Raw genomic sequence first — 113,254 nt, 5'->3', positions numbered from 1 at the left:
TGGCCTCGCCCCGGGCCGCGATGAAGCCGGCAAGCGGCATCACGAGTTCCGAGGGGATGGGCGGAAAGACATTCTCGAGCAGCATCAGGAAGGCGACGCCGGCTGCGCCCACGGCGCGGATGAGGCTGGTGATCCAGTCGAACATGAAGGCTCCTGCAGGAAGGCGCGGGTCAACCGTCGGAAGCGCCGCCTGTTCCGTCGCAGGGGGGCTTCCGGCGGCCGGTTCAAATGCGTAAGCAGAAGGGATCGAGCCGGAGACGACGGATGCAGGACCGAACCAAGGGGATCGCCGCGATGGTGGCGACCTGCGTCATCTGGGGCCTGTCCTCGCTCTACTACCGCCTGATCGACGAGGTGCCGCCGCTCGAGGTGCTGTCGCATCGCACGCTGTGGTCGGCGCTGTTCTTCGGCGCGATCCTGCTGGCGCAGGGCCAGCTGGGCCATGCCTTCGCGCTGCTGGCACGACGGCCGCGTGCCGTGGCGCTGGCGGCGCTGATGATCTCGGCCAACTGGTTCCTGTTCATCTTCTCGGTGCAGTCGGGCCATACGCTCGAGGCGAGCCTTGGCTATTACATCTTTCCGCTCGTCGCGGTGGCACTTGGCGTCCTCGTCTTCCGCGAGCGGCTGAGTCGCGGGCAGGGGGTGGCGGTGGCGATGGCGGCGGGGGCAGTGGCGGTGCTGACGCTGGGACTGGGCGTGGCGCCCTGGATCGCGCTCGCGCTGGCGGGGACCTTCGGGATCTATGGCCTCGTGAAGAAGCGGCTGGTGGCGGGCTCGATGGTCTCGGTCACGGCCGAGGTGCTGCTGCTTGCGCCGCTGGCCATCGGCTGGCTCTGGGCGGTGCATGGCGGGCATGCCGCCGAGATGGACCGCCCGGGCGGCTGGTTCGGGCAGTCCTGGCAGGTCTCGGCGCTACTGGCCTTTTCCGGCGTGCTGACCGCGGTGCCGCTGATGCTGTTCTCCTATGCCTCGCAGCGGATCGGGATGGCGACGCTGGGCCTCGTGCAGTATCTGAACCCCACGCTGCAGTTCCTCTGCGCGGTCACCGTCTTCGCCCAGCCCTTCACGCCGTGGCACGGCGCGGCCTTCGGCCTGATCTGGACGGCGCTTGCCCTCTATTCCTTCGAGGCAATCCGTCAGGACAGGGCGGCGCGCAGCCGCCCCGCCAGCGCCTGAACATCCGGCACGGCGACGTAGTAGTCCCGCATCGCCAGTTCGGCAAAGCCCTCGGCCACCACGTTCTCCATGAGCGCGAGCAGCGGCTGCCAGTAGCCATCTGTGTCCAGCAGGAAGATCGGCTTCTCGTGCAGGCCGATCTGGCGCCATGTCAGCACCTCGAAGAACTCGTCGAGCGAGCCTGCGCCACCGGGCAGCACCACGATGGCGTCCGAGTTCATGAACATCACCTTCTTGCGCTCGTGCATGTCCTCGGTGATGACCAGCTGCGCGAGATCCCGCCGGCCCTGTTCGCGGATCAGGAGGTGGGTGGGGATCACGCCCATGGTCTTGCCGCCCTCGGCAAGGGCCGCGCGGGCCACTTCCCCCATCAGGCCCACGTCGCCCGCGCCATAGACCAGCCGCCAGCCCTCGGCCGCGATCACCCGGCCCAGTTCGCGCGCGTCGCGGGCATAGGCGGGGCGGAGGCCGGCGCGGGAGCCGCAGAAGACGCAGACGGAGCGGAGCTGGGACATGCGGGGAACACCTGTGGATAAGGGCTTGCGTCCGGCAGTGATATCCGCGTTCCTGTAACGGTGACAAGTCAGGTGCCCCGCGGGCACCGGGAGCTGAAGACGATGCCTCTGATCGGCAAGATGGGACCGGGCGCATGGGCCGCCCTTGCGGCCGGCGGGGCGGCGGCCGCAGCGACCGCGGGCTGGATCGGCTGGACCACGCGGCAGGTGCCGGTGGACACGGCCGCGAACCCGTCCCCGCCGGCTGCCGTTCCCGCGCCCTCGGAGGCGCCCCCACAGACGGCCGCCGCGCCCGGGGCCGCGGCTGCCCCCGAACCTGCGCCGTCGCCCGCCCCGCCCGAGGTAGCGGTCGTCCTGCCGGCCTTCGACGTGGTGCGGATCGAAAGCGACGGCTCGGCCCTCGTTGCGGGACGCGCCCAGCAGGGCGCCGAGGTCGAGGTGCTGATCGACGGAGAGGAAGCCGCCGAGACCACGGCGGATGCCGCCAACCGCTTCGCCGTGATGTTCTCGATCCCCGCCGACAACCGGCCGCGCCGCCTTTCGCTGCGCATGGTGCTTCCGGACGGGGCCGAGCATCTGGCCAGAAGCAGCGTGCTCGTCGCGCCGATCCTCGCGCCCGCGCCGTCCGCGGCGGCGGTGGCCGATGCCGGCACGGCCCCGGCCGTGCCCGCGCAGAAGGCCCCGGCCGCGCTGCTGGTGGGGGACGGCGAGGTCAAGGTGCTGCAATCCGCCGGGGAGAGCCTGGACGAGGTGGCCGGGGTTTCGGTCGACACCATCTCCTATGCGTCCGACGGCGCGGTGCTGCTTTCCGGTCGTGGCGGGCCGGGGGACTTCGTTCGGCTCTACCTCGACAATGCCGAGCTTGCCACCGTCACGGTGGCCCCCGACGGGACCTGGGCCACGAGCCTGAGCGGCATCGAGCCGGGGCTCTACCAGCTGCGTGCGGACCGCATCGATCCCGCAGGCGAGGTGGTGGCCCGGTTCGAGACCCCCTTCGAGCGCGAGAGCCACGAGACCGTGGCTGCCGCGCTTCAGGCGCTGGCGTCGGCGCCCGAGGCGGCAAGTGCCCCGCCCGCCGGTCCCGAGGCGGCCAGAGGGCAGGAGGGGATGCCTGCCATGCCCGGTGCCGATCCGGGCCGCCCGGCAGCGGCCTTGCCGGGGGCGCCGCCGGCCGCGCCCGCTGGCACCGAGGCCGCGCCGGCCGTTCCGCTCTCTGTGACCGTGCAGCCCGGCTTCTCGCTCTGGCGCATCGCCGAGCAAAGCCTTGGCGAGGGCATCCTTTACGTGAAGGTCTACGAGGCCAACCGGCAGGCGATCCGCGACCCGGACCTGATCTACCCGGGGCAGGTATTCACGCTGCCTGCACCCACCGACTGACCCGATGCGATGCGGCTTCCTCTGGCGTTTCGGACCCCGGCGGCTTAGGTAAGGCGCTCCGAGGAGATCCCCCGATGCGCGAGATGAGACAGAGGCCCGGCCCCACGCCGGTCGATCCGCCGGAAATGAGCGGCTGGGCGACACTGAAACGCATGGCACCCTATCTCTGGCCGAAGGGCCAGACATGGGTGAAGCGCCGCGTCGTGCTGGCGCTGATGGCGCTGGTGGTGGCCAAGATCATCTCGGTCGCCACGCCGTTCTTCTACAAGGCGGCGGTCGATGCGCTGGCAGGCGGTGCGCCCACGCCCGCGATGATGATGGGCCTCGGCGCGGTCGGGCTGACGGTCGCCTATGGCCTCGCGCGGCTGGGGGCGGTGGCCTTCGGCGAGCTGCGCGACGCGATCTTCGTGCGCGTGGGCCAACGCGCACTGCGCCAGCTCGCGCTCGAGACCTTCACCCACATCCACCGCCTGTCGCTGCGCTATCACATCACGCGCAAGACCGGGGGCCTCAGCCGCATCATCGAGCGCGGCGTGAAGGGCGTCGATTTCCTGCTGCGCTTCATGCTGTTCTCGATCGGGCCGCTGTTTCTGGAACTCAGCATGGTCGCGATCATCTTCGCGGTCGTCTTCGGCTGGGAATACATGGCCGTGGTGGTCACGACCATCGCGCTTTACGTCACCTTCACCTTCAGGGTCACCGAATGGCGGGTGAAGATCCGCCGCGAGATGAACGAGCAGGACACCGACGCCAACCAGAAGGCCATCGACTCGCTGCTGAACTTCGAGACGGTCAAGTACTTCGGCGCCGAGACGCGCGAGGCGCAGCGCTACGACATGGCCATGCAGGGCTATGAGCGCGCGGCGGTCAAGACCGGCCAGTCGCTTGCGTTCCTGAACGCGGGGCAGAGCCTGCTGATCACCGCGGGCCTCGTCGCCGTCATGGTGATGGCCGCCTTCGGGGTCCAGTCCGGCGCGCTGACCGTGGGCGACTTCGTGATGGTCAACGCCTACATGATCCAGATCACCCTGCCGCTCGGTTTCCTCGGGACGGTCTATCGCGAGATCCGGCAGGCGCTCGTGGACATGGGCCAGATGTTCGGCCTGCTGGCGCAGCCAGCCGAGGTGGTGGACGCGCCCGACGCGCGCGACCTCGAGGTTCGCGGCGGCGCGGTCGAACTCGATGACGTGCGCTTCGGCTATGACCCGGAGCGGGTGATCCTGAAGGGGATCTCGCTCAAGGTGGGCGCGGGCGAGACGGTTGCGCTGGTCGGGCCCTCGGGCTCGGGCAAGTCAACCATCGGGCGGCTGCTGTTCCGGTTCTACGACGTGACCTCGGGCGCGATCCGCATCGACGGGCAGGACCTGCGCTCCGTCCGGCAGGATTCGCTGCATTCCAAGATCGGGGTCGTGCCGCAGGACACCGTGCTTTTCAACGACACGATCTATTACAACATCGCCTACGGCCGTCCCGAAGCCACCCCCGAGGAGGTCGAGGCGGCGGCCCGCGCCGCGAAGATCCATGACTTCATCACCCGCCTGCCGGATGGCTACCGCACCACGGTCGGCGAGCGCGGGCTGAAGCTCTCGGGCGGCGAGAAGCAGCGCGTGGGCATTGCCCGCACGCTTCTGAAAAACCCGCCGATCCTGCTGCTGGACGAGGCGACCTCGGCCCTCGACACCCAGACCGAGCGCGACATCCAGGACTCCTTGCGCGAGATGGGCGAGGGGCGGACGGTGATCACCATCGCGCACCGCCTCTCGACCATCGCGGATGCCGACCGCATCGTCGTGCTGGAAGAGGGCCGCATCGTCGAGGAGGGCCGGCACGAGCAGCTTCTGGCCCGCGGCGGGCGCTATGCCGCGATGTGGGCGCGCCAGTCCGCCGAGGAAGAGGACGAGGCCGCCGCCTGAGCCGGGGCCGGGGCTTGGCAAGCCCTTGGCCTTGCGTGTAAGACGATGGCACCAGCAAGGGAGAGGGCCTTGAGCAACCCGGAGAGTTTCATCGACGAGGTGACCGAGGAGGTCCGCCGCGACCGGCTGTTCCGGCTGATGCGGCGCTACGGCTGGATCGCGGTCGTCCTGGTGCTGCTGATCGTGGGGGGCGCCGCCTGGAACGAGTGGCGGAAGTCCGAGACGACGGCCGCCTCCCGGGCCTTCGGTGATGCGCTGATGGCCGCGCTCGAGGCGCCCGACTCCGCCGCCCGCCGCGCCGCGGTGGCCGCGGTGCCGGCCGAGGGCAGCCGCGCCGCGCTGCGCGACCTGATGCTGGCCTCGGATCCCGCGGGCGACCGTGCCACGGCGCTTGCGGCGCTGGAGCGGGTCGCGGCCGATGCGACGCTTGCCCCGAGCTATCGCGACCTTGCGGTGCTGCGCCGGGTGATCCTTGCCGGAACGGAACTTCCGCTGGCCGAGCGCCGCGCTGCGCTGGACGGCATCGCGGCACCGGGCCGGCCCTACCGGACGCTGGCGCTGGAGCAGGTCGCCTATCTCGACATCGAGGCGGGCGAGCCGGCGAAGGCCATCGAGACGCTGCGCAGCCTTGCGCAGGACCAGGAGGCGACGGAGGGTCTGCGCCGGCGCGCCGAGCAGATGATCACCGCGCTTGGCGGCGGAACCCAGGCCGGCTGAGGCCGGCCGACAGTCGGACGGGCAGGCACTTGAGAAGGGGTTTCACGGTGAAGCGGAACGTTGCAGTCTCGGGACTTGCGCTGCTTGGTCTGCTCTGCGGTTGCGAGCGCGAACTGGTCCTTCAGGGCGAGCGTTTCGACGTGCGCGCCCCTCTGGAGGCCAGCCTGCCCTCGGAGCAGGATCCGACGCCGGTGGATCGCAGCACCGTGCAGGTGAACGCGAGCCGCCCCGTGGCGCTGCCCGCGGCCTCGGCCAATGCCTCCTGGCCGCAGCGCGGCGGCAACGCGGCCCATCTGGCACCCCATGCGGCGCTGAGCGCGGCGCCGCAACTGGTCTGGAGCGCCGACATCGGGGCCGGCAACAGCCGGCGCAACCGCATCTCGGCCGCGCCTGTGGTGGCGGACGGGCGCATCTTCACGATGGACGCGCAGAGCGACGTGCAGGCCACCTCGACCGGGGGCGGGCAGCTGTGGCGCGTGGACCTGACCCCGCCTTCGGACAGCGCGACCGACGTGTCGGGCGGCGGCCTCGCCCATGGTGCGGGGCGGCTGTTCGTGACGACCGGGTTCGGCGAACTGGTGGCGCTCGATCCGGCCTCGGGCAGCGTGCTCTGGCGGCAGGATCTTGGCGCGCCCTCCACCGGCGCGCCGACGGTCGACGGTGATCTGGTCTATGTCACCGGGCGCGACAGCTCGGCCTGGGCGATCGAGGCCTCGAACGGCCGCGTGCGCTGGCAGATCCCCGGGGCGCCGTCCTCGACCGGCATGATCGGCGGCTCGGCTCCGGCGGTCACCGGCACGACGGTGCTCTTCCCCTTCGCCAGCGGCCAGGTGGTGGCCGCGCTGCGCGAGGGCGGCTCGCAGATCTGGTCGGCGCAGGTCGCGGGCGAGCGGCTCGGCCGCGCCTATACCAGTTTCCGCGACATCACCGGCGATCCGGTCGTGGCCGATGGCGTGGCCTATATCGGCAGCGCCGCGGGTCGGATGGTGGCGCTGTCCACCGCCTCGGGCGAGCAGGTCTGGTCGGCCGAGGAGGGGGCGCTGGCCCCCGTCGCGGTCGCGGGCGGGTCGCTGTTCCTCGTCTCGGACGAGGCGCGGCTGGTGCGCCTCGACGCGGCGACGGGCGAGGTGATCTGGTCGGTCGAGATGCCCTACTGGACCAAGGAGAAGCCCAAGCGGCGCAAGGCGATCACCGCCCATTACGGCCCGGTGCTGGCCGGGGGGCGGCTGATGGTGGCCTCGTCGGATGGGGCGATCCGCTTCTTCAGCCCGGTGAATGGCGCGCTGACCGGCTCGGTCGAGTTGCCGGGTGGCGCGGCGTCGCAGCCGGCGCTTGCCGGAGGCACGGCCTATGTCGTCTCGACGGATGGAAAACTTCTCGCTTTCCGCTGACCGTCCTCTCTGCTAGGGACCGGGGCTTGACCTGAATGAGCCGCCTCCGGAGGCAACGATGAGCTTTACCCTCGCCATTGTCGGCCGGCCGAATGTCGGCAAGTCGACGCTGTTCAACCGGCTGGTCGGCAAGCGGCTGGCGCTGGTGGACGACCAGCCCGGCGTGACCCGCGACCTGCGCGAGGGGGATGCCAAGCTCTTCGACCTGCGCTTCACGGTCATCGACACGGCCGGTCTGGAAGAAGTGACCGACGACAGCCTTCAGGGCCGGATGCGCCGGCTGACCGAGCGCGCGGTGGAGATGGCGGACATCTGCCTTTTCCTGATCGATGGGCGGGTGGGCGTGACGCCTTCGGACGAGGTCTTCGCCGACATCCTGCGCAAGAAGAACGCCCATGTGATCCTTGGCGTGAACAAGGCCGAGGGCCGCGCGGGCGATGCCGGCGCGATCGAGGCCTGGTCCCTGGGCCTGGGAGAGCCGGTGCGGCTTTCGGCCGAGCATGGCGAGGGGCTGGATGATCTCTACCACATCCTGCGCCCGCTGGCCGAGGGCTATGCCGAGCGCGCCGCCGCGGATGCGCCGGTGGTGGATGTGGACGTGTCGGAGGACGAGGCCGCCGAGGAGGCGGATCCCGACGCGCACAAGCCGACCGCCAAGCGTCCGCTTCAGATCGCGGTGATCGGCCGGCCGAACGCGGGCAAGTCGACCCTGATCAACAAGATCATCAACGAGGATCGCCTGTTGACAGGCCCCGAGGCCGGGATCACCCGCGACGCGATCTCGGTCCGGTCGGACTGGCTCGGCACGCCGATCCGGATCTTCGACACGGCGGGGATGCGGAAGAAGGCGCGGATCTCGGACAAGCTGGAAAAGCTGTCGGTGGCCGACGGCCTGCGTGCCGTGCGCTTCGCCGAGGTGGTGGTGGTGCTTCTCGACGTCGAGATCCCGTTCGAACAGCAGGACCTCCGCATCGCCGACTTTGCCGAGACCGAGGGCCGGGCGGTCGTGATCGCGGTGAACAAGTGGGATCTGGAAGACGAGAAGCAGGGCAAGCTGGCCGAACTCAAGGAGATGTTCGACCGGCTCCTGCCGCAGTTGCGCGGCGCGCCGCTGGTGACGGTCTCGGCCAAGACCGGGCGCGGGCTCGACCGGCTGCATGCCGCGATCCTGAAGGCCCATGACGTGTGGAACCGGCGCATCACCACGGCCCGGCTGAACACATGGCTGGGCGCGATGGTCGAGGCCCATCCGCCGCCGGCCCCCGGCGGGCGTCGGATCAAGCTGCGCTACATGACCCAGGTGAAGACCCGCCCCCCGGGCTTCGTGGTGATGTGCTCGCATCCCGACGACATGCCGGACAGCTATCGGCGCTATCTGATCAACGGGTTGCGCGACCACTTCGACATGCCGGGCACACCGATCCGCCTGACGCTGCGCGGACAGGGCGACAAGAACCCGTTCAAGGATCGCAAGTTCCACACGCCGTCCCGGCTGAGAAAGCACCTCGGAAAGTAGTGTGAGCCCCGCGCCGGGGCCTCGGCTCGCAGCGCGGAGGGATGGCGGGGGCGAGGCAGTGGCCACCCGGCGGCTCTACGGCTCTACGGCTCCATGGGTGGCCTCGGGCGCTGCCGCATTGCGCCGGGCAAGGCGGTCCGGCGGAAGGTGGCAGCGGATGCGATGGCCCCGCGCGACCTCGGCCAGGGGCGGCGGCAGCGTTGCGCAAAGCTCGCCCGGCACCTCCGTCCGGCGATGGCAGCGGCTCTGGAACGGGCAGCCCGGCGGCGGTTCGAGCGCCGAGGGCGGATCGCCCGCCAGAACGATCCGGTCGCGCCGGGCAACCGGATCGGGCACCGGCACGGCTGAGACCAGCGCCTCGGTGTAGGGGTGCACCATGCCGCCGAACACCCGGGCCGCCGGGCCGATCTCCATCACCTGCCCGAGATACATCACCATCACCCGGTCCGCGATCTGGCGCACCAGCGCGAGGTCGTGGCTGATGAAGAGCAGCGTGCCGTGCCGATCGCGCTGGATGTCGAGCAGCAGGCCCACCACTGCCGCCTGAACGCTGGCATCCAGCGCCGAGACCGGCTCGTCCGCCACCAGAAGCCGCGCATCGCCGGCCAGCGCCCGGGCAATCGCCACACGCTGTCGCTGCCCGCCCGAAAGCCGTCCGGGTCGGAAGGCGGCCAGTGCCGGCGGCAGCCGCACACGCTCGAGAAGGTCCAGAAGCCGCGCCTGCCGCCCGGCCCTCGTCGGTGCGACACGGAACAGCGTCAGCGCCCGCAGGATCTGCCGCCCGACCGTCATCGAGGGATTGAGCGTGTCGGACGGGTTCTGGAACACCATCTGCATCGCGGCCACCAGATCCGCCGGCCGACGCCCCGCGGGCAGGTCCTGCACCTCGCGGCCCTGCAGGAGGATCCGGCCCGCGCTCGCCTGCTCAAGCCCCATCAGAAGCCGCGCGAGCGTGCTTTTCCCGCAGCCGGATTCGCCGACGATGGCGAGCGTTTCGCCCTCCAGCGCCTCGAAGCTGACGTTCGTCACCGCGCGCAGCCGGCGCCGGCCAAGGCGGAAATGTTTCGTCAGCCCCTCGACCGTCAGGAGGGGCTGGCCCGGACCGGGCGCCGCGGGCAGGGTGGGCCTTGCATCGTCGGGGGCGCCGGGGATCTCGTCCAGACGCAGGCAGCGCGCGGCATCCTGCGGCCCGCCAAGGACGGTCAGCGGGACCGGAAGCTGGTCGCAGCGGCCCGGCACCGCATGGGGGCAGCGCGGGGCGAAGGCGCAGCCCGCCGGACGCTCGTGCGGCAGCGGCTGCTCGCCGGGCAGGGAGAGGGGTGCCTGCCGGTCGGCGGTATCGAGCCGGGGGACCGCTCGCAGCAGCGCCCGGGTATAGGGATGCCGCGGCGCGCCGAAGATCCGGCCGACGGTCCCGGTCTCGACCACCTGCCCAGCATAGAGCACGGCCACCCGGTCGCAGATCCCGGCCACCAGTCGGAGATTGTGGCTGACGAACAGCATCGAGGTGCCGCGCCGCCGGGCTATGGCCTGCAGCAGTTCGACGATGCCCGCCTCGACCGTGACATCGAGCGCGGTGGTCGGCTCGTCGAGGATCAGGAGCGCCGGCCGCGCCATCAGGGCCATCGCGATGGCGACGCGCTGAAGCTGGCCGCCGGACAGCTGGTGCGGATAGCTGCGCAGGATGCGGGCGGGATCGGGCAGGCCGACCTCCTCGACCGCGCGTCGGGCCTGATCCATCGCCCGGGCCGCCGAGGCGCGGCGATGGATCCGAGGCACCTCGGCCAGTTGCGCGCCGATCCGCATCGCGGGGTTCAGCGCGGCCATCGGCTCCTGCCCGACCATGGCGACCTGCGATCCCCGGATGCGGCGCAGGTCGCGCTCGGGCAGGGTGGTGATGTCGCGCTCCATGACGCGGATCGCGCCGCCCATGATGCGACCCGCGGGGCCAAGGTCGCGCATCACCGCAAGTGCCACGGTGGACTTGCCGCTGCCCGATTCGCCCACCAGCCCGAGCGTCTCGCCGGGCATGATCCGGCACGAGAAGGCCTCGACCGCCGGGAAGCTGCCGCGCCGGCCGGTGAAGGTCACGGTCAGCTCCTCGATCTCGAGGACGGGAGGCGGCGCTTCAGTCACGCAGGGCCTCCTCGCGCAGGGCATCGGCGAGCAGGTTGAGGCCGAGGACAAGGCTCATCAGCGCCAGCGCCGGGACGACCGCGGCATGGGGATAGATCGCGAGGAACCGCCGCCCGTCGTTGATGGTCGAGCCCCAGTCCGGGCTTTCGGGCGAGACGCCGAGGCCGAAGAAGCCGAGCGTGCCCAGCAGGATCGTGGTGTAGCCCACGCGCAGGCAGGCATCGACGATCAGCGGGCCGCGCGCGTTGGGCAGGATCTCCCAGAGCATGATGAACCACGGCCCTTCGCCGCGGGTGCGCGCGGCGGCCACGTAGTCGCGGCTGCGCAACTCGCGCGCGAGGCTGCGGACGATGCGGAACACGGTGGGGGCGTTCACGAACACCACCGCGACGAAGACGTTGAGAAGGCCGGGATCCATGCGCCAGAGGCCCAGAGGGTCGGCACCAAGCGCCAGCCCCGCCCAGATCCAGAGGCCGAGCGCAAGGATCAGCGCGAGGCCCGCAGCGCGCATGCCCGGCTGCATGCGAAAGCGGCTGTGCCAGAGCAGCGCCGCCAGCAGCACAGGGATCAGGAACAGGGCGGCCGCCAGCATCCTCGGAAGGGCGGTGCCGCGCACCTCGGGCGTGACCAGCAGGTAGAAGAGCAGGATGACGGGAAAGGCCAGGACGAGGTTGGCGATGAACGACAGCAGCGCATCGAGCCGGCCGCCCAGATAGCCCGCCGGCAGGCCCAGCACGACGCCCACCGCCAGCGCGACGAGCGTGGCCGCGGGCGCGATGGTCAGCACGCGCCGCGCCCCCATCACCATCCGGCTGAAGACATCCCGGGCGAGGCTGTCCCCGCCGAGCAGGTAGTAGGGATAGCCTTGCGCTCCGGTCGGGCTGCCGGGCGGCGCGTTCTTCAGGCCGGAAAGCTGGGCGAGGGGATCGTGCGTGACGATCAGGTCGGCTAGGATGGCCGTGACCAGCCAGAACAGCACCAGCCCGAGGCCAAGACAGCCGATCCAGCTGCCGCAGAGCCGGCCGGGAAGGCCCAGACGCCCGCGCAACACGATGCCCGGCCCCAGCGTCAGGGCCAGCGTCAGCCAGACCGGCCAGAACCGCAGGCCGGCCTCGAGCAGGATCCCTCCCCAGCCGAGCGCCTCCATCAGCCGCCCCGCAGTCTCGGATTGAGCAGGTGGTGGCCCACGTCCGACAGGACCTGCGTCGCAAGGACCGCGGTGACCGCCACCACCGAGCAGCCGAGCAGCAGGTCGATGTCGTTGTTGCCCGCCGCCTGCACCAGCGTCCAGCCGAACCCCTTGTAGGCAAAAAGCGTCTCGACGATCACGACGCCGTTCAGCAGCCACGGCACCTGCAGCATGATGATCGTGAAGGGCGCGACCAGCGCATTGCGCAGCGCGTGACGCAGGACGATCCGGATGGGTCCCGCGCCCTTCAGCCGGGCGGTGCGGATGTAGGGCTGGGCCATCACCTCGGCCATCGAGGCGCGGGTCATGCGCGCGATGTAGCCCGCGCCGTAAAGCGCGATGGTGGCGACCGGCAGGCCGAAGTTCCAGAGCGTGATCCCGGTCATCGCGCCCGAGGCGGTGCCCTGGAACAGGGTCCGGCCCTCGATCAGCCCGGCATCGGCCAGAAGCGGCGAGACCCCCGCCGTGGCCGAGGCGAGAAGCCCCGTCAGCACGACGCCCGAGACATATTCCGGCGTGGCCGCCGAGACGATGGTGGCGGCCGAGATCGCCCTGTCCATCCGCGAGCCTTCGCGCATGCCGGCCAGCACGCCAAGCACCAGCGCCAAAGGCACCATCACCACCAGCACCCAGACCATCAGCCAGCCTGTCGCCGAAAGGCTGCGCCCCAGCACTGCTGCCACCGGCTGGCGGAACACGGTGGACTGGCCCCAGTTGCCCTGCAGCACCCCGCAGACCCGCGCGCCCTCGGCGCATCCCGGGCGCGGCAGCACCCCCAGCCATTCGCCATAGCCGATCACCAGCGGCCGGTCATAACCGTTCCGCGCCAGCCAGCTTGCGGTCTCGGCATCCGACATGCGGGCCGATACCTGTGACTTTGCCAGCTTCTCGAGGTTCGGCGCCAGATGCGTCAGCCAGAACACCAGAAAGCTCAGGCACAGCGCCGTTGCCAGCATCACGCCCAGCCGGCGCAGGAGGAAACCGGCCACCTCCACGGCTCAGGCGTCGATCCACCACTTGTAGTGGTGATGCTCGAAGGTCGGATGCGCCTCGCAGCCCTTCACCTTCGGATCGGCATGGCGGAAGATCGAGCGCCAGTAGGGCTGGATCAGCACCCCCTCCTGCTGCAGGATGCGCTGGAGATCGGCCATCAGCACGCGCCGCCTGTCGGGATCGACGATGGCCATGGCCTCGTCCAGCTTCGCGTCGAACTCGGGATTGGCGAAGGCCGTCTCGTTCCACGGCACGCCCGACCTGTAGGCGAGGGCCAGAACCTGAACGCCCAGTGGGCGCATGTTCCATTCGGTGGCCGAGAACGGGAACTTCAGCCAGTCGTTCCAGTAGGTGGCGCCCGGCAGCACGGTCCGGCGGATCTTCACGCCCGCGTCGCGCAGCTGCGCCGCTACCGCATCGCACGAGGCCGCCTGCCACGCATCGTCGAGCGACACGAGTTCGAATTCGTGATCGGCCATGCCCGCCTCGGCCAGCATCTGCCGCGCCTTCTCGCGGTTCACCTCGAGCGGGGGCAGTTCGGCATACTCCGGGTGGATCGGGCAGACGTGGTGGTTCTCGGCCACGCGGCCGTGGCCGGCATAGCCCAGTTCCAGCACCACCGCATTGTCCACCGCAAGCTGAAGCGCCCGGCGCACCCGGACGTCACGATACTCCTCGGACTGCTGGTTGAAGCGGATCGCCAGCGTGGTCGCGGTGCGCGCCTCGGATTTCGTCCAGCCGAGCGCGTCGAGCACCTCGATGAACTCGCCCACCGTCTGGTAGGTGGCATCGATCTCGCCCGATCCCGCCGCCGCGGCCGCGGCCGAGGGATCGGTGCCGAAGTCGATGTATTCGATCCGGTCGAGCCACGGCCCGCCATGGATGCCGGAGCCCCACCACTCGCGGCTCTGGTCGCGCACCAGCACCATGCGGATGCCGACCTCGACCGTCTCGGGCATGTAGGGGCCGGTGCCGATCGGGTTGGCCGCCGGATCGCCATTGTCATAGGATTTGTGAACCACCGCTGCGGGATAGTCGGCGAGGTTCGCAATCAGCGCGATGTCTGGCTGCGACAGTCGCAGCCGCAGCGTCAGCGCGTCGAGGATCTCGATCGCCGCGGGGTCGAGCCTGCCTTCGACCTGAAGCGCGGTCAGTTGCGCGGCCATGGCATTGCCCTCGACAGAGCCGTCGCACCAGCGCTCGAAGTTGTGGCGGACGTCCTCGGAGGTGAAGGGATCGCCATTGCTCCAGGTCACGCCGGGCCGCAGCTTCAGCAGGTATTCCGTGGCATCGTCGTTCGCCTGCCAGCTTTCCAGCAGCATGCCGCGGAAGGTGCCGTCCGGCTGGTATTCCACCAGATACTCCAGCCAGCCGCGGGTGAAATTGGCGATCTGCGACCAGTCTGCGGTGCGCGGATCCTTCAGCGCCCGGGTCTCCATCTCCATCCGCAGGGTGCCGCCGGGTCTTGGCGCGTCCTGCGCGCGGGCTGGCGCGGGTAGACCGATCAGCCCGTAGGCCGCCGTGGCCGTCAGCCCGAGCGCGGTCGCGCGGCTCAGGAACTCGCGCCGGTCCATCCTTCCGCGGCGGACCTCGGCGGCATCCAGCTTCGTCGTCGGGTGAACTGTCTCGCTCGTCATGTCGGTCTCCCTTGTGGTCCGCCGCAGTGCCGGCGCCGACGTCCCTGCGCCGCGCGGGGTCCCGGTTCCGGTCCAACGTCATGCCGTCGGGCGGCGTTCCGCCCGATCACGAGGCGCGCCGGAAGGCCGAGGGCGACTGCCCGGTCAGATGACCGAAGGCGCGGGTGAAATAGGCGGGCGAGGTGAAGCCCAGGCTTTCGGCGATCCGGTTCACCGGCAGGTCGGTCTCGGACAGCAGCCGCCTTGCCTCGAAGATCACCCGGTCGTGCAGCAGCGCCGAGGCCGGCCGCCCGCAGGTCTGCCGGCAGCACCGGCTGAGGTGGGTGGGCGTCACGCCGAGCATTCCGGCGAAATGCGCAACCCCCATGCCGCTGCGGAAGTCGCGCTCCAGCAGCGCGGTGAAGCGCGCGACCAGCCGGCGTGTCGCATCCACCGGTTCGACCGGTCCAAGGCGCGCAGCCTGCCGCTCCAGCCAGACGCTGAGCAGCCCGAGATGGTGCCAGACCGCCCGGTCGCTCGCCGGTGCCCGGCCTTCCAGTTCGCGCGCGATCGTGTCCAGCATCACGTTCAGTTCCTGCTGCACCAGCGCCTCGCGGATGCGCAGATGCTGCGGCTGCGCCGGCAGGGGAAGGTCGCAGCCCTTCGCGAAAAACACGGCCGTTCCAAAGGTTTGCGGGCCGACCTCGAAGCCGTGCATGACACCGGATGGAATGAAGATCGCGTTGTGGGCGGTGTAGCCGCGCGTGATCCCGGCCACGGTGATCCGACCCTGGCCGCGCGTGAACCACAGCAGCAGCGGCTCCGAAACGGAGCGCATCGCCTCGACGCGCCAGCGCCCGCCAGCCGCCAGCCTGGGAATGGCCACGAGCCGCACGGTCGCGGGCGAGGAACTCTCGGACATGGCGCCATCCCGACTGTTGCCCGGACAGATAACCAGCGCCGTGGCCGAGTCCCAAGCCAAAAAAGCGCGGCGGGACGTCAGGGCAGCGGAACCTCGCGCCAGTCCCGCATCCGGTTGCGGAACCAGGTGCGCTGTCGCTTGGCATACTGGCGGCTGGCAAGCTTCGCCGCCGCGATGGCGGTGTCGAGATCCGACTCGCCGCGCAGATGGGCGATCAGCTCGGGCGCCCCGATGGCGCGCGAGGACGGCAGCGCCGGGTCCCAGTCCGCGAGCGCCTGGTGGGCTTCCTCCAGCGCGCCGGCCGCCATCATGGCGTCGAAGCGGCGGTCGATGCGCTCGGCCAGCCAGTCCCGGTCGGGCCGGATCACCAGCGGCACCACCCGGTCGAGCGGCAGGAGCGGCGCCCCCGTTTCGGCCTGCCAGTCGGCCAGTCCGCGACCGGTGGCGCGCAGGACCTCCCAGGCGCGCTGCACCCGGGCCGGGTTCCGCAGGTCGATCCTCGCCGAGGTCGCGGGGTCGAGGTCCTGCACCATGGCGGCAAGACCGGCCTCGGTCAGCCGGGCATCGGCAAGCGCGCGGACTTCCGGCGGCGTATGGGGAATCGTTGCCAGGCCTTCGGTCAGGGCCGAAAAATACAGCCCTGTCCCGCCCACGATCACCGGGCGCAGCCCCTCGGCCAGCACCGCCCTCACATCGGCGAGCCAGTGGCCGACGGAATGGACCTCCTGCCGCCCGACATGGCCATAGAGACGATGGGGAAGCTCCGCCTCCTCGGCCTCGGTCGGACGCGCCGTCAGGACGCGCCAGCAGGAATAGACCTGAAGCGCATCCGCATTGACGATGACGCCGCCCTGCCGCGCCACGATGGCGGCGGCGAGAGCGGATTTCCCCGAGGCGGTCGGACCCGCGATCAGGACGGGGCGGTCGGCAGGAATGTCCGCGATATCTTGCAAGGATTTGCCACTTCTTCTTCATGCGGTCCGCGAGGGTCGCCCGCCGCCTGCGCCGCCCGGTGTCCGCCGGTCACCCCGATCCCGGTTGAACCCTGCGGCGTTTTCCGACATTTTGCGCCGCAGTCAAATCCAATCAACAAGACGGACGGGAAGATCCCATGACCAGCCATGCCGCGCCGGCGAGCACTGCCGTGACCTACAAACGCGTGATGCTCAAGATTTCCGGCGAGGCACTGATGGGGGATCAGGGCTACGGCCTGCACCCGCCGACGGTGCAGCGCATCGCGCAGGAGGTGCAGGCGGTGCACCGCCTCGGCGTCGAGATCTGCATGGTGATCGGCGGCGGCAACATCTTCCGCGGCCTGCAGGGCTCGGCCCAGGGGATGGAGCGCACGACCGCCGACTACATGGGGATGCTGGCGACGGTGATGAACGCGCTCGCCATGCAGGCGGCGCTGGAATCGCTCGGCATCTTCACCCGCGTGATCAGCGCGATCCCGATGGATCAGGTCTGCGAGCCCTACATCCGCCGCCGCGCGGTGCGCCACCTCGAGAAGAAGCGGGTGTGTATATTCGCCGCAGGCACCGGCAACCCCTATTTCACCACCGATACCGCGGCCACGCTGCGCGCCAACGAGATGGCCTGCCAGGCGATCTTCAAGGGCACCAAGGTCGATGGCGTCTATGACAAGGATCCACGCAGGTTTGACGACGCGAAGCGTTATGAAACCGTGACCTACGACGAGGTCCTGCAGAAGCATCTGGGGGTCATGGATGCCTCGGCCATCGCGCTCGCGCGGGACAACGACCTGCCCATCATCGTCTTCTCGCTTGACGAGCCGGGCGGCTTCTGCGGCATCCTGCGCGGCGAAGGCACATATACCCGCGTGCACGGCTGAACCCATCCCCCGAGCCTATACCCATGGCGCGGCTCTGCTGCTATAGAGCGGCAGAACCGCCCGCGCGGAACGTGAAGGAACAGAACCATGTCGCAACAAGATCTCGAGATCGACCTCGACGCGCTCGAGCGTCGCATGGATGGCGCGATGCATGCGCTGCGCACCGAATTCGGTTCGCTGCGCACGGGACGCGCCTCGGCCTCCATCCTCGAGCCGATCCATGTGGACGCCTATGGCCAGCAGACGCCGCTGAACCAGCTGGGCACGATCAACGTGCCCGAGCCGCGCATGGTGGTGATCAACGTCTGGGACAAGGGCATGATCTCGAAGGTGGAGCGTGCGATCCGCGACAGCGGCATCGGCATCAACCCGGTCGTGGACGGGCCGATCATCCGCCTGCCGATCCCCGAACTGAACGAGGAACGCCGCAGGGAGCTGACCAAGGTCGCCGCCCATTACGCCGAGGCCGCGCGTGTCGCGATCCGCAACATCCGCCGCGACGGGATGGACCAGATCAAGAAGGCCAAGGCCGCCGGCATGGCCGAGGACGACCAGAAGATGTGGTCGGACGAGGTTCAGGAACTCACCGACAAGGCCATTGCGGCCGTCGACCGGGCTCTGGAAGAAAAGCAGAAGGAAATCATGCAGGTGTGATCCTGTCCTGATGTTCCGTCCCACCCGTTTCAGCCAGTCCGACCACCCTAGCCAGAAGGGAAAAGCCTTGGCCCTGACCGAGCCGCGAGAGGCGGATCCTTCCCAGCGACGTGCCGATCATGTCGCCATCATCATGGACGGCAACGGACGCTGGGCCATGAACCGGGGCTGGCCGCGACTGGTCGGGCACCGCCGCGGTGCCGAACGGGTGCGAGAGATCGTGCAGGCCTCGCCGGACCTCGGCATCCGCTGGCTGACGGTCTATGCCTTCTCGACCGAGAACTGGAAGCGCTCGACCGAGGAAGTGCTGGGCCTGATGTCGATCTTCGCGCGCTATATCGAGCGCGAGGCCGACCGGCTGGCCAAGGAAGGCGTGCGGATGCGCTTCATCGGCGACCGGTCGCGGCTGGACGCCAAGCTTCAGCGGCTGATGGCGGGGATCGAGGCGCGGACGCAGTTCAACCAGCGCCTCAACCTGACGGTCGCGATCAACTATGGCGGCCGCGACGAGCTGGTGCGCGCCGCGAACCGGATGTGCCGGGACGTGGCCGAGGGCCGGCTGAAGCCCGAGGATGCCGACGAGGCCGCGCTGACCGCCCGGCTCGACACCGCAGGCATGCCCGACCCGGATCTGGTGATCCGCACGAGCGGCGAGACGCGGACCTCGAACTTCCTGTCGTGGCAGTCGGCCTATTCGGAATACGAGTTCACGCCGACGCTCTGGCCCGATTTCACCGCGCGCGAACTGGAGACCATCATCGAGCGCTTCGCCTCGCGCGAGCGTCGCTTCGGCGGGGTGCTGCGCGCATGAGCCGGCCCGAGAAGCCGAAGGGGCGGTGGGGCGACCTGCGCCGCCGGATGATCTCGGCGGCGATCATGCTGGCGGTCGGCGGGGTCGAGGTCTGGCTGGGCGGCGTGCCCTTCGCGCTCATGGTGATCGCGCTCACCGGGCTGATGATGTGGGAACTGGCGCGGATGACGGCGCCGGCGCGGCCCCTGGCCAACATCCTGCTCGGCCTTCTGGCCTCGGGCGTGCTGATGGGGGTGCTGGGCCTCGTCTTTCAGGGCGACATGCCGCTGGCGCTGATCGGCTTGGTGGTGCCGCCTGCCGTGGGGCTGATCGGGGCGCGGCGCGACCGGCGGATCTTCTTCACCTATGCCACCGCGCTGATGGCGGCCGGTGCGGCGCTGGTCACGCTGCGCGAGGAGGGCGGGTCGGCGGCGATCGTCTGGCTGATCCTCGTCGTCGTGGCGTCGGACGTGCTGGGCTACTTCGCCGGCCGCAGCCTTGGCGGGCCGAAGTTCTGGCCGGCGGTCAGCCCGAACAAGACCTGGTCCGGCACCGTCGCCGGCTGGCTGGGTGCGGCAATTGTGGGTCTTGGATTCTCCATTATGGCGGGTGCAGGCTGGGGCCTCATCATCCTGTCGCCGGTGATCGCGCTGGCAGGACAACTCGGGGACATCGTCGAGAGCTGGATCAAGCGGCGCTCCGGGGTCAAGGACAGCTCCTCGCTGATCCCCGGCCACGGCGGCGTGCTCGACCGGTTCGACGCGCTGACCGGGGCGGTGCTTGCCGTGCTGGTTCTCGGACTGCTCGGCCCGCTTCCGCTGCCGGAAATGGGGAACTGAACGGCATCATGCGCAGCCTGTCGATCTTCGGGGCCACCGGCTCCATCGGCGAATCCACCTTTGATCTCGTCCTGCAGAAGGGTGGGCCGGACACGTTCCGGACCGTCGCCCTCACCGGGGGCAGGAACGTCAAGCGGCTGGCCGAGATGGCGCGCGCGCTGAAGGCCGAACTGGCCGTGACGGCGCATGAGGAGTGCCTGCCCGACCTGCGCGAGGCGCTGGCGGGCTCGGGGACAGAGGTGGCAGGCGGGACGCAGGCCATTGCCGAGGCTGCCGACCGGCCGGCCGACTGGACCATGTCCGCCATCGTGGGCGCCGCGGGCCTCGTGCCCGGGATGCGGGCGCTGAAGCACGGCCGGACGCTCGCGCTGGCCAACAAGGAAAGCCTCGTGACCGCGGGCCAGCTGCTGATGCGGACGGCCGAGGAGAACGGCGCCACGATCCTGCCGGTCGACAGCGAGCATTCGGCGGTGTTTCAGGCGCTCGCGGGCGAGGACACGACCTGCGTCGAGCGGGTGATCATCACCGCCTCGGGCGGGCCGTTCCGCGACTGGACGCTCGAGCAGATCCGGGGCTGCACCGTGGCGCAGGCCATGGCGCATCCGAACTGGTCGATGGGCCAGCGGATCTCGATCGACTCGGCTTCGATGTTCAACAAGGCGCTGGAGCTGATCGAGACGCGCGAGTTCTTCGGCTTCGACCCCGACCGGATCGAGGCGGTCGTGCATCCGCAATCCATCGTCCATGCGCTGGTGGGCTTCTGCGACGGCGGGATCATGGCGCACCTCGGCCCCGCCGACATGCGCCACGCGATCGGCTTCGCGCTGAACTGGCCGGGCCGTGGCGAGGTGCCGGTGGCGCGTCTCGACCTCGCGCAGATTGCAAGCCTCACCTTCCAGAAGCCTGACGAGGAACGCTTTCCCGCCCTGCGCCTCGCACGAGAGGTCATGGCGGCGCGCGGGCTGTCGGGTGCGGCCTTCAACGCGGCCAAGGAAATCGCGCTTGATCATTTCATCGCGGGCCAGATCGGGTTCCTCGACATGGCGGCCGTTGTGGAAGAGGCGCTGGCACGGGTTTCGACCGACGCCTCGTTCGGAAAAGTGCCCGGCGCCCTTGAGGAAGTGCTGGCGATGGACCATCTCGCTCGGAAAGCGGCGAATGATGCCGCGGGTCTCCGCCAGCAGAAAAGGTAGCAGCTCTTGGACATTGTCGGTCTCGTTCCCCAGTTCGGCGGGGCAGTCTGGACGATTCTCGCCTTCATCGTCGCGCTTTCCATCGTGGTCGCCGTCCATGAATACGGCCATTACATCGTCGGCCGCTGGTCGGGCATCCATGCCGAGGTGTTCTCGCTCGGCATGGGGCCGGTGATCGCCTCGCGCGTCGACAGGCGCGGCACGCGCTGGCAGATCGCGGTGCTGCCCTTCGGCGGCTACGTGCGGTTCCTCGGCGATGCCGACGCGGCCTCGAGCCGGGCTGCCGTGACGGTCCACCAGCTGAACGAGCAGGAGCGCGCCCGCACCATGCATGGCGCGCCGCTCTGGGCACGCTCGGCCACGGTGGCCGCGGGGCCGCTGTTCAACTTCGCGCTGTCGATCCTCGTGTTCTGTGGCTTCTTCATGGTCAGCGGCGTGGCGACGGATCTGCCGCTCGTCGGGCAGGTGAAGCAGCTGCCCTTCGAGGGGCAGACGCTGGAGCCGGGCGACCGTATCCTCTCGGTCAACGGGCAGGAGACGCCGACGCTGGAGAGCTTCGTGACGGTGGCGAGCGCGCTTGAACCCGCGGCCTCGGCCGCCTACCGCGTCGAGCGCGACGGCAGGCAGATCGACCTGACCGGCCCGTTCCCGTTCCCGCCGGTGGCCGATTCCGTGCAGGCGCCGTCCGGCGCGCATGAGGCCGGGATGCGCGAGGGCGACGTGGTGCTGTCGGTCGACGGCAGGGCCATCGCCTCGTTCGGCGAGCTGCGCGAGGCGGTCGGCGCCTCGAACGGCGCCCCGGTCAAGCTGTCGGTCTGGCGCGACGGCGAGACGTTCGAGGCCACGCTGTCGCCGCGCCGGATGGACCTGCCGCGGGCCGACGGCGGCTTCGAGACGCGCTGGCTGATCGGCCTGTCGGGTGGCCTGCTGTTCGAGCCCGAGACCCGCACGCCCGGACCGATCGAGGCCATCGGCCTCGGGATCGAGCAGACCGGCGCCATCATCGGCACCAGCCTTTCGGGGCTCTGGCACATGATCACCGGGGCGATCTCGTCCTGCAACCTGCAGGGCCCCATCGGCATCGCCGAGATCTCCGGAGCGGCGGCGTCCCAGGGAGCGGGCAACTTCATCTGGTTCATCGCCATGCTCTCGACAGCGGTGGGGCTGATGAACCTGTTTCCGGTGCCGATCCTCGACGGCGGCCATCTGCTGTTCCACGCCTACGAGGCGGTGGCGGGCAGGCCGCCCAGCGACCGGGCGCTGCGCATCCTGATGACCGGCGGCCTTGCGCTGCTGCTTGCGCTGATGGTCTTCGCGGTCTCGAACGACATCCTGTGCTGACATGGCCGGGGTGCCGCAATGGCGCCACATTCCTCTGCCAAGCGGGGCCGAAAACCGGCTCGGCGGAGGATACCCGATGAACAGCGTCAGAAACGGCACCCGCGGTCTCGTCTATCTGGTCAATCTGAACCGCGACCTGCTGCTGTCGCTCGGCTCGGTCGCGCTGGCGCTTTCCGCGGCCGCAGTGCTTGTGCATGTCCTGCACCCGCACTGAGGTCATGCGGCATCACCTGCAGGGCAGGATGCTTGCAAGGGGCTTGCGGTTTTGACAAAACCGCATGTGTCCGGTAGGCAGGACACAAAGAAAATGACCGAGGGCAGGCGAATGGCGAGGAACCGGGCGAAGATCGGGCGCGACCGTGGAGTGATCAGGCCGGCCGCGGTGTCGGTCTTCCTGGGGGTTGCCGGGGTGGCGATGGCTCCGCCGGCGCTGGCGCAGAACTACTCGTTCTCCGATGTCCGCATCGAGGGCAACACGCGGGTCGATGCCGCCACCGTGCTGGGCTATGCCCGCATCAGCCGTGGGCAGCCGATGTCGGCGGGCGAACTGAACGAGGCCTATCAGCGGCTGGCCGACTCCGGTCTCTTCGAGACCGTCGAGGTGGTGCCGCAGGGCGGAACCCTCGTGATCCGGGTGCAGGAATTCCCGACGATCAACGTCATCAACTTCGAGGGCAATGCCCGCATCAAGGACGACAAGCTCGCCGAGCTGATCCAGTCCCAGTCGCGCCGCGCCTACAACCCCTCGCTGGCCGAGTCGGATGCCGCTGCCATCACCGAGGCCTATCGGGTGCAGGGCCGCATCGCCGCCACCGTCACGCCGAAGATCATCCGCCGTTCGGGCAACCGGGTCGACCTGGTGTTCGATATCGCCGAGGGCAAGGTGGTCGAGATCGAGCGGCTGTCCTTCGTCGGCAACCGCGCCTATTCCGACCGCCGCCTGCGCCAGGTGCTGGAAACCAAGCAGGCGGGCCTTCTGCGCAGCGTCATCGCCTCGGACACCTTCATCGCCGAGCGGGTGGAGCTGGACAAGCAGCTGCTGCGCGACTTCTACCTCTCGCGCGGCTTCGTCGATTTCCAGGTCCTCGACGCCACGGCCGAGGTGACGCGCGAGCGTGACGCCTTCTTCCTGACCTTCACCGTGCAGGAGGGCCAGAGCTACAGCTTCGGCCAGATCACGGCCGCCAGCGAGATCGAGGGCGTGGACGCCGCCGACTTCCAGAGCGCGCTTCGCATCCGTCGCGGCGTGGCCTATTCGCCCTCCATCGTCGAGAACAACATCGCCCGGCTCGAGGCGCTTGCGCTGCAGAAGGGCCTGAACTTCGTCCGGGTCGAGCCGCGCATCACCCGCAACGAGCGCAACCAGACGCTGGACGTGCAGTTCGCCCTTGTCCGCGGCGAGCGCATCTTCGTCGAGCGCATCGACATCGAGGGCAACACCACCACGCTCGACGAGGTCGTGCGCCGGCAGTTCCGCACCGTCGAAGGCGACCCCTTCAACCCGCGCGAGGTGCGCCAGTCGGCCGAGCGCATCCGCGCGCTCGGCTATTTCTCGAATGCCGACGTGAACACCGAGCCGGGCTCGGCCCCCGATCAGGTCGTGGTCAACGTCGATGTGGAAGAGCAGCCGACCGGCTCGCTGACCTTCGGCGTGAGCTACGGCGTCAGTTCGGGCGTGGGCTTCAACATCGGCTTCTCCGAGCAGAACTTCCTTGGCCGCGGGCAGGCGCTTGGCGTCGACATCGGCGCCGGCACCGACAACGTCAGCAGCCAGATCAACTTCGTCGAGCCCGCCTTCCTGGGCCGCGACCTGCGGTTCCGCTTCAACACCTACTACCGCGAGACCGACAACCAGTATTCGCGCTATGACACGCGCAACATCGGCATCTCGCCCTCGATCGAATTCCCGATCAGCGAGAACGGCCGGCTGGAGCTGCGCTATACGCTGTCGGAGGACAAGATCTCCAACGTGGACGGCGGGCCGAACGACGACGACGATGACGACGACATCTCGTCGATCATCCTCATCGACGAGGAGGCGCGCGGCGCGCTTCTCACCTCGTCGGTCGGCTACAGCTATTCGCTCGACACCAACCGCGGGCAGATGAACCCGACGGGCCGCAACCTGCTGCGCTTCAGCCAGGATTTCGCCGGCGTCGGCGGCGATGTGGAATACATCTCGACCACGGCGCTCGCCATGCACGAGCGCAAGGTCTGGCACGAGGAGATCACGGTGCGCGCCGTCGTCGAGGGCGGCGCGATCAGCATGATCAGCGACGACCCGAGCCGCGTGACCGACCGCTTCTTCGCCAACAACAAGATCCGCGGCTTCGAGCCGAACGGCATCGGCCCGCGCGACCTGTCGGTGAGCAACGAGGACGCGCTTGGCGGCAACTACTTCGCCGTGGCGCGGTTCGAGGCCGAATTCCCGCTCGGCCTGCCCGAGGAATACGGGTTCACCGGCGGCGTCTTCCTCGATACGGGCTCGGTCTGGAGCCTCGACCAGATCGATGGCGGCACCAACAGCCAGGACGGGGAAGATCTGGTCGATGACGACTTCCACCTGCGCTCGGCGGTCGGTGTCTCGGTGTTCTGGACGACCCCGATCGGGCCGCTGCGCTTCAACTTCGCCAAGGCTGTGCAGAAGCAGGACTACGACGAGGAGCAGTTCTTCGACCTGACGATCTCGACGAAGTTCTGATGCAGCCCGTCGCGGCAGCGGCATTGGCGCTTGCGCTGGTCCTGCCGGCCGCGGCGAGGGCGCAGAACGTGGTGCCGACCCAGCCGTCCGGCGTGGTCGTGATCGATCAGGGGCGGCTGATCTCGGACACGGCGCTGGGGCAGGGGGTGGAACGTCGGTTCCAGTCCGCCTCGCGCAGCCTCGTGGCCGAGAACCGCCGGATCGAGGCCGCGCTGGAGGCCGAGGAGCGCGCGCTGACCGCGCGGCGCAGCACCCTGCAGGCCGACAGCTTTCGCGATCTGGCCGCGGAATTCGACCGCAAGGTCGAGGGGATCCGGCAGGCACAGGAGGCGAAATCGCGCGCGCTGACCCGCCAGCGCGACGAGGAGCGCCAGCGCATCGTCGAACGCGCCGTGCCGATTCTCGCGCAGATCATGGAGGAACGCTCCGCCTCGGTGCTGATCGACCGCGCCGCCGTGGTGCTGTCGCGCGATGCCGCCGACATCACCGAAGAGGCCATCGCGCGCCTCGACCGGCTGGCCGCCGAGGCCGAACCGCCCGGCTCCGGCCCGGAGGCCGCTCCTCCGGCGCCCGCGGCCGATCCCGCTCCGCCTCCGGCCCCGGGGCCGGACACCGAGCCGCAGCCCCCCGGCTCCGCTCCCTGACCCTGCGGCTTGCCCGCGTGCCCGTGCCTTGCTAGCAAGGGCCGGGGCCACCGGCCGCTCCACCCTCCGCCAAGGAACCCCGCCATGACCGAAGTTGCCGAAGCGACGCTGTCCGCCGACATCCAGCTGATCCAGCGCATCATCCCGCACCGCTACCCCTTCCTGCTGGTGGACAAGGTGCGCGACATCGTCCCGAACCAGCGCGCCGTGGGCATCAAATGCGTCACGATGAACGAGCCGCAGTTCACGGGGCACTTTCCCGGCATGCCGATCTTTCCGGGCGTGCAGATCATCGAGGCGCTGGCCCAGACCGCGGCCGTTCTGGTGGGCGTGTCGCTCGACCTCGCAGACAAGGGCGCCAAGGTCTATTTCATGGGGATCGACGCGGCCAAGTTCCGCCGCAAGGTCGTGCCGGGCGACGTGCTCGAGATGACGGTCACCGTCAAGCGCGGCGGCGGCAAGGTCTGGAAGTTCGAGGGCCGCGCCGAGGTCGAGGGCGAGCTGGCGGCCGAGGCGGAATTCACCGCCATGATGGACATGCCGAAGGTCTGACGGGATGGCCGAGATCCACCCCTCCGCCATCGTCGAGCCGGGCGCCGTGATCGGCGAGGGCTGCAGCATCGGCCCCTTTGCCGTCATCGGCCCCGAGGTGACGCTGGGGCCGGGCGTCGTGGTGAAAAGCCACGCCGTCGTGACCGGCTGGACCGAGGTGGGCGAGGGCACGGTGATCTTCCCCTTCGCCGTGGTGGGCGAGGTGCCGCAGGACCTGAAATACAAGGGCGAGCGCACGCGGCTGTTCGTCGGTGCGCGCTGCCGCATCCGCGAAGGGGCGACGCTGAACTGCGGGACCGAGGGCGGCGGCGGCGTGACCCGCGTCGGGGACGACTGCCTGCTGATGACCGGCGCCCACGTCGGCCATGACGCGACGCTGGGCAACCGGGTCATCCTTGCCAATCAGGCCGCCATTGCCGGGCACTGCTGGCTGGGCGACGACGTGATCGTCGGTGGGCTTTCCGGCGTGCACCAATGGGTGCGCGTTGGGCGCGGCGCGATCATCGGCGCGGTGACCATGGTGACGAACGACGTGCTGCCGCATGGCCTCGTGCAGGCGCCGCGTGGGGAACTGGACGGGCTGAACCTTGTCGGGCTGAAGCGCCGCGGGGTCAGCCGGGCGGAGATCACGGCGCTGCGCGCGGCCTATCAGATGCTGGCGCAGGGCGAGGGCACGTTCCTTGACCGGGCGCGCCGGCTTGCCGATGAAACCGACAGCCCGCATGTGCGCGAGATGACGGATTTCATCCTCTCCGCCACCGACCGCTCCTTCCTGACGCCGCGATGACCGTGGCCTCCACCGCCCTCATCGTCGGGTCGGGCGCGCTGCCGCGCCATCTGGCCGAGGCGTTGCGCCGGAAGGGCGAGACGCCGGTGGTGGCGGCACTCGAGGGCTTTCCGCCCGAGGGCCTGGTGCCGGACCTTTGCTTCCGCATCGAGCGGCTGGTGCCCTTCCTGCGCGAGCTGGAACGGTCGGGCGTGTCGCGGGTGGCCTTTGCCGGTGCCGTCAGCCGGCCGCGTCTCGATCCCTCGCTATTCGATCCGCTGACCGCGCAGATGGTGCCGCGCCTGATCGCCGCCATGCAGGGGGGCGACGATGCGACCCTGCGTGCGGTGATCGGCCTGTTCGAGGAAGCGGGCTTTGCCGTCGCGGGCGTGGCCGACCTTGCGCCCGAACTTGTCCCGGGGGCAGAGACGCTGTGCGGCGCCCCGACCGAGGCCGACGTGCGCGACGTGGCCCGCGCGGCCGCGATCGTCGAGGCGCTCGGCCGGGTCGATGTCGGGCAGGGTGCGGTGGTGGCGCAGGGGCTCTGCCTCGCGGTCGAAGCCCTGCCGGGAACGGATGCGATGCTCGACTGGGTGGCCGAGACGGCAAGGCGGCCCGATCCGCGTGGCGCGAAGGGGGTGCTCTACAAGGCACCGAAGCCGGGTCAGGACCGCAGGATCGACCTGCCGACGCTCGGCCCGGCGACTGTGCGGCGCGTGGCTGCGGCGGGCCTTGCCGGCATCGCCTGGGAGGCCGGCGGCGTGATCCTGCTCGACCGGGCGGCCATGCTGGCGGAGGCCGGCGCGGCGGGCCTTTTCCTGTGGGCGAGAGAGCCATGACCTTCTTTCTCATCGCGGGCGAACCCTCGGGCGACCGGCTGGGCGGGGCGCTGATGGCGGGGTTGAAGGAACTGGCGCCCGGATCGTCCTTCCGGGGCATCGGCGGCCCCGAGATGCAGGGGCAGGGCTTGCAGAGCCTGTTCCCGATGGAGGAACTCTCGGTCATGGGCATCGCCGAGGTGCTGCCCCGCTACCTTCACCTAAAGCGCCGCATCCGCGAGGCCGCCGACGCCTGCGTGGCGTCGGGCGCCGAGGCGCTGGTCACCATCGACAGCCCGGATTTCGGCCTGCGCGTGGCCGCGCTCGTCAGGCGTGCGAAGCCCTCGATCCGCACCATCCACTATGTCGCCCCCTCGGTCTGGGCGTGGCGGCCGGGGCGGGCAGCGAAGATGGCACGCTACATCGATCACGTGCTGGCGCTTCTGCCGTTCGAGCCGCCCTACATGACGGCCGCCGGGATGACCTGCGATTTCGTCGGCCATCCGGTGGTGGCCGAGCCGCTGGCAACCCCGGCCGAGGCCACCGCCCTGCGCGAGCGGGTGGCGACGCAGCCGGTGATGCTGGTGCTGCCCGGCTCGCGCCGGTCCGAGGTGACGCGGCTGGCGCCGGTCTTCGGGGCGGTCCTCGCCAAGATCCGCCACCGCCATCCCGGCCTGACCGTGCTGGTGCCGACCGTTCCCCATGTCGCGGATCTGGTGCGCGAAAAGGTGGCCGACTGGCCGGTCCATCCGCTGATCATCGAGGAGGCCGAGCGCAAGCGCGCGGCCTTTGCCGCGGCGGATGTCGCGCTGGCAGCCTCGGGGACGGTGTCGCTGGAGCTTGCAGCCAATGCGGTGCCCATGGTGATCGCCTATGACATGAACCCCTTGTCGATGTGGCTGATCTCGCGGCTGGCGCGGATCGACACGGTGACGCTGGTGAACCTCGTCTCGGACAGCCGCGCGGTGCCGGAATTCCTCGGGCCGCGCTGCAAGGCGGACCTGATCGCGCCGGCGCTGCTGTCGCTGCTCGAGGACCGCGAGCAGCGCACCGCACAACTGGCCGCGATGGAGCTGACGATGGAGCGGCTGGGCCGCGGTGGCGAGGCGCCGGGTCTCAGGGCGGCGCGCTCGGTTCTCGAGGCGATCGCGCGCCCGGGTCGTTGACGCCGCGCGGCCGCCCCTGTAGCGGACGGGCATGGCACGCGCACCCCTTCTCCAGCTTTCCGGCATCTCCCTCACCTTCGGCGGCGATCCCGTCTTTGATGACCTCGACCTCGTCGTGCAGGCGCAGGACCGGGTGGCCCTTGTCGGCCGCAACGGCTCGGGCAAGTCCACGCTGCTGAAAGTCATGGCGGGGCTGGTGGAGCCCGACCGCGGCGAGCGGGTGGTGCCGGCGGGCACCTCGGTCGGCTACATGGAGCAGGACCCGACGATGGAGGGCTTCGCCACGCTTGGCGACTATGCCGCGTCCGGCCTCGCGCATGGCGAGGAATACCGCGTGGAGATGGCGGCCGAGGGGCTGAAGTTCCGCCCCGAGACGCCGGTCGCCACTGCCTCGGGTGGCGAGCGGCGCCGGGCCGCGCTGGCGAAGCTCATGGCCGAGGCGCCGGACCTGATGCTGCTCGACGAGCCGACCAACCACCTCGACATCCAGGCGATCCAGTGGCTGGAGGCACAGCTGGCCGAGACGCGGGCGGCCTTCGTGCTGATCAGCCACGACCGCGCCTTCCTGCGCGCCCTGTCCCGCGCGACGCTCTGGATCGACCGCGGGCAGGTGCGCCGCCGAGAGGCGGGTTTCGAGGGCTTCGAGGACTGGCGCGAGCAGGTCTGGGCCGAGGAGGATGACCAGCGCCACAAGCTCGACCGCCGGATCAAGGCCGAGGCGCGGTGGGCGGTCGAGGGCATCTCGGCGCGCCGCAAGCGCAACCAGGGCCGCCTGCGCGCGCTGGCCGCGATGCGCGAGGAGCGCCGCAGCCAGATCCGCCGGCAGGGCACGGCGGCGCTGGAACTGGAAGCCGGACCCGTGTCGGGCAAGAAGGTGATCGAGGCGAAGGGCATCTCCAAGTCCTTCGACGGCCAGCCGATCGTCAGGGACTTCTCGCTGCGCGTCCTTCGCGGCGACCGGGTGGCCTTCGTCGGGCCGAACGGGGTAGGCAAGACCACGCTTCTGAAGCTGCTCACCGGGGAACTGGCGCCGGACGAGGGAAGTGTCACGCTGGGGACCAGCCTTCAGGTCGCGGTCTTCGACCAGACGCGGGCGCAGCTCGACCCCGACGCGAGCCTCTGGGACAGCCTGACTTCGGATCCCGCGATGCGCGTCTCGGGCCAGCAGGACCAGGTGATGGTGCGGGGCCAGCCGCGGCATGTGGTGGGCTACCTCAAGGACTTCCTGTTTGACGAACGGCAGGCGCGGGCGCCGGTGCGCTCGCTGTCGGGCGGCGAGAAGGCGCGCCTGCTGCTGGCGCGGATCATGGCGCGCGAGTCGAACCTGCTGATCCTCGACGAGCCGACCAACGATCTCGACGTCGAGACGCTGGATCTCTTGCAGGACATCCTTGGCGATTACGAGGGGACGGTGCTGCTGGTCAGCCACGACCGCGACTTCATCGACCGGGTGGCGACCACCACGGTCGCGCTGGAGGGGAAGGGCCGGGCGACGGTCTATGCCGGCGGCTGGACCGATCATCTGGCGCAGCGGGGCGAGGCGGCTCCCGAGGCCGCGACGCCCCGGGCCGAGCCTGCAAAGCCCGCTTCGCGGGCCGAGCCGAAGAAGCCGGCCGAGGGGCTGACCTTCACCGAGCGCAAGCGGCTCGATGCGCTGCCCGCCATCATTGAACGGCTCGAGGCCGAGATCGCGAAGCTGACCGAATTTCTCTCGGCCGAGGATCTCTTCGCGCGGGAGCCCGTCAAGTTCCGCAAGGCCACCGAGGCCATCGCCGAGCGGCAGGCGCAACTGGCCGAGGCCGAGGAAGAATGGCTCATGCTGGAGGAAAAGGCCGGCGGCTGATTGCCGATTTGCGCGTTCATCCTGCGCCAGAATCCGCCCAAGGCGACTCGCCTCGATCACCTCGATGTGAGAGACGCTGGCTTTGCAAAGGCCCTGTCCATACCAAAGTCCCACGGGGCGGCCCATACGGCAGCGGACCCCGTCAACGACAGAACCCGGCGGGACCGATGGAAGCAGTGCGGGCGCCGGAAGCTTGATTGGAGACAGAGATGAAACGGATTGCAGCGCTTGTGCTCGGCAGCCTTCTGGCTGCCCCCGCCTTCGCCGGCGGCCCGATGGAAGTCCCGGTCGAACCGGTGATCGAGCCGGCGCCGGTCGTCGTCGCGCCCACCATCGACTGGACCGGCTTCTATGCCGGTGGCCAGCTCGGCTATGGTGACATCGGTGCCGATGGCGCTCCCGTCGACCTCGATGGCGACGGCTGGATCGGCGGCCTTCATGCCGGATACCGCCACGATTTCGGCAGTGCCGTGATCGGTGCGGAAGCGGCCTACGACTGGGCGTCGATCGATTTCGGCGACGAAGGCAATGGCGAGCTTGACGACGTGATGCGTCTGAAGCTGCTCGCCGGCGGCAAGATCGGCCGCGGCCTGCTTTATGCTTCCGCCGGTGCCGCCTGGGCCGACGCGAGCGCGCTTGGCGAAGACCTGAGCGACAACGGCTACTTCTATGGCGCCGGCTACGACTATCTGGTGAACGACAACTGGATCGTCGGCGCCGAGATCCTGCAGCACGAGTTCGACGACTTTGACGACTCGAACATCGACATCGATGCCACGACCGTGCAGGCCCGGGTCTCCTACCGCTTCTGAGATCCTGCCACAGAGACGGACGGGGGCGCGGGATGACCGCGCCCCTTCTTCATGTCCGGATCAGCTCCGCGACGACCCTGGGGATCATCGCCACATCCTCGGCCGTGCAGTCGAATTGTCCGACCTGCACGCGGATCAGGCTGCGGCCCTCGTGCCGCGTCGGGCTGAGGAAGATCCGCCCGTCCGCCTCGATCCGCTTCAGCAGGGCCTCGGTCGCCGCATCATCCCCGGCCGCGAAGGTGAAGAGCGACAGCGACGGCCCGGTGACCACTTCGCATCCCGGAATGTCCGCAATGGCCCGCGCGGCTTCCGCAGCCCAGGCGACGTGATTGCGGATGCGCGCGCGCAGCCCGTCAAGCCCGTAGGCGCGCAGCAGGAACCAGAGCTTCAGCGCACGGAAGCGGCGGCCGAGCGGCACGGTCCAGGCGTTGTAGTCCGGCACGCCGCCCTCGGCCGTGACCAGATATGCGGGGTTCAGGCCCAGCGTGCGCACCTGCGGGCCGGGGTCGGCCAGGAACTGCACCGCGCAGTCGAACTGTGCGCCCAGCCACTTGTGCGGATTGAACACGATGCTGTCGGCTGCCTCGACCCCTTGCCAAAGCGGTCGGAACTCGGGGCAGATCATCGCCGAACCGGCCCAGGCCGCGTCGACATGGGTCATCAGGTCATGCGCGCGCGCCACCGCGATGCAGTCGCCGATCCGGTCGAACGCCCCGATGGAGGTGCCGCCCGCGCAAAGGATGACGCCGGCCGGCACGAAACCGGCGGCCTTGTCCGCCGCGATGGCCCCGGCCAGCGCGCCCGGCCGCATGGCATGGTCATGGTCGGTCGGCACCTTCACCAGGTTCTCCTGCCCGATGCCCGCGATGCGCACCGCCTTGTCGACCGAGGAATGGGTCTCGGCGCTGGCATACAGCCTCAGCCGCGGCTGCCCTGAAAGACCCTGCTCCACGCCTGCCCAGTCCAGCGCGCGCTCGCGCATCGTCAGCACGGCTGAAAGGGTCGCCGTCGTTGCGCTGTCGTGGATGGTGCCGGTGAAGCCCGGGGGCAGTCCCAGTGCCTCGCGCAGCCAGCGCATCATTGCCATCTCGATCTCGGTGGCGGCGGGCGAGGTCTGCCACAGCATCGCCTGGCAGGCCATGGCATTGACCAGCTGTTCGGCCAGCATCGAGGCCGGCGCGGCATTGGCGGGGAAATAGGCAAAGAAGCGCGGGTGCTGCCAGTGGGTCATCGCGTCTGGGACGATCCGCTCGAAGTCCTCGAAGATCCGCTCCATCGGCTCGGGCGCCTCCGGGGCGGTCTCGGGCAGGGCGGCGGCCACCGTGCCGGGCTGCACCGGCGGGCGCACCGGCCGCTGCCGAAGCCCTGCATGATAATCTGCCGCCCAGTCGGCCGCGCGTTTCGACCAGTGGCGGAGTTCGTCGTGGTTCATGTCCGGCTCCTTTCGCGGGCCGAGCCTAGCCGCCCGTCTCGAACGAGACAATGGACAGGCGGCCAGGATGCTGCTACCGATGATTTGATGGTATATGGTGATTGTAAACGGCAGTATGACGGCTTTGGACGAGATAGACAGGAAGATCATCGGACTTCTCGCCGATGATGCCCGGCAGCCGCTGACCGAGGTGGCCGCCCGGGTCGGGCTGTCGACCTCGGCAGTGAATGATCGGGTCCGCCGTCTGGTGGCACAGGGGGTCATCCGTCGCTTCACGCTGGACGCGTCGCCCGAGGCGCTGGGTCTGCCGGTACTCGCGCTGATCTGGGTCGCTGTCCGGCACGCGCAGGAGCCGGCCTTCCGCGCCTTCGCGGCCCACCATCCGGGCATCACCGAATGCCACCACGTCACCGGCCCGTGGTCCTACCTCGTCCACTTCCGCGCGCCGGGGCTCGAAGGCGTCGAGTCCTTCCTGACCGAGATGAAGGATCAGGGCTTCCTCGAACGCTCCGAGACCATGCTGGCGCTGTCCTCGATCCGTTCCGCTCCTCTGGTGCCGAGATGATGCTGTTCCTCAAGTCCTGCCTCATGGGTCTCGCCATTGCCGCGCCGCTCGGCCCGATCGGGGCGCTTTGCATCCAGCGGACGCTGTCGCACGGCTTTCGCGCGGGCGTGGCCGGCGGCCTGGGCACGGCGCTGGCGGATGCAAGCTATGCCGCGGCGGCCGCCGCCGGATTTGCCGCCTTCGCCGCGGCGCTGGACCGGATCGCCCTGCCGCTCGGCCTGCTGGGGGGCGCCTTCCTGATCTGGCTCGGGGTGCAGGGCCTGCGCCGCCGCGCCGAGGCCGAACCCGCGGCGGTCGCGCCCCGCGGCCTCTGGTCGACGCTGGCCACGACCTTCCTGCTGACGCTTGCGAACCCCGCCACGATCCTGTCCTTCGCCGCGATCTTCGCCGGGCTCGGTCTGGCGCGCGAGGCCGATCCCGCCGCCGCGGCGCTGGTGGTCGCGGGGGTCTTCGCGGGGTCGATGCTGTGGTGGGTGGTGCTGGCGGGCGGGGTCGCGCTGGCGCACCGGAAGCTGCCGCCGGCCTTCGCGCTCTGGGTCTCGCGCGCCTCAGGCGCCCTGATGCTGGGTTTCGGTCTCTGGGCCATCGCGGTGGCGCTGACCTAGGGCGCCTCGGGACCCTGCCCGTCCATGTGGCACGGCAACGCGGCGCGGACCTTCCGCGGCAGCGCGTCCCGGATCAGCCGGAACGAGACCTCGATCCGGTGACGAACCTCGTCCATGTCGGCCGCGGGGCCGAACGGCAGCAGCACCCAGCTTCGGTGCATCTAGGGTGCGCGTTCGGCCCGGCCGGTCTCGACCAGCAGCGCGGCCGTCTCGGGATCGGGGCACTTCACGGTCACGCCGCGGTCCAGCGCGCCGATCAGCGCGAAGATCCGGCCGCCGATCTTCCACGCATCGTGCCGCTCGTCCCAGGGATGGTCGAGCGTGGCGCCGGGCAGGGCGGCGCAGATCCGGTTGGTGGCGGCGCGGTCCATGGTGCGAGCCTCGCGCGGATGCGACGCCCTGTCCAGCACCGCGGCTTGCCTGAGGGTGCGCCGGATGCTATCCGGGCGGCATGACGAGCATCTGCACCATTACCGGCTGCATCATTCCCTGCTGACATGCGTCGCGGGCTGCTCTTTTCCGTTCCCTCCAAGGTCGTGATGTGAGAAAGCCCGCGGGCGAGGCCGCCTTGCGAGGACCCATGACCACGATCCGCCTGACCAACACGAGGACCCGCCGCAAGGAGGTCTTCACGCCGATCGACCCCAAGAACGTGCGGCTCTATGTCTGCGGGCCGACGGTCTACGACCGGGCGCATCTGGGCAACGGACGGCCGGTGGTGGTGTTCGACGTGCTGTTCCGGCTGCTCCGCCACGTCTACGGGCCGGAGCACGTGACCTACGTGCGCAACTTCACCGACGTGGACGACAAGATCAACGCGGCGGCGCAGGCGCGGAAGGCCGCGGGCGATCCGCGCAGCCTCGAGGAGCTGATCCGCGAGCGCACCGACGAGACCATCGGCTGGTATCACACCGACATGGATGCGCTCGGCGCGCTGCGCCCGACGAAGGAGCCGCGCGCGACCGAATGGATCGGCGCGATGATCGCGATGATCGAGGACCTGATCGCCAAGGGCCACGCTTACGAGCGCGAGGGGCACGTTCTCTTCCGCGTCCGCTCCTACAAGGAGTATGGCGCGCTCTCAGGCCGGTCGGTCGACGACATGATCGCGGGGGCGCGCGTCGAGGTGGCGCCCTTCAAGGAAGACCCGATGGACTTCGTGCTCTGGAAGCCGTCGGATGCCGAACTTCCGGGCTGGGACTCGCCTTGGGGCCGCGGCCGCCCCGGCTGGCACATCGAATGCTCGGCCATGTCGCACGAGCTGCTGGGCGCCTCCTTCGACATTCACGCCGGCGGCATCGACCTCCAGTTCCCCCACCACGAGAACGAGATCGCGCAATCCCGCTGCGCCCACCCCGAGGGCAGCTTCGCCAATTACTGGCTGCACAACGAGATGCTGCAGGTCGAGGGGAAGAAGATGTCGAAGTCGCTCGGCAACTTCTTCACCGTGCGCGACCTGCTGGACCAGGGCTATCCGGGTGAGGTTATCCGGATGGTCTACCTCGGCACGCACTACGGTAAGCCGATGGACTGGACCGACGATAAAGCGCGACAGGCGAAGCAGGAGTTGAGGCGGTGGCGGAAGTACGCTCTCGACGTCGAGGCTGGCGAGCCGCATCCCGAGGTCGTCGATGCCCTCTCGGACGATCTGAACACTCACCAGGCGCTGACGGAACTGAGGGTCATCTTCACGCGACTGATGACCCTGAAGGTCGATCTCGAGCAGCAGTGCGGAGCTGTCCATTGGGCATCCCGCGACGACTACCGCAGCGCGGCCGCCCGCTTCCTGGGCTCCTGCCGGCTTCTTGGCCTTCTCCAGGATGGCATGGGACACTGGTCGGACATTGAAGCCCAGAATTCGGAGCGGATCGAACAGTTACTTCTTGAGCGGGCCGCTGCGCGCAAGGCCCGTGATTTCGCGCGCTCTGACGCCGTTCGGGATGGGCTCGTGGCAGCTGGGGTTGTCGTCAAGGATACGCCGCAAGGCGCCGAGTGGGAGTTCGGGACCGACTTCGACGCGGCGAAACTCTGGAGCATCTGATGGCCGAGGCAAGATTGAAAGAACGCCTCTACCTCTACGACACCACGCTGCGCGACGGGCAGCAGACGCAGGGCGTGCAGTTCTCGACGCTTGAGAAGCGGCAGATCGCGCGGGCGCTGGACGATCTCGGCGTCGATTACATCGAGGGCGGCTGGCCGGGGGCCAATCCGACCGACAGCGAGTTCTTCGCCAACGCTCCCGAGACGCGGGCACGGCTTGCGGCCTTCGGGATGACGAAGCGCGCCGGGCGCTCGGCCGAGAATGACGACGTGCTGGCGGCGGTGCTGGATGCCGGCACCGGCACAGTCTGCCTGGTTGGCAAGGCGCACGAGTTCCACGTCATCACCGCCCTCGGGGTGACGCTGGAGGAAAACCTCGCGTCGATCCGCGCCTCGGTGGCCCATGTCGTCGCCAGGGGGCGCGAGGCCATCCTCGATGCCGAGCATTTCTTCGACGGCTACCGCGCCAATCCGGCCTATGCGCTCGACTGCCTGAAGGTGGCGCTGGAGGCCGGGGCGCGCTGGGTCGTGCTCTGCGACACCAACGGCGGCACGTTGCCGGCGGAGGTCGGCCGGATCGTGGCCGAGGTGATCGCGGCGGGCATCCCGGGCGACCGGCTCGGCATCCACACCCACGACGACACCGGCACGGCGGTGGCGGCGACGCTCGCCGCGGTCGATGCGGGGGCGCGGCAGGTGCAGGGCACACTCAACGGTTTGGGTGAGCGCTGCGGCAACGCGAACCTCACCGCGCTGATCCCCACCTTCCTGCTGAAGGAGCCCTATGCCAGCCGGTTCGAGACCGGGATCACGCCCGAGGCGCTGACCGGCATGGTGCGCACCAGCCGAATGCTCGACGACATCCTGAACCGGGTGCCGCGCCGCGCCTCGGCCTATGTCGGCGCCTCGGCCTTCGCGCACAAGGCGGGGCTGCATGCGTCCGCGATCCTGAAGGACCCCTCGACCTACGAGCACATCGACCCGGCGTTGGTGGGCAACGTCCGGGTCATCCCGATGTCGAACCAGGCAGGCCAGTCGAACCTGCGCGCCCGCCTTGCCGCGGCCGGGATCGAGGTCGCTCCCGGCGATCCGCGGCTCTCGCGCATCCTCGACGAGATCAAGGCGCGCGAGGATCAGGGCTATGCCTATGACTCCGCGCAGGCGAGCTTCGAACTCGTCGCGCGGCGGGTGCTGGGGCTGATGCCCAGCTTCTTCGAGGTCAAGCGCTACCGTGTCACCGTCGAGCGCCGGCGGGTCGGCGACGGGATCATGACGCTCTCCGAGGCGGTGGTCGTCGTGCTGATCGACGGGCAGCGGGTGCTGTCGGTCTCGGAAAGCCTCGACGAGGCGGGAACCGAGCGCGGGCCGGTGAACGCCCTGTCGAAGGCGCTGGCCAAGGATCTCGGCCGCTGGCAGTCGGTGATCGCGGACCTCCGGCTGGTCGACTTCAAGGTGCGGATCACGCAAGGTGGCGTCGACGCCGTGACCCGTGTCATCATCGACAGCGAGGACGGGCAGGGCCGGCGCTGGTCCACGGTCGGCGTCTCGCCGAACATAGTGGATGCCTCGTTCGAGGCGCTGCTCGATGCGGTCAACTGGAAGCTCGTGCGCGACGCGCGGCCGGAGGGATGCCCATGACGCCGGAGGAGGCCTTCTTCACCCTGCATTCGGACCTCCTCCGCGAGGGGCCGGGGGACGATCAAAGCCTGGGCTGGGCGCTGTCGCAGGCGCGGCCTCCGCGTGACGGGCGGGTGCTCGACGCGGGCTGCGGGCCGGGGGTGGATGTCGAGGGGCTGCTTGCCGCGGTGCCGGAGGGGCAGGTGGTGGCGATGGACCAGCACCGGCCCTACATCGACGAACTGGCGGCGCGGCTGGACGTCGATGCCCGGCTGCTGGCGGTCACCGGCGACATGATGCAGCCCGAGGGGATGTTCGACCTGATCTGGTGCGCGGGCGCCATCTACCATGTCGGCGTGACCGAGGCGCTGCGGCGCTGGCGGCCGCACCTGAAGCCCGGCGGCCGCGTGGCGTTCTCCGAAATCGCCTGGCGGGTGGACAATCCGCCGCTCGAGGCGCGCGACTTCTGGCAGTCCTATCCCGCCATGACCGACCGCGAGGGCGTCGTGGCGCGGGTCGAGGCCGCCGGCTGGCGGGTGCTCGCCGACCGCTGGCTGCCCGAAGCTGGCTGGGCCGCCTATTACGAGCCGCTGGCCGCCCGCATCGCCCATCTTCGCGCCGAGGCGCTGCCCGCGCTGGCCGATGTCCTGACGCAAGCCGAGGCGGAGATCTCGCTCTGGCGCCGGCATGGCGACAGCTACGGCTATCTGCAGGTCGTGGCGGAGCCCGCGGCGTGAGCCTTCAGGCCTGCGCCGCGCTGGTCGAGCGCGGAGACCCCGACCGCTTCGCCGCAACAATGGCCGCGCCAGTGGCGGCGCGGGCTCGGGTGTTCCCGCTCTATGCCTTCAACCTTGAAGTGGCGCGGGCGCCCTGGGTCACGCAGGAGCCGATGATCGCCGAGATGCGGCTGCAGTTCTGGCGCGATGTGGTGGCCGAGGCCGCCGATGGCCGGAGCCGCGCGCATGAGGTGGCGGGCCCGCTTGCGCAGGTGATCCGCGAGGCAGGGCTTCCGGTCGGGCTTCTCGACGCCCTGATCGCGGCGCGACGCTGGGACATCTGGCGCGAGCCCTTTGCCGACGGGGACGAGTTCGATCGCCACCTCGACGCGACGGCGGGCGGGCTGATGTGGGCGGCGGCGCTGGCGCTGGGGGCGTCGCCCCACGCCGAGCGCGCGGTGCGCGACATCGGCTGGGCGGCAGGGCTTGCGTCGTGGCTCCGCGCGGTGCCGGAGCTTGAGGCGCGGGGGCGTCAGCCGTTGCGGGACAGCAGCCCCGAGGCGGTGGCGGCCCTTGCGCGCGAGGGGCTTGCGCGGCTGAAGCGCGGGCGGGCAGGGCGGCTGTCGCCCGACGCGCGTCCCGCGCTGCTGCCGGCATGGCAGGCCGAGCCGCTCCTGCGCCTCGCCTTGGCCGAGCCGCGGCGCGTCGCGGAGGGACGGCTGGACCTTTCGGAGTTCAGCCGCCGCTGGCGCCTTCTGCGGTCGGCGCTGACCGGGCGGGTCTGAGCGGTTACGCGTCCCGGGGGCGCAGCGCAAGCCAGATCAGCGCGCCGCCCGCCAGCACGAGGAACGGCAGCATCGCAAGGTTCACCGCCTGCCAGCCCGCCTGAACCGACCCGCCGGTGCAGTTCATCAGCCCGCCCGAGGCGACCGAGGCCGAGGCGACCCCGGCGAAGACGATCAGGTCGTTCAGACCCTGGATCCGGCCGCGCTCCTCCGGTGCATGGGCCGAGGCGAGCATCGCCGTCGCCCCGATGAAGCCGAAGTTCCAGCCCAGCCCCAGCAGCACGAGGGCGGCGAAGAAATGCTCGAGCTCCACCCCCGACAGCGCCACCGCGCCCGAGGCCGCAAGGATCGCAAGGCCGATCGCCATGACCTTCTCGACGCCGATGCGCGCAATGATGTGGCCGGTCACGAAGCTTGGGCCATACATCGCCAGCACATGCGCGGTGACCACATCGGCCGCGTCCGAGGTCTGGAAGCCGCAACCCACGACGGCGAGCGGCGACGAGGTCATCACGAGGTTCATCAGCGCATAAGAGACGGTCGCGCAGGTCACCGCCACCGCGATGCGCGGGTCGCGGATCAGCTGGCGCCGGCTGCGCCCGGTGGCGGCCCCCGGCCGGGGCGGCGCGGGACGGGGAATGTCGAGGAAGCCGAAGAGCAGCATCCCGCCCAGGTTCAGCGCGATGGCGGCAAGGTAGGTGCCGAGGAAGGGCACCACCATGGCCTGCGCCGTCAGCTTCACCACCTGCGGCCCAAGCACGGCCGACAGCAGCCCCCCTGCCATGACCCACGAGATCGCCTTGGGCCGGAAGCTCTCCGAGGCGGTATCGGCCGCGGCGAAGCGGTAGAAGCCCTGCGCCGACATGTAGATGCCCGTGAGGCCCGAACCGGCGAGGAACAGCCCGAACGACCCCTCCATCAGCCCCACCGCGCAGACGCCCGCGCCCGCGGCGCCGGCCAGCGCCCCCAGCACGAAGCCCGCCCGGCGTCCGAAGCGCTGCATCAGCGCCGAGAGTGGCGTGGCCGACAGCATCGACCCGGTGACGGCCAGCGTGATCGGCAGCGTCGCCCAGCAGGGGTTGGGCGCGAGCGTCTGCCCGGCAAGGCCGGCGACGATGAAGACCATGGAAAGCTGCGCGCCGAGGATGGCCTGTGCGGCCACAAGCACGATCACGTTGCGGCGGGCGCGGGCGTCGGAGGCGGGCAGGGCGGGGGCGTCGGTCATGCCCTCTCCCTAGGGCCACCGCGCCCGGCGCGTCCAGCGAAAAGCTGGACAAGGCGACCGGCCCGACCCATCTGGCGGGGATGACCGGACGCATCCTGATGACCGAAGACTGCATTGCCGAGGGTGTCGCCTGGCTCTCGCTGCGCGAGCCGCGCTTTGCCGCGGCCCATGCCCTCACTGGCCCGCCGCCGCTCCGCCGCCGGCCCGAAGGCTTTGCCGAGCTGATGGCGGCGATCCTCGGCCAGCAGGTCTCGACCGCCGCCGCGGCCGCGATGCGGGTCCGGACGGAAGCCGCCGGCCTCACCACCGCCGCCGCGGTGGCCGCAGCCGACGAGGCCGCGCTGCGTGCCTGCGGTCTGTCGGCGGCCAAGATCCGCTATGCCCATGCGCTCGCCCGCGCGACGCTGGACTATGACGCTCTGGCGGGCCTGACCGATGCGGAGGTGATCGTGACCCTTACCGCGCTGCCCGGCATCGGCCGCTGGACGGCCGAGCTTTACGCCATGACCTCGCTCGGCCGGGCCGACGTGATCTGCGCCGGCGATCTTGCGCTGCAGGAGGCGGCGCGCCTGCTCTTCGGACTGGAGGCGCGGCCCTCGGAACGCGCGCTGCGCCTCATGGCCGAGGACTGGAGCCCTTGGCGGGGCGTTGCGGCCCGCCTGCTCTGGTCCTATTACCGTCATGCAAAGGGACGGGAAGGAACCGCATGACACGCAAGCTGAAATTCGGCCGCAAGGGCGCGGCGCCGGGCCGGGCGAAGAGCCTTGTCATCTTCCTGCACGGCTATGGTGCCGACGGGGCGGACCTGCTGGGCCTCGCCGATCCGCTCGCCCCGCATCTGCCGGACACCGCCTTCCTCGCGCCCGACGCGCCGGAGCCCTGCCGCGCCAACGGTTTCGGCTACCAGTGGTTTCCGATCCCCTGGCTCGACGGCTCCTCCGAGACCGCCGCGGCCGAGGGGCTGGCCGCCTCGGCCCTCGACCTCGACGCCTTCCTTGACGAGCGGCTGGAGGCCGAGGGCCTCGGCCCCGAGGCGCTGGCGCTCGTCGGATTCTCGCAGGGCACCATGATGGCGCTGCACGTGGCGCCGCGGCGCGAGGCCGAGATCGCCGGGATCGTGGGCTTCTCGGGCCGCCTGCTCGCGCCCGAGCGGCTGGCCGAGGAGGCCCGCGTGAAGCCGCCCGTCCTGCTGATCCACGGCGACGCCGATCCGGTGGTGCCCTTCGCGGACATGAGCCTTGCCGGCGAGGCGCTGACGCGCGCGGGCTTCACGACCTATGGCCATGTCATGAAGGGCACGGGCCACGGCATTGCGCCTGACGGGCTGTCGGTCGCGCTGGCGTTCCTGAAGGACCGCCTGCCGGGCTGACGGCCGCCTGCCGTCCGCCGTTTTCGTCGTCTGGCGAAAAAACCGTCACATCCCCGTCATCTGGGGCGGCGACAAGCGTTGCAGGCGGCTACTGCCGGTTGCGGGGCTTGCCTGAGGGTGAACGCCATATATAGTTGTGACATCGGGGCGGGGCTCCCCGCTCTGGTGCCGACGAACGGCAGACGGGGCGGAGAAGGAGTCACTCCGGCATGGACGGCGATTTCAGGACCAGCTTCGTGCGCGAGCCCGCGACGCTGAAGCATTATCCGGCACTCGTGCTGAACGCGGATTATCGTCCGCTGTCCTACTATCCGCTGTCGCTCTGGCCCTGGCAGGAGGCGATCAAGGCGGCCTTCCTCGACCGCGTCTCGATCGTCGCCGAATACGACCAGGTCGTGCGCAGCCAGCGCGCCGCGCTTCGAATACCCTCGGTCGTGGTGCTCAAGGAATTCGTGACACCCCAGAAGCGCGTGGCCTTCACGCGCTTCAATCTTTTCCTGCGGGACGAGTTCCGCTGCCAGTATTGCGGCGCGAAGGGGGATTTGACGTTCGACCACGTGATCCCGCGGGCAAGGGGAGGCATCACCAGCTGGACGAACGTGGTCGCCGCTTGCTCGCCCTGCAATCTCCGCAAGGGGTCGAAGACGCTGAAGCAGGCGGGGTTCCGGCTCTTCCGCCCCCCGCGCGAGCCCACGCCCGAGGAAATGCAGCGCCATGGTCGCCGCTTTCCGCCGAACCACCTGCACGACAGCTGGCTGGACTATCTCTACTGGGATGCCGAGCTGGAAGCCTGAGGTGTGTGAATCTGCGGACTTGTTGTAGAGGGAAGGATAGCTTTCACAGAACGGGCGCTTCTGCTTCCTTGATGGAAGCATCGGTTTCACAAAATCCCTCCTTGTCATGTGCTCCACCTCCTTCACAGCTCTAGAGCGGCTAAGAGTTGTCACTTGATCAGTGATCGGATCGCTTTGATGAAATCTCGCTCTTCGTCCTCAATTGAGGCTGCGTCGAGGTCGATCATCCCATTGTAGAGACTGAAGCCACCGATGTCGCCGCAGTGCTCGGCATGTGCGCGTCTGTCGGGTCGACCGGCGTGTAGCAGCATAATTAGGTCGGTCGAGTATCGCACACCGTATACGACGACTTGATTGACGTCGCCGCGCTCGGGCATCCTCGGAGCAGGTTTATATTTGGTATCGATGACAAGCACCGGCTTTCCGGACCGTTCGATAACGATGTCCGGGGTGACAGGCGGGTTGTCTTTTCCTGCCTCGAGTGGGTCGTATAGAGCAAGCTTCGCTCCACCCGCCTGACTGAACAGGCAGACCGCGCCTGGTCCGTGTATGACAGCGTCCGCGGAGGTCTGTTGTCCAGACCACTGGGTTGTGGCCGGAGGTGCTGCTGCGCAGTCGGCGCTGCCGTTTTTCGGGCAAACTGAAGATGCTGAGGGCGTTGCGGTGCGAGATTCAACTCGCGTTCCGACGAACGGACGCGACCCAACCCCATGGCATGTCCTTCCGCTGTGCCTCGACGACCATACCATGGAAGGCTGCCGGCGCCGCCCAACGGGTGTGGATTTGGAGGCGAAATGTCGCGGAGCCAACACAGTCGAAGTGAGGTCGCCGCGGCATTTGCCCGCCGCGGTTTTGGGAATAGTGCGCCTCCTTTCCGATTTTCAGATTTCCACGAAAAATCAGTGCCTTGACTCGAATCGTCCGTTCGGATTGCAGTCAATTCCGATGGACTCACGGTCCTCCCGCGGACCTGCGGAAGGCGGCATGACCCTCCCGAATACCCTGCACGCCCCAGCCGCCTGACCGTCGCATCACCCTTTTCCCGCCCGTTTCCGGACGGCCCTTTGGCCGCCCGACGGACCCCTCATGCCTTATGGACCCCCCCATGCCCCGCATCCCGATTACCGAGCCGATCTTCCCCGATTCCGCCTTGAGCGAGTCCGCCATCAAGGACCGGCTGTCACTCCATGCCCGGCGCCTCAAGGCGAGCAAAACGGGGCTGATCATTCCAGACCATCTCGCCGCGGAGGACAAACTCGAGCACTTGGAGCTGCATGTCGCGCTGTCGCGCGATGTGCGACAGCGGATTGCCCGGCGGGCGGCCTGTATTGCCGCGCGCGCAGACCGTCTGTCGCCGCTTCACCGGCTGAAACGGGAGCAGCGCGAGCGCTTCGAAGGGCTGCGCAACGGCGTGGACCTGGTGGCCCTGGCTTCGGAACACCGCGCCGACGAGATCGCAGCCGCGCTGCACGCGGAGTTTCCCTGGATGGGTCCGGCGAACGAGGCGATCTTGCATGAAATGCGGCGGTCGGTGCAATCCGGCGAGGCCGGGCTGCGGTTGCCGCCGATGCTGCTCGACGGGCCGCCCGGCATCGGCACGAGCCGTTGGGCAAGGTGGCTGGCGGGCCTCATCCGCGTGCCCGACCTGATCTTCGAGTCGACGACCGAGAATGCGAGCTTCGGCCTGGTCGGATCCCAGCGCGGCTGGGGCAACGCCGTGCCCGGACGGCTGGTGAACCTGATCCTCACCCGGCTGGTCGCCAATCCGGTGGTCGTTGTCGATGAGGTGGAGAAGGCCAGCGAGGCGCGCACCACGCAGGGTCGGGTGTTCTCGCTGACCGATGCGCTTCTGCCGTTGTTTGAACCGCTGTCGGCGCGGCGCTGGACGTGCCCCTATTACGAGGTGGTCTTCGACATGGGCTGGATCATCTGGGTGCTGACCTGCAACGACTGGCGAGGGCTGCCCGAACCCTTGCTCAGCCGGTGCCCGCCGATCCGACTGGACTCGCCGTCGCGCGATCATCTGGTCGCGTTCGCTGGGCGCGAAGGGGCGCGGCGCAGTCTTTCCGACGCCTCGATCGACGCGGTCTGCACCGCGATCTCCTGGGCGACGGTGCAGGGGCACCGGCCGGATCTGCGGGCCGTGATCCGCATGCTCGACCGTGCAGAAGGGTTGGAACGGCGGCCGCCGCTGCAGTGAGCGCCCGCCGTGAACCGCACGCTCGCTGTCGCGGCCCTGGCCGTCACTCCGGTCCGACTCGACCTCAGCGACGGCGGGATCTTCGACGGCTTTTCCGATGGACAACGCGACGAAACATTTTCGCCTCCCCGGGCGAAGGGCGGGCTACGAATCCGCAAACCTCTGATATTTATGGCGTTCCGCCCCAACCCCGGCTCTTTCGGCGCCCGCAAATTTCCCCTGCGGATTTTCGCGCGCCCCGCCGAATGTGCCTCCACAGAAACCGCCCCTGAGGGCGCCCAGGAAAGGAGATCGTCCCCGACCGCCCCCGAAGGCTCAGCCTGAGCCGGGGCCGAGACCATAACCCGCCTTTGCCCGCGCAGGACCGCCGACCGCTCCGCCGGGCGCGTCCCTCCCAATCCCGATGACCCCCCAGCCCCTCGGACACAGCGATGTCCGGGACCGGAGATCCCATGTCCAATTCCAGCGAAATCCATTCCGAATTTCCTGCCGACGCCCGACAGGGCCGCACCACGCGGCGCCATTCCGCTTCCGGCGACATCTGCATATCGCGGTGCTCGTCCATATTTGTCGGTCCCGAACCGCGCGAGGACGCCGTGACCTCTGCCTATGTCTGGGACGATCCGCGGCCCTCGCGCGCGGCCAAACCCGTCCCCAAGTCCAGTCACGGCCATTTCGTGGTGCAGATGGTCATTCACGACAGCGACGAGGATCCCGGCCAGATCTCGATGTGTGGCAGCCTCGGCGAATACCGCACACGGCTGATCGCGCTGGCCGAACCCGATACGGTCGACGTGATCGAGCAGGTCGGCCCGGTCCCCTGGACCGACGAGAACGGCAAGACCCACGGCCATTACATCGACCAGATCGTGGTCAAGACCGGCAACCGCCGCCTCGGGCTGACCGACAAGCCCTATCGCAAGGTCACACCGGCCTTCGAGGCCGAGATCGTGCAGGTGGATGCGGCCGCCCGGAAGGCGGGCGTCATCGACCGGCTGCATCTCGTCACCGAATACGCCCGCGACCCGGTCAAGCTGTACAATGCCGACCTCTTCCGCGGCTGCCGGGACGCCGATCCCGAAGCGGACGCCTTGGCGCTCGAGGTCGTGGAGGCCCTTGTCGGCGCGGCCCGCTGCAGAAGCTGGTCGGCGAGATCAACCGCGGACCCCGGGGCTTCCGGGCTCTGGTGCGGTTGATCCGGTCGGGGCAACTGCGCGTGGTCAACGCAGAGAAGATCTCGCACGCCACGCGCGTCGCGCGCGGGGAGGGGGTGCGGTGACGGCGATCGGCAACGGTCCGGTCTTCCGGTTCGAGGCCGGCACCACCGGCCGGCTCGGCAGGCGCCGGATCACCTTCCTGCGGGCGGCCTCGACCGGGTATCTGGTCGAGGTCCTGCCGCACCCCGAGGCGGAGACTATCCCGGACGTGATGCGCGGCACCCGGCCCGACATCGAGTTCACCGGCCGCAAGGTGATCCCGCATGCCGAACTGACCGCGGCGCTGGTCGAGGGCACGCTCGACATCGACGAGGACGATCATGTCTTCATCGACCACAGCCAGACCTTCAAGCCGGAGTTCGTGGCCTCGCTCACCGATCGGTCGGCGAACGACCTGATCCTGCGCTACGCCACGGTCACGCTGATGCGGGAGATCGCAAAGGAACGGGGGCTTGGCCGGCCGTTGCGGCGCTCGAGCCCGAGATCCTCCAGCTGCTGCCGGGCCGCATCGACCTGCTGACCGGCAAGGTCGACCGGCTGCGGCGCCACCCGTTCCGTCGCCGGGAGAAACCGCTCCACCCCGCGACCGCGCAGTCCATCCTCGATTGGGACGAGCGGCTGACGGCGCGTGGCTTCTGCGGTCTCGTCGATCGGCTGCACCTGTCGGGCAATGGCACCGGCAAGCTTGCGCCCGAGGTCGCGGAGATCCTCGAGGACGAGATCGACCGGCTGAGCAGCCTTGAGAGCGTTCCCAACACGGCGATCCACGAGGCGGTCGAGCGCCGTGTCGTGCGCCTGCGGGAAGAGCGCGAGGCGGACCTCCGGCTCCGCGAGACAGCCGGCGAGGAGATCGAGCCGGCGGAGCGCCGAGCGGTGGAGGCCATCCGGCCGCCCTCGCTGAAAACCGTCGCGACCCGCGTGAAACGCTTCGGCCCGCTGGAACAGGCTTTCCGCAGCCAAGGGCCAGACTGGCTCCTGCGCAACCAGCTCGTCACCGGCATGGGGCTTCAGGTCGAGCGGGCCGGGCAGATCGTCGTGATCGACGAATATGACGCCGACCTGATGTCGATCGTTCCCTTCGACTTCCTCGTCCACTGGCTCGGCCCAGATCGGGTGGCGGCTCTCGAGATCACCGGCGACGCGCCGTTCCGGGTCATCCTCTCGGTGATGATCGACGCCTTCACCGGTTGCATCCTCGGCCTGCAGATCGGCCTGTCCGCCGATCAGGATCTCGCCCGGCGCACCTTCATGATGGCGATGATGGACAAGACGCGGATCGCGGCGGCCTGCGGCGCGGAAGGGGCCTGGGACAAGTTCCTGCGCCCCGAAAAGGTGCTCCACGATTCCGGCAACGCCTATATCGCCGGCGAGACCGAGCGGATGTGCGCCCAGCTGCGGATGGACAAGATCGCGGCGCCGAAGGCCAAGGCCTTCATCCGCGGCCTGATGGAGCGGATCTTCCGCACCGTTCACGAAAAGCTGCTGGCCCGTATTCCCGGCCGGACCTTCTCGAACCCGGTGAAGCGGGGCGAGTACGATTCCGAGGCCGAAGCGGTCCTGACCATCGACGACCTGATCCAGGTGCTGATCGTCTGGATCGTCGACATCTATCACAATTCTCCGAACCTCGGGCGCGACGGGCTGACGCCCGCCGATCTCTGGCGTCACGAGATGGCGGTGGGGATGGGCTGCCGGCCGGTTCCGGGTCTGCGGGTGATGACCCATGTCTTCGGCACCACGCTGACGCGCCGGGCCCAGGGGACCGGGATCCGCATCATGCACGCCAACTATTCCTCCGAGGAGTTTGCACGCGTGCTGCTCAGGTCCCCGACGCGGGCCTTCCGGGTGCGCTGGTGGGAAGAAAACATGAGCGAGGCCCAGGTCGAGGTGAAACCCCGGGTCTGGATGCCGCTCGAGGTGATGGACCCGCGGGCGCGGGGTCTCTCGGTCGACGAATGGATGCTGGTGCTGAAGCGCGCGCATGTGGCGCGCGACCCCGAGGCTGCGGCGATCCGCCGACGCGCGGGTGAACAGATCGACGACCAGATCGAGGATCGCATTGCGATGCGCCGCAAGGTGCGCCGCAAGACCATGACCGAGGAGCGGCTGCTTCAGGCCGAAGAGCGGGCGCTGCGCTACTTCCGGACCCCCACGACCGAGCTCACCAGCGCCGAGACCCACGGACTTTACGGGGCGCCGGTCGGCATCGATCACGACGAGGACGGCGTGGTCCGGGAGACCCCGGTTGCGGCTCCGGTCCTCGAACCCGTGCGCAAGACACCTGCGTCCGCCACCCTGCGCGGCCGCCGCCCGAAATCCCGAGTGATCCCAGGAACGATGGAATGACCGACATGACGCTACCCCTTGAAACGCCCGCCGCCGAGGAGATCGAGGCCACCCTCGCCGCAAGTACGCGGCCGCCGCGGGACAATGTGCCCGCGCTCTGCCACTGGATCCGCAACCGCTATGTCTCCAGCGACTGGGACAACGACCTCCTCGCTCGGCTCGAGATGGTCTTGTGCCGCGACGGCGATGGCCGGGTTCAGGCACAGCCCAAGTCCTTCCACGGCGAGACCCGGGGCATTGCCGTCACAGGGCCGAGCCGCGACGGCAAATCCACCCTGGTCCGGCGGGTCCTTGAGCGCGAGTTGGGCGAGCGGATCGATGACAAGCGGGTTGGCCGGCACGTCGTCTACCAACGCGTCCGCACCGCGGCGACTTTGAAAAGCGTCTACCGCGATCTCTGCGCCGCGACCGGATTTACCAGGTTGCCGGCGCGCATGACGATTCCCGAAGCCCAGGAACTCGCCATGCACCGGCTGCGCCTGGCCGACATCCGGATCGTGATCCTCGACGAGGTCCACAATCTGCTCGGCTACGACAACCGGGCGGTGAACCTCTTCCTCAAGACCTTCATGCAGGACGGGGGCGAGTTCTGCCTTATCGCCATCGGCACCGAAGTGTTGCGCAAATTCATCTATGAGCGCGAAGAGAATCTGGAGCTTGCGGGGCGGCTTCTCGAATTGTCGCTGAAGCGGTTTCCGCAGAAAACATCGCTGGCGCTGATCAACAGCGCGCTCGACGGGCTCAGCGCCGAAGCCGGGCTGCGCCTCGCGCCCAGCATCCGCCGTGATCCCTATTTTGCGGAGCGGATTCTCGAAGGGTGCCGGGGCAGCTACGGCCGGTCGATGCGGCTGATCTCGACCTCGATTGTTCTCGCCCTCGAGGAGGGCGCCTCCGCGCTCGACATCGAGGATTTCCGGCGGGTCTTCGACCTTGATCTGCTGTACTTGAACCCCGAGAATCCATTCCTGCTGAGCGACTGGGCCGCGCGGGCCACCGCCGCCGTCGGCGATGCCGTCGGACTGATCGACAGCGACTTTGGCGCCGCGAGCAAGACGCGGCGGCGCCGGAAGGCAGGGAAGGGGATCCCGACGTGACCCTCGCTCCCCTGCTTCCCGCGCTGCCCTTCCATGACGACGAGGTGACGCAAGGCTACTTCGCCCGGATCGGCCATTTGCACGCGGGCGTCGATGTCGGCCGATTCTGCCGCTACACTTCCGTGCCACCCGTCGACTTCCGCGATGGCACCGAGGCGTTCCTGGTCCATGCGGCCGCCCTCGCGGGTCTCGATCCGGAACGGCTTGGGCACAACCTCTTGCGCCGGTTGCCTGACGACGAATATCTCCTCCGCGGCGAAACCCTGGCCGTGCAGGTCCTGCGCCGGACGACGGTGCGGTTCTGCCCGCAGTGTCTTGCGGAAGATCGCACCCGAGACCCCGCCCTCGGTCCGGGGGCGAATCGCCTGCGCTGGTCCTGGCTTCTGCGGCCGGTGGTCAGCTGCCCGATCCATCGGACGGTTCTGGTCGAGTGCCCGGAACCGGAGGCGGTCAAGGCGTTCGACCTGACCTTGCTTCGGGTGCGGAACGAGACCCTGCCGCGCGGCCTGCCGCCCGCAGTCGATCACGTGCCGGGCGCCCTGCAAACCTATGTCGTGGCACGGATGGAAGGCCGGCGCGACGCTGCGGCCTGGCTCGATGGCCAGCCGATCGCCCAGGCGGTCAAGGCCTGCGAAATGTTGGGCAGCCTCGTGGCCGATGGCCCGCTGGCCGAAATCAACGCCTATACCGACCTCGACTGGGCGCGCGTCGGCGATGTCGGCTTCGGGATCTGCGCCGACGGGGCGGAGGCCGTCACCGCGGCGCTGACCGCAATCCGCCAAAGCTCCGGCCGTCGCAGCGGCCGCACCGGCCCCCAGGCCGTGTTCGGGAAGCTCTTCCTCTGGCTCGAATACACGGCGAAGGCAGAGGACGCAGGGCCGATCCGCGATCTCCTGCGCGAGACGATCCTCAATTCCTTCGCCATCGGGCCGGGCGAGACGGTGCTGGGCGAGGTTGTCGATCGGCGCCGGGTTCACAGCGTCAATTCGCTGAAGGCCGCGACCGGGCTCAATCCGAAGCGGCTTTACCGGCTGATGCAGAAGGCCGGCATGATCCCCGCGGACAGCGACGCCGAGGCGCTGAACCAATGGGTATTTCCCGCCGAGGAAGGTGAGCGCCTGATCGGGCGGATCCTGAATTCCATCCCCCAGAACCAGATCCGCACCGTTCTTGGCTGCAGCCGGACCCAGGCCGAGCAACTGGCGGCCGCCGGGATGGTGCGTTCGGTGGTTCCGGTCGCCGAAGGGGGGATCGGTCTGTCCGTTGGCGCCTATAACCGGGACGAGTTGGCCGAATTCCTGGCCTGCCTCTGCGCCGAGGTGCCGGTCGTGGCCGAAACCCCCGAGGGCTTCCTTGATCTGACCCTGGCCGCCAAGGGTCGCTCGTCGACCGTCGAGATCCTGCGCTGGCAGCTCGAAGGGCAGCTGCGGAGAACCCGCCGGATCGGCGCGTCGCAGCGCATCGACGGATTGCGCTTCTGCCTCGACGAGATCCGCGCCCTGGTGCGCGCGCGGTCCCGGCGCGGGCGGCCGACGTGCGCTGACTGTGCTTCTGGAGGTCGGACATGTATAATCTCAATTGCTGGTCGGTGATGGGTTTGTAGGCCAACCCGGATCCTCCGTTTGACGGCAGAGGAACCCGGCTTACCAACCCGCAGCGACCAGCACCTTCCCCGAAATCACTCAGGCCGGTGGGGCTGCCCTCCAGACCGGCATGCCCGTCTTCCGTTCAGCCCCACCGGCCAAGGTGGTTGCCGGCACCGGCCAAGGTGGTTGTCGCTCAACACTCCGGCGCCCTCCGTGCCTGCCGTTGCTTCGGAGGCATCCGGAACCGCGCGTGACACACCCGCGAAAGGCAGCCCGTCCGGCCGCCGACAGAAGACACCATTGAAACCCGGAACGTTGGAGTGATCAGCGTGACCAACAATTCCACCAGCCCGGTCCCTGCGGCGTCGGAAGCCCCTCCCGGGAACGGCCTCGATGAAGGTCCCCAGGCGATGCCGGGGGCGCCTCTGCCCCCGCTCGACTGCATTGCCTCGGTGAGTGACCGGATCTTGAACTGCTACGTTTCCAGCGAGTGGGACAACCAGTTCCTTACACGGCTCGGGATGGTTCTCAGGCGCGACAACGACGGCAACCTGCTCCCCGAGCCCAAACGCGTCCACGGCGAGACCAAGGGGATTTCCGTCGTCGGCCCGTCCGGCGAAGGGAAAACCACCCTGGTCAAGAAAGCCGTCGCACGGGCTCTCGGCGATCATCTGGACGACAAGGGACGCGGCAAGCATGTCGTTTACTGCCGGGTACGCTCCGACGCCACGATCAAGGGCGTCTACATGGACCTCTGCCGCCTGACGGGGTTCAGCAGCTTTCCGGCACGGATGACGAACATCGAGGCCAAGCATCTCACGGTCCACCGCCTGCAACTTGCGGGCATCAGGGTGATCATACTTGATGAGGTCCACAATCAGCTGGGCAAGAACGACCGATCGGTCAACCTGTTTCTGAAGTCGTTTCTTCAGGACGGACGAGGCTTCTGTCTCATCGTGATCGGGACAAGTCGACTTCGCCAATTCATCCTCCGGCCGGAGAATGACGAACTGCCACGGCGGCTTCCGGAGTTTCCCCTGGTCCCCTTCAAGCCGGACGCCTCGATTAGCCTGATCAACGGAGCCCTTCGCGATCTGACCCGCGAGGCCGGCCTGAAGTTCGGGCGCAGCATTCGCCCGCGACCCATATGTCGGACATCGGATTTTTGAGGGGTGCTACGGCAGTTTTGGTCGCGCCATGCGGCTGATCGCGACCTCGATCGTTTACGCTCTAGAGGATGGCGCCTCCGCCCTTGAGATCACGGATTTCGAGGCCGTCTTCGATATGGAGTTTATCGATTTCAACCCGAGCAACCCCTTCGTGCTGAGCGACTGGGCCAGCCGCGCCAGTGCCGCGGAAGAGGTGGAAGCGGCGGCGCGAGCGGACGAACTCCGCGGCGAAGGCGGTGCCCCTCGTCGTGCGAGAAAGCCGCGGCGGACGTCGCGGCGGAAGGCGGGCGAATGACCCGGTCGCTCCTGCTTCCGACGCTACCCGTCTGCGCCGACGAGGTAACGCAGGGATATTTCAGCCGCCTGGGGCACTTCCATGCCGGCGTCGACGTCGTACGGTTCTGCGGATACTTCGGTCTTCGGCCGCCAGATCTCCGGGATGGCACCGAGGAGTTCGCCAATGCGCTGGTGGCGGTGTACGGGGCCGAGGCGGATGCCGTCGATCGCAACCTCCTGCGTCGGATATCCGACGACAGCTTTCTGTTGCGCGGGGTGACGCTGTCCTTACCGGTCCTTCTGCGCACGACCGTCCGGTTTTGCCCGGATTGCGTGAGGGATGATGCTGCCAGCCATCCGGAGTTGGGGCAGGGGGCCGTGCGCCTCCGCTGGTCCTGGCTCCTTCGGCCGGTCGTCCGCTGCCCCCTGCATGTCACCTCAATGGTGGAATGCTCCACCCGCGACAGCGCCAAGGCATTCGATCTGCCGACCCTGCTGGCACACCACCAGATGTCAGCGACCTCCGCACCGCCCGTCGAGCCACATTTGCAGGGGAAACTACAATCATATGTCCTGGGGTGGCTGGATGGCCGACGTGATGCGTCGGCATGGCTCGACAAACAGACGATCGCCCAGGGCGTCAAGGCGTGCGAGATGCTCGGCAGCCTCATCGCCGATGGACCTGAAGTCGAAATCAAGGCCTATACGGAATTCGACTGGGCGCGGGTCGGCCATCTCGGCTTCGACGTATGCGTCGGAGGCGGGGATGCCATCTCGGAGGCGCTGATCGCGATCCGGCGCATGTCGGGTCGCCGAAGCGGACGGACGGGGCCACAGGCCGTCTTCGGCAAGCTCTATCGCTGGCTCGAATACGCCGACCGGGCGGTCGATGCAGGTCCCATCCGCGGTCTGGTACGAGATGCCATTCAGAACTCCTTCGTTATCGAGCCCGGCGAACTGGTGTTCGGTGAGGCGGTGGATCGCCTGCGCGTTCACAGCGTCAACTCGCTGAAGGTGAAGACCGGCCTGAACCCGAAGCGGCTCTACCGGCTGCTGCGGAAGGCCGGGATGATCCCGGAAGACACCAATCAGGAAGCCTGAACCAGTGGGTGTTCCCCGCCGCCGAGGGTGAGCAGCTGATCGCGCGGATCCTGAACTCGATCCCGCAGAACCAGCTGAAGAGCTTCCTTGGCTGCAGCAAGACGCAGGCGGAACAGCTGGTGGCTGGGAACCTGGTGAATTCCGTCGTCCCCGTGGCCGAGGGCAAGTGCGGGCTTTCTGTTGGAGCCTACAATCGCGATGAGTTACGGGAGTTTCTTGTGCGGGCCACGGCCGGCGTGACGGAAGTGTCAGAAGAAGGCGATGGGTTCTTGGACCTTACCCGTGCCTGCAAGGGCCGATCGTCCACGGCGGAACTCATCCGCTGGCAGATGGAAGGAAAGCTGCGCAAGACCCGCCTCATCGGCCCTCGCCACCGCCTCGACAGCCTCCGGTTCAGCCTAGAAGAGGTCCGGGTCCTTGTCCATGCTCGGTCAAGAACAGACCTGAACCGGCTGACATCCGCCGCGGTCCTGCTGCGCGTCAACCTGGAAGTGGTGAAGCGGCTGGTGTCGCGGGGGGGCAACTGGCCGACCCTGGCCCTCGCCTCCGCCGCGGAATGTCGGGGCCTCCACGCAGAGGCCTACGTCTCTTCTGCCGAAATCGAGAGGTTCACGAAGACGTACCTTCCGCTGGCGTGGGCCGCGGACGTTCTCGGGGTGCATCCTGCCACAGCCGCGAAGGTCTTGGCGTCGGACGTGCTGCCCGTGTGCGATCCGCGTGAACTCGGCACCAGGCTTTACCGTCGCCGGGAGGTGGAGGCATTCGTCGCGCGCGCCGGCCGTCGGCAAGGCGTCCATGAACCGTGCCACGAAGTGGCTGCCGACGTGTCGAAAAGGCCTGAAGATGACCTCGAACGGCAGGAAGGCGTGCATTTGGTGAAACCGATGCTTCCAGCCGGCGAATCCGATGCTTCCTCCGGTGTAGTGGCAGGAAGATCGGTTCAACGAATTCAATGACTTGATGCCAATAATTGTGCTAACTATGCTACCTTTTACAGACTTGTGTAGAGGGAAGCATAGTTTCCACAGAACGGGCGTTTCTGCTTCCCTGATGGAAGCATCGATTTCACCAGACATAGGAAATCAATGGCTTGGGCACGCTGGAGGGTTGCCTCCGCCGTGTTCGTCGGGGTGAGACGATGGCTCTGGGCGGCGCGGTGGCGTAAGCCGAACCTGATGGGCCACCTTGGCCGGCGGTCGCGCCGGGCTTGCGACACGTTGGCCTGTAAACACGGCGCGCGTCTTTTCTGACCTGCTTCTGTTGCATTGCCGGAGAAGACGAGAAATCCTGACGCCGGGTCGTTCATGAGATTTCAGTGGCATCCGGCATGCGTAGCCAGAATTTCGATCACCTTCTGGAAATCGATCGCCCCTTGGCAGTTCTGGCATCCCATGCGGAACGATACTTCGTCGACGACGCGAACACGGCTCTGATCAAGACCCGCCAGTTCGCAGAGCGCATGACCCGGGTCGTCGCGGAAAACGCCGGGGTGGTCATGACCGCGGACGATACCTTCTCGGGTATGCTGAGGACGATCAGGCGCGACGATCTCGTTCCATCCGAAAACCTCGACGTCCTGCATGGCCTCCGTGTCGATGGTAACGCTGCCGTTCACGGTCATGCCGGCGAGCGACGCAAGGCGTTCGAAGCCCTTAACACGTTGCTGAAAAACCCTGACCTCGACGCCGAATGCAGGACGTGGTTCACCCTCGCGGGCAGGACGAGGGGATCGCCGGATGCGCGGGACGGACGAGACGAGCGGATCGCTCTTCAGCTACGTCGACCTTGAGGAGCGCGTTCCGCGCCGGTATCCCCTCCGCAGGATCCGCCGGGTCGTGAACGACGCGCTGATCAGCATGGACGCTGAGTTCGACCGGCTCTACGCCGACGATGGCCGCCCTTCGATCGCGCCCGAGCGTCTGCTGCGTGCCAGCCTGATCCAGATCCTGTTCTCGGTCCGATCCGAGCGGCAGCTGATGGAGCAGATGCAGTACAACCTGCTGTTCCGCTGGTTCGTCGGGCTGGGGATTGACGATCCGGTCTGGGTCCCGACCGTGTTCAGCAAGAACCGCGACCGGCTGCTGACGACGGACATCGCACAGAAGTTTCTGGCAGCGATCCTCGCCCATCGCGAGATCGCACCGCTCCTGTCGGACGAGCACTTCTCGGTCGACGGCACGCTCATCAAGGCCTGGGCGTCGGTGAAGAGCTTCCAGCCAAAGCCGGAGCAGGAAGCGGAAGAGCCCGGCGGCGGTCCCGACGATCCGCCAGCCACTCCGCCCGCCGCCGAAGCTGAACCCACCGAGACGAAGCCCGAGACCGCCCCGATGACCCCGCCGAAATCCGGAACCCGAAATGCAGAGGTCGACTTCCGGGGCCAGAAGCGTTCGAACGCGACCCACGCCTCGGTCACGGATCCGGAGGCGCGGCTTTACAAGAAGTCCCCGGGGGCCGGCGCGATCCTCTGTTTCATGGGCCATACCCTGATGGAGAACCGGCACGGCTTCGTGGTGCAGGCCGAAGTCACGCAGGCGGACGGTCATGCCGAACGAAAAGCCGCGCTCGACATGGTCCACCGCCACTCGCCCGGCTCGACGAAGCGGCTGACGCTCGGCGCCGACAAGGCCTATGACGCCGAGGAGTTCGTCCAGGATCTGCGGCAGGCCTGTGTCACGCCCCATGTCGCGCAGAAGGCGAAGTTCTCGGCGATCAACGGCCGGACCACCCGGCACGAGGGCTACGCGATCTCGCAGCGCTGCCGGAAGAAGATCGAGGAGCCCTTCGGCTGGGCCAAGACCGTCGGGCCGATGGCGCAGACCATGCTGCGCGGCGTGAAGCGCATCGGCGCCCAGTTCACCCTCACGATGGCGGCCTGCAACCTGGCCCGGCTGCCAAGATTGCTCGCGGAATGAGATCGGCGGGCGCGCCCGAGCATGCCAAACCTCGGAAGCCGACCTCCCTCAGTCAGACTGCCAAGGGAAACCGTTCCGACGTGCCGACTATTTCAGCGGCCTGTTAAGCTGTGTCATCGCCTTGGCGTCTGGCTGCGGGCGTCCGTCATGCGCATACTTGGGCTAACGATACCCTTTGTTCCACCAACGCTGGCCAGCGAGGACGCGGACGACCTCAAGGCGCAGGTTCGGCATCTGATGGAACAGCTGCAAGAGCGGTCCGCCGAACCCACCCGCCTGACCGATCGGCAGCGACTGCGGAAATAGCCGCGCTGGACGCAGAGGAACGCGCGCGCCTTGCGGAGGAAGAAAGAAGTCTCTTCGAGGAATTGGCCGATGACGCCGAACGCCGGGCGGCGAGGCCCGCAGAGCCGGAAAAGGCGCGCATGTTCATCGCGGCGGCTTTTGAATCCGCCAAGGACATGGATTTTGACGAAGGGGATACGCGGCTGCTGGTGGACCAGCAGTTGCGTCAGGCCGGCTGGGAGGTTGACAGCATCGCCTTGCGATATGCCAAGGGGTGTACGACCCGAGAGGAACCGGAACATCGCCATCGCAGAATGGCCAACGGCATCTGGTCCGGCCGACTATGCGATCTTTGCAGGGCGGACGCTGGTCGGCGTGGTCGAGGCGAAGCGCAAGCGGAAGAACGTGATGTCCGCCGTCGATCTGCAGGCGACCCGCTATTCGAAGGACATTCAACCCGACGCCTTCTTCGATTTCGCGGGTGGCCCGTGGGACGGGCACAAGGCGCCCTTCATTTTCGCGACCAACGGGCGAAGCTTTTATCCTGCCGTGGCGACGCATAGCGGCATCTGGTTCCGTGACACGCGGGACCCGGCCAACGCTTCTCGGGCGCTTGAGGCCTGGTTCACACCAAGAGGGGTGTTGGAACGGCTCGATGTTGATAGCCGTGCGGCCGAGCGGGAACTGGATGCAAAACAGTTCAGCTTCGGCTTCACTCTGCGGCCCTACCAGATCCAACGCCCCCGAAGATCGACGTCGCCGCGAAGATGCGCGGCATGTGGGGGTGAAGGGCGAGCGGGCAAGTGCGAACCTGCATCGGGACCTGTCGCCACATTCTGCAGTTCAGGGCGGAGAGCTGCCGCACGGTTCGGCATCGCATCTTCAGAAACCCGCGAAACCGGCCACTCGCGCAGGAGCGCGACCGGCGGCGAGTGCATGAGCGCCAGGCGCACCTTGGTGGCGTCGAGGTGCGTGACGGGGCAAGGTGCGGCCCCTAGCCAAAATTGGGCATTGGCGCAGCGAACGGCCGCTTCGGGTCGATACTGTTGAAAAACTCTGGGCTTGATTGGGGTAGAGGCTTCTGATTCCCTTGAATTATAGGGATTTGGAGGGATTGCGATGCTTGGAAGGCAGAAGGCCCATGCCCGGCTGTTCTACGAGTTCGATCTCGAGACGCACATCCCCTCCAACCATCTGCTCCGGGGTATAGACCGCTTCCTTGATCTGAGGGACCTGCACGAGGAGATGCGCGGCTTCTACAGCCATACCGGTCGGCCCTCGATCGATCCCGAACTCATGATCCGGATGCTGGTCATCGGCTACGTCATGGGGCTGCGCTCGGAGCGGCGTCTGTGCCAGGATGTTCACCTCAACCTCGCCTATCGCTGGTTTTGTCGGCTCGGTCTCGAAGACAAGGTGCCGGATCATTCGAGCCTTTCGAAGCTCCGGCACGGCAAGTTTCGAGACAGCGACATCTTCCGTCGCGTCTTCGAGCGGGTGGTGGCCCAGTGCATCGCCCATGGCCTGGTAGGCGGTCATGGCTTTGCCGTCGATGCAAGCCTGATCAACGCCGACGTCCAGAAACAGAACTCCAGCCCTCAGAGCAAATGGGACGCCTCCACCCTCGATCCTTCAGAGGCCCCGAGGGCGGTGCGCGAATATCTCGACACACTCGATGAGGTAGCTTTCGGTGCGGCCACGCCCGTCGAGCCCAAGTTCACGGCACATGCCGATCCTGCCAGCCAGTGGACGGCAGCGCGCAAGGGCCTGCTTTCTTCGCCTATTCAGATAATTACCTGATCGACATGGATCACGGGATCATCATGGACGTCGAGGCGACCCGTTCTGTTCGGCAGGCCGAAGTCGGATCAACGCTGACGATGCAGGATCGCACGGCAGAACGCTTCGACATTCGCCCCGACTGGCTGGTTGCCGATACAGCCTATGGATCCGAAGCGAGCTTGGTCGAGATCGTCGTGAAGCGAAAGATCCTGCCCTTCATCCCGGTGATCGACGAGGGCGAGCGTACGGACGGAACGTTGTCACGTTCCGCCTTTACCTGGGACGAAGAGGATGACCGCTACATCTGCCCGGAAGGGAAGGATCTGCGGCACAGGCGACGGAATTATTCCGACCCGGCGCGCCTCTCCACTGAGATGAACCCACGCAGGTATCGTGCCACGAAAGCGGACTGTCAGGCGTGCCCATTGAAGGTGCAATGCTGCCCAAACAGCGAAATGCGCATCCTGCAACGCGGCAAATACGAGATCGTGCGCGACTTCGCCCGAACCTGCACGGCGTCTGCCTTCAACGAGACGGCCTCAAGGCGCCGCAAGAAGGTCGAGATGCTCTTCGCGCATCTGAAACGTATTCTGGGACTCAGCCGGCTGCGACTGAGGGGGCCATTGGGAGCGAAGGACGAGTTCATACTCGCCGCCACCGCCCAGAACCTCCGGAAATTGGCCAAGCTCTGCCTGACAAACGCCCCCGCGATGCAGATCGGCTGAGAAAGTCGATCATACACGCGACAGGCGTGGAAGCAGAGTGCCGAAAGAACGCGCGCAATTGCTTCCGGTCAAAACCAACTGAGAGTATTTCAACAGTATCGGCTGGGTCGGTCCTTTCGCTGCGGCGCGTACCAACGGCGGGTTCGGCGGGCGCGGCTCCAATGGCGGACCGTCTGTTTTCGGGTGATCTGCCAATGTACTCTCCGCCGCACCCGGGTGCCGTACGGTCGATATGAGTGCGTCGCTGCCATTCCGGCGGATCGCGGCAAAGCAATTTCGTCGCCCGTTCCCGATGCCGATGCTCGCGAAACTCAGCTCTCCCTTCCACTGAATTCACCGAATTCAGGCAGCACGACCTCCCACTCGTCTCGACGGATCAGGTGGCGAATAGCCTCATCTCCGTCATCCCTGCGCCATCGAAGGATCGCCACGATCTCTCCCCGCAGAACCGCAGTACGGCTTGTCGGCGCGCACGCCCCCGCCGTCCGGCCAAGCGTCCGCCCTTTCTCATCAAGGATCAGCCCGCGGTCGCCCTTTCGCATGACGTTAATCGGATCGCCCACCGCCGCAGCGGCCGCCCCCGCGGATGATCCTCGTCATGACCTTCTCCCTCCCGGTTGCCGGAGAGGGAGGCGTCCCCGGGTTGGGGTCAAATCAGGGGCGACGGCCCGTGCGCTGGCGACGCACGCCCGCGCCTCGAACGGACTCCCCGACGGGCTGCCATGAACGGCGGCAACGGCCCGTCCCGCAGGTGCCCCGGCACCCCGCATTGCGCGGCCGGCGTTGCAACCTCCGCCCCGACGGACCAGACTGCCCCTGGAAGCGCCAACGACGGGATCGGCATGGCCCTCGAGGACACGGTACGGGATGCATTCGAGTGGCTCGCCCACGCGCCAGGCGCTCGCAGCGACCCGGAGGGCACCGCGCGCGCGGTGGAGGCGGCGCTGGCCGCGGCTCCCCATGACCTCGACGTGCGGCTGGCGGCCTACCGCTTCCACTTCTACACCCACCGGTTCGCGCAAGCGCTCCCGCATGCCGAGGCGATCCTCGGCATGGCCGCGCGACGGCTGAACGTCGCCGCCGACTGGACCGCCGTCTGCTCCGGGGACGCAGACTTCCACGAGGCCGAGACGGCGCCGGGTCTCTATCTCCAGGCTCTCATCGCGCTCGCCTACTGCCACATGCGCCTCGGCCGCCTCGACCTCGGGACGCTCTATCTGACCAAGGCTGTCGAGCTTGATCCCACCGACCGGTTCGGCGCCAGCCGCCTCCAAGCCGCCGCGCGGGCGCCGGCAACGGAGGACGAGGGCGAAGCATGACCCTGCGAAGCGGATCGCAAACATGGACCCGCTGCTTGGAGGCAGGCCTTCATCCCTAGGACCGCAAAGCCGAAAGCAGAGCCTCGCGGGCGACTCAGGATGTTCACGGGCGGGCGCCGTGGTGCCCGGACGGGCCCGGATTTCATTTTCATCGGACCTCTTCGGGAGGCGAACCGGACTTTCGTCCGGTTCTTCAAGGACGGATTCCCGCTTTGGTAGACCTCATGGAAGCATCAGCCAAAACAGGAGATCGATCATGAGGAAGGCCAACCTGCTCAGGACGACGACGGCAACAATGGCGCTCGCGGGCGTGATGGCACTCGCGCCGTGGAGTGTCAGCTTGGATGCCGGTCTCGGGCTTGTCTCGGTAAAAGCTGCCGTCGCCCTTGCGAAGGACGGAGACGACCGGGACGGTTCCGGGCGCGGCGGGGATGACGATGATCGTGGTGACGACCACGGTGGCTCCGGGCGTGGCGGGGATGACGATGATCGTGGCGACGATCATGGTGGCTCCGGGCATGGCGGGGATGACGATGATCGTGGCGACGATCATGGTGGCTCCGGGCATGGCGGGGATGACGATGATCGTGACGACGATCATGGTGGCTCCGGGCATGGCGGGGACGACGATGATCATGACGATGATCACGGGGGCTCGAGGGGCCGAGGAGGGTCGGATTCGGACGACGACAATGCCCGGGGTCCGCGCTCGGATGATGACGCCCACGAGGCGACGCTTCCGGATGGCTCGCGGATCGAGATCGAGAACGGCCGCTTCGAAATGAAGAACCCGGCCGGCCGCACCATCGTCGAGCGTCCGGCCACGGCGGCCGACCTCGAGCTTCTGGCGCAGGCGCGGCAGGGGCTCACGCCCGCCTCGGCACGCAAACCGCAGGCAGCTCCTGTCCGGCGGGGCACCGGCGGCGGCGGTGTCGTCGCAAAACTCGAGGTCAGCGGCGCCAACATCGAGGTCACCTATACCGACGGCTGGAGGGAGGAGATCGAGAACGGTCGCTACGAACTCAAGGACGACCTGAACCGCACCGTCATCGAGCGGCCGGCGCGGCGGGCGGATCGCAAGCGGCTGATGAGCGCCATGAACTGAACGGACTCAGGAACCGCCCCAGTGCCGGTGCGCCATCAGCGCGGCCTCGGTGCGGTTCCTGACCTGCAGCTTCTGCAGGATCGCCGTCATGTAGTGCTTCACCGTCTTTTCCTGGAGGTCGAGCGCCAGCGCGACCTCCTTGTTGCTGCGGCCCTCGGCCACGAGCCGCAGGATCTCCTCCTCCCGCGCCGTGAGCTGGTCGATGGGTGCGGCCGCCCCCTGCGCCCGCGGCGACTTCAGCCGCGTCAGCACCTTGGCGGCGAGCGAGGGCGCCACATAGGTCCGCCCCGCCACCAGATCCTCGAGAACCGAGACCAGCTCGCGCGAGCCGATGCCCTTGAGCAGGTAGCCCGAAGCCCCGGCCGCAAGCGCCTCGATCACCCGGTCGTCGTCCTCCGACACCGTGAGCATCGCGATCAGCGGCGCGGGCCGGTGCGCCGCGATCTCGCGCAGCGCCATCATGCCGCCGTCCGGCATGGACAGGTCCAGCACCACCAGATCGGGCGCGAGCCGTTCGGCAAGCTCCACCGCCTCGCGACCCGACGCCGCCTCGCCCACGACCTCGAAGCTCGCGCTTTCCTGCAGCGTTCGCGCGACGCCCGCGCGGAACAGCGGGTGATCATCGGCCAGCACGACGCGCTTTCGTGTCATCTCTCTCCCCCGGTCCGGAGGGTCATGCCGATCTCGGCACCACCCGTTGCAGAATGTCCCGCCTCGAAGCAGCCGCCGAGGCTTTCGATGCGATCCCGCAGGCCGGTCAGGCCGAGGCCGAAGCCCGGTCCGCCCTCGCCAAAGCCGCTGCCGCCATCCGCCACGCGCAACTCGATGCTGTCGTCGTGGCCGGTGAGCGAGACGCGAAGGCCGGCGCCGCCGGCGTGGCGGCTTGCATTGTTCAGCCCTTCCTGCACGAAGCGGTAGATGCAGATCCGGGTGGCGGGCGTGATGCCCGCGGTCGGGACGCTCTCGAGTTGCTCGGCGACGGTCTCGCCTGTCCGGTCGCGATGCGCGGCGATCGCCATGCGGGCCACCTCGTCCGGGGGCTTGTCCGCGATATCGGGCAGCGTCAGTCCACGCGAGATCCCCCGAACCTCCGCCATCGCCATCGCCAGCGCGTCCCGCACGCTTTCCAGCTCGCGCCGGGCGGCCTCGTCGGCCTGGGCATCACGCAGGTCGTCAAGCCGGAGCGCGGCAAAGGCAAGATACTGCGCCGGCCCGTCGTGCAGGTCGGCCCCGATGCGGCGCAGGGCATGTTCCGCCGTGGCCGTGGCCCGCGCCGCCGCCTCCTCGATGCGCAACCGCAGGTCGCGGTTGTGACTGGACAGCCCGCGCAGCTCCTCGAGCCGGGCATCGAGGTCGCGCCGTTGCGCCTCGATCGTGCGGCTGCCGCCCAGCACGATGAGATAGAGCGCCGCCCCAAGGCTGGTGCCGACCAGACCGACCGTCAGCCAGGCCGAGCGCCGCGCAGAGGCGAGATCGTCGGCCAGTTGCCGGTTGATCTCGTAGAACTCGGCGACCGCGATGATATCGCCCGACCAGACTTCGCGGATCGGGCTGTAGATCTCGAGCAGCGGCAGGCCCATCGCGGCCTCGGCCCTGTCCTCGACATCGCCGAGCCGCTCGAACTCGGCCGAGATCTTGCCGGCCCAGGCGCCGCGCAACCCTTCCGACGCGGGGAAGCTGCGGCCGATCAATGTCTTGTCCGAGGCTTCGACCACCCGCCCGCCGGGCTTCCAGATCTTGTAGGACACGACGCGCTGGCCGAGCGGCGTGTTGGTGAAGATCTCTTCCAGTGCGCGCCGGGCGTTGTCCGAGAGCTGCTCGCTGCCGGCCAGCTGCTGGCTGATCGGAGAGATGAAGCTTTCCATGTAGAGCGCGGTCGCCGTCGCCGTGTTCCGGACCACGCTGTCCTCGATGCGTGACGTGACGAAGAGGCCGACCAGAAGCGATGCCACCGCCAGCACGACGCCCCCCGCCAGGCCGAAGCGCGCGGCGAGGGAGAAGTGCTGCCAGCGGCGGGCGAGGGGTTGGGCGAAGGTCATGGGCCCTTATCGCAGAGGCGAACCGCTCCGCATACGGCCTTTCGTCGGGGGTGGGGCAGGGTTTTGCGGGATCGTCTTCAAAGCCATGGAGGACGGGGGCGATGCCCCGCCAAGCGCGGCGCCGATCCCCGCTCGCGCGCCGCGCCGGACGCCGGCGCCGTCGAGGCCGGTCGAGTCTGCCGCATCCACTTGCGACGTGGTGCGCCAGAGGGAATGGGAACAGCAGTTTCCGTCCTTGTCTCCATCCGGTCATGCCGTCCCTTCAATCAAGGACTTTCGCTTGCGGATCTCGCCTGCGACGAAATCCAGGAAGACGCGCACGCGGGCCGAGTGGCGCAGTTCTGGGTGGGTCAGGAGCCAGAGATCGGCCGCGAATTCGGGGATCGGGTCCGAGAGCCGGATGAGGTCTGCGCGCCCGTCGCCGATGAAGCAGGGCAGGTGGCCCACCCCGATCCCCGCGGCGATCGCCTCGGCCAAGCCCACGAGGCTGTTCAGCCGATAGACCAGCCGCTCGGGCGGGATCTCCCGGCGCTCGGCCTTCACCACCTTGAGCCCGGAGAAGGCGTCGTTCAGGGCAGCCCAGGTGGGGATGGCGCCGGACTCGCGCGGGCCGTAGAGCGCCCAGCCGATGCGGGCGGCGCGGCGGCCGACCAGCGCTTCGGGTGGCGCCTCGGTGGCGCGGATGGCCACGTCCGCGTCGCGCTTCGAAAGGTTCAGCGCCTCGTCCGAGGTCACCACGTCCAGCCGCACCTCCGGGCAGCTGCGCTGGAAGGCAGCGAGGATCGGCGTCAGCAGGTGGACGAGCAGCGCCTCGCTCGTCGTCACCCGCAACTCGCCCGCGGGCTGGATCTCCTGCCCGGCGACGCGGCGGGTGAAGGCGCGGATGTCGCCGTCGACCCGCTCGGCCAGCGCCACCATCTCCTCGCCTGCGGGGGTCGGCGCATAGCCCGTGCGGTGCCGCTCGAAGAGCCGGGTGCCGAGGCTTTCCTCGATCTGGCCGAGCCGGCGGAACACGGTGGAATGAGCGATGCCCAATGCCGCTGCGGCCCCGGTCAGCCCCTGGGCCTCGGCCACTGCCCTCACCAGTCGGAAATCATCCCATGCGAGCTTCCGGAACGGGTCGGTCATGGAACCTCCGCGGGAATGTCTGTGCGGGCGCGCAAGAAGATCATCAATGATGCAAGGGTAATCTTGCATTGATGCAAGGGCAAGCGGGGTGACGCTCCGGCGGCGGCTTCCCATCTTCCTCGCAACGCAATAGGGGCCGCCCCGGCCCCGAGGAGGATCCCATGACACACGGCCTGCACCATGTCACCGCCATCTCCGGCCCGGCGCGCCGCAACCTCGACTTCTACACCCGCACGCTGGGCCTGCGCCTCGTCAAGAAGACGGTGAACTTCGACGACCCCGGCAGCTACCACCTCTACTACGGCAACGGCGAGGCCGAGCCGGGCAGCCTGCTGACGTTCTTCCCGTGGGACCATGCGGCGCCGGGCCGTGTCGGGATCGGCGAGACGCAGGAGACCCGCTTCCGCGTGCCCGAGGCCGCCATCGGCTTCTGGACCCACCGCCTGATCGCGGAAGGCGTGCCGCACGAGGCGCCGGTCCGGCTGTTCGGCGAGACGGTGCTGGCCTTCCGCGACCCCGACGGGATGCGGCTGTCGCTGGTCGGCGTGCCGAGGATCGAGGACGAGGCCGCGGGTGAAACCGGAACCATCCCGGCCGAGGCTGCGATCCGGGGCCTGCACGGCGTGAGCCTTCTGCTGCGCGAGGTGGGCGCCACGGGGGCGATCCTGACCGACGTCCTCGGCTTCGCGGACGCGGGGCGCGAGGGCACCACCCATCGCTTCCGCGCCAGCGGCGGCATCGGCGGCCTCGTCGACATCCGCGAGGCGGGGGATTTCCTGCCGGGCCGGATGGGGGCGGGATCGGTCCATCACATCGCCTTCCGCGCCGCCGACGATGCGGAACAGGCGGCGATGCGGGCGCGGCTGGCCGGGAACCACCGGCTGCCGACGACCGAGCAGCAGGACCGCAACTACTTCCGCTCGCTCTACTTCCGTGAACCGGGGGGCGTGCTGTTCGAGATCGCCACCGACATCCCCGGCTTCACGGTGGACGAACCGCTGGCCGACCTCGGAAGCGCGCTGAAGCTGCCGGCACAGTTCGAGCCCTTTCGGCACGAGATCGAGGCCCGCCTGCCGGCGCTGGCCGACTGACTTGCCCGGAGGCGCCCCGGCGCCTCCGGCAGCGGGAAGAACCCAACGGACTGCGCGTCGATGGCCTCTGGCAGAACCGCGGGTGTGCCACCAGGGCAACCGGCGGGCGCCTCGTCGGCGACGGCGGACCCAAGGATGGGCCGCTTCCGGGCGGCGCCTGCGTGCTGACGGCGGCCCGGCTTGACCCAGCCCCTCGGCTGCGACGTGCTTCCGCGCACGATGATCCCGCCACCCCATGATGCGGCGTCGCTTCTGCGCCTAGGAGGCTCCATGACCACCGACACCCTCTCGCACATCCACCGCCTTGTTCCCGGGACGGATCCGAACCGCCGCCCGGTTCTGCTGCTGCACGGCACCGGCGGCGACGAGACCGACCTTTTGCCGCTGGGGCGGGCCGTGGCGCCGGGCGCGGCGCTGCTGTCGCCGCGCGGAGCGGTGCTCGAACACGGGCGGCCGCGCTTCTTCCGCCGCCTTGCCGAAGGCATCTTCGACGAGACCGACGTAAGGCGTCGCGCCCATGATCTGGCGGATTTCGTTCTGGCCGCGCGCGAGCGCTACCGGCTGGATACACCGCTTGCCCTCGGGTTCTCGAACGGCGCCAACGTCGCGGCGGCGGTGCTGCACCTGCGGCCCGAGGCGCTGGCCGGTGCGGTCCTGCTCAGGGCCATGGTGCCGCTGACCGAGCCGCCTGTGGCGCGGCTCGACGGCCTGCCGGTCCTGCTGCTTTCCGGCAGCGCCGATCCGATCGTGCCGGCCGAGAACGCCGCCCGCCTTTCGGCGCGGCTTGCCGGGGCAGGGGCCACCCTCGAGCACCACGTTCTTCCGGCTGGACACGGGCTGACCCAGGCCGACCTCGACCTGACGACGGCCTGGCTCGCCCGGCACTGAGCAGGCCACGGGTTGCTGCAGCGCGGGCCGCATCCCCGGCACGAGCGGCGAGGCAGAAGGCGTTTCCTGGTCGGGCACCTACAGTAAACTTAGCCGATTGCCAAACTTTCCCTTGCCTCCGCACGGCGAGGCGTTACAGTTAGACGCATGGCTAAGCATGAGCCCGATCTGTCGCTGCTCTTCCACGCCCTTGCGGACCCGACCCGCCGGGCGATCCTGACGCGCCTTGCCAGCGGGCCGGCGCCGGTCACCGAACTGGCCCGGCCCACCGGACTTCGGCTGCCCACCGTGATGCGGCATCTTTCGGTGCTGGAAGAGGCGGGACTGATCGCCACCGCCAAGGATGGGCGTGTGCGCACCTGCGCCATCGTCCCCGAGGCGCTGGCGCCCATGCGCAGCTGGCTCGACGAGCAGCGGGCCCTGTGGGAGGCGCGGCTCGACCGGCTGGACGATTACGTGATGACGCTGATGAAGGAGCGCGAGACATGACGCCCGACCTCGATCCGCAGACCGACCTGAGCTTCACCCGCACGCTGGCCGCACCCCGGTCGCTGATCTGGGAGTGCTGGACCGACCCGAAGCACATCCCGCATTTCTTCGTGCCCGCGCCGCACAAGGTGACCGCGGTCGACATCGACCTGCGGGTCGGCGGGCGGTTCGACACCACCTTCGAGGTCGAGGGCAATGCGATGGAGAACCACGGCGTCTATCTCGAGGTGGTGCCGGGCGAGAAACTGGTCTTCACCGACGCCTACACCGAGGGCTGGAAGCCGGCGCCCGAGCCCTTTATGACCGCGATCCTGCTGCTGTCCGACGCCCCCGGCGGCGGCACGACCTACACCGCCATCGCCCGTCACCGCAATCCCGAGGCCCGCAAGGCGCATGAGGAGATGGGGTTCATCGACGGCTGGGGAACGGTGGCCACGCAGCTCGAGACCTATGCGAGGAGCCTGATGCCATGAGCGGCTGTGCGACGCTGACCTTCGAGCGCCAGGTGTCCGCCCCCGTCGAGACGCTCTGGCAGGCCTGGACGGCGCCCGCCGCGCGCGCGGTCTGGGCCGCACCCGCGCCCTCGGTGACGGTGGACTTCCTCGAGGCCGACACGAGGGTCGGCGGGCGCGAGGTCTCGCTCTGCAAGGTCGAGGGGCAGCCCGACATCCGTTGCGAGGTCGGCTGGCTGGACCTGCAGCCGGCCCGGCGCAGCGTGAACTACGAGGTGATCGCGTCGGACGGGGTCACGCAGTCGGCGGCGCTGGTGACGGCGGAGGTCGCGCCCGCGGGCGAGGGGAGCCGGCTGGTCGTGACGGTGCAACTCTCCTCGCTCGCCGAGGACATGGAAGCGGGCTACCGGCAGGGCTTCGGCGCGGGGCTGGACAATCTGGCAGGCGTCGCAGGGCGGACCATGGTGCTCCGCCGCGTGATCCGGGCCCCGCGCGAGGTCGTGTGGCAGGCCTGGATGAACTCGGAAACCCTGCCCCGGTGGTGGGGACCCGAGGGCTTCTCCTGCCGGACCAGGCGCATCGACCTGCGGGCTGGCGGCGAATGGGTTTTCGACATGATCGCGCCGGACGGCACGATCTACCCGAACCACCACCTCTATGGCGAGGTCCGGACCGGAGAACGCCTCGACTACACGCTTCTGTGGGGCGAGAACGGACCGAAGCATGCCGACGCCTGGGCCGCATTCGAGGACACCTCCGGTGGGACGACCGTGACGCTCGGCATGGTCTTCAGCACGGCGGCCGAGTTCCAGGAGGCGCAGGGCTTCGGCGCGCTGGAACTCGGGCAGCAGACCCTGGGCAAGCTGGCGCGTTTCGTGGGGGCCGCGTGACGCGTGCATCCGAGGCACCGCCTGCCGCATTCCGTGCCGCGCTCAGACGTCACGGAAACGGTAGCCGAGGCCGGGTTCGGTGAAGATCCAGCGCGGATCGGCGGCATCGTCGCCGAGCTTCGCGCGAAGCTGCCGCACGTAGACACGGAGATACTGGCTGTCGTCGGTGTGGCTCGGACCCCAGAGGGTCCTGAGGATCGCGCCCTGCGTCACCAGCCGGCCGGGTTGCGCGGCAAGCAGGCGCAGCAGGTCGAATTCGCGCTTCGTTAGCTTCACCTCGGCGCCGTCCAGACTCACCCGATGCGCGGCAAGGTCGATGCGGAGTCCCTCCGCCTCGATCACTGCAGGCGCGCCGGGGGTGGCACGGTCGCGCAGCACAGCCCGCAACCGGGCCAGGAACTCGCGGATGCCGAAGGGTTTCGTAACGTAGTCCTGGGCGCCCGCATCGAGGGCCGCGACCTTGCCCGCCTCGTCGCTCCGGACCGAGAGCACGAGCACCGGCACCTGCGACCACTCGCGCACCGCGCGCAGTACCTCGATCCCGTCGCGGTCGGGCAGCCCGAGGTCGAGCACGATGGCCGCCGGCGAGTCGAGCGCCGCCCGCTCGATGCCCTCGCGCGCCGTCGCGGCCTCGATCACCACATGGCGCTCGGCCTCCAGCGCCACGCGCAGGAAGCGGCGGATCGACGGCTCGTCGTCCACGATCAGGATGCGGGCAGTGTCGGGTGGTGTCTTGCTCATTCGACCTCCTTTTCCTCCGCCGCGCGCGGCAGGTCGATGACGATGCGGGTGCCGTGCCCGTCGGCGCGCGCGGCCTCGGCGCGGATGCGCCCGCCCTGTATCTCCAGCAGGCCCCGGCAGATCGCAAGGCCAAGGCCGGTGCCGGCCCGCTGCCGGTCGCCGCCTGCCACGCGGTAGAACATGTCGAAGACCTTCTTGCGATCGGCCGGGGGGATGCCCGGCCCTTCGTCGGCGACCGCCAGCAGCACCCGGTCCGCCTCGGGCCAGGCCGACACCGAAAGCGCGCTTCCGGGCGGCGAATACTTGGCTGCGTTGTCGAGCACATTCACCAGAACCTGCTCCACCAGAACCGGATCGGCCAGCGCCGGCGGCAGGTCGGCGGGCAGGTCGAGGCGCAGATCAAAGCCGGTCAGCACCGTCCGCAGGCGGCTGCGGGCCATGCCCACAAGGTCGGCAAGATCGGTGGGTGCCACTTTCGGCTGCAGCGCGCCATGGCCGAGCCGCGTCATGTCGAGCAGGTTCTGCACGTAGCGGTCGAGCCGCTGGCCTTCGTCGCGGATCGTCTCGGCCAGCGCCACCCGCGCGCCATGACCGAGGCCCTCGGGCTCGACGAGGCTTTCGGCCGCGCCGATGATCGAGACGAGGGGGGTTCGGAGGTCGTGGCTGACCGAGGAGAGAAGCGCCGTGCGCAGCCGGTCGGTCTCGGCCTCGAGCCGCGCGCCCTCGAGGTCCCCCGCCAGCCGCACGCGCTCCATCGCCAGCGAGACCTGATCGATCAGCGCCTCGAGGAGCCTGCGGTTCACCGGCGAGAATGGCTGGCCGCCTTCGTAGGACACGCCGATCACGCCCAGCCGCCGCTCGCCCGCCCGGATCGGCAGGAACAGCCACTCGGCCGCGGGCAGCGTGGCCGAGCCACGGCCCGCCTCCTCGCCGCGCTCCCAGGCGTAGCGCGCGGCGGTCATGTCGCGGACGCCCAGCCGGTCCTCGGGCGGGAAGCCGCCGGCGACGCGCAACTCGCCGGCGTCATCGGGAGCGAGCAGCACCGTGCGGCAGGCGAGCGTCATGCTGACATGGCTCACCGCCGCCCAGACCACGTCGTCGAAGCTGGCGGCGCCAGCGACGCGCCGGCTGAAGTCGTAGAGCTTGGTGGTGCGGTCGGCGGCTGCGCGTTGCGCCTCGATCCGGGCGCGGAGTTCCGCGGCGAGCCCTCCGGTCAGCAGCGAGGCCACGAGGAAGAGGCAGAGCGTCAGGATCTCTTCGCGGCGGGTGATCGTGAAGGTATGTCGGGGGTCGGTGAAGAAGAAGTTGTAGGCGAGAAAGCCCGAGAGCGCCGTCAGGATCGAAGGCCAGCGCCCGAAGCGCCCCGCCACCACGATCACTGCCGTCATGAAAAGCAGCGCGAGGCTCGCCACCGGCAGCAGGCGGTCGACCACGAAGGCCGCCCCGGTGGCCGCGCCCGTCGCCACCAGCGCCCAGGCTGCGGCCGGCGGATGGACCTGCATCGCCGGGCCCGGACCCGCCGGCCGGCGTGGCGCGTCGCCCTCGGCGGAGACAAGGGTCATCTCGAAGTCGGTGCCGAGGGCGAGGAGCCGCTCGGCCACCCGCTCGCGGAACGGATGCAGCAGCCGGTCGAGCGGTTTCCGCGGCCGGGGCCGGCCGACGATGATGCGGCGCACGTTGCTGCGGCGGGCGAAGTCGAGGATCTCGCGCGCGACGTCGCCTTCGGTCTGGATGTTGGCGATGGAAGCGCCCAGCCGCTCGGCGAGGCGCAGCGCCAGCGCAAGTTCGTCGCGCGCGCCGTCGGGCAGGGTCTCGATCCGGGGCGAGGTGACGGCGAGCGCGATCCACTCCACCCGCGCCCGGTCGGCGGATCGCTTGGCGGCGCGGATGGCGTTGCGCGCCGCCGGGCTGTCCGAGACGCAGACCAGCAGACGCTCCTGCGCGGGCCAGGGACCGGGGATGGCATTCGCCGCCATGTGCTCGCGCAGTTGCGCATCCACCCGGTCGGCGGCCGCCCGCATCGCGAGTTCGCGCAGCGCGGTCAGGTTGCCCTTGGCGAAGAAGTTCTGCACCGCCCGCGCCGCCTGATCGGGAAAGTAGACCTTGCCGGCATGCAGCCGCGCGATCAGGTCGTCGGGCGAGAGGTCCACCAGCTCGATCTCGTCGGCGCGGTCGAGGATGCCGTCGGGCACCGTCTCGCGCACCCGGATGCCGGTGATGCGCGCGACCGGATCGTTCAGCGTCTCGACATGCTGGACGTTCAGCGTCGTCCAGACATCGATCCCGGCCGCCAGAACCTCGTCGACATCCTGCCAGCGCTTCTCGTGCCGGCTGCCCTCGACGTTGGTATGCGCCAGTTCGTCGATCAGCGCGAGCCGGGGGTGGCGGACCAGCAGCGCATCGAGATCCATCTCGGAGAGGATCCGGCCGCGGTAATAGGCGGGCCTGCGCGGCAGGACGGGCAGGCCGTCGAGCAGCGCCTCGGTCTCGGCCCGGCCGTGGGTCTCGATCACCGCAGCCAGCACGTCGACGCCTTCGGCGAGCTTCAGCCGGGCGGCTTCCAGCATCGCAAAGGTCTTGCCGACCCCGGGCGCCGCGCCGAGGAAGATCTTGAGCCGGCCGCGCCCTTCGCGCGCGGCTTCGGCAAGGAATGCCTCGGGTCGGGGTCGAACATCCGCCTCGGGCATCAGGTCACTCCGGGTTGCCTGCAAGGGAGAGGGCCGGAAGCTCGGCATCTAGCGCAAGGTTGACGGCGAGCACGTTGACCCGGGGCAGACCCCAGAGACCCAGCAGCGGCGGCTCGATACGGGCCTCGATCAGCCGGCGCACCGCGACCGGGTCCACGCCGCGCGAGGTGGCGATCCGGGTTGCCTGCGCCAGCGCGGTTTCGGGCGAGACATGCGGGTCGAGGCCGCTGGCCGAGGTCGTCACGGCGTCGACCGGGGTGGGCGCGCCGTTCGCGGCGGCGAACGCCGCCTTCCGCTCGCTGACCGCCGTCACCAACGCCGCCGATGTCGGCCCGAGGTTCGAGGCCGAGGAACCGGCCGCGTTCCAGCCGCTCGCCGAGGGCCGCGGGTGAAGATACTTTCCTTGCGCGAAGGCCTGCCCGATGAGCGCCGAGCCCACGACCTGACCCTCGCGCCGGATCAGGCTTCCCGCGGCGCGGTCGGGGGCGAGGGCCGCGGCGAGGCCGGTCATTGCCAGCGGATAGGCGAGCCCTGTGACGAGCGTCATCGCGGCGAGCATCACGAGGGCCGGACGGATGTGCGACAGCATGGCGGCCTCCTTTCAGGCGATGCCGAGGGCGGAAAGCCCGATGTCGATGATCTTGATGCCGACAAAGGGCACGACCAGCCCTCCGAGGCCGTAAATCGCCAGGTTCCGCCGCAGAAGCGCTGCCGCCGAGGCGGGGACGTATCCCACGCCCTTCAGCGCCAGCGGGATCAGCGCGACGATGACCAGCGCGTTGAAGATCACGGCCGAGAGGATGGCGCTCTCGGGGCTTGCGAGCTGCATGACGTTCAGCGCGCCAAGTCCCGGATACGCGGCGACGAAGATCGCCGGCAGGATCGCGAAGTATTTCGCCACGTCGTTGGCAATCGAGAAGGTGGTGAGCGAGCCGCGGCTGATCAGCAGCTCCTTGCCCACCATCACCACCTCGATCAGCTTCGTGGGGTCGCTGTCGAGGTCGATGAGGTTCGCAGCCTCCTTTGCCGCCGGGGTGCCCGAGTTCATCGCCACCCCCACGTCGGCCTGCGCCAGCGCCGGCGCATCGTTCGAGCCGTCGCCGCACATCGCGACCATGCGGCCCTGCGCCTGTTCGCGGCGGATGTAGTCGAGCTTCATCTCGGGCGTGGCCTCGGCCAGGAAATCGTCCACCCCCGCTTCCGCGGCGATCGCGGCGGCGGTCAGGGGATTGTCCCCGGTGATCATCACCGTGCGGATGCCGATCCGGCGCAGCTCGGCGAAGCGCGTCCGCACCCCCGGTTTCACCACGTCCTTTAGGTGGATCGCGCCGAGGATGCGGTCGTCTTCCGAGACCAGAAGCGGCGTCCCGCCCGAACGCGAGATCGCCTCGACCTCGGCGGCGACGCGCGGATCGGGGACGCGCCCGGTATGGCGCAGCACGGCATCAACCGCGCCCTTGCGCAGGCTCCGCCCGTCCGCGAGATCGACGCCCGACAGCCGGGTCGTGGCCGAGAACGGCACGACCGCCCCCTCGGGCGCGGCAAGCCCGCCTACCAGCGCGCGGGCCTTCTCGACGATGGACTTGCCCTCGGGCGTCTCGTCGGCCAGCGAGGCGAGCATCGCGCAGTGCGCGATCTGCCGCTCGGTCACGCCATCGGCCGGCACGAAGCGGTCGGCCATGCGGTTGCCGAAGGTGATGGTGCCGGTCTTGTCCAGAAGCAGCGTGTCCACGTCGCCCGCCGCCTCGACCGCGCGGCCCGACTTGGCGATGACGTTGGCTTTCACCAGCCGGTCCATTCCGGCGATGCCGATGGCCGACAGAAGCCCGCCGATCGTCGTGGGGATCAGCGTGACGAACAGCGCGCCAAGGAACACGACCGGGATCGTGGTGCCCGAGAAGCGCGCGAAGGGCTCGAGCGTCACCACCACGAACAGGAAGATCAGCGTGAGGCCCGCAAGCAGGATGTTCAGCGCGATCTCGTTCGGGGTCTTCTTGCGCTCGGCGCCCTCGACCAGCGCGATCATCCGGTCAAGGAAGCTCTTGCCCGGTTCGGCGGTGACCTTCAGCACCAGGCTGTCCGAGACGATCCGCGTGCCCCCCGTGACGGACGAGCGGTCGCCGCCGCTCTCGCGGATCACCGGGGCGCTCTCGCCGGTGATGGCGCTTTCATCGACCGAGGCCACGCCCCTGACCACCTCGGCGTCCGCCGGGATCAGGTCGCCCGCCACCACAAGGACCAGCTGCCCCTTGCGGAGGCTCGCCGAGGAGGCCCTCGCGGCGCTCACCGGATCGGCATCGGCGGAAGCCAGAAGCTTCACCGGCGTGTCGGACCGGCTGGCGCGCAGGCTGTCGGCGCGGGCGCGGCCGCGGCCCTCGGCCAGCGCCTCGGCGAAGTTCGCAAAGAGCACCGCGACCCAGAGCCAGAAAGAGATGTGCAGCGCAAGAAGGCCGCGGCCTGCGTCGCGGGTCAGATCCGCGACCCCGAGAATCGTGGTCAGCAGCGCCGTCAGCGCCGTGACGAAGATCACCGGGTTGCGCGACAGGCTGCGCGGGTCGAGCTTGACGAAGGCCTGCCGCAGGGCCGCCGGGGCCAGCGCGGCAAGGTGGACCTCGGGACGGGGATGTTTCGACATCGGATGCCTCCTCAGAAGGTCTGGCCCGCGACGAGCGCGGTCTGTTCGGCCAGCGGCCCGAGCGCCAGCACCGGGAAGAAGGTCAGCGCGCCCAGCACCAGCACGGTCAGCATGAGCAGCATGACGAAAAGCGGCCCATGCGTCGGGAAGGTGCCCGCCGTGACGGGGGCCGGCTGCTTGCGGATCAGCGATCCCGCGATGGCCAGCATCGGCACGATGATCGCGTAGCGTCCGAGCAGCATGACGAGCCCGAGCGCCGTGGTCTGGAACGGCGTCGCCGCCCCCCAGCCCGCGAAGGCCGAGCCGTTGTTGCCTGTGGCCGAGAAATAGGCGTAGAGGATCTCGCTCAGGCCATGGGGTCCTGCATCCTGCACCGAGGCGAGCGCCGCGGGCGCGCTCGCCGCAATCGCGCCGCCGACGAGGATGCCGAGCGGCATCGACAGGAACGCGAGCACCGCCAGCACCACCTCGCGCGCCTCGATCCTGCGGCCGAGGTATTCCGGCGTGCGCCCCACCATCAGCCCGGCGAGGAACACCGCGAGCACGACGTAGAGCAGCATCCCGTAGAGGCCCGAGCCTACGCCGCCGAAGATCACCTCGCCCACCTGCATGTTCACCAGCATCACGAGGCCCGAGAGCGGCATGAAGCTGTCGTGCATGGCATTGACCGAGCCGTTCGAGGCCGCGGTGGTCGCCGCCGCCCAGAGCGCCGAGAGCATGGGGCCGAAGCGCTGCTCCTTGCCCTCCATGTTGCCGCCCGAAAGGCCGAGCAGCGGATTGCCCGCCGCCTCCTGCCAGATGATGACGGCAAGGCCGGCCAGGAACAGCAGCGCCATCGCGGTGAAGATCGCGCGGCCCTGCCGCATGTCGCCGGCCATCCGGCCGTAGAGCGAGCAGAAGCCCACGGGGATCACGAGGATCGCCCAGCACTGCACGAGGTTCGTGAGGATCGTCGGGTTCTCGAACGGATGCGCCGAGTTGACGCCGAAGAAGCCGCCGCCGTTGGTGCCAAGCTGCTTGATCGCGATCTGGCTTGCGGCGGGTCCGCGGGCGATGAGCTGCTCGGCGCCTACGAGCGTCACGGCCTTCACCGCGCCCAGCAGCGTCTGCGGCACGCCCTGCAGGATCAGCAGCAGCGCGACGACGACGGAGAGCGGCAGCAGGATGTAGAGGACGGACCGCACGAGGTCCTGCCAGAAGTTGCCCAGGGCTTCGCCCTTCGGCGCGGTGAAACCGCGGATCACCGCCACCGCCACTGCCATGCCGGTGCCCGCCGAGACGAAGTTCTGCACCGTGAGCCCAAGCATCTGGGACAGGTAGCTCGCCTGCGCCTCGCCCGAGTAGGCCTGCCAGTTGGTGTTCGTCACGAAGCTGACGGCGGTGTTGAAGGCGAGGTCCGGCGCCATGCCGCCGACCCCGTCGGGGTTCAACGGCAGCACGCCCTGAAGCCGCAGGATCGCATGGAGCAGCACGAACCCTGCCGCGTTGAAGGCGAGGACGGCCAGGGCATAGGCCGCCCAGCCCTGCGGCCGGGCCCCGCCCGCAAGCGCCAGAAGGCCGCGCTCGACGGGCCCCAGCAGGACCGAGATCGTCATGCGCTCGCCGGCATGGACGCGGCCCATGTAGAGGCCGAGGATCCAGCCGGTGACGGCCAGAACGAGAAGAAACAGCAGAAGGCCGGGAAGGTCGGTCATGGCGCCCTCCTCAGAAGCGCTCCGGCCGCAGGAGCGCGACCAGGAGATAGCCGAAGATCACGGCCGCGAAGGCGAGGCCGAGGACGAGGTCGAACATGGGTCACCTCAGGGCCGGGCGAGCGCTGCGACCGCCGCGGCGAAGGCCGCGAAGCCGCCGAGTCCGAGGGCGAGATAGATCACGTCGGTCATGGAGTTCCTCCTTGCCAGGGTGCGAAAAGGATGCGCCAGGCCAGCGTAAAGGCGCCATGCGGATCTGCGGACAAGCGCGTAAAGCGCGTGTAAAGATGGAGGGCACGACCGAGATCGGCCGAAGGGAGCAGCCTGCGGACAAGAGGACCGCGCCCGCCGGCCTCGGGCGTCGGGCCGGGCAGGTCGGATGATCCGGTGCAGGCATGATCGGCCAGGGCCCTGATGGAGCGGACCTTCAACCGTCGGCTCGCCGGGGTCCGGGTCCGCGTCGCCGTCCTGCACGGTGTGCCGGCCCTCGGCTTCCGTCCGTCGTCGGCACGGCTCACCCTCGGGCGTCCGCCTTCAGGTGGTCTGCGGGAAGGCGGCAGCGGTCAGGACTCTGCCGGATTGATGTCATGCCGGGCGCGCGCTACCGTCCCCAGCGTTCCATCCTCCGCATGAGGCCCCATGACCGACTTCGTGATCCCGGCTCCGCAAATCCCTGCGATTCCGGTCAGCGGCGGGGGCGACTTCCCCGTGCGCCGCGTCTACTGCATCGGCCGCAACTATGAGGCACATGCCGTCGAGATGGGACACGACCCGAATCGCGAGCCGCCGTTCTTTTTCCAGAAGAACCCCGACAACCTCGATCCGAGCGGCGAGTTTCCTTATCCGCCCCGCAGTTCCGACGTGCATCACGAGGTCGAGCTTCTCATCGCGTTGAAATCCGGCGGCACGAACATTCCGCCCGGGGAAGCGCTGAATCACGTCTGGGGCTATGCCGTGGCGCTGGACATGACGCGCCGCGACCTTCAGGCCGAGGCCAAGAAGCTGGGTCGCCCGTGGGAGATCGGCAAGGCGTTCGAACGCTCGGCCCCGGTGGCCCCGCTGGTGCCGGTCTCGCGGGTCGGTGTGCTGGACAGCGGCCGGATCGAACTGAAGGTGAATGGCACACTGCGGCAGGAAGGCGACCTGAGGCAGATGATCTGGAAGGTTCCGGAGATGATCGCCTGCCTGTCGGAATACTTCGAGTTGCGGGCCGGCGATGTGATCCTGTCGGGCACTCCGGCGGGCGTCGGTGCCGTGGCGCGCGGCGACACGATGGAAGCCACCATCGAGGGCCTCGACAGCCTCGTGGTCAGGGTCGTCTGACCGGCCGCACGTGCGCTGCAAGGACCGGTCGTGGCGTCGCCGCCGGCCCGTGCACTTCTAGCCGGATGCTTGCGGGGCACCGCAGCCCTTCGGCCTGCCTCGGGTCGGGTGAAAAGCCTGCCGTGATTCCATCGCCGCCGCTACCCATGGGGCCATCGGGTCCGCTGCGAAAGGCGCATCCCTGCCGAGCCTTCCGCGCCTGATGGCGGGAAACCCCACGCTCCTCACGGTTCCATGAAAAATCCGGGAACACCGCACGCGCGCCATCGTTGGCCAGCCCAGTCGAGACCGCCCATAGCAAAGGAGAGCAAACGATGCCGTCTTCCCTGCAGGCCAGCGACCGGTGGTGGATCAACGACCAGACGCCCGACAACCCCTACGGCAAGAGCGAGGACTACGAGGCCTTCCTCGATTATCTTGGCGCGCTGAACCGCAGCCTCACGCCCGAGATCGCGGCAGAGCCGTTGAGGATCAACCTCCACGAGCTCAACGACCATCCGGACTACAAGGCGGCGGCAGTCGGGGCGTTGCAGACCTGGTCCACCGTTACCCCGCTGCAATTCGAGATCGTCGACGACGCACCGTTCGACAGCGCGACCGACTGGATGGAAGTGGTGAGTCCCGAGCTGGGAGAGCCCAGCGACGGAAGCGCGTTCTCGAGCGACCGCTATGTCAGCATCGGCCAGCGCTTCCACGATACCGAGCCGAATCCGACGGACATCGGCGGCTATGTGTTCGACTCCTTCATCCACGAGTTCGGACACGAGTTCGGCCTGAACCACCCGGGGCTTTACAACTATAGCGGGCCCGGCGGCGTCCAGATCAACTACCTGAACAACGCGACCTGGATCTACGACCGCCAACAATACAGCGTCATGTCCTATTTCGACGGGATCGACGTGGGCGAGACCAGCCGCTGGTCGGCATCAACGCCGCTGATGGCCGACATCGAGGCGGTGATCCGCCGCTTCTTCTCGACCGTGGACGAGAACGGGACACGGACCTACCAGACGATCAACCTGAACACGGGCGACGACACCTACGGCTTCGGCAGCACGGTCTATGGCTACGAGCTGACTTCGTCCGGCATAGAGCACGACATCGGCTTCGTGATCCACGACACCGGCGGGATGGACACCATCGACTTCACGGGATCGACGGCCGGAACCATCCTGGACCTGCGCCCCGGCCACTTTTCCAGCGTCAACGGCCACAGCAACAATGTCGCGATCTTCGCGGGGCACAACGCGGACCAGTCCGGCTACCGGATCGAGATCGGCATCGGCAGCCGGCATGACGACGTGCTGATCGGCAATTCCGGCGACAATGTGCTGAACGGGCGCAGCGGCGCCGACCGGATGGCGGGCTACGGCGGCGACGACACCTATTTCGTCGATTCCGCCGACGACATCGTCCGCGAGAGGGAGAATGGCGGCACGGACACGGTCATCGTGGTGGCCCGCGGCCTGGACGTCGGGCAGATCGCGAATGTCGAACGCATCATCTACGCCGACGGACCGACCGTCCGGCGCAACACCGAGGGCAACGCGCCCCAGCCGGCAGCCGGCGTCGCGCTTGCCAGCATCCTTGTCGGCGAGGCGGGCGCGGATACGCTCAATGGCGGGGCGGGCGGCGACACGATCTTCGGCCTCGGCGGCGCCGACCTGATCATCGGCGGCCGCGACTCGCTGGCCAGCCGCGACATCAACAACACGATCGACGTCGAGGATCTGGAAGACCAGACCGAGAGCGACGACGGCGACGACGCGCTCTACGGCGGGGCGGGTGACGATACCATCAACGGCGGCGCCGGGAATGACAGCCTGATCGGCGGCGACGGCGACGATGTGCTGCGGGGGCAGGACGGCGTCGACGTGTTCCGGGGCGGCGCGGGCACCGATACGGTGGATTATGGCCGCGAAAGCCCGTTCCAGTTGCTCGTCAACCTCCAGACCAATGTGGCGAGCGGCGGCACGGGATCGGGCGACACCTTCTACAGCATCGAGAACCTGATCGGGTCCGACGACCGGATCGACCGCTTCATCGGCACCTCTGCCGACAACCACTTCTGGGGTCGCGGCGGCGGCGACTACTTCAATGGCCGCGGCGGCGACGATGTGCTGAACGGCGGCAACGACGGCGACATCCTGTATGGCGAGGCCGGCAACGACACGGTGATCGGCGGGGCCGGGCAGGATTACCTGAACGGCGGCCGGGGCGTGGATACTGTCGTCTACGCGGGCAGCTCCGCCGGCGTGACCGTCGATCTCGGTGCCGGCACCGCCAGCGGCGGCGATGCCGATGGGCCGGTGCAGATCGTCGGGCGCGGCACGGCGATCCGGCACGACATCCTGGCGGGCTTCGAGAATGTCCTGGGCTCCTTCCACGACGACCGCCTTGTGGGTGACGGCCGCGCGAACGGGCTGTCGGGCGGCTCGGGTGACGACACCCTGACCGGAGGCAACGGAGCCGACACCCTGAACGGCGGCGCGGGTCGCGATACCGCGGACTACAGCGGCGCGACCAGCGGCGTCACGCTGGTCCTGGGGCAGGGCGGCTCCGAGGGAGACACCTACCGCTCGATCGAGAACCTGGCCGGGTCCGGCCTGCGGGACCGTCTGGTCGGCGACCGCGCGGCCAATGTGCTGACGGGGCAGGGCGGTGCGGACAGTCTGTTCGGCCTTGGCGGCGATGACACCCTGCTGGGCGACTTCGCCGAGCAGGACGACGTGCCGCGTCCGGGCCTCGGCACCGGATATGCGACGCTCGGCCCCGAGGCGACCAACAACTCGGTCGCGACGGCCTTCGACATCTCGGACAACTTCTCGCTGGCCGCCGATCCCGACATCTTCGATTCGACCACCGTCCTGCACACGACGGTCAATGCGACAGGGAACGGGGAGGGCGGATACTATCGCATCGAGCTGGCCGCGGGCACCGTCATCTCGATCGATATCGACGGGATCGCCGACCCTGACGTTCACGACAGCTGGGTCAGGCTGCTGAACAGCGACGGCGAGGTGGTTGCCGAGAACGATGACGGCGGCGGCGACCCCGGCTCGGTCACCAGCCGCGACTCGAGCACGGTCTATACCGTCGAGGAAACCGGCACCTACTACATCGTCGAGGGGAGCTGGACGCCCACGGCTCCCGGCAGCGGCTGGACCGAGGCCGTGCCCGAAGGATCGACCTACAAGCTGAACGTGTCGGTGGAATTTCCCCCGGCACCGGTCGAGCCGGGCGTGGCCAGCGCCGACCGGCTGGTCGGGGGTAATGGCAGCGACCTGCTGGACGGCGGGCTAGGCAGGGATACGCTGTTCGGCGGCGCGGGCGAGGATTCCTTCCGCTTCTCGACGGCGCTGGGCGCGGGCAATGTCGACCGGATCGGGGACTTCGACGTCGCCGACGATCTGATCCTTCTGGCCTGGGATGTCTTCTCGGAGATCGGCGAGGCCGGCGCCCTGGCCTTCGGCGCATTCCACCGGAGCGCATCGGGTGCCGCGCAGGATGCAAACGACCGCATCATCTACGACACCGACAGCGGGATGCTCTCCTATGATGCCGACGGTTCCGGCGAGACCGAGGCGATCCGGTTCGCGCGGGTGAATCCCGGCCAGAACATCTCGGCCGCGGACTTCTATGTCATCTGACGAGTCCGGAGGGGGACCTGCGGGTCCCCCTCCTTCGCGCAGGTCCGGTCGCCGGAATGGTCCGGCGCGGGAAGTTCCGGTGGAGGTGTGCATGAAAGTTCCAGCCCATTACCGAAGGTTCGTTCTGATTGCGGGAACCGCGGCGATCGCGGGGATCGCCGAAGTCTCGGCGCAACCGGCGGACATCCGCGGAACCATCGACTACGAGGGTGCCGCCCGCATCCCGGCGGGCACCATCGAGATCCGGATCGACGATCCCTCCAGCCCGCACGGGCAGCAGGGTCGGGATGCGGCAACGCGCCTCGACAGCGACGGGGGGGCGAGGACGCTGGACTTCACCCTGACGTCGCCCCTGATCGCCGAGGCGTCGCCGGCTGCCCGGATCGTTGCGGAACTGAAACGCGCGGATGGCTGGCTGCTGTCGCGCGGCAGCGCCAAGTTGACCGCCCACACGCCTGTTCGCATCACGCTCTTCACGGCCATGTATCAGCCCTGACGCGATGCGATCCTCGCGCGGGTGGCGACGACTCGCGCGACAGACCGACCCTCTGGTCCTGAATGCGGCCGTCCAAGCGGATGAAATCGTGCCGGGGCCCGCCTTCGAACCCAGACCGGACGGCTGCGCGCCATACGGCGCGGCGGACCCAGCTTGTGGCCCCGCCTGAGGACGGGTCCCAAGCCACGGAATGCCGGCCGAGCGTTCTGCGGCAGGAGGCGAGCGGGCAGGCTCCGCCCTCGGCTGTCACATCCGTGATGCAGAAGCGAGTCTATGGACAGCGTGACATCCACCGGGACAAGGAGACGTCCATGACTCTGCGCAGCCAGCTTCTCGCAGCCAGCGCCCTGATCGCCGCCCCGATCCTCGCCCATGCCGGCGAGATCGCCTTCGCCCCCGTGCCCTTTGCCGCCGATGACGCGGCACGGCGCGCGGTGCTCGCCTCCGACCGCGTCACGATCGACGGCAAGGACTACAGCATCGGCTACACCACCCTGGCCCGGTCCGGTGACCGGTTCGGCGATGTCGTCTTCGCGGCGCTGACCGACCGCAAGGGACAACCGGTGAAATCCGAGGACGGATCCGGGGATGTCTCGGTCGATGCCGACTTCACCTCGCTCCTGCGCGTGGGCGGGAAGCTCTTTTCGGTGACGCAGTTCGAATCCCGCCCGGGTGCGATGTATGTCAGCGAGCTGAAGCAGGACGCGGACGGGAAGCTTGCGCCGATCTCGACGAAGCCCGTGGACTTCTCGGCCTTCGGCGGCCTCTGGGTGCCCTGCGCGGGTTCCGTCACCCCGTGGGAGACCCATCTGGGATCCGAGGAATACCCCGCCGATGCGCGCGAGATCGCGGAGGCGACCGCGCTCGACCAGATCGACGACTACAACTTCCCCATGGTGCGCTACGAGGGGCTGGAGCCCGCGACCATGACCCTGGAGCAGTTCCGGGCGGCCTACAAGCCCTACCGCTACGGCTTCCCGACCGAGGTCACGGTGGCCGAGGATGGCACCGCGACTCCCGCCAAGCATTTCGCGATGGGCCGCGTGGCGGTCGAGCTGGCCAAGGTCATGCCGGACCGCAAGACCGTCTACATCTCGGATGACGGCACCAATGTCGGCCTCTTCATGTTCGTGGCCGACACCGAGGGCGACCTGTCGGCGGGCACGCTGTTCGCCGCGAAGTGGGTGCAGACCTCGGACGAGGGCGCGGGGGCCGCGACGCTGGAATGGATCGACCTCGGCCATGCCGACGATGCGACGATCCGGGCGGCAATCGAGAAGGGCGTGCAGTTCCCGGACATCTTCGAGACCGCCGACATGGCCGAGGACGGGACCTGCCCCGAAGGCTTCCTGTCGTCGAATGCCGAGGACCGGGCGGAATGCCTGAAGGTCAAGCCGGGGATGGAGGCCATGGCCTCGCGGCTGGAGACGCGCCGCTATGCCTCGATGCTGGGCGCCACCACCGAGTTCCGCAAGATGGAAGGCATCGCCCACGATCCGGACCACGCCAGGCTCTACCTTGCCATGTCCGAGGTCTCCAAGGCGATGGAGGGCGGCGCGAAGCAGGACAGGGGCGGGCGCGACGACATCCGGCTGGCGAAGAACTCCTGTGGCGCGGTCTATGAACTGGAGCTTGGCAAGGATTTCCGCGCCACCTCGATGAAGGCGCTCGTCGCGGGCAAGCCGGCCGACTACGCCGCCGACGCGCCCGAGGCCGGCAACACCTGCGACGTGGACGGGATCGCGAACCCCGACAACATCACCTACATCCCGGGCTACGATACGCTGATCATCGGCGAGGACACCGGCGAAGGCCACCGGAACGATGTCGTCTGGTCGATGAACCTTGCCGACGGCAAGCTGACTCGGATCTTCTCGACGCCCTACGGTTCGGAAAGCACCTCGGTCTACTGGTATCCCGACATCGGCGGCCACGGCTACCTGACGGCGGTGGTCCAGCACCCCTACGGCGAATCCGACGAGGACAAGCTGTCCGATCCCGCCGATGCCCGCGCCTATGTGGGCTACATCGGCCCGTTCCCCGCGATGGGCAAGTAACGCCCGACGGGGGCGGGGCCGCAAGGCTCCGCCCCCTGACGTCCGGGACCGCGTGAGGCCCCGGCAGCCTTTCCGCCCGATCCGGCCCGCCCCCATCGGACGCCGGACTCTGTCTCGCCGTCCTCTCCCGCCCCGGCTTGCAGGCAGGGCCGTGGCCTCCTCCCGGCGCGGTGAAGGTCAGGGCGTCGTGTCGTCGGCTGGCGCGGGTGCGCCCTCGAGCGTTGCCGCATCGCTTGCATGGCGCTGAAGGTAGGCGCGGATCAGCAGCTGCTCGACCTGCGGCAGCCGGGTGCGCGGGCCCATCATGCGGAAGTAGTCCTTCCACTCCTCGACACTGTATTTCCCGGGTGCGCGCCGCGGATGGCAACTGGTGCAGCGCGAGCGGTAGGAGGTGAAGGCCCTTTGCCACAGCGCCCCGGGATCTTCGGTCAGCACGGCCGGATCGAGCCAGCCCCGCAGCTCCGCCCGCGTCCAGCCGTCGGGGCCCGGCGAGAGGTGCCGGGTCAGAAGATCGGGTGCCGTGATCCGCGCGAGTTCGACCGCCGGGCTGGCGCTGGCATAGAGGACGCGGCCCTCCGGGTCCGTCCAGCCGCTCAGCATCACCTCCACCCGGCCCGCCCGCTCGGGGCCGAGCACGCGGACGGGGCTTGCGATCAGGATCTCGGCCGCCGGTTCAGGATCGTCGGGCAGCCTTTGCAGGACCGTGCTGTCGGTAAGCCAGCCGGAACCCGTCTCCGCCGCCGATGCGACAGGGGAGGCAAGAAGGAAGGCTGCCAGAAGAAGACCCGTCAGGCGCATGGATCGATCCGTTGCTGTCCGTACCGGTGTCTAGGGCATCCGGATGTCGGAAGCATGACGGCGGGCCGGCCCTTGGGTTGATCGCGGACCGCGGCAAGGGCTCCGGAAGGCCGATCCGGCGGGGGCGGCACCCGTCACGGAACCGTCGTGAACGGGTGCTAGCTGCGGTGGCGCATTCAGGCGAGGGAACCGGATCATGGATGGAATCGTCAGGTCGGACCAGCCGGCGGCGGTGATGTGCCGGAGGGGACTGGCGCGCGCACTGCATGGCGACCTTGCGGCGCTGCGGGATGACCTTCTTGCACGCTCGGACGCGCGGATGGCGCAATGGGAGCCGGCGATCCGGCGCGACGCCTTCCGTCCGTCGGCGCGCAATCTGGCCGACTGGCTTGCGCTGCGCGAGACCGACCTCACCCCGCTGCAGGGACCGCTTGCGCGCCTCGGTCTTTCGACGCTGGGCCGGCTCGACGGCCATGTGCGGCCAAGCCTCGCGGCCGTCCTTGCCGCGCTGGCCGACATCGGGGGCGAGCCTTCGGACGAGGTGCCCCCCGCGGCGGAGGGCGAAAGCCTCGCCGAGCGGCGTGACGCGCTGTTCGGCGCCCGGTCGGAGGGACCCTCCACGCGGATCATGGTGACGCTTCCGGCCGAGGCGGCCGGCGATCCGCGCCTCGTCCGGTCGCTGGTGGCCGAGGGCGCCGATGTCTTCCGCATCAACTGCGCCCATGACGGGCCGCAGGAGTGGGCCGCGATGGTGGCCCACATCCGCGAGGCGTCGCGCGCATCGGATCGGCACGTCCCGATCTCGATGGACCTCGGCGGGCCGAAGTTCCGCATCGCGGAGCTGTCGACCGAGCGCAAGACCCGCCTGTTTCCCGGCGACCGCCTTGCCTTCGCGGCCTCCACTTCGGCCGGGCCGAAGCACCTGATCCGCGCGACGCTGAGCCATCCGGCGCTTCTCGAGGCGCTGACCGAGGATGCCGAGGTGACGATCGACGATGGCCGGCTGCGCGCGGTCGTGGTCGGCCTTGCGCGGGATCATGCGGCGCTCGAGGTCCGCCACGCCCCGACCAAGGGCTTCAAGATCAAGCCCGGGAAGGGGGTGAACCTGCCGGGGCGCAACCTCCGGGTCGAGGCGCTGACGCCGGCGGATCACGCCGCCCTCGATTTCGTGGTTCCGCATGCCGATCTGGTCGCCTTCTCCTTCGTCCAGACCCCGGCCGATGTTCAGGCGCTGGTCGCCGCCCTGCGCGAGCGGGCGGTGCCGGGCCGTCCGCTGCCCGCGATCCTGCTGAAGATCGAGACCCCGCTTGCGCTGCGCAACCTGCCGGAGCTGATCGTCGCGGCGGGGGCCGAGCTTCCGGTGGGCGTGATGATCGCCCGCGGCGATCTGGCGGTCGAGATCGGCTTCGAACGCTTGTCCGAGATCCAGGAGGAGATCCTTTGGCTCTGCGAGGCGGCGCAGGTTCCCGTGGTCTGGGCGACGCAGGTGCTGGAGGGCATGGCGAAGGAGGGGCAGGCCAGCCGGGCCGAGGTGACGGATGCGGCGATGAGCCAGCGCGCGGATTGCGTCATGCTGAACAAGGGGCCGTTCATCCTGCCGACCGTGGCCTTCCTGCGCGGCATCCTGCTGCGCATGGACCGGCACCACGCCAAGAAGTCGGACCGGCTCGGCCCGCTGCACCTCTGGGCCCGGTAGCCGGTCCGCTGCCTCAACCCTGCGGCGGCGGATCCGGCGCCGTGCCTGCCGTCGCCTCGTCCCCGACTTCCGCCTCAGCCCTGCGGCCGCGGGTTCGTCGCCCGCCGGATCATGCCGCGGCGGGCATAGCCCCGGAACAGCGCTTCCGACCGGTGGGTGCCGCCGATGCCGGCGGCCGCCTGACCCAGAGCCGCGTCGAGATCGTCGCGCGGCTCGACATGGAAGCGGCCGATCCAGCCGCGCAGGCCGGCCCGGAACCAGCGCGGCAGGCCTGCCTGGTCGCCGAAATCCACCACATGCACCTCGCCGCCCTCCGCGAGATGCGACGCGGCATGGCCGAGGGCCATGCGCCAGTCCGGGATCATCGACAGCGCGTAGGAGATCACGATCCGTTCAAACCGGTCGGTGCCGAACAGCACCTGCGGATCGAAGCGGGTCGCGTCGCCCTGCACCAGCCGGGCCCGCCCGCCGAGGCGGCCGCGGGCTGTCCGCAGCATCTCCTCGGAAATGTCGAGGCCATGGAGGCGCACGCCCGGCCATCGACGGCCGATCAGGTCGAGGTTGCGCCCCGTGCCGCAGGCGATCTCGAGCACCCGGGCGCCCGGCGGCGGATCGAGCGCCGCGATCAGCTCGTCACGGCCGAGCAGGAAATACCTCCGCGTCACGTCGTAGATCCGGCGCTGGTGGCGGTAGGTGGCGTCCATCAGCGCCGCGTGGGGCAGGCGGGTCATCCGGCGCGCCGCCGATAGATGTGGAAGCCGCCGTAGATCGCCGAGCGGTCGGCCTCGTGGCAGGCGCGGGCGGTGACGCGGTCGCTCTGCCATGCCGAGAGCAGATCGGACGGCAGCTGGCGCGGCAGGATGTCCGGAGCGCCGCCGGTGCGGAAGATGACCGTGGCCCCGGGCGCCGCCGTGCGGGTGATCTCGCGCCAGAGATCGGCGAGCTGGGTCCGCGTCATCCAGTCCTGCGCGTCCAGCAGCGAGAAGCCGTGGATCGTTCCCGCCGCCTCGCCCGCCAGCGCCGTCGTCAGCGACCGGTTGACCACCTCGGCTCCGGCCGCGTGGACGCGCAGCGCGTCGAAGGCGGCGGGCTCGAGATAGGGCGGCAGCGCGCCCTCGCCGGGCTCGGGGTAGCGGCGAGTCAGTGCCTGCCAGGCGAAATAGTTCTCGCGCAGCGGGAAGTCGCAGAACAGGCGCCGCAGCCGCTCGCGCAGCACCGGCAGCACGTCGCCGTCGCCGTCGTCGGCCAGCAGTTCGTATTGCGCGGGCGGTATGCCGAGGCCGAACAGCGCGGCCGGATGACGCGCCAGCGCCTGCACGAGGGGCGAGGCGAACAGCGGATCGACATGGCCGTTGAACCAGGCGCGCTGCTCGTCGATCGTGCGGCAGGCAACGAGCCCGCGCAGATCGGTCCCGCCGAGCCGCGCCACCAGATGCGCCGCCCCGATGAAGCGGCCGAGCGCCCCGTGGCGGTAGAAGCCGCGGGCGAACAGGCCGATCCGCCGGCCCAAGGGCGTGCGCGCCTCCCACCAGGCGCGGGTCGTGGGGTCGAGGTGCGGCGCGAGGTGGCGGTCGTAGGCGCGGACATTGGCGGCGCGATCGGCGCGGCCGAAGAAGTCGAAGAAGGCGTCGTGGTCGGGCAGGTGCCGGGCGGCGGCAAGCTTCAGCCGCCCCAGCGCGACATGGGCGGGCGAGAGGTCGACGGCGAGCAGGCTCGCCGGCCCCGCGGTCAGGTAGGACATCATGTTGCACCCGCCCGAGGCGATGCAGACGAGGCGCTGACCCGGCGCGATGGCCAGAGCCTGCATGTCCACCAGCGGATCCTCCCAGATCTGCGGATAGACGAGGCCGTGGAACAGCCGCGAGAACAGCCGCTCCATCATCCCCTCGGCGCTGAGGGGACCGCGGCGGTGGATGGCCGCTCCGATCTGGCGCGCAGCGGTCGGCGCGGGATCGGGACGCGAGGTCATGTCAAGCATGATGAAGCCTTTCACTCGTGGATGCGTTCGGGCCGCGCAGGGGCGGCGTCGGCGGGATGCGTCGGGCGTCCTGCAGGCGGGGCCGAGGCGGACCATGCGGCCCCGGGACCTGGGCCATGCACGGGCATCGCGGGATGGTCCTCGCGGGTGCGGAACGGGACTGTCGGGCCCTGCGACCGCCCTGTCTTCCAGCGGATCGTCCTTGCACGCGTGCGGAACGGGATCCCGTCAGCGCGTCCGTCGGCTCGGAAGCTCGTCTCCGGGGTCGAGCGCTCGAAGCGGGTGCGATCGCCGGCCGGTCGGAACAGGCAAGGCAAGTGCGTGGTCTCGCGCGCCCGTCCTCGCGGCCGCCGTTGGTGCAAGGCGAGCCACCCCGCCGCGAGGTGCCGGGGGACCTCCGCGGTCTCGGATCGTCGGCTCATGCCCGGGCGACCGCGCGATTGGCAGCCGGAGCCATCGCCCAGGCCTCTGCGCCATCCAGAGGGCTCAGCCTGCCTCGCTGCGGGAAGGGCGGATGCCGAAGGTCAAGGAGCTCGCCCGACACGACGTTGGCCCCCGCGGAGTTGTGCCGCAGGAAGTCGACGAGCCGGTCGGCGGGGCCTCCTCGCGATCCCGGGTCACGGTCGGCGAGAAAGAGCGTGCGGTGACACCGCGGTGTGGGAGGCAAGTCGCTCATGAAGGTTCCGTCGGATGAGTCACAGGTCACGCCCACTCCAATGGCGGATCTTGGCCACGGTTTTGTGACGCAGACCGGCCGTTTCCCTCGGCAGGCAGTCGGCGCCGGCGAGCACCGCTGGCTCGCGGCTGGCTGTCGAGAGCCTTTCCGCTACGTCCGTGGCGTTGTTCCAGATCCTGCCGACGCGTCGCTGGACTCCAGATCCATGGATTTTGGCAGGTGGCATGATTCAGGCTCCGCAAGGAGAGCTTGCCGCTGAGCAACCCTTTCCGCCTGACGGACGCGCAGACGATCCGGCGGCATCGATCGCGGAAGCTGTGGCGCAGGGAGTGGACTGACACGCCTTTCAGTCCGTTCACGTCCAGCCACTTGTTGAGCGTCGCCGACGCGCTGTTCGTGCGGCTGGTCTCGCCGTCGTTGTGGCTTGGAAAGGCGAACGGGCTGGCCGAGGTCGTGTCGAAGATGCGCTGAGACGCCCAGAGCGCCTCACCCATGAGCGGGACGACACGCTTGCTGCTGGCGTTCTTCAAGCGCCGCCAAGGGTGCGGCTGGATGAAGACGGCAGGCACTCTGTCGACCACGCGGAAATCAGACCTGAGCAAGCCGACAGTTTCCCCAAGCCGCAGCCCGGTGTCGGCGACAGCGCGAGCAGCCATCGGCGCTCGTCGTCCGGGTCGCGGCAGAGCGTGTTCAGACGCTGAAGCTGAGGCGTCGAGAACGGCTGGCGCTCCGATGTTCCGGCCTTGGCATCCACGTAGAGCTAGCTGAACGCCGTCGTCTGCAGTGCGCCCGCTTCTGACGCCGCGAAGCTCAGCCCGCACGGTGTTGATTTTGCGGATGATCGTGCTCCCGGCCACGCCCGCATTCACGAGATGATCCCGGAACTTGCAGGCGTCGGAGCGTGTGTAGCCGTCCACCGGTTTGTCCCCGCAGAGCTTCACGAGCAAGGCAGAGACCCGAGCCACGGCGTTGTGGAAGCTCTGCGGACGCGCGCGTCCGGTCAGTGCGACATACCGCCCCACAGCGTCCGAGAGCACCGGCAACGCTTCCGACTCGGGGGCAGCGGCAGCGGATGCCGTCTGTTGACCAGAAGATTCGCCCGCGCGTGTTTCGGAGCGTGGTTCAGACGGTTCGGGGACGGTTCGGAGATACCGGGAGAGCAGCGTGTCGTGCTGCATGCGGAGGTCGTGCCAGTGCCGGTCGAGTCGTGCGGCGAGTTCGCGTGCCCGCACGACGGCGGCGTCCTGGGATCGCGTCCGCAGGGAGAACGAGATGCGCCTCGTGGTGTGGAAGCGCTCCAGGTCGCGCGGGACGCGCCGCACGAAGTAGAAGACGCCGGATTTCTTGAAGGTGAAGGAGCCGTTCTTGTTATACGGCTCGTGCACGGATGAATGGTCCACTTCTTTGCCCTCGCAAGAAGTTGCCACTTATCCGCCACTTAGCAGGATTATTTGGCTCCGGCGGTACGGATCGAACCTACGACCAATTGATTAACAGTCTATTTTCCGGGCCTAACGGCGCATAACGAAGAAAAACTATCGGCACCCATAGCTCGTTGAGGCGCCAATAAAAATTGGCTTTTTCGGCTATCGCCGCATAACATCGGGGAACAGAGGGTATCCGCTACTCTGTTCCCCAGATTGTTCCCCCGGAGGACCAGTTGACATGAAGCTGAGCGCCGCAACCGTCGAGAAGATCAAACCGACCGACAAGCGACAGGAGATCCCGGACAGCCTCTGCGTCGGGCTTTATCTCATCGTCCAGCCGACCGGGAAAAAGGGCTGGCAGGTCCGCTACCGGCATGGCGGGGTGCATCGGCGCATGTCTCTCGGCGCGTTCCCGATGCTGTCCCTTGCGGATGCGCGCGAGCGTGCCCGGCAAACCCTGGCCGCGGCAAGCGCCGGCACCGATCCGGCAGCGGAGGTCAAGGCCGCCAAAGCTCCGAAGCCTGAGAATGACCGCGACAAGATCAAGACCCTGATCAGCCAGTTCGACAAGCGGCACCTGTCCAAGCTGAAAAGCGGCGACGTGGTGCGGCGCGAGCTTGACCGCTTCGTGGTCGCGGCATGGGGCGACCGCGATATTCACACGATCACCAAGCGCGATGTGATCGGCCTGCTCGACGGCATCGCGGACAGTGGCCGCGTGGTGACCGCGAACCGCGTCCGCGCCTACCTGAACAAGTTCCTCGGCTGGTGTGTCGAGCGGGACATTCTGGCGACAAGCCCGGCGACCGGCGTGAAGCCGGTGGCAAAGGAGGCCAGCCGCGACCGGGTGCTGACCGACGACGAGATCCGGTGGTTCTGGGCGGCCTGCGAAGCCGAGGGCTTTCCGTGGGGGCCGGTCGGCAAGGTGCTGCTTCTGACGGGCCAACGGCTAAACGAGGTGGCGCAAATCACCGACAACGAGATCCGGGGCGATCTCTGGCACCTCTCGGCAGACCGGACGAAGAACGGCCGGGTGCATGACGTGCCGCTCGCAGAAGCCGTGATCGCCGTCCTGGATGGCGTGGAGCGCGTGACGGACGGGGAGGGCAGGGCGCGGTTCATCTTCACCACGACCGGCCGAACGCCCGTCAGCGGCTTCTTCAAGGCACGGGCGACACTGGCCGAGGCCATGACGACGATCGCCAGCAAGGAGCGGGGGCAGCCTGTCGAAATCCCGCGCTGGACGTTCCACGACCTGCGCAGGACGGCGGCAACCGGAATGGCGCGCCTCGGCATCGCCGTCCGCGTCACTGAGGCCGTCCTGAACCATGTGAGCGGGACCGGAGGCGGGATCGTCGCCGTCTATCAGCGGCACGACTACGCCGACGAGAAGCGGCAGGCGCTGGAGGCTTGGGCGCGGTTCGTGGCGTCGCTGGTGGAGGGCAAGACGGATAACGTGGTGAGGCTGGAGGCGCGAGCGAATGGCTGATCTTCGCGCCCTCTTCCTCGCGACCAGACGCGATGGCATGAAGCTCGCCGACGATCTGGCCGAGCGGCGAGCGCGAGCCTGCGAGATCCTGCGATCTGGCGAGCCAATCGACCAGGAGATCCGCAACGCCATCGCGGATCTGCTCGACGGCAACCGCGGAAAAGGGCAGCCGAGCCGGCCGCCGTCGAAATGGTGGGAGGTCGGAAAGGCGAAAGAGGAAGGCATGTCCGTCGCTGAAATCGCGGACGTGCTGGGTCTGACCACGCGGACAGTCGAACGTGGCCTGGCCTATTATCGCCAAGCGGCCGAGGCCGCCAAGTAATCGGAATTTCTTGTCGTAGCGGCATCGTCCTGCACCCGTCATATATGCGCCATAACGCGATATAACGGGGCACGACATGACCGCGAAACTGATTACTTCTGCAATGGTCCGCAGCATCTGCGGCAACGTCAGCGATATGACTTTGTGGCGGTGGCGGAACGATTCAGCGATGAATTTCCCGCGCCCAATTTACATTGCCCGCCGTCGTTACTGGCGGGAGGCGGATATTCTGACTTGGATTGAAGAGCGGGCAAAACAGGCGGCGTGATGGGTGGCAGAATATGTCACCCACGCGGGTGGACTTCCTAAAGTGGTTTGTGGTAGTTTCATACCATGAAAGGAGATCTACATGCCCAGCCTTAGAAACCTGATAGACGACATGATTGTCGTCACGCGCGAGCCGGAGGTGAAAGTAACCACCATCGCCCGCGCGCTTCAAATCGCAGGAATGCTGCCGACCAGTCGCGGAAAGGCGATCGCAGATGTTGAACCTGAGCACGTCGCGGCGCTGATTACCGGAATTGCTCTGGCGCCGCTGGCGAAAGACGCAGCGGAGGCAGTTGCGCGATATCTGGCGCTACGTCCTGCCGGTCTGCCGGACAGCTATCCGGGCGAGGTGCTGACCGCGGGCGACATGCTCGCCGGCATCATCGCCACCATCGGATCGGAGAACCCCAAGCGTGAAGGCATGATGCGCCAGACGATCGCCTTCGGCATCACGTCGCCGGCAGTCGAGATCCGCGACGAGTCGGGCGCGATGATCGCCCGCTTTCTCGAACGAGGGACTGATCCGCAACGGCGGCCGGGCGTCTTCTGGCGCGAGGCTTCGGTCTCGTGCGCCCTCTTCGCCTTCCTCGGCGCCGGCAACGGGCGCGCCGGCGCCTACACCTGGGAGTGATCCATGAGACTTGAAATGCGAACGCCCGGTGAGGCGCTGCAACGCCTCGACCGGGCAAGCGGCCACGGAACTTTGCCAAACCCCAGCGACCTGCAAAAACGATACAGCACGTTTTCGCGCATGTCATCACCCGATGCCGTTCGCCGGGCGAAAAACCAATGCGCGACCTGCGCCTTCGCGGTGCGGTGGGGCGAACCGCACGTTTCACCGCCGTCCGTTACTGCCCTCGACTGCCGCGTTTGGTTCACCGTCCGCATTTGCGCCCTGCCGTCTCAGGCCGGGGCGGCTCGCGAGCGGCTTGTCAACTCGTGGTGGACCTGCGGGCGCTGGAGGTTCTGGCGATGACGTGGGCTGATACCATCGAGTTGCGGGCGCGCCTTCACGGCAATGGCTGGCGGATCGTGCCTGTGGACGAGAAGTCGAAGGGGCCGCTCTTTGCGGCTTGGCCTTCGTTCCAATACGACCCATCCCGTCCCGAGCCGATCATTCCGCGAACGCGGAACGCGCAAGGCGCCCCCACTGCGCTGCCCCACGCCGGGACGGGCGCAATCACCAGCGGCTTTGTTGGCGTCGATATCGACATTGACGACCCGAGTCGCGCGGACGCCGCCCGCCGGGCGTTCGAGATGGTTGCCGAGTCGGCAGTCATCGTGAGGCAGCGCCAAGGCAGCGCGCGGCGGATGCTATTCTACGGCGCTGGAGAAGGCGTTGAGGGTCTTTCCCGCTCAATCGGCGATGATGCCGCCAAGGTGGAGATCTTCGCGAACCATCCAGGCAGGCAGGTGATGATCCACGGCCGGCATCCGTCGGGTGCGGTGCTCGAATACGAGGGCGATGCGCCCGAGGATTGGAACGTGGCCGACCTACCGCGGCTCGATTGGGCGACGCTGAATGCCGCCTTCAAGGCCGCCCTGGAAGCTGCTGGGATCAGGATTGACGGCAGCGTCGATCGCAATGCCGAAAGCGTGCGAGGGCTGCGGGCGGACGACGAGATCCGCGAGGCTCTAGGCGAACGTCTTCACCGGATCTTCAGCGGCGCGAGCGTTCATCGCGCATCGAAAGAGGCCGCCGACATGCTCGCGCACAAGCTGGGCCTCGACGGCGATCAGACTGCGGCCGTTCTGGCCGCCGTGGCGATCGCTGCCCGTGCGGTCAGTCCGGCCCACGGCGAGCGGTATGACGAGATGTTGCGCAAGGCCGACAGTCGCGGCGGCTGGTATGCCTCCCGTGCCGCGGCACAGCCGACCGACCCCGACGCCTACGGCTACTGGGCCGTGCAGCGGATGAACGCGATGAAACGTGCTTGGCGGCTACTGCCGGCTGGTCTGCAAAAACAATTTCTTGAGGCCGCAAGGGATGCCGAGGCAGCCGCGAAAGGGGGAACCGTCTAATGGTCGCACTGCCAAATCCCTTTGAGGATCTGTTCGCCGATGGCGTTGAGGCTCTGACGGTGGCGCCACAAGCTGCGCCGGCCATGAAGCCGAAGTTCGAGTTGGTCCGCGTCTCGGACATGGAGTTCCGCGAGCCGGAGTTCCATATCGACGGCATCCTCGAAACGTCCAGCTTTGCACTGATCTTCGGCGATCCTGGGTGCTGCAAGTCTTTTGTTGCCATCGGTATGGCGTGCTGCGTAGCTTGTGGCGTTCCATTCCATGGGCGGGAAGTTCGGCAGGGGCCGGTTATCTATATCGCCGGTGAAGGTCACAGCGGCCTTACAAGGCGCGTTAAGGCGTGGGAGCGCCAATCTGGCGTCGCAACCGCTAATGCACCTCTATTCTTCTCTAAAATGGCGGCGGATTTTCTTGACGCGAACTTTGTCTCGCTTGTTGCGGAAGTGGTGGATTCCGTGGCCGCAGCAGAGGGTCCACCGGCGTTGATCATCATTGACACTCTGGCGCGAAACTTTGGCTCCGGCAATGAGAGCGCACCCCCAGATATGAACGCCTTCGTTAATGCCGTGTGCGCGGTTACTGCCCGCTACGACAAATGCACCGGCCTCGTTGTCCACCATACCGGACACGCCGAAAAGATGCGAGCACGGGGATCGATGAACTTGAAAGCTGCGCTTGATGTCGAATATCGCGTCGAGAAGGATGGTGACGAAGTCCGCGTGGTCAATACGAAGACCAAAGACGCGGCGGTGCCGCCGGATATGCACTTTGTTCTTACGCCCGTCGATGTGGGCGTCACGAAAGAATGCGAGGTCATCACTAGCGCCGTTCTTGTGGAGCGCATGGCATCGGGGCAGCCTAAGAAAGCGCCGCGCCTAATGGGTGACGCCCGCATTGGCTTCGACACCTTCAACAAGGTCCGCCGCGAGACTTGCGGTGCGATGGAAGACCTTTCCGCGTCTGTCCATGTCGATGATTGGCGACGCGCATTCTACGCAGCGCACACCGGCGACAACCAGGATGCGAAGAAGGTCGCATTCCAGCGCGCCCGGAAGAAGCTCGTGGAGTCCGGATGGCTGTCCGTCCATGACGACCATTACCGACTTGCGAGGCTCGAAACATGACCGGAGCACACCGGAACAAGACGGAACACGAACGGAACAATGTTCCGGTGTGTTCCGGAACAACCGGAACACACACCTATGGTGTGTTCCGTGTGTTCCGATCAGAGGCGACGAAGTGCGCTGACAAAGCCATCCAGCAAGGGAACGAACAAATGGCAGATCAACCCCCGCTCGACGCCATCAACAGCGCCCCGGCAGGGATATGGGGCCTCCCTGCGATCGCCCAAGCCCTCGGGATCAGTATCGACACCGCTCGCCGCTGGGCACGCTCTGGCAAGGCGCCGATCCGCCAACCGGGCGGTGGGCGCTACTACGCCGACCGCGGCGAACTGGCAGAATGGCTCGGGGGGCGCCAATGAGGGAACTGCCTCCGCAAATAGTCGAGACCATCCAGCGTGTCGCCGAACTGTCGCCCTGGACCGTGGAAACCGCCGACGAAATGGCCAGCGATATTTTCGATCACGTTTACCGCGGCCTCGGTGACGTAATTCTCGCCCTCAAGGCCCGCGCGCTTTACGGCGCCGCTTTGGCGGCAAAGGAGGATGGCGGATATTAAAAAGCCCGCTGCAATGTTTTGCTAGGGTTTGCCATCTTTATCAATTAGCGCCCCTGCTGTAAATTAGGCGAGTAATTGCACGGGGGCGCAATGCTTCGCCTTTTTAAATCCCGCTCTGAAACGAAATCCGGCGTGGCCAGTCCATCGCCGGAATTGATCGCCTTGTTCGGCGGCTCGCCTTCCGCGGCCGGTGTGGCAGTCACGCCCGAAACCGCACTCCGCTGCCCGACCGTCTATGCATCGGTCAAGGTGCTGGCCGAGAGCGTCGCGCAACTTCCGCTGCATCTCTATCGCCGCACTGCTGACGGCGGGAAGGAACGGGCCACCGATCACCCGCTTGCCGAGATCCTGCACGACCAGGCAAATGACTGGACCAGTGCGGCCGAGTTCCGGCTGTTCATGCAGACGCAGGTGCTCCTGCACGGCAACGCCTTCGCCTTCATCAACCGGACGGGCGGGAAGATCACCGAATTGATCCCGCTGCAATCGTCGGCTGTCGAAGTGCTGACCGACGCTGTCACTATGGAGCCGAGCTACCGCGTGACCGCGAGCGACGCCACGCAGCGCGAATTTGCCCGGACGGAGATCCTCCACCTGCGCACGCTGGGCACATCGCCCAACGTGGGCCTGTCGCCGATCATGCAGGCGCGCGAGGCGATCGGTCTGGCGAGCGCGATGGAGTTGCACGCGGCCAAGCTGTTCGCCCAGGGCGCCCGGCCGTCGGGCGTGTTCAAATATGCCAAGACGCTGGGGCCGGAGACGCTGCGCAAGCTGCGCGACAGTTTCAACGCAGCCCATGCCGGGGGCGAGAACTCCGGCCGGACCCTGATCCTCGAAGACGGCATGGACTTCGTGCCGGTCTCGTTCTCGTCGGTCGATCTTCAGTTCCTCGAACTGCGCCGCCATCAGGTCGCCGAGATCGCCCGCGTGTTCCGCATCCCGCTTCACCTGCTTCAGGAGCTTGAGCGGACGACCCACAACAACGCCGAGCACATGGGGCAACAGTTCCTGACGCTGACGCTCCTGCCGTGGCTGAAGCTCTGGGAAGGTGCGATCCGCCGCGCGCTGCTGACGCCCGAAGAGCGGACGACCTACCACGCCGAGTTCCTGGCCGACGACATCGCCCGCGCTGATCTGGCCGCGCGCTTCGAGGCCTACGCGAAGGCCGTCACCAACGGACTTTTGTCGCCGAACGAGATCAGGGCGGCCGAGAACCGGGCGCCTTACGCGGGCGGCGACCAGTTCCGGCTTCCTTTGAACACCGAAGACGCAGGGGGCGCCCATGGAGCGGCTTGACCTTGAAATCAAATTTCAATCGACCGAGGCCGGTCTCATCGCCGGCTATGCCTCGCCCTTCGGCGGCGAGCCTGACAGCGCGGGCGACGTGGTCGCGCGAGGCGCCTACGCCGCAAGCCTGAAGGCGCACCGGGAGGCGGGGACGATGCCGCTCCTGCTCTGGCAGCACGACCCGACGCAGCCTGTCGGGCGCTGGCTCGACATGCGCGAGGATGAGAAGGGCCTGCATGTCACTGGCCGCCTCGTGCTGGAAACGATGCGGGGCGCCGAGGCCTATGCGCTGCTGAAGGCTGGCGCGCTGAACGGGCTATCGATCGGCTACCGGACGAAGCGGGCCGAGCGCCTGCCGGGCGGGGCGCGCCTGCTGACCGAAATCGACCTCATCGAAATCTCGCTCGTGTCCATCCCGGCGGCATCGTCCGCGCGGATCACCAGCGTGAAGACTGCCGCCGTCGCGGCACCATCCGCCGCGCGTGCGGCAAGCAACAGGAGCCGGATCATGGCTGATGAACAGAAGGCTGCCGCGCCTGAAGCGGCGAACGACATCGAGGACCGCATGACGGCGGTCGAAGAGACCGTGGCGAGCCTCGACACCCGCCTCGCCGCCGTCGAAGAGAGCGTGGGCAACGTCGTCAAGGCGGCGGGCCGGATCGAACAGAAACTGGCGCGGCCGGGCATCATCACCAAGGCCGAAGAGCCGGGCGAGATCCAGACCAAGGCCTTCGGCGCTTACATCAAGCACGGTGACGCGGCGGGCGCGGAACTGAAGTCGCTCGACATGGCGACCAACGGCGGCGGCTACCTCGCGCCGAGCGAGTTCGTCAAGGAAGTGGTGAAGAACCTCGTCCAGTTCTCGCCGATCCGGCAACACGCCCGTGTCATCAGCATCGGCGCGGCCGAGGCCCGGATGCCCAAGCGCACCGGCACGCTCACCGCCGCGTGGGTCTCGGAGACCGGCAACCGCTCTTCGACCGATCCGACCTATGGCGAGATCGTGCTGACCCCGCACGAGGCCGCCTGCTATGTGGACGTGTCGAACGCGCTGCTCGAAGACAACCAGTACAACCTTCAGGGCGAGCTTGCGGCGGACTTCGCCGAAGAGTTCGGGCGCCTCGAAGGCGCGGCCTTCGTCTCGGGCACCGGCACCGGGCAACCCGGCGGCATCCTGACCGACACGTCGGTTCCGAAGGTGGCCAGCGGCGCGGCGGCGGCAATCTCGGCCGACGCGATCATCGGCATGTTCCACGCGCTGCCGGGCTTCTACGCGGCGAACGCGGTCTGGGGCATGAACCGCTCGACCATCGGCGCCGTGCGCAAGCTGAAGACCAGCGACGGGCACTTCCTCTGGGCCGAAAGCCTGGCCGAGGGCAACCCGCCGACCATCCTGGGCCGCCCCGTCATCGAACTGCCGGACATGCCCGACGTGGCCGCGAACGCGCTGCCGATCCTCTTCGGCGATCTGAAGCAGGGCTACCGCGTGGTGGACCGGCTGAGCCTGTCGGTCATGCGTGACCCCTACAGCCGCGCCACCAACGGGCAGACGCGCTTCCATGGCCGCCGCCGTGTCGGGGGCGACGTGGTGAAGGCCGAGGCGATCCGCCTGCTGAAGGTCGCCACCAGCGTCTAAGCGATCCAGGCGGGCCGGGGCTTCCCGGCCTGCCGCTCTTCCGGGGGAAGCCATGCTGAAGCAGATCACGCCGCCAACCGAACTTCCGGTCACGCTGGCCGAGGCGCTGGCCCGGCTGCGCGTCGATCACAACGAGGATGACGCGATCCTCGAAACCTACATCCGCGCGGCAACCGAACGCCTCGACGGGCCGAACGGCTATCTTGGCCGGGCGATCAAGCCGCAGGTGTGGGAGATCACCCTCGACCGCTTCACCGGGCCGATCCGCCTGCCGCTGCCGCCGTGCCGCGAGGTGACATCGGTCGCCTATGTCGCCGCCGACGGCTCGACCGTGACGCTCGAACCCGGCGCCTACATCGTGGCCGGACTGGGCAGCGACGAGGGCGCCGTGATCCATCCGGCGACCGGCTGGCCGGCGACTGCCGCGCATCCCGAGGCCGTCACCGTCCGCTTCTCCTGCGGCTACACGACCGTGCCGGAGCCGATCCGAATGGCGATCCTCGACCGGCTCTGCCGGATCTACGACGGCGACGACGAGAGCATACCGGCCGATCGAGAAGACGACATGCTCCGCAACCTCCGCATCTGGGATTTTTGACATGGCCGATACCTTCGCCAATCACCTGCCGGGCCTCGACAGCCCCGCCGACAACGCCGCCGCTGTCACTGCCGCGGCGACCGCATTGCCCTTCCTGACCCGCGCCCTCTTCGTCGGGAGCGACGGCAACGTGACCGTGACGATGCGAGGCGGGCAGAGCGTGACGTTCGCGAACGTCGCGGCGGGAACCATTCTGCCGATCCGCGCGAGCCACGTCACGGCGGCTACGGCAACCGGCATCATCGCGCTTTGGTGACGTGATGCCATGGGCCGCGCCTCGTCACTGTGCTGCCGGGCATCCGCCGTTCACTGGCGCACGCTGCCCGATCTGCGCTGCCGCCTCGAAGGCTGCCGCCGAGGCGCGTCGTCCGTCCGCGAACGAGCGCGGCTACACCGGCAAGTGGGCAACGGCGCGAGCCGAGTTCCTGAAGCTGAACCCGCTCTGCTCCTGTGGTGCCGCGGCTACCGTCGTGGATCACGTCATTCCGCACAAGGGCGACCAGAAGCTGTTCTGGCAGCGATCGAACTGGCAGCCGATGTGCAAGCCCTGTCACGACCGGAAGACTGTCCGCGAGGATGGCGGCTTCGGCAACCCCGTCAAGGGCCGGGGCGGTGATCGAATTCGGCGGGCGGGTGCTGAAACCGGCGCCCTCGTTTCGCGCGCAACGCCGCCGAAAATGGCACTTTCCAAATGGGACTTTTGGTCATGAAGGGCCGCAAGCCGAAGCTGAATATGATCGAGGGCGTGGCTGCTGGCCGTTGCCCGTCGCCGCCCGGCGGGCTTGAAGCGCACGGCGCGGCCGAGTGGAAACGTGTGGCGCCTCTGCTGCAAGGCCGCGGCCACCTGACCGACGACACGCTCGCCACGCTCGAAAGCTACTGCCGGGCCGTTGGCCTGTCGCGGATCTACAACGAGATGATGGCAACCGAGGGGCATGTTCTCGCGACCGAGAAAGGTCTGGTGACGCATCCCGCGTTCAAGATGCTGATGGGCACCATGCGGGAAGCGCGGCTACTCGCCGCCGAACTCGGCCTGACGCCGCATCGGCGCGGCTCTGGTGACGGCGCAGAGAAACCGACGACCGACAAATGGTCGGGCGATCTACTGGCCTGACGATCATGGCCAGCCCGCTCTTCAACCCCGATCCGAGCCTCTATCCCGACCCGACCGGCCGCGCCGAGCGGATCTGCCGCTTCGTCCGCAATCTCTCGCTCTGGGAGGGCGACTTCGCGGGCGAGCCGTTCAAGCTGCATCCGTTCCAAGAGGCGATTATCCGGCGCATCTACGGGCCGGTGAACGAGGACGGCAGTCCCATGGTGCGGATCGCCTGCATCTGGATTCCGAGAGGCAACGCGAAGACGACGCTGGCCAGCGCGATCAGCCTCGCGCACTTCATGGGGCCGGAGGCCGAGGCCGGCGGGCAAGTCGTCATGGCTGCCGCCGACCGCGAGAACGCGGGAATTGCCTTCAACGCGGCGCACCAGTTCATCCTTCAGGAAGACGCTCTGGCGGCGCGCGTGCGCCCCGTGGAGAGCCGGAAGCTCCTGTCGCACCCGAAGACGAAGAGCACGCTGAAGGCCATCTCGTCGGAGGCCTACAGCAAGCACGGCCTGAACGTCTCGTTCTTCCTCGCCGACGAGATCCACGCATGGCCGACGGCCGAGGGCAGGAAGCTGTTCAAGACCGTCACCGACTCCATGGTGAAGCGGTCGAACCCGCTCACGGTCATCATCACCACGGCCGGCGAGGGCACGGGCGGGCTTGCTGCCGACATGTGGGCGTACTCGCACAAGGTTGCCTCCGGTGAGGTGGACGACCCGACCTTTGCGCCGATCATCCTGGCGGCCGAGCCGGATGCGGACTGGCGCGATGAAGCGGCATGGCGGGCGGCGAACCCGGCGATCGATGCCGGCTTCCTATCGCTGCATGAGCTGCGGACGAAGGCGCGGCGGATCGAGCACTTCCCGGCCGAGATCGCCGACTTCAAGCGGTTCCACCTGAATCTGTGGCAGGAGGGCGCCGCCGAGCCATGGCTCGCGCTCGAGATCTATGACCGGGCCGAAGACATGACGCCCGCGGCGGATCTGACCGGCCGGGCGTGCTGGCTGGGCGTGGACCTGTCGAGCGTCGAAGACCTGACGGCCGTGGTCGCGGTGTTCCCCGAAGGCGACGGTGAGGCGCGGCGCTACGACGTGCTGCCGATGTTCTTCCTGCCCGAGGCCAACCTCGCGCTGAAGGCCGAGAAGGACCGCGCCGACTATCTGCGGTGGGCCGAGGCCGGCTTCCTCACGCTGACGCCCGGCAACGTGGTGGATCATTCCGCCATCGTGGAGCACGTCGCCGACCTGGGCGAGCGGTATGGCGTCCAGGAGGTGGCTATCGACCGCTGGAACTCGACCGCCGTCAACACGGCGCTGCAAGAGCGCGGCTTCACCATCAACCAGTTCGGGCAGGGCATGGTCAGCATGGCCGCGCCGGTCAAGGAATTGAAGCGGGCGATCCTCGCCGGTCACTTCCGGCACGGCGGCAACCCGCTCCTGCGCATGTGCTTCGGCAACGTGGTGGCCGAGAAGGACGCGGCCGAGAACGAGAAGTTCACCAAGGCGAAGGCACGGGGCCGGATCGACGGGGCCGTCGCTGCCGCCATGGCCGTGGGCCGCATCCTCGCCGCGGAAACCGCACCGTCACCCTACGAGAGCCGCGAAGCCGGCTTCCTGTTCATCTGAGGGAGACCGCCATGCTGATGATGACACCCGCGGCTTTGGAGATGCAGCGCGCCTTGACCCGCCGCGAGCGGGATGCACGGCGCGAGCGGATCGCCAAGGTCCGCGCCGACGTGCTGGTGCGGCGGATGGCAATCGCCATGCTGACCGCCTTCGCCGAAGGCCGCGCGGCTTCGGTCTTCGCCTATGAGGGGCCGTTTCGCCACGGCATCCGGGCCACCTTGTGTTTGCAGGGCTGGCGGTGGGCCTCTGCGGACGAAGCGGCGGCGGCGCTGGTGGGTGCGGCGCTGGATCGTATCAAGGCAAAGCGGCCGGACTGGAACCAGGGGCAACCCGAGTGGACGGTGGAAGGCGGCGCCCTGATCGAGCGGACCCGCTGCATCCGGTGCGGCACTCCGCTGCCGGACGGACACCACAAGTTCTGTTCAAGCCTCTGCGGCGCCGCGCATCACGCGAAGGTGGCGCGCATCAAGGCCGCGCGTGACGGCGAGGCGGCCGAGGTCGCGATCCGGTCCCTGTGATGGACTTCGCCCGGCGCTGCGAGCACTGCGGCAAGGTCATCCCCGACGATGCCGACCCGCGGCGGATCTACTGCACGCGGCGCTGCCTGAACGCCGCGATGAACGGCTTGACGGCCGAGGCGAGGCGAGAGGCGAAGGCGGGCCGGATCTGCACCCATTGCGGCGAGCCGATCCCGACCGAGCGGCGGGTGGACGCGCTGTTCTGTTCTGGCCGCTGCCAGTCGGCGGCAAGGCACGCGCGCGACCGGGCGGCGAAGGTGCCGATCGAGCGCCCGGTGCCGGTGCGGCCGTCCTGCCCGATCTGCGGCAAGCCGGTGGCGCGGCGGGGGAAGACGTTCTGTTCCCGATCCTGCGCGACCCGGCACAAGCACGCCACGGGCAAGATCAGCAACGCGAGCCTGGCGGGCTACTACCGGCGTGGCGCGACAACTCATCCGCCGCGGGGCCAAGATAAGAAAAGCCCCGCTTCGGAAAGCGGGGCTGACAACCATTCGGATTTGGTTTCATCCTACATAGGTCCGCCACCCTGAGGTGGACTTGAGGCGCACCACGATGGACGTGAGCGCAGACTAGCACTAAATGGCGTGTCAGTCCTTCTCTGTCAAGGATTCCAGTCCGAGAGCGTGCAACATCGCCGTTCGCACCTTCGCCATCTGCTCGGCTTCAAGAACGATCTGAAGATACTTTCGTTTTCCGGTGGTCCTGTCTCTGCCGGTGAAGGGAAGTTGCATCCTGGTATACGAAAGGGTCGCCAACATGTCGCATTTTGCCCATTTGATCGTCCCTGCGTAGGGGGCGGGAGCGGGCATCGGCAACTCAACACGGCACTGGTACCGAATGCCTGAGCGCGACGCCGTGGTACTCAGTGGAACAACGGTACACAGCCCATCCCTATGCGGCAGTCTAGGGGAAACGACAACGGCGAGACGCTCTTTGACCATCTCAGGCTCGCGAAACCCCGTGGTGTAGTCGCAGATAACAATCAACCCCGGCCTCGGCGGGAATCTCAAACTCATTAGGAACCGGCCTTTTTCAACCTCACGCCTGCGCCGCCGCCGTTCTCTGGGATGAACTCGACGCCGGCCGCCTCCAATGCTGCCCGGATCGCGTCCGTCGACGGCCCGGCAACCTTCCTCCGATCCTTCTCGAAGTCAACAATCGTGGAAAGGCCGACAGATGCGGCCGCGGCAAGCTCTGGCTGCGTCATCCCGATAAGGGCGCGTGCCGCCCGGCATTGTGCTGGATTCATGTCTATCAATATTTTCTGTTGACCCGCGTCAAGACCGGGCGTATCACTAGTTTCTGTTGATACCGCACAAACTGACCATACGCAAGGAAGCCCAAAATGACTACCAAGACACTTGATGGCCTGAGCTTGGACGCCATCCGGCTGAATGGACTGGTGCAAGCACTGGTCATCGCCAACGAGGCGGCGCAGTGCGCCGACGACGCTTCGGCCCGCGCTGCCGTTGAAGCCCTGACATTCGAGATCGAGGCGAAGGTTCGGGATCTGACCGACGCGCTGAACGATCTGGCCGACGCGCAACGCCGCGTTCAGAGGGAGGCGGAATGATGTCCGATCTCCGCACCCTCTACGCCGACTGGCAGACCGCGCGGGCGGCATACATCGCAGACACTTCACCCGACCACAGCCCAGAAGCGATCGCGCTGTGGGATCGTTTTCGCGCGATAGAGGAGGAAGCCGCCAAGATCCGGCCGACAACCTTGGAGGACCTCGCGATCCTAGCCATCTTCGCCGACGACGACGGCATCCTCGAAGGCTCGACCTGCGCCAAGCCGTTCATGGAACTGTGCTGGGAGATTGCCGGGTGGAAAAGGCGGCGTGATTCGTCGCTTATGCGCGCCGTGCCACACCGGTTAGGGGTAGGGTGGCCGGGCTTCGCGCCCCTGTTCCCCCGCTGTTCCCCAGCCACAAACACAAGAAAGCCCGCCAGCGGCGGGCTTCTCTTATGTAGCTGATCTCTTTCGAGATTTTGGCTCCGGCGGTAGGGATCGAACCTACGACCAATTGATTAACAGTCAACTGCTCTACCGCTGAGCTACGCCGGAACACGGGGGCCGTATAGCAAGCGTCATCGGGGGCGTCCAGAGGCATTTGGAATTTTTTTCACCTTCGCCTGTCGTCGTCGAGCATCGTGTAGATCGCGTCCTCCAGCGTCCCCGGGCCGGCGGTCACTGCCCCCCGCTCCGTAAGGTGGATCAGATGGGCGAGGAGGTTGCGCGCGGCGGCGGGAAGCAGCTCGGACGGGGTGTCGGCATAGACCCGGCCCGTCAGATCCTTGAGGGTCGCAGGGCCCTGGGCGAGCGTGGCGAGCAACGAGGCTTCCCGCTCGCGGCGGTGGGAGGCCAACCAGGCGAGCCGGTGCGCGGGATCCGTCACGGGCGCGCCGTGGCCCGGATGAAGCACGCGCCACGGTCGCCGCGCCAGCCGCTCCAGCGAGGCCATGTAGGCGCCCATGTCGCCATCCGGGGGAGAGACGAGGGACGATGCCCAGCCCATGGCGTGGTCGCCGGAAAAGCAGCGGTCACCCCAGGCGAAGCAGAGGTGGTTTCCGAAGTGGCCGGGCGTGTGCAGGGCCTCGATCTCCCAGTCCGGACCACAGACGCGCTCGCCGTCGGAGAGGCAGCGGTGCGGCGCGAATCCGGCGTCGACTCCTTCCCCGCCGCCGATGCCCTCGGCCGCAAGCTCCGCCATCCGGGGGCTACGTCCGGCGTCGGCCGGGCCGAAGGCGAGGACCTCGGTCCGCACGAGGGCGGCGAGGGGCAGGGCGAGGGGGCTGTGGTCGCGATGGGCATGGGTGACCAGGATCACCGAGATCCGCTCGCCGGGCCGGAGCGCCGCAAGAAGCGCATCGCGATGCGCGGGAAGGTCCGGGCCGGGATCGATCACGGCGACCTCGCCCTCACCCAGAATGTAGCTGTTTGTTCCCCAGTGCGTCATGGGCGAGGGGTTGGGCGCCAGCACGCGCCGCAGCCCGGGCTCCAGCCAGACGCAGGCTCCGGGGACCGGCCTCTCCTCCATCGCTCTTCCCTCGCTTTCGGACGGGGGATAGGCTTGGCCCATGTTCGCTCCGCTCAAGACCGTCGTTCCGCGCAGCCTCTATGGCCGCGCCGCCCTTATCCTGATCGTGCCGATCGTCACGATCCAGCTTGTCATATCCATAGCCTTCATCCAGCGGCATTACGAGGGCGTGACCCGGCAGATGGCGCGCGGGCTGATGGTCGAGCTGCGCCACCTGATCGACGAGGTTGCGAAGGCGCCGTCGCCGGCGGAAGCGCAGGCCCGTGCCGCGGCAGTCGCCCGGGCGCTGGAATTCTCCGTGGAGCTGCCGGCAAGCTGGCAGGCGTCTGAGGACCGGCGCGATGCCTGGGACCTGTCGGGACGGCAGCTCATCCTCACGCTGCGGGGCGGCTTGCCCGAGATGGGGGCGGTGGATCTCCAGCGTTCCGACAACGAGGTGTGGCTGCTGCTCGGGACCGGAGCGGGGCCGATGTCGGTGGCGGTCGACCGGCGGCGGGTCTCCGCCTCGAACCCGCACCAGCTTCTGGTGCTGATGATCGTGACCTCGATCCTGATGACGGTGATCGCCTATCTGTTCCTGTCCAACCAGCTTCGTCCGATCAAGCGGCTGGCGGATGCCGCCGAGGCCTTCGGCAAGGGACGGCACATTCCCTATCGGCCGCGGGGCGCGCTGGAGGTGCGGGCGGCAGGCACGGCCTTCGTCGAGATGCGGGCGCGGATCGAGCGGCAGATCGAGCAGCGCACGCTGATGCTCTCGGGCGTCAGCCACGACCTCCGGACGCCGCTGACCCGGTTGCGGCTGGGCCTGTCGATGCTGTCGGACCCGGACGAGTCCGAGGAGCTGCTGCGCGACGTGGCCGACATGGAGCGGCTGGTGGACGAGTTCCTGTCCTTCGTGCGCGGCGACGCGCTGGAGGAGGCGGAGGAGGTGGACCCACTGGCTCTGGTGGCCCGGGTGGTCGAGAACGCGCAGCGGCTGGGCCAGCGGGTGACGCTGGCGCGGGCAGAGGGACAGGGCGCGATGCGGCTGCGCCCGGCGGCCGTGGCCCGGGCGGTCGAGAACCTCGTCGGCAACGCGGTCCGCTACGGCTCGCGCGCGGAGGTATCGGTGACGCTCACCGACCGCGCCCTGCGGATCGTGGTCGAGGACGACGGCCCCGGCATTCCGCGCGACCGGCGCGAGGAAGCCCTGCGGCCCTTCACCCGGCTCGATACGGCGCGCAATCCCAACCGGGGCGGTGGCGTGGGGCTCGGGCTCACCATCGCCAAGGACATCGCCCGCAGCCACGGCGGCGCGCTGCGGCTGGGCGAGAGCGAGACGCTGGGCGGGCTCAGGGCCGAACTGGTGCTCGCGCGCTAGCGCGGCGCGCCGAGCACCATCACCCAGTAGGGCCGGTCGCCCGCCGGACGGGCCAGCCCGACGCCGACCTCCCGCGCCTTGGGCTGCAGGATGTTGGCGCGGTGACCGGGCGAGTTCATCCAGCCGGAAACCAGCCTCTCGGGCGTATCGAAGCCCTTGGCGACGTTCTCGGCGCCCATCCGGTAGGCGTAGTTGCCGCGCCGCATCCGAAGCCCGAGGTCGGAGCCGTCGGAGCCGGCATGGCTGAAGGTGCCTCGGGCGGCCATGTCGCAGGCGTGGCCATGCGCGACCCTGTCGAGGCGCTGCGATGGCTGAAGGGGCGCAAGCCCCGACTCGCGCCGGGCCGCGTTGGTCAGCGCGACGACGCGGTCACGGGCGGCCGCTTCTTCGGCGGGCGCCGGACAGCGCGAGGAGGCGGGAGCCTTGCCCGGATCGCGCTGATTGCTCCAGACGAGCGGGACGGCGCGGGTGTCGGCACTGGTGGGCACGGGAATCGGAATCGGCACGACGATGCAACCCGAGAGCAGCATCACCGGCACCAGCCTTGTCAGCCGGCCGCCGACGGCGTGTAAGAAGAGAGATGGGGCTGCCATGGGCCGGCCTCCTTGGTCACAACCTGCGCGGGATTAGCCGGGCAATCCCCATGGTGCAAGCCTTGTTCCCAAGGGCGAGACGACCGGGCCGCCTGCCGCGCGCGCATCCTCGGGCTCGTGGGTGACGAGGACGACCGGCAGACCCCGCTCCCGCGCGCGGTCCAGCACGAACTGGCGGATCTGCGCACGAAGCTCCGCATCGAGCGAGGAGAACGGCTCGTCCAGCAGCAATGCCCCGGGTTCCGCCAGAAGCGTCCTGAGCAGCGCGACGCGGGCGCGCTGGCCACCCGAAAGCGTCGCAGGATCGCGCGCGGCCGATCCGCCCAGACCCGCCTGTTCCAGCGCCTCCTCGATCCGCGCCCGCCGTTCCGGCCGGGGCAGGCCGGGCGGCAGCGCGAAGCCGAGGTTGCCGCCGACCGAGAGATGGGGAAACAGCACGTCCTCCTGCATCAGCAGCCCGATGCGGCGAGCGTGGGTCGGCAGAGGCGTCACGTCCCGGCCATCCAGCAGGATGCGCCCGCCCATCCGGAAGACCGGATCGAGCGTGCCGATGATCGCGGCGAGTGCCGTGGACTTGCCCGAGCCCGAGGGGCCCATGATGGACAGGACCTCGCCCGGCGCGACGGTGAGGTCGAGATCGACCAGCGCCGCCTCGCCGCGCATCACGCGCAGGCGGTCGAGGCGCAGCCCCCTCATGCCGCGGCCATCCCGCGCCGGTGTCGGAAGGCAAGCGCAGGCAGCATCAGCGCGAGGGCGAAGCCCGCCGCGGGCAGGACCATCTGCAGCAGCGCATAGGTGCCGACGATGCGGCGGTTGCCGCCCGACGCCAGCGCCACCGCCTCGGTCGTCAGTGTGGCCACGCGGCCGCCGCCGATCAGCAGCGTCGGCAGGTATTGCCCGACCGAGACAGCAGCTCCCACCGCCAGCGCGGTCAGGACCGGGCGCAGCAGCATGGGCAGCCGCAGGCGCCAGAAGATCCGGCCGGGGGTCGCACCGAGCGTCGCCGCGGCCGTGGCGATTCGGCCGTCCCACGCCCGGTAGGGCGCCGACAGCGACAGGAACACGTAGGGCAGCACGAAGACGAGATGGACGGCCGCCACGGCCACCGCCGAGCCGTCGAGCCCCAGCCCGAGGGCCGCGACCTGAAGCCCGGGCAGGAAGGCCACCTGCGGCACGATCAGCGGCAGGTAAAGCGCGGCCATGGCCGCCGGCGAGGGCCGAAGACCGTGGCGCGCCTCGGCCTCGAGGCAAGCAAGCGCCAGCGCCAGCGCGATCCCGGCGGTCGCGGCGGCGATGCCGAGCGTCAGCACGGTCCGTCCTGCAAGATCGGGCGCCGCGGCGGCCCATGTCCGCAGGCTGAAGGCGGAGGGCAGCGCGTCGGGAAAGCTCCAGAGCCCGGCGACGGACCAGAGCGCAAGCCCGCCGAGGCCAAGGCCGACTGCGGCCACCACCAGACCCGCCCCGCCCAGCGCCAGCGGGCGAAGCAGCGCGTCGAGCCGCGCGCCCCGCAGCCCGGCTACCGCCCCCGCGACCAGCAGGCGGCGGGCGGCAACCTCGGCCGCGCACCAGCCGGCGAGCGCGGCCGCGACAAGCCCGAGTTGCAGCAGCGCCGCCGCGGCCGCGCGCCCACGCTCTGCCAACGCCGGATCGGCCATCCAGAGCGCGACCTGCACCGACAGCGTCGGTGGCCGGGTCGGCCCGAGGATCATCGCCATTTCGACGGCGGTCATGGAATAGGCGAGCACCGCATAGACCGGCAGCCGGATCTGCCGGTAAAGCGCCGGCAGCACCCCGAAGACCCAGCCGGCCATGCGGCCGTAGCCGAGGCTTGCCGCCAGCACCGTCCGCCGAGCGGCGTCGGTCTGGGGCAGGGCGGCCAGGGACATCAGCAGCAGGAACGGGACCTCCTTGGCCACCAGCCCGGCCACGAGGGCAAGGCCCCAGGGATCGTTCAGCGTCAGGAGGTCGGGTGGCTCGGTCCAGCCGGTCGCCCAGGGCGAAAGCGCCCGCGCGATCCACCCCGAGGGCGCGATCAGGAAGGCAAGCCCCAGCGCCACCGCGGCATGCGGCACCGAAAGCAGTGGCGACAGCAGCCGGAGAGTCGCGCGGAACGCCCGGCTACCGGGCAGCAGCGCAAGGATCAGGAGCGTCAGCCCCAGCGCCAGAACGGTCGAGACGAGGCCGGTGGTCACCGACAGCCGCACCGCCGCGCCGAGGCCCGGCCAGCCGGCCAGCGCCCGGAACGCGTCAAGGCCGGGACGCTCGCCCAGCCCGAAGGCAGGCGCCACGGTTCCCGCGACCCCGGCCAGCACCGGCCCTGTCACGAGCAGAAGTGTCAGCCGGGGCGCCTGCCGCAGCAGCCCGCCGCCGGCCGCGGTCATCGCGCCGTCCCGTAGCGGCGCGTCCAGTCCTCGGCGATGCGGTCCATCCAGCTGGCATGGGGCTCGAGCAGGGCAGGGCCCAGTTCCGCCGGGCCGAGGGTCGCCACGCCGAGGTCGAGCGCTTGGAAGCGGGCACGGTCGGCTTCGGGCAGGGCGTCCAGGTCCAGCACGGTCTGGAAGCCGAGAACCGCCGGGTCCTGCGCGCGGGCCTGCACCCCGGGGTCGAGGAGGAGGTTCGCGATCACTTTTGCCCCCGCCTCGTGCGCCGCATTGAACGGGATCGCGACGAAGCTCGCATTGCCGATGGTGCCGCCCTCGAGCACGAAGGTGCGCACGCTGTCGGCCAGTTCGCCCGCCGCGATCGCGGCCGAGGCGCGTCCGGGATTGAAGGCGAAGGCGATCGCCACCTCGCCATCCGCCAGAAGCTGGCCCAGCGCGGGCTCGTTCGCGGGATAGGCGCGGCCCTCGCGCCACAGATGCGGCGTCGCCGCATCGAGCCACTGCCAGAGCGGCGCCGTGATCCGGTCGTAGCTTGCCGGGTCGACCGGCTTCTGCAGCACCGCCGGGTCCTCGGCCAGGCCGATCAGCACCTGCTTGAGGAAGGTAGTGCCGAGGTAGTCGGGCGGCTGGGGATAGGTGAACCGGCCGGGATTCGCCCGGATCCAGTCCAGCAGCGCGTCGAGCGTGCGGGGTGGCCCCGCAAGGCGGGCGCTGTCGTATTCGAAGACGAGCTGCGCCATCGCCCAGGGACTTTCCAGCCCGCCGGTCGGCTCGGTGAAGTCGGTGACGACGGCAGGCTTGCCCGTCACGTGGACGAAGCGCCAGTTCGGCAGGCTTTCGGCAAAGGGCGCCGACAGCAGCCCGCGCGCCTTCATCGCGGCGAAGTTCTCGCCGTTGATCCAGATCAGGTCGACGGCGCCGCCCTCGGTTCGGCCCGCCTGCTTCTCGGCCAGAACCCGTGCCACCGCATCGGTGGTATCGGCCAGCTTGACCTGCTGCAGGGTGACGCCATGGCGCGCCTCGGCCTGCTCGCCCACCCAGTCGATGAAGGCGTTGATCTTCGGGTCGCCGCCCCAGGCGTGCCAGTAGACGGTCTGGCCCCGCGCCTCGGCCAGCACGGCGTCCCAGTCGCCGGCCCATCCGGCAGGTGCCAGCGCCGCGAGGCAGGCCAGCGCAGAGGCGACGATGCGTCCGATCATGCGGCTCTCCTTCATGGGCATGCCCCTTGGGATTACCGCGTGGCGGGTCGCCTGCGCAACGGCCGCCGGTTGCCTCGGGCGCCATGTTGCGCCACAGACGTCGAAAACCGGAGGTGTCCGCATGCTCGACGGCCTGATGCGTCGCCTGATCGATCCGCCGCTCGACAGGGTCGGTCGCGCGCTGGCGTCGCGCGGATGGCGCGCCGACGCGGTGACGCTGGCGGGACTGGGCTTCGGCCTGCTGGCCGCGCTGCTGATCGCGACGGGTGCGCCGGGCTGGGCCGCGCTGATCCCCTTGCTGATCGGCCGGCTGATGGACGGGCTTGACGGCGCCATCGCCCGCGCGACGCGCAAGACCGACTTCGGCGGCTATCTCGACATCACCTGCGACTTCCTGTTCTACGCCGCGGTGCCCCTGGCCTTCGTGCTGCGCGATCCGGCAAACGGGGCGGCCGGCGCCTTCCTGCTGGCGTCGTTCTACGTCAACGGCGCAAGCTTCCTCGGCTTCGCCGTGCTGGCGGCGCGGAACGGACTCGAGACACGGTCGCGGGGCGAGAAATCGCTCTATTTCACGGCGGGGCTGCTCGAAGGCAGCGAGACCATCGCCTTCTTCCTGTTCCTCTGCCTTTTTCCGCAGGCCTTCGCCCCCGCTGCCTGGATTTTCGGCACCCTCTGCTTCGTGACGGCCGCAAGCCGCGTGCTGCTGGCCCGGCGGCAGTTCCGCGCCTGAGCTTCGCGCCCCCATGGATGGCGGAATTGCCCCGGCCGCGCCCGGGCCAGGGCGCGTGGCGCGGGCGAGTCCGGCCAGGGGGGTGCCCGCCGGGCGACGGATGCCCGAGGCGTGCCTCATTTCTCCCGTGCCCTTGCGGGGGCGGGAGCGCGCCACTAAGACTCGGGTAATTGGTGGAAGATACTCCTTGCAAATGTCACGGGACAGCAGGCGCACATGAAAGACCCTATCGATCTCTACATGAACACGCTCGTGCCGATGGTGGTCGAACAGACCAGCCGGGGCGAAAGGGCCTATGACATCTACAGCCGCATGCTGAAGGAGCGGATCATCTTCCTCTCCGGTCCGGTGCATGACGGCATGTCGTCGCTCATCTGCGCGCAGCTGCTGTTCCTCGAGGCCGAGAATCCCTCGAAGGAAATCGCGATGTACATCAACTCGCCCGGCGGCGTGGTGACGAGCGGACTGTCGATCTACGACACGATGCAGTACATCAAGCCGAAGGTCTCGACGCTGGTGATCGGTCAGGCGGCATCGATGGGCTCGCTTCTGCTGACGGCGGGCGAGAAGGGGATGCGCTTCTCGCTGCCCAACAGCCGCGTGATGGTGCACCAGCCCTCGGGCGGCTACCAGGGCCAGGCAACGGACATCATGATCCACGCGCGCGAGACCGAAAAGCTCAAGCGCCGGCTGAACGAGATCTACGTGAGGCACACCGGCCAGCCGCTGGAAGCGGTCGAGGCGGCGCTTGAACGCGACAACTTCATGTCGGCGGAAGACGCCAAGGCCTGGGGGCTCATCGACGAGATCCTGGAAAGCCGCGGCAAGATGGACGACACGTCGAAGTGACGTCAGGCCCCCGCCGGCCCGGAT

The 113,254-nt window shown here is 68.6% G+C and carries 111 protein-coding genes, 1 tRNA gene and 1 pseudogene (1 of these 113 only partly in view); 78 read left to right on the top strand and 35 right to left on the bottom strand.

Going from position 1 to position 113,254, the window contains the following annotated elements; all coding sequences use genetic code 11:
• Positions 1-145, bottom strand: the 5' portion of a protein-coding gene (locus tag CK951_RS09755; RefSeq protein WP_096785963.1) for a DedA family protein. The gene continues 470 nt to the left of window position 1, outside the view; only the first 145 of its 615 coding nucleotides appear in the window; its start codon is at positions 143-145; its stop codon lies beyond the left edge, outside the window.
• Positions 146-264: 119 nt separating this feature from the next.
• On the opposite strand from CK951_RS09755, the gene rarD reads away from it, so the two are divergent.
• Positions 265-1,176, top strand: coding sequence for an EamA family transporter RarD (gene rarD, locus CK951_RS09750; protein WP_096785962.1), 912 nt, complete (start codon positions 265-267; stop codon positions 1,174-1,176).
• Here the strand turns inward: rarD and CK951_RS09745 are convergent.
• Positions 1,137-1,691: a TIGR00730 family Rossman fold protein gene (locus CK951_RS09745; protein ID WP_096785961.1), complete on the bottom strand. Its 555-nt coding sequence runs from the start codon at positions 1,689-1,691 to the stop codon at positions 1,137-1,139. The genes rarD and CK951_RS09745 overlap by 40 nt on opposite strands.
• Before the next feature lie 102 nt (positions 1,692-1,793).
• On the opposite strand from CK951_RS09745, the gene CK951_RS09740 reads away from it, so the two are divergent.
• The 5 genes from CK951_RS09740 to der all read left to right on the top strand — a co-directional run bounded on the left by CK951_RS09740 (position 1,794) and on the right by der (position 8,605).
• Positions 1,794-3,068, top strand: coding sequence for a LysM peptidoglycan-binding domain-containing protein (locus CK951_RS09740; protein ID WP_096785960.1), 1,275 nt, complete (start codon positions 1,794-1,796; stop codon positions 3,066-3,068).
• 74 nt (positions 3,069-3,142) lie between these two features.
• Complete coding sequence (locus CK951_RS09735; protein ID WP_096785959.1) at positions 3,143-4,981, top strand: ABC transporter ATP-binding protein/permease; 1,839 nt, start codon at positions 3,143-3,145, stop codon at positions 4,979-4,981.
• A gap of 69 nt (positions 4,982-5,050) precedes the next feature.
• Positions 5,051-5,698, top strand: a complete 648-nt coding sequence (locus CK951_RS09730) for a tetratricopeptide repeat protein (RefSeq protein ID WP_096785958.1) — start codon at positions 5,051-5,053, stop codon at positions 5,696-5,698.
• 47 nt (positions 5,699-5,745) lie between these two features.
• Positions 5,746-7,089, top strand: coding sequence for a PQQ-like beta-propeller repeat protein (locus CK951_RS09725; protein ID WP_096785957.1), 1,344 nt, complete (start codon positions 5,746-5,748; stop codon positions 7,087-7,089).
• Positions 7,090-7,147: 58 nt separating this feature from the next.
• Entirely contained in the window at positions 7,148-8,605 is a 1,458-nt protein-coding gene (gene der, locus CK951_RS09720; protein ID WP_096785956.1) for a ribosome biogenesis GTPase Der, read from the top strand.
• Positions 8,606-8,680: 75 nt separating this feature from the next.
• On the opposite strand, the gene CK951_RS09715 is transcribed toward der, so the two are convergent.
• The 6 genes from CK951_RS09715 to miaA all read right to left on the bottom strand — a co-directional run bounded on the left by CK951_RS09715 (position 8,681) and on the right by miaA (position 16,414).
• Positions 8,681-10,765: a dipeptide ABC transporter ATP-binding protein gene (locus tag CK951_RS09715; RefSeq protein WP_394341543.1), complete on the bottom strand. Its 2,085-nt coding sequence runs from the start codon at positions 10,763-10,765 to the stop codon at positions 8,681-8,683.
• Positions 10,734-11,888, bottom strand: a complete 1,155-nt coding sequence (locus CK951_RS09710; RefSeq protein ID WP_096785954.1) for an ABC transporter permease — start codon at positions 11,886-11,888, stop codon at positions 10,734-10,736. Before CK951_RS09710 ends, CK951_RS09715 begins: the two co-directional genes overlap by 32 nt.
• Positions 11,888-12,925, bottom strand: coding sequence for an ABC transporter permease (locus CK951_RS09705; RefSeq protein ID WP_198402335.1), 1,038 nt, complete (start codon positions 12,923-12,925; stop codon positions 11,888-11,890). The genes CK951_RS09710 and CK951_RS09705 overlap by 1 nt, the downstream gene beginning before the upstream one ends.
• 3 nt (positions 12,926-12,928) lie before the next feature.
• The gene (locus CK951_RS09700; RefSeq protein ID WP_096785953.1) at positions 12,929-14,560 is read right to left on the bottom strand and encodes an ABC transporter substrate-binding protein; all 1,632 of its coding nucleotides are present in this window, start codon (positions 14,558-14,560) and stop codon (positions 12,929-12,931) included.
• Between the two features lie 106 nt (positions 14,561-14,666).
• Positions 14,667-15,461 (bottom strand): AraC family transcriptional regulator, encoded by a 795-nt coding sequence (locus CK951_RS09695; protein ID WP_096785952.1) that lies wholly within the window; start codon positions 15,459-15,461, stop codon positions 14,667-14,669.
• A gap of 77 nt (positions 15,462-15,538) precedes the next feature.
• Positions 15,539-16,414 (bottom strand): tRNA (adenosine(37)-N6)-dimethylallyltransferase MiaA, encoded by an 876-nt coding sequence (gene miaA / locus CK951_RS09690; protein ID WP_096785951.1) that lies wholly within the window; start codon positions 16,412-16,414, stop codon positions 15,539-15,541.
• Between the two features lie 158 nt (positions 16,415-16,572).
• Between miaA and pyrH the strand changes: the two genes are divergently transcribed.
• From pyrH to CK951_RS09615, 15 genes are all read left to right on the top strand, one after another.
• Complete coding sequence (gene pyrH / locus CK951_RS09685; protein WP_096785950.1) at positions 16,573-17,313, top strand: UMP kinase; 741 nt, start codon at positions 16,573-16,575, stop codon at positions 17,311-17,313.
• An 87-nt stretch (positions 17,314-17,400) separates the two neighbouring features.
• Positions 17,401-17,967, top strand: a complete 567-nt coding sequence (frr, locus tag CK951_RS09680; protein ID WP_096785949.1) for a ribosome recycling factor — start codon at positions 17,401-17,403, stop codon at positions 17,965-17,967.
• Positions 17,968-18,034: 67 nt separating this feature from the next.
• Positions 18,035-18,778, top strand: coding sequence for a polyprenyl diphosphate synthase (gene uppS / locus CK951_RS09675; protein WP_096785948.1), 744 nt, complete (start codon positions 18,035-18,037; stop codon positions 18,776-18,778).
• A complete protein-coding gene (locus CK951_RS09670) occupies positions 18,775-19,596 on the top strand; it encodes a phosphatidate cytidylyltransferase (RefSeq protein WP_096785947.1) in 822 nt (273 codons plus the stop codon). Before uppS ends, CK951_RS09670 begins: the two co-directional genes overlap by 4 nt.
• 8 nt (positions 19,597-19,604) lie before the next feature.
• Positions 19,605-20,789 (top strand): 1-deoxy-D-xylulose-5-phosphate reductoisomerase, encoded by a 1,185-nt coding sequence (gene dxr, locus CK951_RS09665; protein WP_096785946.1) that lies wholly within the window; start codon positions 19,605-19,607, stop codon positions 20,787-20,789.
• A 6-nt stretch (positions 20,790-20,795) separates the two neighbouring features.
• Positions 20,796-22,130 (top strand): RIP metalloprotease RseP, encoded by a 1,335-nt coding sequence (gene rseP / locus CK951_RS09660; protein WP_096785945.1) that lies wholly within the window; start codon positions 20,796-20,798, stop codon positions 22,128-22,130.
• 76 nt (positions 22,131-22,206) lie between these two features.
• A complete protein-coding gene (locus CK951_RS09655; RefSeq protein ID WP_096785944.1) occupies positions 22,207-22,344 on the top strand; it encodes a hypothetical protein in 138 nt (45 codons plus the stop codon).
• A gap of 93 nt (positions 22,345-22,437) precedes the next feature.
• Entirely contained in the window at positions 22,438-24,831 is a 2,394-nt protein-coding gene (gene bamA / locus CK951_RS09650) for an outer membrane protein assembly factor BamA (RefSeq protein WP_096785943.1), read from the top strand.
• Entirely contained in the window at positions 24,831-25,475 is a 645-nt protein-coding gene (locus CK951_RS09645; RefSeq protein ID WP_096785942.1) for an OmpH family outer membrane protein, read from the top strand. The genes bamA and CK951_RS09645 overlap by 1 nt, the downstream gene beginning before the upstream one ends.
• 84 nt (positions 25,476-25,559) lie before the next feature.
• Entirely contained in the window at positions 25,560-26,027 is a 468-nt protein-coding gene (fabZ, locus tag CK951_RS09640) for a 3-hydroxyacyl-ACP dehydratase FabZ (RefSeq protein ID WP_096785941.1), read from the top strand.
• A gap of 4 nt (positions 26,028-26,031) precedes the next feature.
• Positions 26,032-26,814 carry an acyl-ACP--UDP-N-acetylglucosamine O-acyltransferase gene (gene lpxA / locus CK951_RS09635; protein WP_096785940.1) on the top strand — a complete coding sequence of 261 codons (783 nt, stop codon included), beginning with the start codon at positions 26,032-26,034 and terminating at the stop codon, positions 26,812-26,814.
• Positions 26,811-27,632: an LpxI family protein gene (locus CK951_RS09630; RefSeq protein WP_096785939.1), complete on the top strand. Its 822-nt coding sequence runs from the start codon at positions 26,811-26,813 to the stop codon at positions 27,630-27,632. The genes lpxA and CK951_RS09630 overlap by 4 nt, the downstream gene beginning before the upstream one ends.
• Positions 27,629-28,777 carry a lipid-A-disaccharide synthase gene (gene lpxB, locus CK951_RS09625; RefSeq protein ID WP_096785938.1) on the top strand — a complete coding sequence of 383 codons (1,149 nt, stop codon included), beginning with the start codon at positions 27,629-27,631 and terminating at the stop codon, positions 28,775-28,777. Before CK951_RS09630 ends, lpxB begins: the two co-directional genes overlap by 4 nt.
• Before the next feature lie 31 nt (positions 28,778-28,808).
• Complete coding sequence (locus tag CK951_RS09620; protein WP_096785937.1) at positions 28,809-30,620, top strand: ABC-F family ATP-binding cassette domain-containing protein; 1,812 nt, start codon at positions 28,809-28,811, stop codon at positions 30,618-30,620.
• A gap of 209 nt (positions 30,621-30,829) precedes the next feature.
• Entirely contained in the window at positions 30,830-31,432 is a 603-nt protein-coding gene (locus CK951_RS09615) for an outer membrane protein (RefSeq protein ID WP_096787216.1), read from the top strand.
• 49 nt (positions 31,433-31,481) lie between these two features.
• On the opposite strand, the gene CK951_RS09610 is transcribed toward CK951_RS09615, so the two are convergent.
• A complete protein-coding gene (locus CK951_RS09610; RefSeq protein ID WP_096785936.1) occupies positions 31,482-32,864 on the bottom strand; it encodes a pyridoxal-dependent decarboxylase in 1,383 nt (460 codons plus the stop codon).
• A 115-nt stretch (positions 32,865-32,979) separates the two neighbouring features.
• On the opposite strand from CK951_RS09610, the gene CK951_RS09605 reads away from it, so the two are divergent.
• Both CK951_RS09605 and CK951_RS09600 read left to right on the top strand, forming a co-directional pair.
• Positions 32,980-33,429, top strand: coding sequence for an Lrp/AsnC family transcriptional regulator (locus CK951_RS09605; protein ID WP_096785935.1), 450 nt, complete (start codon positions 32,980-32,982; stop codon positions 33,427-33,429).
• A complete protein-coding gene (locus CK951_RS09600; protein ID WP_096785934.1) occupies positions 33,429-34,034 on the top strand; it encodes a LysE family translocator in 606 nt (201 codons plus the stop codon). Before CK951_RS09605 ends, CK951_RS09600 begins: the two co-directional genes overlap by 1 nt.
• Here CK951_RS09600 and CK951_RS21990 read toward each other — a convergent pair.
• Together CK951_RS21990 and CK951_RS21985 are read right to left on the bottom strand one after the other, a co-directional pair.
• Positions 34,031-34,195 (bottom strand): hypothetical protein, encoded by a 165-nt coding sequence (locus tag CK951_RS21990; protein WP_332461068.1) that lies wholly within the window; start codon positions 34,193-34,195, stop codon positions 34,031-34,033. The genes CK951_RS09600 and CK951_RS21990 overlap by 4 nt on opposite strands.
• Complete coding sequence (locus CK951_RS21985) at positions 34,196-34,444, bottom strand: MmcQ/YjbR family DNA-binding protein (RefSeq protein WP_332461067.1); 249 nt, start codon at positions 34,442-34,444, stop codon at positions 34,196-34,198. It abuts the gene before it with no gap.
• Positions 34,445-34,614: 170 nt separating this feature from the next.
• Between CK951_RS21985 and cysS the strand changes: the two genes are divergently transcribed.
• The 4 genes from cysS to CK951_RS09575 are packed head-to-tail and all read left to right on the top strand — an operon-like array spanning position 34,615 to position 39,192.
• Positions 34,615-36,075, top strand: coding sequence for a cysteine--tRNA ligase (gene cysS / locus CK951_RS09590; RefSeq protein WP_096785933.1), 1,461 nt, complete (start codon positions 34,615-34,617; stop codon positions 36,073-36,075).
• The gene (gene cimA / locus CK951_RS09585) at positions 36,075-37,712 is read left to right on the top strand and encodes a citramalate synthase (RefSeq protein ID WP_096785932.1); all 1,638 of its coding nucleotides are present in this window, start codon (positions 36,075-36,077) and stop codon (positions 37,710-37,712) included. Before cysS ends, cimA begins: the two co-directional genes overlap by 1 nt.
• The gene (locus tag CK951_RS09580; RefSeq protein ID WP_096785931.1) at positions 37,709-38,428 is read left to right on the top strand and encodes a trans-aconitate 2-methyltransferase; all 720 of its coding nucleotides are present in this window, start codon (positions 37,709-37,711) and stop codon (positions 38,426-38,428) included. Before cimA ends, CK951_RS09580 begins: the two co-directional genes overlap by 4 nt.
• A complete protein-coding gene (locus CK951_RS09575) occupies positions 38,425-39,192 on the top strand; it encodes a squalene/phytoene synthase family protein (RefSeq protein WP_096785930.1) in 768 nt (255 codons plus the stop codon). The genes CK951_RS09580 and CK951_RS09575 overlap by 4 nt, the downstream gene beginning before the upstream one ends.
• A gap of 4 nt (positions 39,193-39,196) precedes the next feature.
• Here the strand turns inward: CK951_RS09575 and CK951_RS09570 are convergent, their stop codons facing one another.
• The gene (locus CK951_RS09570) at positions 39,197-40,417 is read right to left on the bottom strand and encodes an MFS transporter (RefSeq protein WP_096785929.1); all 1,221 of its coding nucleotides are present in this window, start codon (positions 40,415-40,417) and stop codon (positions 39,197-39,199) included.
• A gap of 80 nt (positions 40,418-40,497) precedes the next feature.
• Between CK951_RS09570 and CK951_RS09565 the strand changes: the two genes are divergently transcribed.
• The 3 genes from CK951_RS09565 to CK951_RS09555 all read left to right on the top strand — a co-directional run bounded on the left by CK951_RS09565 (position 40,498) and on the right by CK951_RS09555 (position 42,580).
• Positions 40,498-41,127 carry a DNA-3-methyladenine glycosylase gene (locus CK951_RS09565; RefSeq protein WP_096785928.1) on the top strand — a complete coding sequence of 210 codons (630 nt, stop codon included), beginning with the start codon at positions 40,498-40,500 and terminating at the stop codon, positions 41,125-41,127.
• Positions 41,124-41,786, top strand: coding sequence for an alpha/beta hydrolase (locus tag CK951_RS09560; protein WP_096785927.1), 663 nt, complete (start codon positions 41,124-41,126; stop codon positions 41,784-41,786). The genes CK951_RS09565 and CK951_RS09560 overlap by 4 nt, the downstream gene beginning before the upstream one ends.
• 209 nt (positions 41,787-41,995) lie before the next feature.
• Positions 41,996-42,580, top strand: a complete 585-nt coding sequence (locus CK951_RS09555) for an HNH endonuclease (protein ID WP_096785926.1) — start codon at positions 41,996-41,998, stop codon at positions 42,578-42,580.
• Between the two features lie 149 nt (positions 42,581-42,729).
• Here CK951_RS09555 and CK951_RS09550 read toward each other — a convergent pair whose 3' ends face one another.
• Positions 42,730-42,996, bottom strand: a complete 267-nt coding sequence (locus tag CK951_RS09550) for a hypothetical protein (RefSeq protein WP_157764542.1) — start codon at positions 42,994-42,996, stop codon at positions 42,730-42,732.
• Positions 42,997-43,685: 689 nt separating this feature from the next.
• Between CK951_RS09550 and CK951_RS09545 the strand changes: the two genes are divergently transcribed.
• From CK951_RS09545 to CK951_RS09475, 15 genes and pseudogenes are all read left to right on the top strand, one after another.
• Positions 43,686-44,780: an AAA family ATPase gene (locus tag CK951_RS09545; protein ID WP_096785924.1), complete on the top strand. Its 1,095-nt coding sequence runs from the start codon at positions 43,686-43,688 to the stop codon at positions 44,778-44,780.
• Positions 44,781-45,376: 596 nt separating this feature from the next.
• Positions 45,377-45,976: a hypothetical protein gene (locus tag CK951_RS09540; RefSeq protein ID WP_157764541.1), complete on the top strand. Its 600-nt coding sequence runs from the start codon at positions 45,377-45,379 to the stop codon at positions 45,974-45,976.
• Between the two features lie 79 nt (positions 45,977-46,055).
• Complete coding sequence (locus CK951_RS09535) at positions 46,056-46,517, top strand: hypothetical protein (RefSeq protein ID WP_096785922.1); 462 nt, start codon at positions 46,056-46,058, stop codon at positions 46,515-46,517.
• Positions 46,518-46,786: 269 nt separating this feature from the next.
• Positions 46,787-48,343, top strand: a complete 1,557-nt coding sequence (locus CK951_RS09530; RefSeq protein WP_096785921.1) for a DDE-type integrase/transposase/recombinase — start codon at positions 46,787-46,789, stop codon at positions 48,341-48,343.
• Positions 48,340-49,437, top strand: a complete 1,098-nt coding sequence (locus CK951_RS09525; RefSeq protein ID WP_096785920.1) for a TniB family NTP-binding protein — start codon at positions 48,340-48,342, stop codon at positions 49,435-49,437. The genes CK951_RS09530 and CK951_RS09525 overlap by 4 nt, the downstream gene beginning before the upstream one ends.
• A 77-nt stretch (positions 49,438-49,514) precedes the next feature.
• Complete coding sequence (locus tag CK951_RS09520) at positions 49,515-51,029, top strand: TniQ family protein (protein WP_232520602.1); 1,515 nt, start codon at positions 49,515-49,517, stop codon at positions 51,027-51,029.
• 314 nt (positions 51,030-51,343) lie between these two features.
• Entirely contained in the window at positions 51,344-52,192 is an 849-nt protein-coding gene (locus CK951_RS09515) for an ATP-binding protein (RefSeq protein ID WP_157764539.1), read from the top strand.
• A 28-nt stretch (positions 52,193-52,220) separates the two neighbouring features.
• Positions 52,221-52,487: a hypothetical protein gene (locus CK951_RS09510; RefSeq protein WP_096785917.1), complete on the top strand. Its 267-nt coding sequence runs from the start codon at positions 52,221-52,223 to the stop codon at positions 52,485-52,487.
• Complete coding sequence (locus CK951_RS09505) at positions 52,484-53,569, top strand: TniQ family protein (protein ID WP_096785916.1); 1,086 nt, start codon at positions 52,484-52,486, stop codon at positions 53,567-53,569. The genes CK951_RS09510 and CK951_RS09505 overlap by 4 nt, the downstream gene beginning before the upstream one ends.
• Before the next feature lie 8 nt (positions 53,570-53,577).
• Positions 53,578-54,525 (top strand): hypothetical protein, encoded by a 948-nt coding sequence (locus CK951_RS09500; RefSeq protein ID WP_096785915.1) that lies wholly within the window; start codon positions 53,578-53,580, stop codon positions 54,523-54,525.
• 359 nt (positions 54,526-54,884) lie between these two features.
• Positions 54,885-55,358, top strand: coding sequence for a DUF4145 domain-containing protein (locus CK951_RS09495; RefSeq protein ID WP_157764538.1), 474 nt, complete (start codon positions 54,885-54,887; stop codon positions 55,356-55,358).
• On the top strand, positions 55,306-56,481 hold the full coding sequence (locus tag CK951_RS09490; protein WP_096785913.1) for an IS5 family transposase: 1,176 nt from the start codon (positions 55,306-55,308) through the stop codon (positions 56,479-56,481). The genes CK951_RS09495 and CK951_RS09490 overlap by 53 nt, the downstream gene beginning before the upstream one ends.
• A 375-nt stretch (positions 56,482-56,856) precedes the next feature.
• On the top strand, positions 56,857-57,816 hold the full coding sequence (locus tag CK951_RS22085; RefSeq protein ID WP_096785912.1) for a type I restriction endonuclease: 960 nt from the start codon (positions 56,857-56,859) through the stop codon (positions 57,814-57,816).
• A gap of 69 nt (positions 57,817-57,885) precedes the next feature.
• Positions 57,886-59,273 (top strand): annotated as a pseudogene (locus CK951_RS09480) (IS1182 family transposase).
• Positions 59,274-60,115: 842 nt separating this feature from the next.
• Positions 60,116-60,592 carry a hypothetical protein gene (locus CK951_RS09475; protein WP_096785911.1) on the top strand — a complete coding sequence of 159 codons (477 nt, stop codon included), beginning with the start codon at positions 60,116-60,118 and terminating at the stop codon, positions 60,590-60,592.
• A gap of 193 nt (positions 60,593-60,785) precedes the next feature.
• On the opposite strand, the gene CK951_RS21385 is transcribed toward CK951_RS09475, so the two are convergent.
• Positions 60,786-61,229, bottom strand: a complete 444-nt coding sequence (locus tag CK951_RS21385; RefSeq protein ID WP_198402465.1) for a hypothetical protein — start codon at positions 61,227-61,229, stop codon at positions 60,786-60,788.
• Between the two features lie 144 nt (positions 61,230-61,373).
• Here CK951_RS21385 and CK951_RS09470 point away from each other — a divergent pair, with 144 nt between their 5' ends.
• On the top strand, positions 61,374-61,697 hold the full coding sequence (locus tag CK951_RS09470; RefSeq protein WP_232520601.1) for a hypothetical protein: 324 nt from the start codon (positions 61,374-61,376) through the stop codon (positions 61,695-61,697).
• Between the two features lie 6 nt (positions 61,698-61,703).
• Here the strand turns inward: CK951_RS09470 and CK951_RS09465 are convergent, their stop codons facing one another.
• From CK951_RS09465 to CK951_RS09455, 3 genes are all read right to left on the bottom strand, one after another.
• Positions 61,704-62,348, bottom strand: a complete 645-nt coding sequence (locus CK951_RS09465; protein ID WP_096785910.1) for a response regulator transcription factor — start codon at positions 62,346-62,348, stop codon at positions 61,704-61,706.
• Positions 62,345-63,736 (bottom strand): sensor histidine kinase, encoded by a 1,392-nt coding sequence (locus CK951_RS09460; protein WP_096785909.1) that lies wholly within the window; start codon positions 63,734-63,736, stop codon positions 62,345-62,347. Before CK951_RS09460 ends, CK951_RS09465 begins: the two co-directional genes overlap by 4 nt.
• Before the next feature lie 249 nt (positions 63,737-63,985).
• Complete coding sequence (locus CK951_RS09455; RefSeq protein ID WP_096785908.1) at positions 63,986-64,864, bottom strand: LysR family transcriptional regulator; 879 nt, start codon at positions 64,862-64,864, stop codon at positions 63,986-63,988.
• 161 nt (positions 64,865-65,025) lie between these two features.
• On the opposite strand from CK951_RS09455, the gene CK951_RS09450 reads away from it, so the two are divergent.
• The 5 genes from CK951_RS09450 (at position 65,026) to CK951_RS09430 (ending at position 68,674) form a co-directional block, all read left to right on the top strand.
• Positions 65,026-65,955: a ring-cleaving dioxygenase gene (locus CK951_RS09450; protein WP_096785907.1), complete on the top strand. Its 930-nt coding sequence runs from the start codon at positions 65,026-65,028 to the stop codon at positions 65,953-65,955.
• A 270-nt stretch (positions 65,956-66,225) separates the two neighbouring features.
• Positions 66,226-66,843, top strand: a complete 618-nt coding sequence (locus CK951_RS09445) for an alpha/beta hydrolase (protein WP_096785906.1) — start codon at positions 66,226-66,228, stop codon at positions 66,841-66,843.
• Positions 66,844-66,990: 147 nt separating this feature from the next.
• Positions 66,991-67,332, top strand: a complete 342-nt coding sequence (locus tag CK951_RS09440; RefSeq protein ID WP_096785905.1) for a helix-turn-helix transcriptional regulator — start codon at positions 66,991-66,993, stop codon at positions 67,330-67,332.
• Positions 67,329-67,805, top strand: a complete 477-nt coding sequence (locus CK951_RS09435; protein ID WP_096785904.1) for an SRPBCC family protein — start codon at positions 67,329-67,331, stop codon at positions 67,803-67,805. The genes CK951_RS09440 and CK951_RS09435 overlap by 4 nt, the downstream gene beginning before the upstream one ends.
• Positions 67,802-68,674 carry an SRPBCC family protein gene (locus tag CK951_RS09430; protein WP_096785903.1) on the top strand — a complete coding sequence of 291 codons (873 nt, stop codon included), beginning with the start codon at positions 67,802-67,804 and terminating at the stop codon, positions 68,672-68,674. The genes CK951_RS09435 and CK951_RS09430 overlap by 4 nt, the downstream gene beginning before the upstream one ends.
• A 42-nt stretch (positions 68,675-68,716) precedes the next feature.
• Here CK951_RS09430 and CK951_RS09425 read toward each other — a convergent pair whose 3' ends face one another.
• Genes CK951_RS09425 through kdpF form a run of 6 tightly spaced genes read right to left on the bottom strand, consistent with a single transcriptional unit; the run spans position 68,717 to position 76,528 of the window.
• On the bottom strand, positions 68,717-69,415 hold the full coding sequence (locus tag CK951_RS09425) for a response regulator (RefSeq protein WP_096785902.1): 699 nt from the start codon (positions 69,413-69,415) through the stop codon (positions 68,717-68,719).
• Entirely contained in the window at positions 69,412-72,102 is a 2,691-nt protein-coding gene (locus CK951_RS09420; RefSeq protein WP_096785901.1) for a sensor histidine kinase KdpD, read from the bottom strand. The genes CK951_RS09425 and CK951_RS09420 overlap by 4 nt, the downstream gene beginning before the upstream one ends.
• Positions 72,103-72,106: 4 nt before the next feature.
• On the bottom strand, positions 72,107-72,691 hold the full coding sequence (gene kdpC / locus CK951_RS09415) for a potassium-transporting ATPase subunit KdpC (RefSeq protein WP_096785900.1): 585 nt from the start codon (positions 72,689-72,691) through the stop codon (positions 72,107-72,109).
• Positions 72,692-72,703: 12 nt separating this feature from the next.
• Positions 72,704-74,737, bottom strand: a complete 2,034-nt coding sequence (kdpB, locus tag CK951_RS09410; protein ID WP_096785899.1) for a potassium-transporting ATPase subunit KdpB — start codon at positions 74,735-74,737, stop codon at positions 72,704-72,706.
• An 11-nt stretch (positions 74,738-74,748) separates the two neighbouring features.
• A complete protein-coding gene (gene kdpA, locus CK951_RS09405; protein WP_096785898.1) occupies positions 74,749-76,431 on the bottom strand; it encodes a potassium-transporting ATPase subunit KdpA in 1,683 nt (560 codons plus the stop codon).
• A gap of 10 nt (positions 76,432-76,441) precedes the next feature.
• Positions 76,442-76,528: a K(+)-transporting ATPase subunit F gene (gene kdpF, locus CK951_RS22080; RefSeq protein WP_096785897.1), complete on the bottom strand. Its 87-nt coding sequence runs from the start codon at positions 76,526-76,528 to the stop codon at positions 76,442-76,444.
• Between the two features lie 539 nt (positions 76,529-77,067).
• Here kdpF and CK951_RS09395 point away from each other — a divergent pair.
• From CK951_RS09395 to CK951_RS09380, 4 genes are all read left to right on the top strand, one after another.
• On the top strand, positions 77,068-77,751 hold the full coding sequence (locus tag CK951_RS09395; protein WP_096785896.1) for a fumarylacetoacetate hydrolase family protein: 684 nt from the start codon (positions 77,068-77,070) through the stop codon (positions 77,749-77,751).
• 314 nt (positions 77,752-78,065) lie between these two features.
• Positions 78,066-81,401 carry a M10 family metallopeptidase C-terminal domain-containing protein gene (locus tag CK951_RS09390; RefSeq protein ID WP_096785895.1) on the top strand — a complete coding sequence of 1,112 codons (3,336 nt, stop codon included), beginning with the start codon at positions 78,066-78,068 and terminating at the stop codon, positions 81,399-81,401.
• Positions 81,402-81,492: 91 nt separating this feature from the next.
• Positions 81,493-81,897: a hypothetical protein gene (locus tag CK951_RS09385; protein WP_157764536.1), complete on the top strand. Its 405-nt coding sequence runs from the start codon at positions 81,493-81,495 to the stop codon at positions 81,895-81,897.
• Positions 81,898-82,208: 311 nt separating this feature from the next.
• Positions 82,209-83,954, top strand: coding sequence for a PhoX family phosphatase (locus CK951_RS09380; protein WP_096785893.1), 1,746 nt, complete (start codon positions 82,209-82,211; stop codon positions 83,952-83,954).
• Between the two features lie 177 nt (positions 83,955-84,131).
• On the opposite strand, the gene CK951_RS09375 is transcribed toward CK951_RS09380, so the two are convergent.
• A complete protein-coding gene (locus CK951_RS09375; protein ID WP_096785892.1) occupies positions 84,132-84,752 on the bottom strand; it encodes a hypothetical protein in 621 nt (206 codons plus the stop codon).
• 196 nt (positions 84,753-84,948) lie between these two features.
• Between CK951_RS09375 and CK951_RS09370 the strand changes: the two genes are divergently transcribed.
• Complete coding sequence (locus tag CK951_RS09370) at positions 84,949-86,448, top strand: pyruvate kinase (RefSeq protein ID WP_096785891.1); 1,500 nt, start codon at positions 84,949-84,951, stop codon at positions 86,446-86,448.
• A 74-nt stretch (positions 86,449-86,522) separates the two neighbouring features.
• On the opposite strand, the gene CK951_RS09365 is transcribed toward CK951_RS09370, so the two are convergent.
• The 3 genes from CK951_RS09365 to CK951_RS09355 form a co-directional block, all read right to left on the bottom strand.
• On the bottom strand, positions 86,523-87,179 hold the full coding sequence (locus tag CK951_RS09365; RefSeq protein WP_096785890.1) for a class I SAM-dependent methyltransferase: 657 nt from the start codon (positions 87,177-87,179) through the stop codon (positions 86,523-86,525).
• Positions 87,176-88,426: a DUF3419 family protein gene (locus tag CK951_RS09360; RefSeq protein ID WP_096785889.1), complete on the bottom strand. Its 1,251-nt coding sequence runs from the start codon at positions 88,424-88,426 to the stop codon at positions 87,176-87,178. The genes CK951_RS09365 and CK951_RS09360 overlap by 4 nt, the downstream gene beginning before the upstream one ends.
• A gap of 702 nt (positions 88,427-89,128) precedes the next feature.
• Positions 89,129-90,502 (bottom strand): DUF6538 domain-containing protein, encoded by a 1,374-nt coding sequence (locus CK951_RS09355; protein ID WP_157764535.1) that lies wholly within the window; start codon positions 90,500-90,502, stop codon positions 89,129-89,131.
• Positions 90,503-90,767: 265 nt separating this feature from the next.
• On the opposite strand from CK951_RS09355, the gene CK951_RS09350 reads away from it, so the two are divergent.
• The 17 genes from CK951_RS09350 (at position 90,768) to CK951_RS21005 (ending at position 103,605) form a co-directional block, all read left to right on the top strand.
• The gene (locus tag CK951_RS09350; protein ID WP_096785887.1) at positions 90,768-92,018 is read left to right on the top strand and encodes a site-specific integrase; all 1,251 of its coding nucleotides are present in this window, start codon (positions 90,768-90,770) and stop codon (positions 92,016-92,018) included.
• A complete protein-coding gene (locus CK951_RS09345; protein WP_096785886.1) occupies positions 92,011-92,340 on the top strand; it encodes an ECF-type sigma factor in 330 nt (109 codons plus the stop codon). The genes CK951_RS09350 and CK951_RS09345 overlap by 8 nt, the downstream gene beginning before the upstream one ends.
• Before the next feature lie 76 nt (positions 92,341-92,416).
• A complete protein-coding gene (locus tag CK951_RS09340; protein ID WP_096785885.1) occupies positions 92,417-92,608 on the top strand; it encodes an AlpA family transcriptional regulator in 192 nt (63 codons plus the stop codon).
• Between the two features lie 81 nt (positions 92,609-92,689).
• Positions 92,690-93,238, top strand: coding sequence for a hypothetical protein (locus CK951_RS09335; RefSeq protein ID WP_096785884.1), 549 nt, complete (start codon positions 92,690-92,692; stop codon positions 93,236-93,238).
• Between the two features lie 341 nt (positions 93,239-93,579).
• Positions 93,580-94,629 carry a bifunctional DNA primase/polymerase gene (locus tag CK951_RS09330; RefSeq protein WP_157764534.1) on the top strand — a complete coding sequence of 350 codons (1,050 nt, stop codon included), beginning with the start codon at positions 93,580-93,582 and terminating at the stop codon, positions 94,627-94,629.
• Positions 94,629-95,753 (top strand): AAA family ATPase, encoded by a 1,125-nt coding sequence (locus CK951_RS09325; RefSeq protein ID WP_096785882.1) that lies wholly within the window; start codon positions 94,629-94,631, stop codon positions 95,751-95,753. Before CK951_RS09330 ends, CK951_RS09325 begins: the two co-directional genes overlap by 1 nt.
• Positions 95,750-96,112 (top strand): helix-turn-helix domain-containing protein, encoded by a 363-nt coding sequence (locus CK951_RS21665; protein WP_232520600.1) that lies wholly within the window; start codon positions 95,750-95,752, stop codon positions 96,110-96,112. Before CK951_RS09325 ends, CK951_RS21665 begins: the two co-directional genes overlap by 4 nt.
• The gene (locus CK951_RS09315) at positions 96,109-96,309 is read left to right on the top strand and encodes a hypothetical protein (RefSeq protein ID WP_096785880.1); all 201 of its coding nucleotides are present in this window, start codon (positions 96,109-96,111) and stop codon (positions 96,307-96,309) included. The genes CK951_RS21665 and CK951_RS09315 overlap by 4 nt, the downstream gene beginning before the upstream one ends.
• 75 nt (positions 96,310-96,384) lie before the next feature.
• Positions 96,385-97,605, top strand: coding sequence for a phage portal protein (locus tag CK951_RS09310; RefSeq protein WP_157764533.1), 1,221 nt, complete (start codon positions 96,385-96,387; stop codon positions 97,603-97,605).
• Entirely contained in the window at positions 97,592-99,232 is a 1,641-nt protein-coding gene (locus CK951_RS09305) for a phage major capsid protein (protein WP_096785878.1), read from the top strand. Before CK951_RS09310 ends, CK951_RS09305 begins: the two co-directional genes overlap by 14 nt.
• A gap of 52 nt (positions 99,233-99,284) precedes the next feature.
• On the top strand, positions 99,285-99,830 hold the full coding sequence (locus CK951_RS09300) for a phage head-tail connector protein (protein WP_096785877.1): 546 nt from the start codon (positions 99,285-99,287) through the stop codon (positions 99,828-99,830).
• A gap of 1 nt (position 99,831) precedes the next feature.
• Positions 99,832-100,086 (top strand): hypothetical protein, encoded by a 255-nt coding sequence (locus CK951_RS09295; protein WP_096785876.1) that lies wholly within the window; start codon positions 99,832-99,834, stop codon positions 100,084-100,086.
• A gap of 4 nt (positions 100,087-100,090) precedes the next feature.
• Positions 100,091-100,540: an HNH endonuclease gene (locus CK951_RS09290; protein ID WP_096787214.1), complete on the top strand. Its 450-nt coding sequence runs from the start codon at positions 100,091-100,093 to the stop codon at positions 100,538-100,540.
• The gene (locus CK951_RS09285) at positions 100,537-100,944 is read left to right on the top strand and encodes a P27 family phage terminase small subunit (RefSeq protein WP_157764532.1); all 408 of its coding nucleotides are present in this window, start codon (positions 100,537-100,539) and stop codon (positions 100,942-100,944) included. Before CK951_RS09290 ends, CK951_RS09285 begins: the two co-directional genes overlap by 4 nt.
• Positions 100,945-100,949: 5 nt before the next feature.
• A complete protein-coding gene (locus CK951_RS09280) occupies positions 100,950-102,557 on the top strand; it encodes a terminase large subunit (RefSeq protein WP_096785874.1) in 1,608 nt (535 codons plus the stop codon).
• Between the two features lie 11 nt (positions 102,558-102,568).
• Entirely contained in the window at positions 102,569-103,075 is a 507-nt protein-coding gene (locus CK951_RS09275; RefSeq protein ID WP_096785873.1) for a hypothetical protein, read from the top strand.
• Entirely contained in the window at positions 103,075-103,605 is a 531-nt protein-coding gene (locus CK951_RS21005; protein WP_157764531.1) for a hypothetical protein, read from the top strand. The genes CK951_RS09275 and CK951_RS21005 overlap by 1 nt, the downstream gene beginning before the upstream one ends.
• A 57-nt stretch (positions 103,606-103,662) precedes the next feature.
• Here the strand turns inward: CK951_RS21005 and CK951_RS22075 are convergent, their stop codons facing one another.
• Both CK951_RS22075 and CK951_RS09260 read right to left on the bottom strand, forming a co-directional pair.
• Positions 103,663-104,016, bottom strand: coding sequence for a type II toxin-antitoxin system PemK/MazF family toxin (locus CK951_RS22075; RefSeq protein ID WP_394341567.1), 354 nt, complete (start codon positions 104,014-104,016; stop codon positions 103,663-103,665).
• Between the two features lie 74 nt (positions 104,017-104,090).
• A complete protein-coding gene (locus CK951_RS09260; protein WP_198402443.1) occupies positions 104,091-104,324 on the bottom strand; it encodes a DNA-binding transcriptional regulator in 234 nt (77 codons plus the stop codon).
• A gap of 96 nt (positions 104,325-104,420) precedes the next feature.
• On the opposite strand from CK951_RS09260, the gene CK951_RS09255 reads away from it, so the two are divergent.
• Complete coding sequence (locus CK951_RS09255) at positions 104,421-104,648, top strand: hypothetical protein (protein ID WP_096785870.1); 228 nt, start codon at positions 104,421-104,423, stop codon at positions 104,646-104,648.
• Positions 104,645-105,055, top strand: a complete 411-nt coding sequence (locus tag CK951_RS09250; protein ID WP_096785869.1) for a hypothetical protein — start codon at positions 104,645-104,647, stop codon at positions 105,053-105,055. The genes CK951_RS09255 and CK951_RS09250 overlap by 4 nt, the downstream gene beginning before the upstream one ends.
• Positions 105,056-105,070: 15 nt before the next feature.
• Here CK951_RS09250 and CK951_RS09245 read toward each other — a convergent pair.
• A tRNA-Asn gene (locus CK951_RS09245) sits at positions 105,071-105,145 on the bottom strand.
• A gap of 58 nt (positions 105,146-105,203) precedes the next feature.
• Positions 105,204-106,118, bottom strand: coding sequence for an MBL fold metallo-hydrolase (locus tag CK951_RS09240; RefSeq protein WP_232520599.1), 915 nt, complete (start codon positions 106,116-106,118; stop codon positions 105,204-105,206).
• A gap of 40 nt (positions 106,119-106,158) precedes the next feature.
• Between CK951_RS09240 and CK951_RS09235 the strand changes: the two genes are divergently transcribed.
• On the top strand, positions 106,159-107,478 hold the full coding sequence (locus CK951_RS09235) for an ATP-binding protein (RefSeq protein WP_096785868.1): 1,320 nt from the start codon (positions 106,159-106,161) through the stop codon (positions 107,476-107,478).
• Here the strand turns inward: CK951_RS09235 and CK951_RS09230 are convergent.
• The 4 genes from CK951_RS09230 to CK951_RS09215 form a co-directional block, all read right to left on the bottom strand.
• A complete protein-coding gene (locus tag CK951_RS09230; RefSeq protein ID WP_157764529.1) occupies positions 107,475-108,008 on the bottom strand; it encodes a CAP domain-containing protein in 534 nt (177 codons plus the stop codon). The genes CK951_RS09235 and CK951_RS09230 overlap by 4 nt on opposite strands.
• 96 nt (positions 108,009-108,104) lie before the next feature.
• Positions 108,105-108,767: an ATP-binding cassette domain-containing protein gene (locus CK951_RS09225; RefSeq protein ID WP_096785866.1), complete on the bottom strand. Its 663-nt coding sequence runs from the start codon at positions 108,765-108,767 to the stop codon at positions 108,105-108,107.
• On the bottom strand, positions 108,764-110,452 hold the full coding sequence (locus tag CK951_RS09220) for an ABC transporter permease (protein WP_096785865.1): 1,689 nt from the start codon (positions 110,450-110,452) through the stop codon (positions 108,764-108,766). The genes CK951_RS09225 and CK951_RS09220 overlap by 4 nt, the downstream gene beginning before the upstream one ends.
• Positions 110,449-111,651: an ABC transporter substrate-binding protein gene (locus CK951_RS09215; protein ID WP_096785864.1), complete on the bottom strand. Its 1,203-nt coding sequence runs from the start codon at positions 111,649-111,651 to the stop codon at positions 110,449-110,451. Before CK951_RS09215 ends, CK951_RS09220 begins: the two co-directional genes overlap by 4 nt.
• A 121-nt stretch (positions 111,652-111,772) precedes the next feature.
• On the opposite strand from CK951_RS09215, the gene CK951_RS09210 reads away from it, so the two are divergent.
• Both CK951_RS09210 and CK951_RS09205 read left to right on the top strand, forming a co-directional pair.
• Positions 111,773-112,381, top strand: coding sequence for a CDP-alcohol phosphatidyltransferase family protein (locus tag CK951_RS09210; RefSeq protein ID WP_096785863.1), 609 nt, complete (start codon positions 111,773-111,775; stop codon positions 112,379-112,381).
• Positions 112,382-112,597: 216 nt separating this feature from the next.
• Complete coding sequence (locus CK951_RS09205) at positions 112,598-113,230, top strand: ATP-dependent Clp protease proteolytic subunit (protein WP_096785862.1); 633 nt, start codon at positions 112,598-112,600, stop codon at positions 113,228-113,230.
• Positions 113,231-113,254: the final 24 nt, after the last annotated feature.

Source organism: Rhodobacter sp. CZR27, assembly GCF_002407205.1.
In the GTDB taxonomy this organism is placed as follows: domain Bacteria; phylum Pseudomonadota; class Alphaproteobacteria; order Rhodobacterales; family Rhodobacteraceae; genus Cereibacter_A.
Note: the sequence above shows the minus strand (reverse complement) of the source record. Positions and strands in the feature narration are given on the sequence as shown.

Coding starts and splice junctions, on each gene's coding strand:
- rarD (WP_096785962.1), top strand. CDS start 265: ATGCAGGACCGAACCAAGGGGATCGCCGCGATGGTGGCGACCTGCGTC.
- CK951_RS09745 (WP_096785961.1), bottom strand. CDS start 1,691: ATGTCCCAGCTCCGCTCCGTCTGCGTCTTCTGCGGCTCCCGCGCCGGC.
- CK951_RS09740 (WP_096785960.1), top strand. CDS start 1,794: ATGCCTCTGATCGGCAAGATGGGACCGGGCGCATGGGCCGCCCTTGCG.
- CK951_RS09735 (WP_096785959.1), top strand. CDS start 3,143: ATGCGCGAGATGAGACAGAGGCCCGGCCCCACGCCGGTCGATCCGCCG.
- der (WP_096785956.1), top strand. CDS start 7,148: ATGAGCTTTACCCTCGCCATTGTCGGCCGGCCGAATGTCGGCAAGTCG.
- CK951_RS09715 (WP_394341543.1), bottom strand. CDS start 10,765: ATGCCCTGCGCGAGGAGGCCCTGCGTGACTGAAGCGCCGCCTCCCGTC.
- CK951_RS09710 (WP_096785954.1), bottom strand. CDS start 11,888: ATGGAGGCGCTCGGCTGGGGAGGGATCCTGCTCGAGGCCGGCCTGCGG.
- CK951_RS09700 (WP_096785953.1), bottom strand. CDS start 14,560: ATGACGAGCGAGACAGTTCACCCGACGACGAAGCTGGATGCCGCCGAG.
- CK951_RS09695 (WP_096785952.1), bottom strand. CDS start 15,461: ATGTCCGAGAGTTCCTCGCCCGCGACCGTGCGGCTCGTGGCCATTCCC.
- pyrH (WP_096785950.1), top strand. CDS start 16,573: ATGACCAGCCATGCCGCGCCGGCGAGCACTGCCGTGACCTACAAACGC.
- frr (WP_096785949.1), top strand. CDS start 17,401: ATGTCGCAACAAGATCTCGAGATCGACCTCGACGCGCTCGAGCGTCGC.
- CK951_RS09670 (WP_096785947.1), top strand. CDS start 18,775: ATGAGCCGGCCCGAGAAGCCGAAGGGGCGGTGGGGCGACCTGCGCCGC.
- dxr (WP_096785946.1), top strand. CDS start 19,605: ATGCGCAGCCTGTCGATCTTCGGGGCCACCGGCTCCATCGGCGAATCC.
- CK951_RS09655 (WP_096785944.1), top strand. CDS start 22,207: ATGAACAGCGTCAGAAACGGCACCCGCGGTCTCGTCTATCTGGTCAAT.
- bamA (WP_096785943.1), top strand. CDS start 22,438: ATGACCGAGGGCAGGCGAATGGCGAGGAACCGGGCGAAGATCGGGCGC.
- CK951_RS09645 (WP_096785942.1), top strand. CDS start 24,831: ATGCAGCCCGTCGCGGCAGCGGCATTGGCGCTTGCGCTGGTCCTGCCG.
- fabZ (WP_096785941.1), top strand. CDS start 25,560: ATGACCGAAGTTGCCGAAGCGACGCTGTCCGCCGACATCCAGCTGATC.
- lpxA (WP_096785940.1), top strand. CDS start 26,032: ATGGCCGAGATCCACCCCTCCGCCATCGTCGAGCCGGGCGCCGTGATC.
- CK951_RS09630 (WP_096785939.1), top strand. CDS start 26,811: ATGACCGTGGCCTCCACCGCCCTCATCGTCGGGTCGGGCGCGCTGCCG.
- lpxB (WP_096785938.1), top strand. CDS start 27,629: ATGACCTTCTTTCTCATCGCGGGCGAACCCTCGGGCGACCGGCTGGGC.
- CK951_RS09620 (WP_096785937.1), top strand. CDS start 28,809: ATGGCACGCGCACCCCTTCTCCAGCTTTCCGGCATCTCCCTCACCTTC.
- CK951_RS09615 (WP_096787216.1), top strand. CDS start 30,830: ATGAAACGGATTGCAGCGCTTGTGCTCGGCAGCCTTCTGGCTGCCCCC.
- CK951_RS09610 (WP_096785936.1), bottom strand. CDS start 32,864: ATGAACCACGACGAACTCCGCCACTGGTCGAAACGCGCGGCCGACTGG.
- CK951_RS09605 (WP_096785935.1), top strand. CDS start 32,980: ATGACGGCTTTGGACGAGATAGACAGGAAGATCATCGGACTTCTCGCC.
- CK951_RS09600 (WP_096785934.1), top strand. CDS start 33,429: ATGCTGTTCCTCAAGTCCTGCCTCATGGGTCTCGCCATTGCCGCGCCG.
- CK951_RS21990 (WP_332461068.1), bottom strand. CDS start 34,195: ATGCACCGAAGCTGGGTGCTGCTGCCGTTCGGCCCCGCGGCCGACATG.
- cysS (WP_096785933.1), top strand. CDS start 34,615: ATGACCACGATCCGCCTGACCAACACGAGGACCCGCCGCAAGGAGGTC.
- cimA (WP_096785932.1), top strand. CDS start 36,075: ATGGCCGAGGCAAGATTGAAAGAACGCCTCTACCTCTACGACACCACG.
- CK951_RS09580 (WP_096785931.1), top strand. CDS start 37,709: ATGACGCCGGAGGAGGCCTTCTTCACCCTGCATTCGGACCTCCTCCGC.
- CK951_RS09570 (WP_096785929.1), bottom strand. CDS start 40,417: ATGACCGACGCCCCCGCCCTGCCCGCCTCCGACGCCCGCGCCCGCCGC.
- CK951_RS09565 (WP_096785928.1), top strand. CDS start 40,498: ATGACCGGACGCATCCTGATGACCGAAGACTGCATTGCCGAGGGTGTC.
- CK951_RS09560 (WP_096785927.1), top strand. CDS start 41,124: ATGACACGCAAGCTGAAATTCGGCCGCAAGGGCGCGGCGCCGGGCCGG.
- CK951_RS09555 (WP_096785926.1), top strand. CDS start 41,996: ATGGACGGCGATTTCAGGACCAGCTTCGTGCGCGAGCCCGCGACGCTG.
- CK951_RS09545 (WP_096785924.1), top strand. CDS start 43,686: ATGCCCCGCATCCCGATTACCGAGCCGATCTTCCCCGATTCCGCCTTG.
- CK951_RS09525 (WP_096785920.1), top strand. CDS start 48,340: ATGACCGACATGACGCTACCCCTTGAAACGCCCGCCGCCGAGGAGATC.
- CK951_RS09510 (WP_096785917.1), top strand. CDS start 52,221: ATGCGGCTGATCGCGACCTCGATCGTTTACGCTCTAGAGGATGGCGCC.
- CK951_RS09505 (WP_096785916.1), top strand. CDS start 52,484: ATGACCCGGTCGCTCCTGCTTCCGACGCTACCCGTCTGCGCCGACGAG.
- CK951_RS09490 (WP_096785913.1), top strand. CDS start 55,306: ATGCGCGGGACGGACGAGACGAGCGGATCGCTCTTCAGCTACGTCGAC.
- CK951_RS22085 (WP_096785912.1), top strand. CDS start 56,857: ATGACGCCGAACGCCGGGCGGCGAGGCCCGCAGAGCCGGAAAAGGCGC.
- CK951_RS09475 (WP_096785911.1), top strand. CDS start 60,116: ATGGCCCTCGAGGACACGGTACGGGATGCATTCGAGTGGCTCGCCCAC.
- CK951_RS21385 (WP_198402465.1), bottom strand. CDS start 61,229: ATGATCATCGTCGTCCCCGCCATGCCCGGAGCCACCATGATCGTCGTC.
- CK951_RS09470 (WP_232520601.1), top strand. CDS start 61,374: ATGAAGAACCCGGCCGGCCGCACCATCGTCGAGCGTCCGGCCACGGCG.
- CK951_RS09465 (WP_096785910.1), bottom strand. CDS start 62,348: ATGACACGAAAGCGCGTCGTGCTGGCCGATGATCACCCGCTGTTCCGC.
- CK951_RS09460 (WP_096785909.1), bottom strand. CDS start 63,736: ATGACCTTCGCCCAACCCCTCGCCCGCCGCTGGCAGCACTTCTCCCTC.
- CK951_RS09455 (WP_096785908.1), bottom strand. CDS start 64,864: ATGACCGACCCGTTCCGGAAGCTCGCATGGGATGATTTCCGACTGGTG.
- CK951_RS09450 (WP_096785907.1), top strand. CDS start 65,026: ATGACACACGGCCTGCACCATGTCACCGCCATCTCCGGCCCGGCGCGC.
- CK951_RS09445 (WP_096785906.1), top strand. CDS start 66,226: ATGACCACCGACACCCTCTCGCACATCCACCGCCTTGTTCCCGGGACG.
- CK951_RS09440 (WP_096785905.1), top strand. CDS start 66,991: ATGGCTAAGCATGAGCCCGATCTGTCGCTGCTCTTCCACGCCCTTGCG.
- CK951_RS09435 (WP_096785904.1), top strand. CDS start 67,329: ATGACGCCCGACCTCGATCCGCAGACCGACCTGAGCTTCACCCGCACG.
- CK951_RS09430 (WP_096785903.1), top strand. CDS start 67,802: ATGAGCGGCTGTGCGACGCTGACCTTCGAGCGCCAGGTGTCCGCCCCC.
- CK951_RS09425 (WP_096785902.1), bottom strand. CDS start 69,415: ATGAGCAAGACACCACCCGACACTGCCCGCATCCTGATCGTGGACGAC.
- CK951_RS09420 (WP_096785901.1), bottom strand. CDS start 72,102: ATGCCCGAGGCGGATGTTCGACCCCGACCCGAGGCATTCCTTGCCGAA.
- kdpC (WP_096785900.1), bottom strand. CDS start 72,691: ATGCTGTCGCACATCCGTCCGGCCCTCGTGATGCTCGCCGCGATGACG.
- kdpB (WP_096785899.1), bottom strand. CDS start 74,737: ATGTCGAAACATCCCCGTCCCGAGGTCCACCTTGCCGCGCTGGCCCCG.
- kdpA (WP_096785898.1), bottom strand. CDS start 76,431: ATGACCGACCTTCCCGGCCTTCTGCTGTTTCTTCTCGTTCTGGCCGTC.
- kdpF (WP_096785897.1), bottom strand. CDS start 76,528: ATGTTCGACCTCGTCCTCGGCCTCGCCTTCGCGGCCGTGATCTTCGGC.
- CK951_RS09395 (WP_096785896.1), top strand. CDS start 77,068: ATGACCGACTTCGTGATCCCGGCTCCGCAAATCCCTGCGATTCCGGTC.
- CK951_RS09390 (WP_096785895.1), top strand. CDS start 78,066: ATGCCGTCTTCCCTGCAGGCCAGCGACCGGTGGTGGATCAACGACCAG.
- CK951_RS09385 (WP_157764536.1), top strand. CDS start 81,493: ATGAAAGTTCCAGCCCATTACCGAAGGTTCGTTCTGATTGCGGGAACC.
- CK951_RS09380 (WP_096785893.1), top strand. CDS start 82,209: ATGACTCTGCGCAGCCAGCTTCTCGCAGCCAGCGCCCTGATCGCCGCC.
- CK951_RS09375 (WP_096785892.1), bottom strand. CDS start 84,752: ATGCGCCTGACGGGTCTTCTTCTGGCAGCCTTCCTTCTTGCCTCCCCT.
- CK951_RS09370 (WP_096785891.1), top strand. CDS start 84,949: ATGGATGGAATCGTCAGGTCGGACCAGCCGGCGGCGGTGATGTGCCGG.
- CK951_RS09365 (WP_096785890.1), bottom strand. CDS start 87,179: ATGACCCGCCTGCCCCACGCGGCGCTGATGGACGCCACCTACCGCCAC.
- CK951_RS09360 (WP_096785889.1), bottom strand. CDS start 88,426: ATGCTTGACATGACCTCGCGTCCCGATCCCGCGCCGACCGCTGCGCGC.
- CK951_RS09350 (WP_096785887.1), top strand. CDS start 90,768: ATGAAGCTGAGCGCCGCAACCGTCGAGAAGATCAAACCGACCGACAAG.
- CK951_RS09345 (WP_096785886.1), top strand. CDS start 92,011: ATGGCTGATCTTCGCGCCCTCTTCCTCGCGACCAGACGCGATGGCATG.
- CK951_RS09340 (WP_096785885.1), top strand. CDS start 92,417: ATGACCGCGAAACTGATTACTTCTGCAATGGTCCGCAGCATCTGCGGC.
- CK951_RS09335 (WP_096785884.1), top strand. CDS start 92,690: ATGCCCAGCCTTAGAAACCTGATAGACGACATGATTGTCGTCACGCGC.
- CK951_RS09330 (WP_157764534.1), top strand. CDS start 93,580: ATGACGTGGGCTGATACCATCGAGTTGCGGGCGCGCCTTCACGGCAAT.
- CK951_RS09325 (WP_096785882.1), top strand. CDS start 94,629: ATGGTCGCACTGCCAAATCCCTTTGAGGATCTGTTCGCCGATGGCGTT.
- CK951_RS21665 (WP_232520600.1), top strand. CDS start 95,750: ATGACCGGAGCACACCGGAACAAGACGGAACACGAACGGAACAATGTT.
- CK951_RS09315 (WP_096785880.1), top strand. CDS start 96,109: ATGAGGGAACTGCCTCCGCAAATAGTCGAGACCATCCAGCGTGTCGCC.
- CK951_RS09305 (WP_096785878.1), top strand. CDS start 97,592: ATGGAGCGGCTTGACCTTGAAATCAAATTTCAATCGACCGAGGCCGGT.
- CK951_RS09300 (WP_096785877.1), top strand. CDS start 99,285: ATGCTGAAGCAGATCACGCCGCCAACCGAACTTCCGGTCACGCTGGCC.
- CK951_RS09295 (WP_096785876.1), top strand. CDS start 99,832: ATGGCCGATACCTTCGCCAATCACCTGCCGGGCCTCGACAGCCCCGCC.
- CK951_RS09290 (WP_096787214.1), top strand. CDS start 100,091: ATGCCATGGGCCGCGCCTCGTCACTGTGCTGCCGGGCATCCGCCGTTC.
- CK951_RS09285 (WP_157764532.1), top strand. CDS start 100,537: ATGAAGGGCCGCAAGCCGAAGCTGAATATGATCGAGGGCGTGGCTGCT.
- CK951_RS09280 (WP_096785874.1), top strand. CDS start 100,950: ATGGCCAGCCCGCTCTTCAACCCCGATCCGAGCCTCTATCCCGACCCG.
- CK951_RS09275 (WP_096785873.1), top strand. CDS start 102,569: ATGCTGATGATGACACCCGCGGCTTTGGAGATGCAGCGCGCCTTGACC.
- CK951_RS21005 (WP_157764531.1), top strand. CDS start 103,075: ATGGACTTCGCCCGGCGCTGCGAGCACTGCGGCAAGGTCATCCCCGAC.
- CK951_RS22075 (WP_394341567.1), bottom strand. CDS start 104,016: ATGGTCAAAGAGCGTCTCGCCGTTGTCGTTTCCCCTAGACTGCCGCAT.
- CK951_RS09260 (WP_198402443.1), bottom strand. CDS start 104,324: ATGAATCCAGCACAATGCCGGGCGGCACGCGCCCTTATCGGGATGACG.
- CK951_RS09255 (WP_096785870.1), top strand. CDS start 104,421: ATGACTACCAAGACACTTGATGGCCTGAGCTTGGACGCCATCCGGCTG.
- CK951_RS09250 (WP_096785869.1), top strand. CDS start 104,645: ATGATGTCCGATCTCCGCACCCTCTACGCCGACTGGCAGACCGCGCGG.
- CK951_RS09240 (WP_232520599.1), bottom strand. CDS start 106,118: ATGGAGGAGAGGCCGGTCCCCGGAGCCTGCGTCTGGCTGGAGCCCGGG.
- CK951_RS09235 (WP_096785868.1), top strand. CDS start 106,159: ATGTTCGCTCCGCTCAAGACCGTCGTTCCGCGCAGCCTCTATGGCCGC.
- CK951_RS09230 (WP_157764529.1), bottom strand. CDS start 108,008: ATGCTGCTCTCGGGTTGCATCGTCGTGCCGATTCCGATTCCCGTGCCC.
- CK951_RS09225 (WP_096785866.1), bottom strand. CDS start 108,767: ATGAGGGGGCTGCGCCTCGACCGCCTGCGCGTGATGCGCGGCGAGGCG.
- CK951_RS09220 (WP_096785865.1), bottom strand. CDS start 110,452: ATGACCGCGGCCGGCGGCGGGCTGCTGCGGCAGGCGCCCCGGCTGACA.
- CK951_RS09215 (WP_096785864.1), bottom strand. CDS start 111,651: ATGATCGGACGCATCGTCGCCTCTGCGCTGGCCTGCCTCGCGGCGCTG.
- CK951_RS09210 (WP_096785863.1), top strand. CDS start 111,773: ATGCTCGACGGCCTGATGCGTCGCCTGATCGATCCGCCGCTCGACAGG.
- CK951_RS09205 (WP_096785862.1), top strand. CDS start 112,598: ATGAAAGACCCTATCGATCTCTACATGAACACGCTCGTGCCGATGGTG.